At 56.4% G+C, this 110996-nt stretch carries 121 protein-coding genes (2 of these 121 cut by a window edge); 72 read left to right on the forward strand and 49 right to left on the reverse strand.

The genetic code is table 11. From position 1 onward, the window contains the following. The 4 genes from AC2FIM_RS11660 to AC2FIM_RS11675 all read left to right on the forward strand — a co-directional run. Positions 1-44, forward strand: partial view of a mechanosensitive ion channel family protein gene (locus tag AC2FIM_RS11660; RefSeq protein ID WP_496678537.1) — the 3' end only. It extends 1309 nt beyond the left edge of the window; the window shows 44 of its 1353 coding nt (coding positions 1310-1353); the start codon falls outside the window, past its left edge; it ends in the stop codon at positions 42-44. 161 nt (positions 45-205) lie between these two features. Then, on the forward strand, positions 206-568 hold the full coding sequence (gene rsfS / locus AC2FIM_RS11665) for a ribosome silencing factor (RefSeq protein WP_142638376.1): 363 nt from the start codon (positions 206-208) through the stop codon (positions 566-568). 44 nt (positions 569-612) lie between these two features. Further along, entirely contained in the window at positions 613-1083 is a 471-nt protein-coding gene (rlmH, locus tag AC2FIM_RS11670; RefSeq protein ID WP_496678540.1) for a 23S rRNA (pseudouridine(1915)-N(3))-methyltransferase RlmH, read from the forward strand. A gap of 1 nt (position 1084) precedes the next feature. After that, a complete protein-coding gene (locus AC2FIM_RS11675; protein WP_271950897.1) occupies positions 1085-1570 on the forward strand; it encodes a flavodoxin family protein in 486 nt (161 codons plus the stop codon). A 2-nt stretch (positions 1571-1572) separates the two neighbouring features. Here AC2FIM_RS11675 and AC2FIM_RS11680 read toward each other — a convergent pair whose 3' ends face one another. The 3 genes from AC2FIM_RS11680 to AC2FIM_RS11690 all read right to left on the reverse strand — a co-directional run bounded on the left by AC2FIM_RS11680 (position 1573) and on the right by AC2FIM_RS11690 (position 3380). Beyond that, positions 1573-1920, reverse strand: a complete 348-nt coding sequence (locus AC2FIM_RS11680; RefSeq protein ID WP_142638371.1) for a hypothetical protein — start codon at positions 1918-1920, stop codon at positions 1573-1575. A gap of 190 nt (positions 1921-2110) precedes the next feature. Then, positions 2111-2245 (reverse strand): hypothetical protein, encoded by a 135-nt coding sequence (locus tag AC2FIM_RS11685; RefSeq protein WP_271950893.1) that lies wholly within the window; start codon positions 2243-2245, stop codon positions 2111-2113. 424 nt (positions 2246-2669) lie between these two features. Beyond that, entirely contained in the window at positions 2670-3380 is a 711-nt protein-coding gene (locus tag AC2FIM_RS11690) for a DUF599 domain-containing protein (protein WP_142638369.1), read from the reverse strand. A gap of 82 nt (positions 3381-3462) precedes the next feature. Between AC2FIM_RS11690 and AC2FIM_RS11695 the strand changes: the two genes are divergently transcribed. The 6 genes from AC2FIM_RS11695 (at position 3463) to AC2FIM_RS11720 (ending at position 9660) form a co-directional block, all read left to right on the forward strand. Next, the gene (locus AC2FIM_RS11695; protein WP_142638367.1) at positions 3463-4911 is read left to right on the forward strand and encodes an FAD-linked oxidase C-terminal domain-containing protein; all 1449 of its coding nucleotides are present in this window, start codon (positions 3463-3465) and stop codon (positions 4909-4911) included. A gap of 21 nt (positions 4912-4932) precedes the next feature. Further along, positions 4933-6033, forward strand: a complete 1101-nt coding sequence (locus tag AC2FIM_RS11700; protein WP_496708199.1) for an FAD-binding protein — start codon at positions 4933-4935, stop codon at positions 6031-6033. Positions 6034-6037: 4 nt separating this feature from the next. Further along, a complete protein-coding gene (gene glcF, locus AC2FIM_RS11705) occupies positions 6038-7360 on the forward strand; it encodes a glycolate oxidase subunit GlcF (RefSeq protein WP_271950884.1) in 1323 nt (440 codons plus the stop codon). 106 nt (positions 7361-7466) lie between these two features. Then, complete coding sequence (locus tag AC2FIM_RS11710) at positions 7467-8258, forward strand: trypsin-like serine peptidase (RefSeq protein WP_271950881.1); 792 nt, start codon at positions 7467-7469, stop codon at positions 8256-8258. Between the two features lie 38 nt (positions 8259-8296). Further along, positions 8297-9070, forward strand: a complete 774-nt coding sequence (locus AC2FIM_RS11715; RefSeq protein WP_246097254.1) for a trypsin-like serine peptidase — start codon at positions 8297-8299, stop codon at positions 9068-9070. Between the two features lie 122 nt (positions 9071-9192). After that, positions 9193-9660, forward strand: coding sequence for an Hsp20 family protein (locus tag AC2FIM_RS11720; protein ID WP_142638359.1), 468 nt, complete (start codon positions 9193-9195; stop codon positions 9658-9660). A 122-nt stretch (positions 9661-9782) separates the two neighbouring features. Here AC2FIM_RS11720 and AC2FIM_RS11725 read toward each other — a convergent pair whose 3' ends face one another. Continuing rightward, the gene (locus AC2FIM_RS11725) at positions 9783-11258 is read right to left on the reverse strand and encodes an NAD-dependent succinate-semialdehyde dehydrogenase (RefSeq protein ID WP_142638358.1); all 1476 of its coding nucleotides are present in this window, start codon (positions 11256-11258) and stop codon (positions 9783-9785) included. A 258-nt stretch (positions 11259-11516) separates the two neighbouring features. Between AC2FIM_RS11725 and AC2FIM_RS11730 the strand changes: the two genes are divergently transcribed. The 9 genes from AC2FIM_RS11730 (at position 11517) to AC2FIM_RS11770 (ending at position 19142) form a co-directional block, all read left to right on the forward strand. Further along, positions 11517-12596 carry a coiled-coil domain-containing protein gene (locus tag AC2FIM_RS11730; RefSeq protein ID WP_271950875.1) on the forward strand — a complete coding sequence of 360 codons (1080 nt, stop codon included), beginning with the start codon at positions 11517-11519 and terminating at the stop codon, positions 12594-12596. A gap of 2 nt (positions 12597-12598) precedes the next feature. Continuing rightward, positions 12599-12796 (forward strand): hypothetical protein, encoded by a 198-nt coding sequence (locus AC2FIM_RS11735; protein WP_281973554.1) that lies wholly within the window; start codon positions 12599-12601, stop codon positions 12794-12796. Further along, positions 12789-13061 carry a hypothetical protein gene (locus AC2FIM_RS11740; RefSeq protein ID WP_282022195.1) on the forward strand — a complete coding sequence of 91 codons (273 nt, stop codon included), beginning with the start codon at positions 12789-12791 and terminating at the stop codon, positions 13059-13061. Before AC2FIM_RS11735 ends, AC2FIM_RS11740 begins: the two co-directional genes overlap by 8 nt. Continuing rightward, positions 13054-14178 (forward strand): hypothetical protein, encoded by a 1125-nt coding sequence (locus AC2FIM_RS11745; protein WP_496708197.1) that lies wholly within the window; start codon positions 13054-13056, stop codon positions 14176-14178. The genes AC2FIM_RS11740 and AC2FIM_RS11745 overlap by 8 nt, the downstream gene beginning before the upstream one ends. Positions 14179-14200: 22 nt before the next feature. Then, the gene (locus AC2FIM_RS11750; protein ID WP_496708196.1) at positions 14201-16132 is read left to right on the forward strand and encodes an AAA family ATPase; all 1932 of its coding nucleotides are present in this window, start codon (positions 14201-14203) and stop codon (positions 16130-16132) included. A gap of 78 nt (positions 16133-16210) precedes the next feature. After that, positions 16211-16885, forward strand: coding sequence for a hypothetical protein (locus AC2FIM_RS11755; protein ID WP_496708195.1), 675 nt, complete (start codon positions 16211-16213; stop codon positions 16883-16885). Next, positions 16882-18219, forward strand: coding sequence for a DUF6638 family protein (locus AC2FIM_RS11760; protein WP_496708193.1), 1338 nt, complete (start codon positions 16882-16884; stop codon positions 18217-18219). Before AC2FIM_RS11755 ends, AC2FIM_RS11760 begins: the two co-directional genes overlap by 4 nt. Before the next feature lies 1 nt (position 18220). Beyond that, positions 18221-18487: a hypothetical protein gene (locus tag AC2FIM_RS11765; protein WP_142638342.1), complete on the forward strand. Its 267-nt coding sequence runs from the start codon at positions 18221-18223 to the stop codon at positions 18485-18487. A 10-nt stretch (positions 18488-18497) separates the two neighbouring features. Then, on the forward strand, positions 18498-19142 hold the full coding sequence (locus tag AC2FIM_RS11770) for a DUF1523 family protein (protein ID WP_142638340.1): 645 nt from the start codon (positions 18498-18500) through the stop codon (positions 19140-19142). Between the two features lie 52 nt (positions 19143-19194). Here AC2FIM_RS11770 and AC2FIM_RS11775 read toward each other — a convergent pair whose 3' ends face one another. From AC2FIM_RS11775 to AC2FIM_RS11800, 6 genes are all read right to left on the reverse strand, one after another. After that, positions 19195-20289, reverse strand: a complete 1095-nt coding sequence (locus AC2FIM_RS11775) for a flagellar basal body P-ring protein FlgI (protein ID WP_496708192.1) — start codon at positions 20287-20289, stop codon at positions 19195-19197. Beyond that, entirely contained in the window at positions 20286-21293 is a 1008-nt protein-coding gene (locus tag AC2FIM_RS11780; protein WP_496732025.1) for a flagellin, read from the reverse strand. Before AC2FIM_RS11780 ends, AC2FIM_RS11775 begins: the two co-directional genes overlap by 4 nt. A 2-nt stretch (positions 21294-21295) precedes the next feature. Next, on the reverse strand, positions 21296-22747 hold the full coding sequence (gene flgK, locus AC2FIM_RS11785; protein WP_496708190.1) for a flagellar hook-associated protein FlgK: 1452 nt from the start codon (positions 22745-22747) through the stop codon (positions 21296-21298). A gap of 33 nt (positions 22748-22780) precedes the next feature. Beyond that, complete coding sequence (locus AC2FIM_RS11790; RefSeq protein ID WP_271950842.1) at positions 22781-24076, reverse strand: flagellar hook protein FlgE; 1296 nt, start codon at positions 24074-24076, stop codon at positions 22781-22783. Between the two features lie 98 nt (positions 24077-24174). Next, positions 24175-25014 (reverse strand): flagellar motor protein MotB, encoded by an 840-nt coding sequence (locus tag AC2FIM_RS11795; protein ID WP_496678564.1) that lies wholly within the window; start codon positions 25012-25014, stop codon positions 24175-24177. A gap of 85 nt (positions 25015-25099) precedes the next feature. Then, a complete protein-coding gene (locus AC2FIM_RS11800; RefSeq protein WP_496678566.1) occupies positions 25100-26437 on the reverse strand; it encodes a FliI/YscN family ATPase in 1338 nt (445 codons plus the stop codon). Positions 26438-26524: 87 nt separating this feature from the next. On the opposite strand from AC2FIM_RS11800, the gene AC2FIM_RS11805 reads away from it, so the two are divergent. Genes AC2FIM_RS11805 through AC2FIM_RS11845 form a run of 9 tightly spaced genes read left to right on the forward strand, consistent with a single transcriptional unit; the run spans position 26525 to position 31075 of the window. After that, positions 26525-26911, forward strand: coding sequence for a FlgB family protein (locus AC2FIM_RS11805; RefSeq protein ID WP_496678568.1), 387 nt, complete (start codon positions 26525-26527; stop codon positions 26909-26911). A 13-nt stretch (positions 26912-26924) separates the two neighbouring features. Beyond that, the gene (gene flgC, locus AC2FIM_RS11810; protein WP_281973567.1) at positions 26925-27311 is read left to right on the forward strand and encodes a flagellar basal body rod protein FlgC; all 387 of its coding nucleotides are present in this window, start codon (positions 26925-26927) and stop codon (positions 27309-27311) included. A gap of 11 nt (positions 27312-27322) precedes the next feature. Then, the gene (gene fliE / locus AC2FIM_RS11815; protein ID WP_142638325.1) at positions 27323-27613 is read left to right on the forward strand and encodes a flagellar hook-basal body complex protein FliE; all 291 of its coding nucleotides are present in this window, start codon (positions 27323-27325) and stop codon (positions 27611-27613) included. Between the two features lie 3 nt (positions 27614-27616). Continuing rightward, positions 27617-27889: a flagellar biosynthetic protein FliQ gene (locus AC2FIM_RS11820; protein WP_142638323.1), complete on the forward strand. Its 273-nt coding sequence runs from the start codon at positions 27617-27619 to the stop codon at positions 27887-27889. Further along, positions 27889-28599, forward strand: coding sequence for a flagellar hook-basal body complex protein (locus tag AC2FIM_RS11825; RefSeq protein WP_496678571.1), 711 nt, complete (start codon positions 27889-27891; stop codon positions 28597-28599). Before AC2FIM_RS11820 ends, AC2FIM_RS11825 begins: the two co-directional genes overlap by 1 nt. 21 nt (positions 28600-28620) lie before the next feature. Then, positions 28621-29406: a flagellar basal-body rod protein FlgG gene (gene flgG, locus AC2FIM_RS11830; protein ID WP_496678573.1), complete on the forward strand. Its 786-nt coding sequence runs from the start codon at positions 28621-28623 to the stop codon at positions 29404-29406. Beyond that, positions 29406-29822 carry a flagellar basal body P-ring formation chaperone FlgA gene (flgA, locus tag AC2FIM_RS11835; protein ID WP_496678575.1) on the forward strand — a complete coding sequence of 139 codons (417 nt, stop codon included), beginning with the start codon at positions 29406-29408 and terminating at the stop codon, positions 29820-29822. The genes flgG and flgA overlap by 1 nt, the downstream gene beginning before the upstream one ends. Next, complete coding sequence (gene flgH / locus AC2FIM_RS11840; RefSeq protein ID WP_425472007.1) at positions 29822-30553, forward strand: flagellar basal body L-ring protein FlgH; 732 nt, start codon at positions 29822-29824, stop codon at positions 30551-30553. Before flgA ends, flgH begins: the two co-directional genes overlap by 1 nt. A 12-nt stretch (positions 30554-30565) precedes the next feature. Then, entirely contained in the window at positions 30566-31075 is a 510-nt protein-coding gene (locus AC2FIM_RS11845) for a flagellar basal body-associated FliL family protein (protein ID WP_142638313.1), read from the forward strand. 17 nt (positions 31076-31092) lie between these two features. Here the strand turns inward: AC2FIM_RS11845 and AC2FIM_RS11850 are convergent, their stop codons facing one another. The 7 genes from AC2FIM_RS11850 to AC2FIM_RS11880 all read right to left on the reverse strand — a co-directional run bounded on the left by AC2FIM_RS11850 (position 31093) and on the right by AC2FIM_RS11880 (position 38003). Next, a complete protein-coding gene (locus AC2FIM_RS11850) occupies positions 31093-31479 on the reverse strand; it encodes a hypothetical protein (RefSeq protein WP_271950814.1) in 387 nt (128 codons plus the stop codon). After that, a complete protein-coding gene (gene flhB / locus AC2FIM_RS11855) occupies positions 31479-32564 on the reverse strand; it encodes a flagellar type III secretion system protein FlhB (RefSeq protein WP_496732028.1) in 1086 nt (361 codons plus the stop codon). Before flhB ends, AC2FIM_RS11850 begins: the two co-directional genes overlap by 1 nt. Next, positions 32561-33334 carry a flagellar biosynthetic protein FliR gene (locus AC2FIM_RS11860; RefSeq protein WP_271950808.1) on the reverse strand — a complete coding sequence of 258 codons (774 nt, stop codon included), beginning with the start codon at positions 33332-33334 and terminating at the stop codon, positions 32561-32563. The genes flhB and AC2FIM_RS11860 overlap by 4 nt, the downstream gene beginning before the upstream one ends. Beyond that, positions 33331-35358 carry a flagellar biosynthesis protein FlhA gene (flhA, locus tag AC2FIM_RS11865; RefSeq protein WP_496678617.1) on the reverse strand — a complete coding sequence of 676 codons (2028 nt, stop codon included), beginning with the start codon at positions 35356-35358 and terminating at the stop codon, positions 33331-33333. Before flhA ends, AC2FIM_RS11860 begins: the two co-directional genes overlap by 4 nt. A gap of 69 nt (positions 35359-35427) precedes the next feature. Then, the gene (locus tag AC2FIM_RS11870) at positions 35428-36126 is read right to left on the reverse strand and encodes a lytic transglycosylase domain-containing protein (protein ID WP_142638303.1); all 699 of its coding nucleotides are present in this window, start codon (positions 36124-36126) and stop codon (positions 35428-35430) included. Between the two features lie 73 nt (positions 36127-36199). Then, the gene (locus AC2FIM_RS11875) at positions 36200-36628 is read right to left on the reverse strand and encodes an Lrp/AsnC family transcriptional regulator (RefSeq protein ID WP_142638301.1); all 429 of its coding nucleotides are present in this window, start codon (positions 36626-36628) and stop codon (positions 36200-36202) included. Between the two features lie 55 nt (positions 36629-36683). Continuing rightward, positions 36684-38003 (reverse strand): MFS transporter, encoded by a 1320-nt coding sequence (locus AC2FIM_RS11880; protein WP_496708188.1) that lies wholly within the window; start codon positions 38001-38003, stop codon positions 36684-36686. 161 nt (positions 38004-38164) lie between these two features. Here AC2FIM_RS11880 and AC2FIM_RS11885 point away from each other — a divergent pair, with 161 nt between their 5' ends. From AC2FIM_RS11885 to AC2FIM_RS11915, 7 genes are all read left to right on the forward strand, one after another. Next, a complete protein-coding gene (locus AC2FIM_RS11885; RefSeq protein ID WP_496678582.1) occupies positions 38165-38779 on the forward strand; it encodes a ribonuclease D in 615 nt (204 codons plus the stop codon). Further along, a complete protein-coding gene (locus tag AC2FIM_RS11890) occupies positions 38776-39744 on the forward strand; it encodes a KpsF/GutQ family sugar-phosphate isomerase (RefSeq protein WP_496678584.1) in 969 nt (322 codons plus the stop codon). The genes AC2FIM_RS11885 and AC2FIM_RS11890 overlap by 4 nt, the downstream gene beginning before the upstream one ends. A gap of 11 nt (positions 39745-39755) precedes the next feature. Then, entirely contained in the window at positions 39756-40355 is a 600-nt protein-coding gene (locus AC2FIM_RS11895) for an LPS export ABC transporter periplasmic protein LptC (protein ID WP_142638293.1), read from the forward strand. Positions 40356-40397: 42 nt separating this feature from the next. Beyond that, positions 40398-40850, forward strand: coding sequence for an LptA/OstA family protein (locus tag AC2FIM_RS11900; RefSeq protein WP_142638458.1), 453 nt, complete (start codon positions 40398-40400; stop codon positions 40848-40850). Then, the gene (gene lptB, locus AC2FIM_RS11905) at positions 40850-41608 is read left to right on the forward strand and encodes an LPS export ABC transporter ATP-binding protein (RefSeq protein ID WP_142638291.1); all 759 of its coding nucleotides are present in this window, start codon (positions 40850-40852) and stop codon (positions 41606-41608) included. Before AC2FIM_RS11900 ends, lptB begins: the two co-directional genes overlap by 1 nt. A 252-nt stretch (positions 41609-41860) precedes the next feature. Next, the gene (gene hpf / locus AC2FIM_RS11910; RefSeq protein ID WP_142638289.1) at positions 41861-42424 is read left to right on the forward strand and encodes a ribosome hibernation-promoting factor, HPF/YfiA family; all 564 of its coding nucleotides are present in this window, start codon (positions 41861-41863) and stop codon (positions 42422-42424) included. A 60-nt stretch (positions 42425-42484) separates the two neighbouring features. Beyond that, positions 42485-42949 carry a PTS sugar transporter subunit IIA gene (locus AC2FIM_RS11915; RefSeq protein ID WP_142638287.1) on the forward strand — a complete coding sequence of 155 codons (465 nt, stop codon included), beginning with the start codon at positions 42485-42487 and terminating at the stop codon, positions 42947-42949. Between the two features lie 48 nt (positions 42950-42997). Here AC2FIM_RS11915 and dalA read toward each other — a convergent pair whose 3' ends face one another. After that, positions 42998-43513: a divisome-associated lipoprotein DalA gene (dalA, locus tag AC2FIM_RS11920; protein WP_142638285.1), complete on the reverse strand. Its 516-nt coding sequence runs from the start codon at positions 43511-43513 to the stop codon at positions 42998-43000. A gap of 168 nt (positions 43514-43681) precedes the next feature. On the opposite strand from dalA, the gene AC2FIM_RS11925 reads away from it, so the two are divergent. Both AC2FIM_RS11925 and AC2FIM_RS11930 read left to right on the forward strand, forming a co-directional pair. Then, positions 43682-44281: a L,D-transpeptidase gene (locus tag AC2FIM_RS11925; protein WP_142638283.1), complete on the forward strand. Its 600-nt coding sequence runs from the start codon at positions 43682-43684 to the stop codon at positions 44279-44281. A 139-nt stretch (positions 44282-44420) separates the two neighbouring features. Further along, positions 44421-44603, forward strand: coding sequence for a hypothetical protein (locus tag AC2FIM_RS11930; RefSeq protein ID WP_142638281.1), 183 nt, complete (start codon positions 44421-44423; stop codon positions 44601-44603). Between the two features lie 75 nt (positions 44604-44678). Here AC2FIM_RS11930 and hemH read toward each other — a convergent pair whose 3' ends face one another. Then, entirely contained in the window at positions 44679-45728 is a 1050-nt protein-coding gene (gene hemH / locus AC2FIM_RS11935; protein WP_142638279.1) for a ferrochelatase, read from the reverse strand. Positions 45729-45785: 57 nt separating this feature from the next. Continuing rightward, positions 45786-46616, reverse strand: coding sequence for a methyltransferase domain-containing protein (locus AC2FIM_RS11940; RefSeq protein ID WP_281973579.1), 831 nt, complete (start codon positions 46614-46616; stop codon positions 45786-45788). Between the two features lie 16 nt (positions 46617-46632). Here AC2FIM_RS11940 and AC2FIM_RS11945 point away from each other — a divergent pair, with 16 nt between their 5' ends. Genes AC2FIM_RS11945 through AC2FIM_RS11960 form a run of 4 tightly spaced genes read left to right on the forward strand, consistent with a single transcriptional unit; the run spans position 46633 to position 48942 of the window. Then, the gene (locus AC2FIM_RS11945) at positions 46633-47361 is read left to right on the forward strand and encodes a ComF family protein (RefSeq protein ID WP_281973580.1); all 729 of its coding nucleotides are present in this window, start codon (positions 46633-46635) and stop codon (positions 47359-47361) included. 37 nt (positions 47362-47398) lie between these two features. Further along, the gene (grxC, locus tag AC2FIM_RS11950) at positions 47399-47656 is read left to right on the forward strand and encodes a glutaredoxin 3 (RefSeq protein WP_142638273.1); all 258 of its coding nucleotides are present in this window, start codon (positions 47399-47401) and stop codon (positions 47654-47656) included. Next, a complete protein-coding gene (locus AC2FIM_RS11955; protein WP_496678589.1) occupies positions 47656-48486 on the forward strand; it encodes a carbon-nitrogen hydrolase family protein in 831 nt (276 codons plus the stop codon). The genes grxC and AC2FIM_RS11955 overlap by 1 nt, the downstream gene beginning before the upstream one ends. 15 nt (positions 48487-48501) lie before the next feature. Next, positions 48502-48942 (forward strand): MarR family winged helix-turn-helix transcriptional regulator, encoded by a 441-nt coding sequence (locus AC2FIM_RS11960; RefSeq protein ID WP_142638269.1) that lies wholly within the window; start codon positions 48502-48504, stop codon positions 48940-48942. A 2-nt stretch (positions 48943-48944) separates the two neighbouring features. On the opposite strand, the gene ubiG is transcribed toward AC2FIM_RS11960, so the two are convergent. Then, a complete protein-coding gene (gene ubiG / locus AC2FIM_RS11965; protein ID WP_142638267.1) occupies positions 48945-49691 on the reverse strand; it encodes a bifunctional 2-polyprenyl-6-hydroxyphenol methylase/3-demethylubiquinol 3-O-methyltransferase UbiG in 747 nt (248 codons plus the stop codon). 48 nt (positions 49692-49739) lie between these two features. Between ubiG and pip the strand changes: the two genes are divergently transcribed. From pip to infB, 6 genes are all read left to right on the forward strand, one after another. Continuing rightward, positions 49740-50717: a prolyl aminopeptidase gene (gene pip, locus AC2FIM_RS11970; protein ID WP_142638265.1), complete on the forward strand. Its 978-nt coding sequence runs from the start codon at positions 49740-49742 to the stop codon at positions 50715-50717. Further along, entirely contained in the window at positions 50714-51535 is an 822-nt protein-coding gene (locus tag AC2FIM_RS11975) for an ABC transporter substrate-binding protein (protein ID WP_281973585.1), read from the forward strand. The genes pip and AC2FIM_RS11975 overlap by 4 nt, the downstream gene beginning before the upstream one ends. 161 nt (positions 51536-51696) lie before the next feature. Further along, complete coding sequence (rimP, locus tag AC2FIM_RS11980; RefSeq protein ID WP_142638261.1) at positions 51697-52287, forward strand: ribosome maturation factor RimP; 591 nt, start codon at positions 51697-51699, stop codon at positions 52285-52287. Continuing rightward, complete coding sequence (gene nusA, locus AC2FIM_RS11985) at positions 52287-53900, forward strand: transcription termination factor NusA (RefSeq protein WP_142638259.1); 1614 nt, start codon at positions 52287-52289, stop codon at positions 53898-53900. The genes rimP and nusA overlap by 1 nt, the downstream gene beginning before the upstream one ends. 22 nt (positions 53901-53922) lie before the next feature. After that, a complete protein-coding gene (locus AC2FIM_RS11990; protein ID WP_142638257.1) occupies positions 53923-54546 on the forward strand; it encodes an RNA-binding protein in 624 nt (207 codons plus the stop codon). 8 nt (positions 54547-54554) lie between these two features. Beyond that, the gene (gene infB, locus AC2FIM_RS11995) at positions 54555-57032 is read left to right on the forward strand and encodes a translation initiation factor IF-2 (protein WP_142638255.1); all 2478 of its coding nucleotides are present in this window, start codon (positions 54555-54557) and stop codon (positions 57030-57032) included. Positions 57033-57615: 583 nt separating this feature from the next. Here infB and AC2FIM_RS12000 read toward each other — a convergent pair. After that, complete coding sequence (locus AC2FIM_RS12000; protein ID WP_496703860.1) at positions 57616-59211, reverse strand: GMC family oxidoreductase; 1596 nt, start codon at positions 59209-59211, stop codon at positions 57616-57618. Positions 59212-59320: 109 nt separating this feature from the next. On the opposite strand from AC2FIM_RS12000, the gene AC2FIM_RS12005 reads away from it, so the two are divergent. From AC2FIM_RS12005 to AC2FIM_RS12020, 4 genes are all read left to right on the forward strand, one after another. Beyond that, a complete protein-coding gene (locus AC2FIM_RS12005; RefSeq protein ID WP_142638251.1) occupies positions 59321-60559 on the forward strand; it encodes a TRAP transporter substrate-binding protein in 1239 nt (412 codons plus the stop codon). Between the two features lie 65 nt (positions 60560-60624). Beyond that, the gene (locus tag AC2FIM_RS12010; protein ID WP_142638249.1) at positions 60625-61290 is read left to right on the forward strand and encodes a TRAP transporter small permease; all 666 of its coding nucleotides are present in this window, start codon (positions 60625-60627) and stop codon (positions 61288-61290) included. Next, a complete protein-coding gene (locus tag AC2FIM_RS12015; RefSeq protein WP_142638247.1) occupies positions 61290-62648 on the forward strand; it encodes a TRAP transporter large permease in 1359 nt (452 codons plus the stop codon). The genes AC2FIM_RS12010 and AC2FIM_RS12015 overlap by 1 nt, the downstream gene beginning before the upstream one ends. A gap of 11 nt (positions 62649-62659) precedes the next feature. Then, positions 62660-63439 (forward strand): IclR family transcriptional regulator, encoded by a 780-nt coding sequence (locus tag AC2FIM_RS12020; RefSeq protein WP_142638245.1) that lies wholly within the window; start codon positions 62660-62662, stop codon positions 63437-63439. A gap of 299 nt (positions 63440-63738) precedes the next feature. Here AC2FIM_RS12020 and AC2FIM_RS12025 read toward each other — a convergent pair whose 3' ends face one another. The 5 genes from AC2FIM_RS12025 to AC2FIM_RS12045 all read right to left on the reverse strand — a co-directional run bounded on the left by AC2FIM_RS12025 (position 63739) and on the right by AC2FIM_RS12045 (position 68416). Beyond that, positions 63739-64566: an alpha/beta hydrolase gene (locus AC2FIM_RS12025; protein ID WP_271950767.1), complete on the reverse strand. Its 828-nt coding sequence runs from the start codon at positions 64564-64566 to the stop codon at positions 63739-63741. Positions 64567-64569: 3 nt separating this feature from the next. Further along, entirely contained in the window at positions 64570-65451 is an 882-nt protein-coding gene (locus AC2FIM_RS12030) for a tryptophan 2,3-dioxygenase (protein ID WP_142638241.1), read from the reverse strand. A gap of 63 nt (positions 65452-65514) precedes the next feature. Further along, positions 65515-66543: an L-threonine 3-dehydrogenase gene (gene tdh, locus AC2FIM_RS12035; RefSeq protein WP_496678619.1), complete on the reverse strand. Its 1029-nt coding sequence runs from the start codon at positions 66541-66543 to the stop codon at positions 65515-65517. 14 nt (positions 66544-66557) lie between these two features. Continuing rightward, a complete protein-coding gene (locus AC2FIM_RS12040) occupies positions 66558-67742 on the reverse strand; it encodes a glycine C-acetyltransferase (protein WP_281973591.1) in 1185 nt (394 codons plus the stop codon). Between the two features lie 110 nt (positions 67743-67852). Next, positions 67853-68416, reverse strand: coding sequence for a helix-turn-helix domain-containing protein (locus AC2FIM_RS12045; protein ID WP_271950762.1), 564 nt, complete (start codon positions 68414-68416; stop codon positions 67853-67855). Between the two features lie 118 nt (positions 68417-68534). Between AC2FIM_RS12045 and AC2FIM_RS12050 the strand changes: the two genes are divergently transcribed. Beyond that, entirely contained in the window at positions 68535-69710 is a 1176-nt protein-coding gene (locus tag AC2FIM_RS12050) for an acetyl-CoA C-acyltransferase family protein (protein WP_281973592.1), read from the forward strand. Between the two features lie 97 nt (positions 69711-69807). Here the strand turns inward: AC2FIM_RS12050 and ubiB are convergent, their stop codons facing one another. Beyond that, positions 69808-71337: a 2-polyprenylphenol 6-hydroxylase gene (gene ubiB, locus AC2FIM_RS12055; protein WP_496678600.1), complete on the reverse strand. Its 1530-nt coding sequence runs from the start codon at positions 71335-71337 to the stop codon at positions 69808-69810. Further along, complete coding sequence (gene ubiE / locus AC2FIM_RS12060) at positions 71337-72089, reverse strand: bifunctional demethylmenaquinone methyltransferase/2-methoxy-6-polyprenyl-1,4-benzoquinol methylase UbiE (protein ID WP_271950754.1); 753 nt, start codon at positions 72087-72089, stop codon at positions 71337-71339. The genes ubiB and ubiE overlap by 1 nt, the downstream gene beginning before the upstream one ends. An 86-nt stretch (positions 72090-72175) precedes the next feature. Here ubiE and mutM point away from each other — a divergent pair, with 86 nt between their 5' ends. The 6 genes from mutM to recF all read left to right on the forward strand — a co-directional run bounded on the left by mutM (position 72176) and on the right by recF (position 78778). Further along, a complete protein-coding gene (gene mutM, locus AC2FIM_RS12065; RefSeq protein ID WP_271950752.1) occupies positions 72176-73027 on the forward strand; it encodes a bifunctional DNA-formamidopyrimidine glycosylase/DNA-(apurinic or apyrimidinic site) lyase in 852 nt (283 codons plus the stop codon). Between the two features lie 65 nt (positions 73028-73092). Then, positions 73093-73869 carry an acryloyl-CoA hydratase gene (acuK, locus tag AC2FIM_RS12070; protein WP_142638228.1) on the forward strand — a complete coding sequence of 259 codons (777 nt, stop codon included), beginning with the start codon at positions 73093-73095 and terminating at the stop codon, positions 73867-73869. Positions 73870-74096: 227 nt separating this feature from the next. Further along, positions 74097-74360, forward strand: a complete 264-nt coding sequence (gene rpsT / locus AC2FIM_RS12075) for a 30S ribosomal protein S20 (protein WP_142638226.1) — start codon at positions 74097-74099, stop codon at positions 74358-74360. 549 nt (positions 74361-74909) lie between these two features. Further along, on the forward strand, positions 74910-76295 hold the full coding sequence (gene dnaA / locus AC2FIM_RS12080; RefSeq protein WP_142638224.1) for a chromosomal replication initiator protein DnaA: 1386 nt from the start codon (positions 74910-74912) through the stop codon (positions 76293-76295). Between the two features lie 227 nt (positions 76296-76522). Next, positions 76523-77644 carry a DNA polymerase III subunit beta gene (gene dnaN, locus AC2FIM_RS12085; RefSeq protein WP_271950744.1) on the forward strand — a complete coding sequence of 374 codons (1122 nt, stop codon included), beginning with the start codon at positions 76523-76525 and terminating at the stop codon, positions 77642-77644. Between the two features lie 39 nt (positions 77645-77683). Further along, positions 77684-78778: a DNA replication/repair protein RecF gene (recF, locus tag AC2FIM_RS12090; RefSeq protein WP_496678604.1), complete on the forward strand. Its 1095-nt coding sequence runs from the start codon at positions 77684-77686 to the stop codon at positions 78776-78778. On the opposite strand, the gene AC2FIM_RS12095 is transcribed toward recF, so the two are convergent. Beyond that, positions 78775-79341: a carboxymuconolactone decarboxylase family protein gene (locus AC2FIM_RS12095; RefSeq protein ID WP_496678606.1), complete on the reverse strand. Its 567-nt coding sequence runs from the start codon at positions 79339-79341 to the stop codon at positions 78775-78777. The two genes, recF and AC2FIM_RS12095, sit on opposite strands and share 4 nt — an antisense overlap. 99 nt (positions 79342-79440) lie before the next feature. Between AC2FIM_RS12095 and AC2FIM_RS12100 the strand changes: the two genes are divergently transcribed. After that, positions 79441-80013: a TetR/AcrR family transcriptional regulator gene (locus tag AC2FIM_RS12100; RefSeq protein WP_496678621.1), complete on the forward strand. Its 573-nt coding sequence runs from the start codon at positions 79441-79443 to the stop codon at positions 80011-80013. A gap of 101 nt (positions 80014-80114) precedes the next feature. After that, the gene (gene gyrB, locus AC2FIM_RS12105; protein ID WP_142638216.1) at positions 80115-82532 is read left to right on the forward strand and encodes a DNA topoisomerase (ATP-hydrolyzing) subunit B; all 2418 of its coding nucleotides are present in this window, start codon (positions 80115-80117) and stop codon (positions 82530-82532) included. 213 nt (positions 82533-82745) lie between these two features. Here the strand turns inward: gyrB and AC2FIM_RS12110 are convergent, their stop codons facing one another. Continuing rightward, a complete protein-coding gene (locus AC2FIM_RS12110) occupies positions 82746-84638 on the reverse strand; it encodes a type I restriction enzyme subunit R domain-containing protein (protein ID WP_496678623.1) in 1893 nt (630 codons plus the stop codon). Between AC2FIM_RS12110 and AC2FIM_RS12115 the strand changes: the two genes are divergently transcribed. Further along, positions 84578-85704 (forward strand): IS3 family transposase gene (locus AC2FIM_RS12115; RefSeq protein WP_496732031.1). Its coding sequence is split into 2 segments (ribosomal slippage): positions 84578-84842 and positions 84842-85704, totalling 1128 coding nucleotides; the frame shifts between segments, so codons are not numbered across the junction. The genes AC2FIM_RS12110 and AC2FIM_RS12115 overlap by 61 nt on opposite strands. Before the next feature lie 160 nt (positions 85705-85864). Here AC2FIM_RS12115 and AC2FIM_RS12120 read toward each other — a convergent pair. Then, positions 85865-86797: an SdiA-regulated domain-containing protein gene (locus AC2FIM_RS12120; protein WP_142639638.1), complete on the reverse strand. Its 933-nt coding sequence runs from the start codon at positions 86795-86797 to the stop codon at positions 85865-85867. 182 nt (positions 86798-86979) lie between these two features. On the opposite strand from AC2FIM_RS12120, the gene AC2FIM_RS12125 reads away from it, so the two are divergent. Further along, on the forward strand, positions 86980-87738 hold the full coding sequence (locus AC2FIM_RS12125) for a DUF4956 domain-containing protein (protein ID WP_271952813.1): 759 nt from the start codon (positions 86980-86982) through the stop codon (positions 87736-87738). Here the strand turns inward: AC2FIM_RS12125 and AC2FIM_RS12130 are convergent, their stop codons facing one another. The 6 genes from AC2FIM_RS12130 to AC2FIM_RS12155 form a co-directional block, all read right to left on the reverse strand. Next, positions 87739-88680: a metallophosphoesterase family protein gene (locus AC2FIM_RS12130; protein ID WP_271952812.1), complete on the reverse strand. Its 942-nt coding sequence runs from the start codon at positions 88678-88680 to the stop codon at positions 87739-87741. Then, the gene (locus AC2FIM_RS12135) at positions 88670-90103 is read right to left on the reverse strand and encodes a hypothetical protein (protein ID WP_281973660.1); all 1434 of its coding nucleotides are present in this window, start codon (positions 90101-90103) and stop codon (positions 88670-88672) included. The genes AC2FIM_RS12130 and AC2FIM_RS12135 overlap by 11 nt, the downstream gene beginning before the upstream one ends. Positions 90104-90887: 784 nt before the next feature. Beyond that, positions 90888-91061, reverse strand: coding sequence for a hypothetical protein (locus tag AC2FIM_RS12140; protein WP_170355752.1), 174 nt, complete (start codon positions 91059-91061; stop codon positions 90888-90890). A 400-nt stretch (positions 91062-91461) separates the two neighbouring features. Then, positions 91462-92076: a hypothetical protein gene (locus tag AC2FIM_RS12145; protein ID WP_271952807.1), complete on the reverse strand. Its 615-nt coding sequence runs from the start codon at positions 92074-92076 to the stop codon at positions 91462-91464. Positions 92077-92131: 55 nt separating this feature from the next. Then, positions 92132-92551: a hypothetical protein gene (locus tag AC2FIM_RS12150; RefSeq protein ID WP_271952805.1), complete on the reverse strand. Its 420-nt coding sequence runs from the start codon at positions 92549-92551 to the stop codon at positions 92132-92134. A gap of 244 nt (positions 92552-92795) precedes the next feature. Next, a complete protein-coding gene (locus tag AC2FIM_RS12155) occupies positions 92796-93095 on the reverse strand; it encodes a hypothetical protein (protein ID WP_496732033.1) in 300 nt (99 codons plus the stop codon). Between the two features lie 571 nt (positions 93096-93666). On the opposite strand from AC2FIM_RS12155, the gene AC2FIM_RS12160 reads away from it, so the two are divergent. The 4 genes from AC2FIM_RS12160 (at position 93667) to AC2FIM_RS12175 (ending at position 96662) form a co-directional block, all read left to right on the forward strand. Beyond that, the gene (locus AC2FIM_RS12160) at positions 93667-94182 is read left to right on the forward strand and encodes a DUF805 domain-containing protein (protein ID WP_170555158.1); all 516 of its coding nucleotides are present in this window, start codon (positions 93667-93669) and stop codon (positions 94180-94182) included. A 74-nt stretch (positions 94183-94256) separates the two neighbouring features. Beyond that, positions 94257-95027 carry a hypothetical protein gene (locus AC2FIM_RS12165; protein WP_496732035.1) on the forward strand — a complete coding sequence of 257 codons (771 nt, stop codon included), beginning with the start codon at positions 94257-94259 and terminating at the stop codon, positions 95025-95027. Beyond that, entirely contained in the window at positions 95011-95547 is a 537-nt protein-coding gene (locus AC2FIM_RS12170; RefSeq protein WP_170668087.1) for a hypothetical protein, read from the forward strand. Before AC2FIM_RS12165 ends, AC2FIM_RS12170 begins: the two co-directional genes overlap by 17 nt. A 563-nt stretch (positions 95548-96110) precedes the next feature. Continuing rightward, complete coding sequence (locus AC2FIM_RS12175; protein ID WP_496679735.1) at positions 96111-96662, forward strand: 2OG-Fe(II) oxygenase; 552 nt, start codon at positions 96111-96113, stop codon at positions 96660-96662. 67 nt (positions 96663-96729) lie between these two features. Here AC2FIM_RS12175 and AC2FIM_RS12180 read toward each other — a convergent pair whose 3' ends face one another. Genes AC2FIM_RS12180 through mgtE form a run of 3 tightly spaced genes read right to left on the reverse strand, consistent with a single transcriptional unit; the run spans position 96730 to position 99115 of the window. Next, positions 96730-97221 carry an NUDIX hydrolase gene (locus AC2FIM_RS12180; RefSeq protein WP_496679737.1) on the reverse strand — a complete coding sequence of 164 codons (492 nt, stop codon included), beginning with the start codon at positions 97219-97221 and terminating at the stop codon, positions 96730-96732. Positions 97222-97242: 21 nt separating this feature from the next. Further along, positions 97243-97692 carry a CBS domain-containing protein gene (locus tag AC2FIM_RS12185; protein ID WP_496679739.1) on the reverse strand — a complete coding sequence of 150 codons (450 nt, stop codon included), beginning with the start codon at positions 97690-97692 and terminating at the stop codon, positions 97243-97245. 58 nt (positions 97693-97750) lie between these two features. After that, positions 97751-99115, reverse strand: a complete 1365-nt coding sequence (gene mgtE / locus AC2FIM_RS12190) for a magnesium transporter (protein WP_496708321.1) — start codon at positions 99113-99115, stop codon at positions 97751-97753. A 96-nt stretch (positions 99116-99211) separates the two neighbouring features. Between mgtE and AC2FIM_RS12195 the strand changes: the two genes are divergently transcribed. From AC2FIM_RS12195 to AC2FIM_RS12210, 4 genes are read left to right on the forward strand one after another with little or no spacing between them, the layout of a single operon-like run. Further along, the gene (locus AC2FIM_RS12195; RefSeq protein ID WP_496679745.1) at positions 99212-99490 is read left to right on the forward strand and encodes a hypothetical protein; all 279 of its coding nucleotides are present in this window, start codon (positions 99212-99214) and stop codon (positions 99488-99490) included. Between the two features lie 5 nt (positions 99491-99495). Continuing rightward, positions 99496-99996, forward strand: a complete 501-nt coding sequence (locus tag AC2FIM_RS12200) for an ATP-dependent zinc protease family protein (RefSeq protein WP_496679747.1) — start codon at positions 99496-99498, stop codon at positions 99994-99996. Continuing rightward, positions 99993-100898, forward strand: a complete 906-nt coding sequence (rimK, locus tag AC2FIM_RS12205; protein WP_170416203.1) for a 30S ribosomal protein S6--L-glutamate ligase — start codon at positions 99993-99995, stop codon at positions 100896-100898. The genes AC2FIM_RS12200 and rimK overlap by 4 nt, the downstream gene beginning before the upstream one ends. A gap of 5 nt (positions 100899-100903) precedes the next feature. Beyond that, entirely contained in the window at positions 100904-101938 is a 1035-nt protein-coding gene (locus AC2FIM_RS12210) for a succinylglutamate desuccinylase/aspartoacylase family protein (protein ID WP_496679751.1), read from the forward strand. 47 nt (positions 101939-101985) lie between these two features. Here the strand turns inward: AC2FIM_RS12210 and AC2FIM_RS12215 are convergent, their stop codons facing one another. Continuing rightward, entirely contained in the window at positions 101986-102351 is a 366-nt protein-coding gene (locus tag AC2FIM_RS12215) for an SPW repeat domain-containing protein (RefSeq protein ID WP_496679752.1), read from the reverse strand. A gap of 18 nt (positions 102352-102369) precedes the next feature. Further along, positions 102370-102618, reverse strand: coding sequence for an EF-hand domain-containing protein (locus AC2FIM_RS12220; protein ID WP_170332111.1), 249 nt, complete (start codon positions 102616-102618; stop codon positions 102370-102372). Positions 102619-102876: 258 nt separating this feature from the next. Here AC2FIM_RS12220 and AC2FIM_RS12225 point away from each other — a divergent pair, with 258 nt between their 5' ends. Beyond that, positions 102877-103728, forward strand: a complete 852-nt coding sequence (locus AC2FIM_RS12225; RefSeq protein WP_496679755.1) for a LysR family transcriptional regulator — start codon at positions 102877-102879, stop codon at positions 103726-103728. A 37-nt stretch (positions 103729-103765) separates the two neighbouring features. On the opposite strand, the gene AC2FIM_RS12230 is transcribed toward AC2FIM_RS12225, so the two are convergent. The 6 genes from AC2FIM_RS12230 to AC2FIM_RS12255 form a co-directional block, all read right to left on the reverse strand. Continuing rightward, positions 103766-104704: a helix-turn-helix domain-containing protein gene (locus tag AC2FIM_RS12230; protein ID WP_496708323.1), complete on the reverse strand. Its 939-nt coding sequence runs from the start codon at positions 104702-104704 to the stop codon at positions 103766-103768. 200 nt (positions 104705-104904) lie between these two features. Beyond that, a complete protein-coding gene (gene mgrA, locus AC2FIM_RS12235; protein ID WP_142639603.1) occupies positions 104905-105972 on the reverse strand; it encodes an L-glyceraldehyde 3-phosphate reductase in 1068 nt (355 codons plus the stop codon). A 125-nt stretch (positions 105973-106097) separates the two neighbouring features. Continuing rightward, positions 106098-106622: a cysteine dioxygenase family protein gene (locus AC2FIM_RS12240; RefSeq protein WP_246097323.1), complete on the reverse strand. Its 525-nt coding sequence runs from the start codon at positions 106620-106622 to the stop codon at positions 106098-106100. A 225-nt stretch (positions 106623-106847) separates the two neighbouring features. After that, positions 106848-107117, reverse strand: coding sequence for an HlyU family transcriptional regulator (locus AC2FIM_RS12245; protein WP_281973667.1), 270 nt, complete (start codon positions 107115-107117; stop codon positions 106848-106850). 297 nt (positions 107118-107414) lie between these two features. Then, complete coding sequence (locus AC2FIM_RS12250) at positions 107415-108908, reverse strand: DUF1254 domain-containing protein (RefSeq protein ID WP_170570601.1); 1494 nt, start codon at positions 108906-108908, stop codon at positions 107415-107417. 34 nt (positions 108909-108942) lie between these two features. After that, entirely contained in the window at positions 108943-110454 is a 1512-nt protein-coding gene (locus AC2FIM_RS12255) for a DUF1214 domain-containing protein (RefSeq protein ID WP_271952817.1), read from the reverse strand. Positions 110455-110565: 111 nt separating this feature from the next. Here AC2FIM_RS12255 and AC2FIM_RS12260 point away from each other — a divergent pair, with 111 nt between their 5' ends. Then, positions 110566-110996, forward strand: the 5' end (the start) of a protein-coding gene (locus tag AC2FIM_RS12260; RefSeq protein WP_496732038.1) for a helix-turn-helix domain-containing protein. The gene runs 577 nt beyond the window's last position; the window shows 431 of its 1008 coding nt (coding positions 1-431); its start codon is at positions 110566-110568; its stop codon lies off the right edge, out of view.

The raw sequence follows: 110996 nt of genomic DNA on the forward strand, positions 1-110996 counted from the left end.
TGCTGAACGACGACGCCGATGCGCAACAGCTTGCCACAGAGTAAGCAATCGTTGCGATCCTTTGGTCTGTGTTCATTGAAATGTTGCAATCTCCTTGCTACCTTATTAGTACCCCGGCGCCGGGATATCATGGCGCGCAGCAAAGGAGGACTATGTCCTGTCTCTACACACTCAGGCGGGTTTGCCCGCCGAAGATGGGGCCAATATGATGGCCCACTCTCAGTCAATCAGCGACAAGCTGCTTGAACGTATCCTTTCCTCACTTTCCGATGACAAGGCCGAAGACGTCGTGCAGATCAACCTGCAGGGCAAGTCGTCCGTCGCGGATCACATGGTCATTGCCTCGGGTCGGTCGACCCGTCAGGTCTCGGCCATGGCGGAAAAGCTGACGGATCGCATCAAGCAGGAATTCGGATTCACCTCGAAGGTCGAAGGCAAGGATGCTGGCGACTGGGTGCTGATCGATACGGGCGACGTGGTCGTTCATATCTTCCGCCCCGAAGTGCGTGAATTCTATCAGCTGGAAAAGATGTGGCAGCCTGCGGGCGGCAGCGCCTCGGCGAACTGAGGCGCTATCCCGGCCTGCATTAACGGGTCGGCGGCGAGAGAGATATGCGGATCAGCATAGTTGCGGTCGGGCGATTGCGCGCCGAACCCGAAAAGTCCCTGCTTGATGATTACCTGACCCGATTTGATCGGACCGGCCGCGCGCTGGGCCTTGGGCCTGCGCGGGTGATCGAGGTCGAAGACAAGAAAAACGCAGGGATTGGGGCCGAGGCCACATTGCTGCGCAAGGCGCTGCCCAAAGGCACCGTAATCTGCACGCTTGATGAACGGGGGCGGGTGATGTCCTCGCCCGATTTTGCCCAAAAGCTGGGCGGTTGGCGCGATGCGGGGCGGCAGGATCTGGCGCTGATCATTGGCGGTGCCGACGGAATAGCCCCTGATCTGCGCGCCGAAGCGGATTTCTCCATCTCTTTCGGGTCCATGGTCTGGCCCCACATGCTGGTCCGTGTGATGCTGGCCGAGCAACTTTATCGGGCCGCAACCATCCTGTCGGGCGGTCCCTATCACCGGGTCTGACATGGCGCAGCTATTGATCGTTTACCATTCACGCACCAGCGGCGCCCGGCAGATGGCCGAAGCTGCTGCCGAAGGTGCGCACGATGAGGCCGACACCGTTTTGAAGCCCGCAGAGCGGGCCGGACCCCAAGATCTGCTGGCCGCAGATGGCTATATCTTCTGCGCACCCGAAAACCTGGCGGCGATTTCGGGCGTGATGAAAGAGTTTTACGACCGCTGTTATTATCCGGTTCTTGGTCGCATCGAAGGTCGCCCCTATGCCCAGATGATCTGTGCCGGGTCGGACGGCGAAAACGCCGCGCGCCAGACGGCCCGGATCGCAACCGGTTGGCGGCTGAAAGAGGTCCAGCCCCCTCTGATCATATGCACCCACGCACAAACGCCCGAAGCAATCCTAGCCGAAAAGCGCATCCCCCAAGACGCGCTGCAGACATGCCGCGACTTGGGGCAGGCGATGGCCGCAGGGCTGGCGTTGGGCGTATTCTGAGGTCAGTTCAGCGGCACAACAATGGTTTCGTCTGCCCAGCCATCCACGCTGCAACGGGCCTGTATCTGGACCTGAGATGTACCATCAGGAATTGCCACCCCGCCCAGCGAGCGGGTAAAGGGCTGTTCCGTCTCATGCGGGTGATGCAACACACGCATCCCCAGCTCATTCCCGTCCATATCCAGCACACGCCAGCCATCGGCATAGTGATCCCATCCGGTGTCCGGATGCCGGATCGTCACGTCGAAACGCCAACTGCCACCGCTGGACGAGGCGTTGACCTGCTCGATCGTTGGCGGATCGGCTAGGGTGGGGCTGGCCAGAAAGGTGCAGAGAATCACATATCGCATGTTTCGACCCTAAACTCTTGGCGGTATAGAGCTTCGCTCTAATAGAATCAGCTCCCGGCCGAAGTCTATGGAATTGCCCACTGCAGCAAGGCTTATATTTGGAAGCATATTTTTAATGCAAGCTATGCAAGGTGAAACAGACAGTTATCGGAGCGTGTCTAGAGCACGAATTGAGCGTTCGATTCTCAAGCTACTGAGACCACTTGAACTTGCCAGTTTGTTTACCGTTCATGTCGTGAAAAGTACCCTTTCCACTGGGCTTGAACAAATAAACGACCCCGAATTCCTTGAAGACGACCTGCAGACCGTTCTTGGTCTTTGTCATCGGATTGTTTGCCGGGGAAGTATTAGTGTCTCGCAAGCACAAACCACTGTTGGATTTACAAGATACGATCTGCGGACTGTAAGGCCCTCCGTTCTTTGAGTGCCAGTCGGAAGTTACCGTAAGTCTGGACCCTGCCGCGATATCCTGAGCCAAGGCCGGTGACATCGAAGTCAACAAAGTTATTGCTATGCCTACGAACACTTTTTTCATGGAACTATCTTTCTTTAAAAAATTTGAAGCATCTTGGCAGATTTGAGTTAACTGTCAAATCTTGTCGGCAAGGATAATGCTACTCGGCTGCTCAGGACTCAGATCGGACAATCGTTGCGTGTTGACCAAAAGCTCGCTTCGACCCACATGAAAACCTGCTGGCAAAAAGTAAGAACCAAAAGCCGGGCGTCAACGCCACGGCGATGGCATGGGGTCACGACTGCGTGTTGCCAACCTGCGCCATCAAGATCGCGCGGGATTGCGAGGCGAATTCGCGTCGGTAAAGCAGGCCTGCAGTGATAACTGTGCCGACGATCAACGCGAGTGGCCCCAGAAACCATGCAAGCAAGGCCAGTGCGAAATAGGTAGAGCGCAGCCCGCGGTTAAAGCTGCGGGCGGCGGTGACACAGATCTCGGCCGATTGCGTGGCGCGGGGATAGGCGATGGGATTTTCGGGCTCATTCGGGACCGCGGCCATCAGTACCGCGCAATAGCCGAACAGACGATGCGCCCAGACATATTTCAGAAAGGCATTGGCCAGCAGCAGGACGACGGCGAGTATCTTGATCTCCCACACCAGGGCTGGAAAGCTGCCGATGGCCAGATCACTGGCGACACCGGCCAGACGCTCGGTATTGCCCAGCAGGGCCAGGCCACCACCGATGGCAATCATCGTGGTCGAGGCAAAGAAGGTACTGCCTTGCCGCATCGTGGCCACGACCTGCGCGTCAAACATCCTTGGCTGGCGTGTGACCATCTCGCGCATCCAGTCGCGGCGATACTCATCCATCATCAAGGCCACTGACCGCTTCTTTGGCGACGGGTTTTCGATCATCCACCCAAGGCACAGCCAGGCCCCCATCATCAGCGTTATAGCGGCAAAATCCAAAGGGGCAAACAGAGCGGCGCGGTCAATCCAGGTCATGGCCGTGACAGTACTTCCGGAAGTCGGAACTTGCCATACTGACAAATTGGTAATATTATTTTACCAAATCAAGGAGCCTGCCATGGAAATGCCAAAGCCAAGCCCTGATGTCCTGCGTCGCAAAGATGCGGTGGTGGCGCGCCTGTCGGGGGTTCTGCCGGACGACGCGATCATTCATGACCCGGCCGAGACACGCGCCTATGAATGTGATGCTTTGACCGCCTATAGATGCCCGCCGATGCTGGCGGTTTTGCCTTCGACCACGCAGCAGGTCTCGGATATCTTGCGCATTTGCCATGACGAAGGCGTGCCGGTGGTACCGCGTGGTGCGGGTACGTCGCTGGCCGGGGGGGCGCTGCCAACAGCTGATTGCGTCATACTGGGCGTGGCGCGGATGAACGACGTGCTGGAGGTTGATTATGACAACCGATTCATCAAGGTCCAGACTGGGCGCACCAACCTGAGCGTCACCGGCGCGGTCGAGGAAGAGGATTTCTTTTATGCCCCCGATCCGTCGTCGCAACTGGCTTGCGCGATTGCGGGCAATATCGCGATGAATTCCGGCGGGGCGCATTGCCTGAAATACGGGGTAACCACGAACAACCTGCTGGGTGTGACCCTGGTGATGATGGATGGCAGCGTAGTCGAAATCGGTGGCGCTCATCTGGACGCGCCGGGTCTTGACCTGCTGGGGGTGATCTGCGGGTCCGAAGGGCAACTGGGCGTCGTCACCGAGGCGACCCTGCGCATCCTGCGCAAGCCAGAAGGCGCACGGCCCGTTCTGATGGGGTTTGATGACAATGAAATCGCAGGCCAATGCGTTTCGGACATCATCAAGTCCGGTATCTTGCCTGTCGCGATTGAGTTCATGGATCGCCTGTGCATTCAGGCCTGCGAAAACTTTGCGCATGCCGGGTATCCGGAATGCGAAGCATTGTTGATTGTCGAGGTCGAAGGCTCGGAGGCCGAGATCGACAGCCAGCTGGCCAAGATTGTCGAGATTGCAAAACGCCACAATCCGGTCGAACTGCGCGAGAGCCAGTCGGCGGATGAAAGCGCCCGGATCTGGTTGGGCCGCAAATCGGCCTTTGGCGCCATGGGGCAGATGAACGACTATATGTGCCTGGATGGGACCATCCCGGTATCGGCGCTGCCCGCCGTATTGCGCCGGATTGGTGAGCTGAGCGATGAGTTCGGCCTGCCGGTTGGAAATGTATTCCATGCCGGCGACGGGAACATGCACCCTTTGATCCTGTTTGATGCCAACAAACCCGGCGACCTCGAAAAATGTGAGGCGTTCGGGGCGGAAATCCTGAAACTTTGTGTGGATGAGGGCGGTTGCCTGACCGGCGAGCACGGTGTGGGAATCGAAAAGCGCGATCTGATGCATCATCAATATGCCCCTGCCGATCTTGAGGCGCAGATGGCGGTTAAAGATGTGTTCGATCCAGGATGGTTGCTGAACCCGGCTAAAGTGTTCCCGCTGGACGCCTCCGAACCGCGTCGCAACCCGCAAATAGCCGAAAAATAGGCTCTAACAAAGAGATATATGATGAAACCCACGTCCGAAACTGAACTGGCCCAGATGGTTGCCGGACTTACAGGCGCCGTGCGTATCACAGGCGGCGGCACTCGTGGCGTTGAGGGTCCCGGCCAAGTGATTGAAACCGGCGGGATGACAGGCATCACACTGTATGAACCCGGTGCCCTGACGCTGGTTGCGCAGGCCGGGACACCGCTGGCCGAGGTTGAGGCCGCATTGGACGCCGAAGGCCAGCAACTGGCCTTTGAGCCGATGGACCATCGCAGCCTGTTGGGCACCCAAGGCGAGCCGACCATCGGCGGTGTGGTTGCCGCCAACATCTCGGGGCCGCGCCGCATTCAGGCAGGCGCATGTCGCGATTTCTTGCTGGGGGTGCGATATGTCGATGGCACCGGGCAGGTGATCAAAAATGGCGGGCGGGTGATGAAGAATGTCACTGGCTATGATCTGGTCAAGCTGATCTGTGGGTCCTGGGGAACGTTGGGCGTGCTGACCGAAGTGTCGTTGAAAGTCCTGCCCAAGCCAGAACACACAGCAACGCTGTCAGTGACCGTATCTAATGCAGAAGCAGCGATAAAAACGCTGTCCGCAGCGCTTAGATCTCCGTTCGAGGTAACTGGCGCAGCTTATGTCCCGGAGTGCGAAAAAGCCTTTGTTAGGGTCGAAGGATTTGCGGACTCCGTCGCTTACAGAACCGAGAGGCTGACATCCGAACTGTCTGGGTTCGGCCAGATCGCAAATGTCGATGAACCGGCAACGCTGTGGACGGCGACCCGCGATGTTCACGCGTTCCGGGGCAAGGCTGGCGACGTGTGGCGTCTGTCTGTCACGCCCGGTGACGCCCCGATGATCGCGGCGCGGGCCGAGGCTGAACAGGTGTTCTACGACTGGGGCGGCGGTCTGATCTGGCTGCGCCTTCCTGCGGGGACCGATTTGCGGGCGCGACTTGGCACTTTTTCTGGTTATGCAACCCTTGTGCGCGGCGATGCGGAAACGGTCGAGCGGCTGGGCCGGTTCCAGCCTGAGAGTGTAGCTATACAGGCTCTAATAAAAGGCATTCGGGCGAAATTTGATCCCCGAGGGCTGTTTAACCCGGGGCTGATGGGGTAGGGCAATGCAGACAGATTTCACCGAAAAACAGCTGCAGGATCCGGCGATCCAACGCTCGAACCAGATCCTGCGCAGCTGTGTTCATTGCGGCTTTTGTACCGCCACTTGCCCGACTTATCAGGTGCTGGGGGATGAGCTCGACAGCCCGCGCGGACGGATCTACCTGATCAAGGACATGCTTGAGAATGAGCGTGTCCCGGATGAGAAAACCGTCAAACATATCGACCGCTGCCTGTCCTGTCTGGCCTGCATGACCACCTGTCCGTCGGGCGTTCACTATATGCATCTGGTCGATCACGCGCGCGAGTATATCGAGCAGAATTACAAACGCCCGCTGACCGATCGCCTTCTGCGTTGGGTTCTGGCGCAGATTCTGCCCTATCCGATGCGGTTTCGCTGGGCCCTGATCGGGGCCAAGCTGGGCCGTCCCTTCCGGTTTCTGATGCCGGATGCGCGGCTGCGGGCGATGCTGGAGATGGCACCAAAACATATCCCTCCGGTCAGCCGCAACGATGACCCGCAACGCTTTGCCCCTAAAGGAGCGCCGAAAAAGCGCGTGGCACTGATGACAGGCTGCGCCCAAAAGGCGCTGAACACGGATATCAACGACGCCACGATTCGCCTGCTGACCCGACTGGGCTGCGAAGTCGTTGTGGCCAAAGGCGCGGGATGCTGTGGTGCGCTGACCCATCACATGGGCAAGGTGGCTGACAGCCATAAAGCGGCGGCGGCCAATATACAGGCCTGGACCAGAGAGATCGATGGCCAGGGGCTGGATGCCATCGTCATCAACACCTCAGGTTGTGGTACGACCGTCAAGGATTACGGGCACATGTTCCGAAACGAGGCTTTGGCGGCAGATGCCGCGCGGGTTTCGGCGATTGCCATGGATATCAGCGAATTGCTGGTGCAACTGGACCTGCCCGGAGGCCAGCACAAGGGCATGACCGTCGCCTATCATGCCGCTTGTTCTTTGCAGCATGGGCAAAAGATCAAAAACCATCCCAAAGACCTGTTGAAGAATGCGGGTTTCACCGTGTTAGAGCCTTCAGACAGCCATCTGTGCTGTGGCAGCGCCGGGACCTATAACCTGATGCAGCCCAAAATCTCGGGTCTGTTAAAGCAACGCAAGGTTCGGACGCTTGAGGCTAAGAACCCTGATGTTATCGCTGCAGGCAATATTGGTTGCATGATGCAGATCGGTTCGGCCACGCAGATACCTATTTTGCATACGGTCGAGCTGTTGGATTGGTCCACAGGCGGGCCGTTGCCGCGTGCGATGCAGCAGGGTCATGAGATGGGAACGGCCGTGCCGATCCTGCGTTAGCTGCCTGATGCAGGGCTGCATCAGATAGAACGGGAAACGTACCGGCCCTATTTTCGCCGTACCCGACAGCTATGAGTATGCGCTGGAAGCAACGCCGGAGAACCGCTTGAAAAACTGGATCAAGGCTTTTGCGCTGGCACTCATGCCGATGGCCGTACTGGCGCAGGATAGCGGGCTGAAAAGTCTGGACACCACCGATGCAGGGCGGGCCTGGATGGCTGTCGGGCGCTTGAATATTGACGGCGAAGCATTCTGCACCGCGACGCTGATTGCGCAGAACCAGGTGCTGACGGCAGCGCATTGTCTTTATGATAAGGCCACAGGCCAACGTATTGACCTGTCTAAGGTCGAATTTCTTGCCGCCTGGCGTCTGGGTCGGGCATCAGCCTATCGTGCGGCGCGCAGGGCGGTGATTCACCCCGATTACTTTTACGACGACGAAACTCCGACCAACCGGATCGGTAGCGATATAGCGCTGATCGAGCTATGGCAGCCAATCCGCAGTACCTCGGTCATTCCATTTGATACTGGCGATCGCCCCGTTCGCGGACAGGAAGTTGGGGTTGTGTCCTATGCGAAGGACCGCGCCGAGGCGCCATCATTGCAAGAGGTCTGTTCGGTCGTGACCGGCGTTTCCGAGGTTCTTGTCCTGTCCTGTGATGTCGAGTTTGGATCCTCCGGCGCCCCGGTATTTGCGTTCGAGGGCGAAAGACCACGGATCGTCTCGGTCGTGGCGGCCAAGGCGGAATTCAATGGCGAGCCTGTGGCCATAGGTACCGCGGTCGAGGTTTCGTTGCCTTTGCTGCGGAGTGAACTGTCCGCCGGGCGAGGGTTCAGCGGCTCGGAAACCGGCGATTCGGCAAGCCGTCATATTGGCGCCAGGTTCGTCCGGCCATGATGCGATTTTGGGCAAGCCTGTTTTTATGCCTGGCTATGATGACAACGATGTCCCAGGCGCAAAGTGCAAAACGCAAACTCACCGACCGCGATGACCTATATGGCTGGGAGGCCGTCGGCCGCCTGGATATCGGCGCCGAGGGGTTTTGTACGGGTACGTTGATCGCACAGGATCTGGTACTGACCGCGGCCCATTGCGCCTTGGACAAAAGAACCGGTCAACCCTATGGGCCAGGGCAGGTAACCTTTCGGGCAGGGCTAAGCGACGGAACTGCGTTGGCAGATCGCAAGGTGGTGCAGATCGCGGCACATCCGGATTACACACGTTTCGCTCAACTGTCGCCCGATGCCGTGCGCGTTGATGTCGCGTTGATGCGGCTGGATCAACCGATCCCCTATTCCGTGGCCGATCCCTTTGCGTTGCATAACGGGCGCGTGGCGGGGGATGAGGTCAGTCTTGCATCGTATGGTCGGGGCCGATCGAATGCGATTACGCGGGAACGGTCCTGCAAAATCCTGCAGCGCTATCAGGGCCTGATCACATTCAACTGCGACATTACCTTTGGGTCCTCGGGTTCGGCTCTGTTGGCGCGAAACGGTCCGCGCTGGCAAATACTTTCAGTAGTCTCTGCAGTTGGTACGGATGGTCGGCAGAAAGTGGGATTCGGTATGGAATTGCAGGAAATTGTGGCCGATCTGAAGGCGACTCTGCGCCGGGATGCCCCTAAACCAAAGGCGACAATAAAGCGATTGCAGGTGGGATCAGGCAAGTCGGATACCGGTGCGAAATTCATCAGCTCCGGAGGGGGTTGAACTCGGCCAGAACGTTTCCCATGTCAAATGTATCGGGTCGCCGCAAACGGGGCCTGAGACAATCGAACGCCCGTCCGATCGGAGGGCATTACGTTCATCGCTCAAACATGAGGATACGACATATGCGTACATTTGACTTTGCACCGCTGCACCGCGCCACTGTAGGTTTTGACCAGATCGCTGACATGATGGATCGCGTTCTGACCAATGATGTGGCTCAACCCAGCTATCCGCCCTACAACATCGAAAAAACCGATGTCGACACCTATCGTATCTCGGTTGCTGTTGCCGGTTTTTCCGAGGCCGATCTTTCGGTCGAAGTGAAAGAGAATTCGTTGGTCGTCGCCGGTAAGAAAACTGCGGAAGACAAAGATCGCAGCTATCTGCACCGCGGCATCGCCACCCGCGCGTTCGAGCGCCGTTTTGCCCTTGCCGACCACGTTCGTGTTACCGGTGCCAGCCATGAGAACGGCATGCTGAATATCGATCTCAAGCGCGAGGTGCCCGAAGCCCTGAAAGCCCGCCGGATCGAGATTTCGTCCAGCAAGGCCATCGAAAAGGATGTGGTTGACGCCAAAGCCGTAAACTGAGGCAGTCAGTCACCACGCCGCGGTAATCGTTCCTCTCTGGATTACCGCACCATGCGCCCCGCGTTCCTCCAGACGCGGGGCGTTGCCTTTACGGCCATCTGTACAGCGAAGGTTTGGGCGGATCAGACCGACAGGCAGATGTATTTCATCTCCAGATAGTCTTCCATGCCATGATGGCTGCCTTCGCGGCCCAAGCCGGATTGTTTGACGCCGCCAAACGGGCCCAACTCGGTTGAGATGATGCCGGTGTTCACACCAACGATCCCGTATTCCAGCGCTTCGGCCACTTTGTAAACGCGGCTGAGATCCTTGGCATAGAAATACGAGGCCAGACCAAAGATCGTGTCATTGGCCATGGCGATCACGTCGTCTTCATCCTCGAACTTGAACAGCGGTGCCAGCGGGCCAAAGGTTTCGTCCTGCGCCACCAGCATGTCCTGCGTCACACCGGTGACAATGGTCGGCTCAAAGAAGGTGCCGCCCAGATCGTGCGGCAGGCCACCGGTCAGGATTTGGCCGCCTTTGTCGGTTACATCCTTGATGTGTTCCTGCACCTTTGCAACGGCGTCATCATTGATCAGCGGTCCGGTGGTGATGCCTTCGTTCAGGCCGTCGCCGACGTTCAGAGCCTCGACCGCAGCCTTCAACTTGGCAGCAAACGCGTCATAGACACCGGCCTGCACATAGATGCGGTTGGCACAGACACAGGTCTGGCCGTTATTGCGGAACTTGCACATCATCGCGCCTTCGACGGCGGCATCCAGATCGGCATCGTCAAACACGATGAACGGCGCATTGCCGCCCAGTTCCATCGAGCATTTCATCACCTGTTCCGCCGCCTGCCGCAGCAGGATGCGCCCGACTTCGGTTGAGCCGGTAAAGGTCAGCTTGCGCACGCCGGGGTTTTCGCAGAATTCCTTGCCGATTTCGCTGGCGCGCGACGAGGGCACCACGTTGAACACACCGGCGGGGATGCCTGCCTGCTGGGCCAATGCGCCCAGAACCAGCGCCGACAAGGGTGTCTCGGCGGCAGGCCGGGCGACAAAGGCGCATCCGGCTGCAAGCGCCGGTCCGGCCTTTCGCGTGATCATCGCGTTGGGGAAGTTCCAGGGCGTGATCGAGGCCGCAACGCCGATGGGCTGCTTCAGCACCATGATGCGTTTGTCGCGCTGATGACCTGGAATAGTCTCGCCATAAACGCGCTTGGCCTCTTCGCCGAAAAACTCGATGAACGAGGCACCATAGCCGATCTCACCCACGGCTTCGGCCAGCGGCTTGCCCTGTTCGGCGGTCAGGATCTTGCCCAGATCCTCGGCGTTTTCCATCATCAGATCGTACCAGCGGCGCAGGATCACCGCACGTTCCTTGCCTGTCAGCTTGGCCCATTCCTTTTGCGCGGCCTCGGCCTGTGCGATGGCACCTGCAACCTGCGCGCGGCTCAGGTCGGCGACCTCGGCGATCACATCGCCCCGCGCAGGGTTGGTGACGGAAAACGTCCCATTGTCACCATCGACCCACTGGCCGCCGATATAGGCCTTGGTCACCAGCAGATCGGGGTTTTTCAAAATGGATTTCAGGTCGGTTGTAGTATCCAGCATGGGTCGGACTCCGGCAGAAAAGGGTTTGCGCGCACCCAAACAGGTGGCGTCGCATTTGTCTATGTCCACTCGGCGGGCAGGATCAATCCAGATTTGATCAAATTCATCGTTGCGGAGCGCAGATATCTCGCCTGCGTGGCCTATCTTTTTCGATACGAAATTGTAAAAGTCTCGGTGATTTGAGGGCTCAAGGGGATGTAAATGAACATAACATTCCCTATCTTATTGGGTAAATAAAGAAAACAGGGGACAGCAGAGATGTCGAACCAGCAATTCGAAGCGTTGATTGAAGAAACACAGACGAAAGTGCGCGAAAGCCAGTCGCAGATCCAAGGGCTGACCTCGCGGATTGAGGCTGCGCGGGCCAAGATCGGTACGGCCGAGGCGGATATCGATATCGAAAACGCCACTTTGGAAGATGTGCACGCCCATACCGAAGTCATGAACGCCAATATCGCCGAGCTGATCATGGGTCTGGATGACGTCACCAGCGCGTTCTCTAAGGATTTTGACGAGATGCGCTCAAAATCCGGGTGGGAGACGTTTGTTGGCATCTTCTCGAAGGGTAAATCTGAATCGATGCGGCAGGAGCGGATGCGCACAGCCAGTATCGACGACAAGCTGCAGGACCTGATCGCCAAATCCGACGTGATCGTGAAACTGCTGGAAGGACAGCTGTCGGTGCTGGAAGAGCAGCGCGTGAAAGTTGAAAACAACCTGACCGGCACGCTGGACGACCGTGAGGCCACCGTGGCCGAATTGGAAGCGCTGCGGGCTGAGATTCAGGGCATGGACCCGACGATCATCACGCTGGAGAACAAGATCAGCGTCGAACAGGACGCCGCCGCGCGGACCCAACTGGAAACCGAACTGGCCGAGCTGAACAAGCAATACAACGCCAAGGTTCAGGAAGAGCAGGTCAAGCTGGCCAAGTCGCAAACGCTTGAGCGCTATATCGAAAAGGGCAAGACTTGGGTTGACTCCCTGCAGAACCAGGCGGCGACGCAGATGGTGCTGATCAACAAGCTGCAGACAGACACGCAACAGCGTGTGGTGCTGTATGACGCCCTGACCAAATCGCTGAAAACCGCGCAGCAGCAGGATGTGGCCCACCGCATCAACGAGATCGGCGTGCAGACCGACCAAGAGGCGCAAACCGCCATGGCCTCGATCGGCACCGCGACCAACCAGAAAATGGCCGACATGCTCGAGGCGCATGAGGACCACATGGTCTTTGCCCGCGACGTGCTGGAGAAAAAGGCCAAGGCAGATGAACGCTTTGCCCGCCGGTTTGCGTCGATTGTCGAGAAGCATGATAAGAATTTGTATGGGGGTTGATCTTGGAACTGCTGGAGTTTTTTACATTTCTGGTGGCTCCAGAGAACTGGTTTTGGTGGATCGTTCTCGGCAGTTTCTGGCTTGTGTTCTCAGTGATGTACGCCGTTCTAGGCGGACCGTTTGGATGGGTGGCCGTCGTTCTTGTGGTCGCCAGCCTTTCTCATTCGGCTCATCGTTTGTGGAACGGAACCGTTGACTGAACAAATTCAACAAAGACCCAAGGTCGTCGGCTTCAGAATACTCTGGTTCGGTATAGCGATGATTTTTTGGCCTATTCTGGCGGCGTTTTTGTCCGGGCTTTTGTTTGCACAGGGCAGCTTTGGAATGTTCATAGCTCGTGTATCCTACCATTTGGCGTTTTTGCTGGGCACTCCCAGTATGCTGGCGGGCGTCGTGGCTGTAATGTGGGCTCTCGTTCTATTAAGAAAACAGAAGCGTCAATCGCAGGCAAACGTGAATGAGTGACCTTAACCTCACCCAAGACCATGTCGGCCTGACCGATACCTTCGCCTCGCGTCGTTACTTTCGCAAATTCGAGGTAATCACCGTCCACCTTCTGCGCGTGGCCGCGACGATGGAGGCGGAGGGCGCGATCTCAAAACAAGAGGTGCGGATCGTGTCGAGCTATCTCTCGGGGCTGCTCTACACCTTCCGTGCGCTGTCCATGAAATACCTGCTGGTCGGGCGCGATACGGGGCGGTTCTTTGGCAGCCTCGCCATGGACAAGCGCGACAGCGGCTTTCCGGTGGCGGCCGAGCTGCTGACCATGGCCAATGACGCGCAGCAGGCGCAGGTGCATCTGGCGAATATGCCGTCCGAGGATGAGCTGAAAACCGACATGGTGCGCACCATCATCAGCGACCGGGAGATCCCGACCAAGCTGCAATTCGCGCTGTCCCAAAGGCTCTATTACGAGGAATTGCTGAAGGGTGAGCTGTTCTGGGCCCGCAACGATCCCGAATGTCACTGGATTGGCAATGAGGGCGAGCGGCGCAGGTTCCTGATCCACTGGGCCGTCTATGACAGCCAAATAAACCTGCCGGTCATCTACCTGATGGAGTTGGAGGATTCGGGGCGCACGGCCCTGCCCAAAGATCAACGCCGCTGGCCCGAAGTGCAGGCGCATCTGATGGCGCAATCCTTGGGTGGGCTGAAACTGGTGACCATCGCCAAAGGCTTTGATCAGGATTTCGACGACCTGCATCCCAAACACCTGCGCCGCATTCATGTGGGGCCGATGTACTCCTCGGCCTTTACCGAGCAATCCGGCCCGCTGCGGCAGGTGCTGGAGGATGCGAAATCCCCTGCGGGTCAGGATTGGGCCTTGGCCTGGACCACTGAAGCGCTGCGAAGCGAGGATGTGATTCAAGAACGCTCGGGCTGGTTCGGGACCGTAGACCGCGAGGTCTTTGCGCTGGACCCATTCGGCGGGCAAGGAGCCGAGACCGGGGCGACGCAAACCGAGCGCTCGATCATTCTGCCACAACGCCCGTTCCAGGTACTGGCCGAGCGCAACCCGCCGGGCTTTGGTGACGTGCGCAAGTTCGTCGTCAGCAAGACCGGGCAGGTGTTGAGATATTGAAGACAGTAAAGGCGATTTTGAGATGAGTTTGACGTCAGACCAGATGGAATTGCGCGAAGACGATATTCGCAAGCACTACACCGCGGCCACCGCCTTGCTGAACGGGTTCGAGCACGCGCCGCGGATTGCCAAAGCGGTTGAGGCCGCGGTTGAGAGGTCGCCGGGCGTCTCCACGGGTCGGCGGTTTCGGTCCACCACGCCAGGTTTGGTGACACGGCGGACTGTGCGGGCTGACGGGGTGCATCTGGTGGAACGGATCGAGGCGTCAGATGACGGCGATACGCTGGTTTCACCCCCGCAGGCCACCACGCAGCAGGCCATTCGTCGCGCCATCGCCATCGCTCTGGCGGTGTCTGAAGCCTATGCCGAACAGACCCCGCTGGCTGATCTCAAACGCGCAAACCTTGCGGGCGATCTGCCCGCCGCGCGCAAGACCGAATTCTCGGAACTGCTAACGGCCGAGGCGCTGATCACCTCTCACACATTCGGCAATGCACTGGCCTATCTGATGTCGTCGCATCTGGGTGAAACCACCGTTGATATTGGAGAAATCGAAGAGGTTCTGACCGACAATGGCCAGCTCGCCCTGCACGGCGCGCTGTGGGAGCTGGACCAGACCCTCGCCAAACACGCGCCCGATGATGCCCACCTGATCGCGGCAACCAGCGCCTATGCCGAGCAGCTGATGGACAAGGCCGCGCTGCGCGCGCAGTCAGCAGGCCATCTGGCCCCGTTCCAGAACGCCGCATGGCACATCGAGGCTGATGATCTGACGATCCGGGGGTTCGAACCAGCTTCCAAGGCGAAGTCCACCACCCTCACCATGACGTTCAAGAAACCGAACGAGGTAGTCGGCAACCACATCGCCAAGTATCAGGCGATGAAGCTGGCCAAGATGGTGATGGCCTATGACTTCGACCGCCGCCTGAACCCGTTTGCCGAGCTTGGCGGGTTCATCTTTACCTTCATGGGCGACGGCAAACCGGGCACCGGAAAGACCACCCTGATCCAGATGATGGCCGGGCTGATCAACGACTATTGCCACAACGCGGGTTATCCGTTCCGCTATCAGAACCTGAGCACCGACAATATCGACAGCTATCAGGGCAAATCCGGCCAGAACGCCAAAGCGTTTATCAATTCGATCATCGACCCCTCTGTCATCGGCTTCGGCACCATCGACGATATCGACCAGCTGGCGGGCAAACGCGGCGACCGTCAGTCGTCAGCCGGGCAGTTGGAAATCACCGCCGTGCTGATGGAAAGCTTTGCGGGCGCCAACACCGTCGTGCGCGGCAACTGCACCTTTGGCATGTTCTCGAACTACCCCGAGAATGTGGACGACGCCCTGCGCCAGAGGGCGGGTGCTCGGTTTTTGGTGGACGGGCCGCAAACACGCGAGGATTACATCGACATCCTGCACCTGCTGATGGGCCGCAACCACGACATCCCGCTGGGCGAGCACGAAGCCTATGCCGCACAGGAGATCAAGAAAGCCGTTGCCGCCAGTTTCGAAAGCCATTCCCGCCCGCATGAAGAGGCTCTCTTGCAGGTCTATGACCGGGTTTCCGGCGATATCGGCCAGTTGGACACGATCGCCAAACTGGGCACATACCTCAAGGCGATCCAGGCCGCGGATGAGCGCTTCACCGGTCGCGCGATCAAGAACATCACCGATGCGGTGAAGGTCCGCGCGATGGATTTCGAACTGCCCGACGAATGGATGGAAAACCCCGACCTGTTCCTGTTCCGCGACTACGACGCCAAGAAAGCGATGATCGAGGACCTGCGCCAACCGATCACGGTGGAAATGGTGATCCAAGAGATCAACCGCTACGCCGACAGCGAATTCCGCTATGCCGACAAGAGCGACGAGGTCGCCATCGACAACGCCGTCCGCGAGATGGGCCGGATGGAAGAGGCCAAGCGGCGGTATTTGGAGGGGAAAGGGTGATTTCAGGTCGCGGCAGCAACCAACCAAAGCTGTTACGTGTAGCGAAAAACACTCTACTGTCCATTGGAGGTCAAAACTTTGGTTAAAGAATTAGAAAAGCCTCAGTGGCCTATCGGAAAGCCCCTTGGGCACGTGAGGATTTCCGGTTCCGAGTTAATCCATCTTCTAGAGAAGTATGAATCGCCAGAGACAAAAATCAGCGCGGAAACCTCTAGGTACAGATTTGATGATGTTAAAGACATGAAAGACAACTTGCCCTTACTTAGAGGCAACACAAAAATTGAGATTAGCCCTGAAGGCATTATGCAACCAAGTTTGGTCGCTAAACTTGGTTACTGCACTACAATTAGACTGCGAAACTTCGGTAGTGAAAAAAATGAAGGTTTAGAACTGCTTCGCCAAAAAATCGAAGCCGAACTTAAGTCATTTAGAACACCGGTTTTGTGGCCTTTCACTATTGTGCCCCGCTTCGTTTGGATTGGTGCAATGTTGGGCTTTTGGATCAATGATTTTTTTGCTGGGACCGACGCGGAAACACAGCCCGTATCCTTGGGCGCAAACTTTGAGACTGCTCTGTATGTTGCGTTTTTGTTATTGGTAATTCTTGAGTTTGTCAGTCCGGTCTATCACTCCCGGAGTGATACTTTCTGGCAGCGAAACAAAGACAAAATTATTGTAGGTGTAATTATGTTGTTTGTCGGTGTTTTGGCGACAAAATACGCACCTTGGTTCTTTGGGTTGTTTGAGAAATGATCCGCCTCATCGAAAAAGGTCTGATGTTTGGCAATCTCGTCCATATCTCCAGCCCGGCTCTGGTCGAGCGGTATAACCGCGCGCTGCAGCATCTGGCGGGCAAGACCACGGCGCTGAGGGATTTCCATGTCGATATCTCGGGCTACTCGCCAGAGGTGGGGATTGAGCTGGAGGATGAGCTCTACCTCAACCCCAATGGGGTCAACCGGCAGTTCATCTTGCTGACGACCGAGCAGAAACGCGCGCCTCTGCTGAACGTCAAATTCTCGACCTCGCGCGATATCCTGCGCGAATTCATCGAAATGAACGAAGCGCAGCTGTTCGCTCTGACCGCCACCGATGCGGTGGCCGGAGAACTGGTGAACTCGGTCATCAAGCTCAGCACCCCGCGCGATCTTTTCAACATCCAGAAGATCGAGATTGAGGCCGATACTGCTGGCGGCACCCTACGCAAGGCTCAGCAACTGGCAGGCATGGTCGAGCAGTTCAAAACCGAAGAGGACGCCTGGTTCGATGATGTGTTGATCGCAAAGATGATCGAAACGGCCAAGGAAACCGGCGATGTCACCCGCAACCCGGTCCACCTGCGCCACACTGCCTTTGAACAGCGTAATTTCTGGACCGCGCATTTCGGTGGTCTGTATCTGTTTCCAGACATGGATCACCCGGCGGCGATCTGTATGGGCGAAAAGCCCGACGATCTGAACATCAAATACACGTTTGACCCGTCGCAGCGGAACCAGATCGCCAAGTTTCTGGACTATAACGACCTGGTCGAACCCATCGTCAAGGCGCGCGGCGTGGATGCTGCTGCGATCCTGCAGCAAAAGATGGACTTCCTGACCGTCGACGCGGCCGCTGATGCCGGGGTCGATCTGACTGGCCTGAACCGCAGTGATATGCGTCGGCTGGCGCGCACCCACGCGGATCGGTTGCCAGAGGCCTATCATGGGCTGGCGCAGCTATTGCGTTGGGCGACGGATGGCGGGCGGTGGCCCCGGATCACCTCGGATCATTCGGCGTATTTCTATACGCTGCGGGCCGCCGATACGCCGAACCGTGATCTGGTGAACATGCTGCTGGCCGAATTGGCCCCACTGGACCCGCGCCAGATGTTCATCTGCCACAAAGAGCTGTTCTATAGCACCTACAAATCCTGGTCCGAGGCCAAGAAGGCCTATGTTGCTGATTTCCTCGCGCGTGAGTATCAGGTGGACAAGGCGGGTGCCCGCGCTGCCCTGTTCGGACATGAGCCGGATATGAGCGGTCGAGACAGGATCAGCGAAACTGTTATCGCCCGCGTTGGTCCCTGGGGCGCGTTAGGAAAGGATTGAAATGTTCGGAGCGATGCGCCTGTTTCTGATCCTGCTAGTCATCCAGACCGTGGCCTATTTTGCCCTGTCGCTGTATTCACGCAGTGTGCGTCGCCGCAGGCTAGAGCATTGGTGGGACGAAAAGGGCAAAACCGGAGACAAGGCAGCCTTTGTCGCACGGGGGCTGCACGTCTATGACAATTCGTTCCGGCGCAAATTGATCCTGGGTGTCTATGTTGTGCCTTGGGTAGCGATCGGGTCGCTGATCTACATTGTGAACTACATGTGAGAGGTAAAGCATGGCCTATTTGAAATGGGCATTCATTCTGATTTTCTGGGGAACGGTCGCCGTAGTCCTTCAGTATTCTCTGCCGCAACGGGATGTGGTTCGGATCGTCAACACCTATGAAGAACGGCAGGACCTGAACGACTGGACCCGGATCTTCTGGTCCGAGCCCGATGATCAGTCGGCCAGTCTGTCGAACCGGGATGTACAGTTCATTCAGGCCGTACGTGCCAATGGCAAACCGATTGTGTATCGCAACGAAGATACCAGCTGGGGTTGGCCGCCCTATTTCAAATTCGACACTGCCAATTTGTATACCGAAGCCAATGACGCGATCTCGGACAAAAACGACCCGGACTGGGTTGCCGTGACGCATTATGGCTGGCGGAATGAGTTCATGTCGATCTTTCCCAACGCTGTCTTTATCAAACATGTCGATGGTCCGGATGCGCGTCTGATCCCTTGGTTCAACATCGTCTTCCTGACGGTCTTCTTTGCGATTGTCTGGGCAATCTGGGTGCGCTGGCGCAGGTTCCGTCAGGCGCGGATCGATCCGATGATCGAGAGTGTCGAGGATGGGTTGTATGCAACCGGCGACGCCATCGGCGAGCATCGCAACCGATTCCGCAAATGGTTGGACAGTTGGAAATCAAAGTGACGTGAATTCCCGGCGGGTCTTGGGGCTGTGCGCCTACCGCCGGGATAGCCCGTCATCGAACGATGAACTCGGCGTGTAACGCTCCGGCGGCTTTGATCGTTTTCAGGATGTCGATCATGTCGCGGGGTGAGACACCTAACGCGTTAAGCCCGGCGACGACTTCGGACAAGGTTGTGGCCTCGGGAATTTCTGCTAAACCGGTGCCTTCCTCTTCTTCGATGCCGGCCACTGTGCGCGGAACCACGACGGTTTCGCCTCGGGCGAACGGGTTCGGCTGAACTGCGATTGGGGCCTCTTCGACCGTCAGTGTCAGATTGCCCTGTGAGACTGCCACACGTGAGATCCGCACTTCCTGACCCATGACAATCGTGCCCGAACGCTGATCGACTACTACTCGCGCCTTTGTTTCTGGCTCTACCAGGATGTTCTCAATGCGCCCAAGCGCATGCGCGGTCGAGATCGCCTGTGTCGCTGCAATATTCAGTTCGACCGTCCCGGAATCGCGCATGATCGCTACGGCCCGGTTGAATTCGGTATTGATTGCCTGCTCGATCCGACCGGCGGTTGTGAAATCCGGTTCACGCAGAGCCAGGCGCATTTGGGTCAGATCGGAAAGCTCAAAGTCGATTTCACGTTCGACCCGTGCCCCGGAGGGGATCACGCCGGATGTCGGAACCCCTTGAGTGACCGAAGCCGCATCGCCTTCGGCAACGGCGCCACCGGCAAGGACCGTCCCCTGCGCCACCGCATAGATCTGACCATCTGCCGCATTCAGCGGTGTCATGATAAGCGTCCCGCCCAGCAAGCTTTTGGAATCGCCGATTGCCGAAACGGTGACGTCGATCTGTCCACCAACCCGCGAAAAGGGGGGCAGGCTGGCTGTCACAAGCACGGCGGCCACGTTTTTGGGGCGAAAATCCTCACCATTCACGTTCACACCAAGCCGTTCCAGAATATTGGACATGATCTCTTCGGTGAACGGAGAATTCCTGAGCCCGTCGCCGGTACCATTCAATCCGACCACAAGGCCATAGCCAACAAGGTCATTGCTGCGCACCCCGTCGAAATCGACAAGGTCCTTCAGCCGGATAGCCCCGGCAAAAGACAGGCTTGGAAGCAGGATCAAGAGAATGGCAAGTAATCTCATCTCAGGAAATTAACCAACGATAGGTTCGCGTTGCGAACGGTGACAGAATACAGGCTTTCCAATTGAAATTGGACAGTCTGCAGTTGCACTGCGGTTTGATACGGGTCCGCGGCGATCAGAGAGTTTCGGCTGTATTCGAGGCTGGTACGCGCCGCCGCGTTGCGCGTGGCGGCTTGTTCAATCCGGGCCTCCGCCGAACCAACATCCGCCCGCAGGTTCACTGTGCCGTCCTGCGTGTTGGCAAGCTCGCTCCCGAGTTGGGTGAATAAGGACGTCCGCAGATCATTCGGCAGTCCCAGACCATCGACCGAAACCAGGGCGGCGACGGCGATGTCCCGCAACGCGGCTTTGAGCGTCGGATCGGTCGCAGTGATCGGAATAGAGACACTTTCATTCTCCGAAATGCTCATCGGTGCCAGCGCCGTATCTGAGCCCTGATAGATAACCGCATCGAAACCCGCAGGATCATTGAACCAGTCTTCCGCAGCTTGTGTGATGTCCGTGAGTGTTGTCAGCCCCGTCAACTCAGCCTCTAACGCTGTCAACAAGGTATCCGCAGATGCCAGAGGCGACACATCGGTATCCACGCCGGAAAACAGGCTTCGGCCACCCGCACGGGTGTTCAATGCCGACATGACCGTATCCAGCTCATTTCTGGCCTGGACAGAGGCATGCTCATGCGTGACCGCCTGATTGGAGGTCCCATATGCCAGTAAGGATGACGTCAGGCGCCCCACCGCGTCGTTGACCGTTGTAAGGCTTAGCTGCATGCCGTCAGTGAACAGGCCAGCTTCGGCTGTGGCCACCTGAAAGGCATCCAGGCGTGACAGGTTGCGATCCATATCCAGAAGATAGGAATAATCCCCGTCCAGATGGCCGGAGACATCCTGCACTTTGCCTGAAGACATCTCATAAGACAGGGTTTCGATCTGATTTTTGATATCAGTCGCCCGCGATTTCAGGGTCAATCCGCGCGCTAGGTCGCCCATAGAGGTTACATTCATCATCACAGCCTCAACAACGTGTCCATAAGTTCATCGACGACCGAAACCAGTCTGGCATTTGCCGCATAGGCTTGTTCGATTTGCATTAGCCGCTGCAATTCCTGATCGGTATCGACGCCCTGTTCGGCCTCAATGGCCGTCATTTCCAGATTGGCGCTGTTTGCAAACACCCGCCGCCCGTCGGCCACATGGGCGCCCGAGCCAACCCGTGACAGCAACGCCTCGGAGATGTCGGCGGCGCGCATGTTTCCGGCCCCGAAAACCGAGCCTGCAACAGGGCGCTCGTCGTTCAGAATTGAGCTGAAGGCGCGCAGTTGGCTGGCATCTCCGGCGCTGCCGGGTGTGGCCGCACCCAGCCCGGCGCGAAGTTTCCAGCTCTCTCCTCCGGCGTCCGGGTCGACGATTGCGTTCAAGCTGATGCGCGAGGCCAATCCCGTCACCGATGCCGGATCAAACCGGTTGCCGTCATCGGTGAACACGCCCGGATCCGTGGCCAGCGCGGTCGGATCCAGCCCCGGCGTTTCGAACCTTTCGATAAGATCGCGCGCAACAGCATCCAGATCGACCTGAGCCTCAACCGCGATTTCATCCCGAATCTGGAATTGGGCCATCAAGGCACCGCCGCGAATTTGGGCAAAATCGCCACTGGTGCGGACAGTGTTTCCGTTCATCTCAAGCCCGGACAACAACCCGTTTGCCAGGGTCATATGGGGCTTGGTGTCGCCGGTTGTCGAAAAGGAGAACTCGGCCGCAGTGTTTTCCAGCAATATCAAGCCGCCATCAGAATAAAGCGAGACCTGATCATTGTCCCTTTGAATCACATTTACAGGAACCAGTTCGTTGACCTGATCAATCAGGACCTGTCGTTGATCCAGTATCCCACCAATATCGGCGCCGGAATACTTAATGGCCGGGATCTTGGCATTCAGCTCTTCAATATCCTTGAGGGTCTGATTCAGGGTGTCGACCTGTTTGCCGATGGACCGGTCCGCGTCGGACCGCATCTGCCGTAACCCTTCAGAGGCTGCGTTCAGGCCGCGCGCCAGATCCTGAGCCGTGCGCGCAACCTGGTCCAGTCTTTCACTGGAATCCGGCAGGCTTGCCGCTGTTAAAAGGCTGTTGTCAAAATCAGCCAGTCGAACCACAAGCGAAGCGGGATCATCGGCGGACCCTACCAAAGATTCCAACCTTGTGTGAAAGTCTGAAATGGTGGTGTGGAAGGCCAGATCGGCATCCGTGGCCCGGCGGTTGGACGTGAGGACGGGATTCTGATGACGAATGACACCTACGGTACGCACGCCGTGGCCGGAAATCGTGTTGGTTGCCAGTTCCAAAGACCTGCGCGCGTAGCCGGGCGTCAATGCGTTTGCAATATTTTCGGACACAACCGCCGCACCGCGACTGGCGGCGGTCAGGCCGCCCAACGCGTTGTTCAATGCTGTGGACATATTCATTCTGCAGGTCCCTTTCCTGAATCAAAACCCTGATCAGCGTTTGATATTGGTTGTTTCCTGAAGCATCTCATCCACCGTTTGGATAACCTTTGCGCTGGAAGAGTAAGCCCGCTGTGTCTGGATCATCGAGGTCAGCTCGGTCGCCACATCGGTAGTGGATTCTTCGCGCGCAAAAGAAACCAGGTCGCCGGTTGGCCCGTCCCCCGCATTCCACAGAAAGAACGTCCCGCTTTCCCGGGATGGTGCATAGGTCTGGCTGTCCAGCGCGGTCAGTCCATTTGGGTTCGGAACATCCGCCAATGGGATTTGGTACATGCGTCGGCTGACACCGGTATCGTAGAACGCATAAACATACCCGTTTTCGTCAACCTGAACGCTGGTCATGGTGCCGACCGCCGAACCGTCGCGCGTGATCGAAACTGGTGCAAATGTATCGGACAGTTGCGTGATTCCGTCGGCATCCCCGATTTCCCCTATATTGATCTCCATTGGGCCGCCGGCCACGTTCACCACAACGCTGCCGGTTGCTGGGTCATATGCACCGCCGGTGACCGCAGTTACGCTGGCCAGCGTGCCACCCGCAGTTCGGCTATCGGTGAAGGTCAGGGTGTATTCACCGATAATGGTGCCGCCCGAGGCTGAATCGCGCATGATCATCGTCCATTCGTTACTGCTGCCGGTGGCCGGCACTGTAGGGACGAGTTCGATATCAACGCTTTCGGATTTTCCCAGATTGTCGAAATATTCAACGGACAAGGGTTGCATGTCGCCAGGGGAACCCGCATCCGTAGCGGTCGCGGGCAGGTTCATGCGCAGATTCATCTGCGTCGTGGGCGCGCCCGACAGTTGATTAACACTGAGCTGAATGGGTTCAAGCGCAGCTGGAGTGTCACGCGGAACCGCAGGGATGGTTCCATCCGCATTCGCACGCCAACCCAGCAGAACAAGCCCTGATTCGGTGACCAGATATCCTTCTTCATTGGTGCGGAACGACCCTGTCGTGGTCAGCAACATCTCATTCGAACCGGCCGCGATCTGAGAACTTGGTCGTACAGGCATCATGCCGCGCCCACGCACCGCAAGGTCGGTGGAGTTGTTGGTTGTCACCAGCGAACCGCGCTGGTCGATCAGGCGTTGGCTGGTGGTGCGAACGCCCCCAGCGGAATAGCTGCCGCCCTGGCCGGAGGTGACCATCGAATGGAAATCGGTTTCGACCCGTTTATACCCGAAGGTCGACGAATTCGCGATATTGTCCGAGATCGTCGCCAGCCGGTTTGCATTGGCCTTCAATGCGGCCACACCTGCGTTCAGCGAAGAGGAAATTGTCATTGGCACGCCCTTCTGTTGCGTCAAATCTTGATGCAACAGCTAACGCGCTGGGCCTTAACAGCGCGCTAACGGGTAAAATGCCGTCTATCCTTTTATTCTCAGGTGCCGCGCAGAAAGATAATCTCGATCCTGTTGTTGCGTACGGCCATCGGGTTTTCATCCGACAATTTTCGATCAGCATGACCGGTTACGCGGTCCAACCTGAGCGGCGCAACACCCTTGTCCTGCAGCATTTGGCGAACTTGCTGAGCGCGCGAGGTAGACAAATCCCAGGCCGGGTTTTTGGCCAGAACCACCGGCGAGGAACCGACATGCCCTCCGACCGCCATGTCATTTGTCACCAGATCAGAGGATCGGGCCACCAACAATGTCAGAGCACGCAGCATATTGGTTGGTTGGTTCGTCCCTGATTCGAACAGAGGTTGATCCTTGGTGGCGAAGAGTTCGACCACCAGACCCTCATCCGTCACGCGGGTGACGATATGTTTGAGGACCTTGTCGGACACCATGCTTTCGCCGGTTCGCCCCATAAGCTCTGATTCCAGTGAGGAAAAGTCTTCGACCGTTTCTTTTCCGCCGCCGTCCGAGCTGACGCCAACCGATCCACGCGCTTGTCGCGCGGGCGTCGGGCTGCGTTTGCTGGCGCCGGTCCCGTCCATGACCAGAGTTTCCTCAGAGAACATGTTATTGCCGCCAAAGGCCCCATCGCCGCCACCCGAAACCGGGTTTATGGGAATGGTCGGCGAGAAATAATCCGCAAGCCCTTTGCGTTGTTGTTCCGTTGTTGCATTCAGCAGCCACATCAACATGAAGAACGCCATCATGGCTGTGACAAAGTCGGCATATGCGACTTTCCACGCGCCACCATGGTGACCATCGCCACCTGACACACGTTTCTTCTTGATGATGATTGGCGCCACATTGGATTGCGCACCCATCTCCACCACCTTTTTATCACCCAGTTACAGGGGTAGCCGGGCAGGTCTTAAGGTGGGCTTAACACTTAAAACTGTCTTGAATTCCTCACTGCGGTAATGCTGCCCCGGCACGGCGCAGAATCAGTTGCAGGTGGTTGAAACTGTTGCTGATTCCGTCCGACTCGGCCTTGCCGAAAAAGGCATCAAGCTCGTCATGAACCCGGACTGCCTGATCCAATAACGGGTCTGCGCCATCGGCATAAAGCCCGGCTTTGATCATAACCTCGGATTGCTCGTAACTGCCAACCAGCTTGCGGGTTTCCGAGATCATCCGGTTTTCCGCCTCGGAGGCAGCTCCCGGCAGGCTGCGTGAAACCGACCGGCTGAGGTCAATGGCGGGGAAACGGCCGCGCTCGGCGATTTCGCGGCTCAGGACGATATGCCCGTCCAGAACGCCACGCAGAATGTCCGCTATCGGTTCATCCATGTCCGAGCCCGCAACCAGAACGCTGAAAACTGCTGTGATATCACCCTGATCAGCCGTGCCCGGCCCGGTTCGTTCGCAAAGACCAGCGATCAAGGACGTGACCGAAGGTGGGAACCCGCGCAAAGAGGGGGCCTCACCCATCGCAACAGCGATTTCGCGGTGCGCCTCGGCAAAGCGAGTGACCGAATCGGCCAGAAACAGGACGTTCAGCCCTTGATCCCGCAGGAATTCCGCGACTGAAAGTGCCGCCCATGCACAGCGCCTGCGGGCCAGCGCTGACTGATCCGAGGTTGCCGCCACAACCACAGATCGTGCCAACCCCTTGGCTCCAAGCGCATGTTCAACGAACTCATTGACCTCACGACCCCGTTCGCCGACCAGAGCGACCACAACCGCGTCTGCCTGCATCGACCGCGCCAGCGTCGCCAACAGGGTCGACTTGCCGACCCCTGACCCGGCGAACAGGCCGATACGCTGCCCCTGCACCACAGGTAACATGGTGTTCATAATGCTCAGCCCGGTTTCCATCCGTGCGCCCAGCGGTTTGCGGACAACGGCAGGTGGCGGATTTTGCAGGATATCTCTTTCCTGTGTGCCCGACAGCAACGGCTTGCCGTCTAGCGGTTTGCCGAAGGGATCAATGACCCGGCCCAGCCAGTGCAGTCCGGGGGAAAATGCCGGTGTCTGATTTAGAATCACCCGATCGCCTAGGCAAACCCCATCGGGTGCAGCGGCGGGTAACATGTGGATCAGATCCGATTCGACATGCAGAACTTCACCTGCCAGATCCGGGCCGCTGCGCCGCCGCAGGGTCAGGTTGTCGCCGATGCGGGCAACGTACTCCAACCCCTTTATTTCTATGGCGCCGCGCCCAACACTGGCCACGCGGCCCATATGGCTCATGGCAGACAGACGGTCGAATTCGCATTTCAGAAGCATCGGGTCGAGATCGGTCATCGTGGGTTCTCCAACGGGTTTCTGAAAACGGTTTCTAAAGGAATCGGGGTTAAGCCTTGATTGAAATTGATCGAGGGAGAAACCCCGATGTTCTCTGACCTGAACGTCTTTAAGACAGCGTACGCAATGGCAACCCATGCCGGGCAACGGCAGTCTGTCATTGCGCGAAACATGGCAAATGCGGATACGCCGGGCTATCAGCCCCGCGATATCGAGGCCTTTCAGAAAGCTTTCGAAAATTCCGGGCATGAGGTTGCGATGACCGCCACGCGGGCCGGGCATCTGAACGGCGCCGCCGCTGTCCAACCCTGGGCCGAGTTCGATGCCGCGCCCTCGGGCGATCCCAACGGAAATGGTGTTTCTCTTGAGGAAGAAATGCTCAAAGCGGTCGAGGTCAAGCGTCAACATGACCGCGCGTTGGCGATCTATAAATCCTCGATTGGCATCCTGCGTACCAGCCTTGGTCGCGGGTGAGGAGGGCTGAGAGATGAGCGATTTTTCCCATTCCCTTTCCGCCTCGGCCAGCGCTCTGCGCGCGCAGGCAGCCCGTTTGCGGCACGTCTCCGAAAACATCTCGAATGCGGATACGCCGGGATATCGGCGCAAAACCGTGCCGTTTGAAGCGGTCAGCAAAGATGGTGCGCAAATGGTCGAGACCGGGCGCGTTAAGCTTGATCGTCGCGACCTGTCGCGCATCTATGACCCCGGCCATGCGTTGGCCGATGAGACCGGCCATTATCGCGGGTCCAATGTAGATTTGATGATCGAAATCGCTGACGCGCGTGAAGCGCAGCGCAGCTACGAAGCCAATCTCAAGATGTTCGACCAGACACGACAAATGTCGTCGAGCCTTATGGAACTTCTCAGAAAATAAAGGACACCAGAATGGATATCCGATCCCTGACCGCCGCGCAGAGCTATGCCGTAGCGCGGCCCGCTACGCAGCCCGACCCCGACCTTGCCGGAATGGCACAGGGGTTGCGCTCAACCTTTCAGGACTTTGCCGCAACATTGAAACAGTCCGAGCAGATGTCCGGCGCGGCGATGACCGGCCAAGCCGATCCGCACGCGCTGGTTCAGGCGTTGGCGCAGACCGAACTGGCCGTCGAAACCGCCGTCATCGTGCGCAACAAAGTGGTCGAGGCCTATCAGGAAATCCTGCGGATGCCGGTCTGATAGATGCTCAGCGAAGGTCTCTATTATGACATTGTCCGCCAGGCGCTTTGGGTCGCGGTGATCACATCCGTCCCGATCCTGGCGGTGGCACTGGTCTCGGGTCTGGTTGTGGGTCTGTTCCAGGCGCTGACCTCGGTGCAGGAAATGACGCTGACCTTTGTGCCAAAGCTGATCGCCATCGTGATCGTTTTCTGGATTTCGATGGGGTTCATGACCCAGACGCTGGTGACGTTCTTCACCTCAACCCTCATCCCACTGATCGCCGGAGGCCGCTGATGGATACCTCATATACCACCTTATCCCGCCAATCGGGGCTGATGAATGAAATGCGGTTGGTGGCGAACAATATCGCCAACGCCAATACCACGGGGTACCGCCAGCAGGGCTTGGTGTTTTCCGAGTTCGTGAAAGCCTCGCCGGGCAATCCGTCCTTGTCCATGGCGCGGGCAGAGGCACGCAATACCTCGTTGCAACAAGGCGTTCTGACCGAAACCGGCGGGCAATTTGATTTCGCCATCGAAGGCGACGGGTTTTTCATGATCGAAACCCCCAGCGGCAACCGGCTGACACGGGCGGGTGCGTTTTCACCCAGTGCCGAGGGTGATCTGGTTACCATGGATGGGTACCGGGTTCTGGACAGCAATGGCGCCCCTGTTTTCATTCCGCCGGATGCCGCGTCGATTGATGTCGGCAGCGACGGCACGCTCAGTATCGAAGGGCAGGTTCTGGGACAGATCGGCGTCTACCACGTTGCTGATCCCACGAGCCTGGTGCGCGAAGGCAGCACGCAATTTCGGTCAGATGCAGCGATTGAACCCGTGGATGAGCCGGTCATTGTGCACCGATTCCTCGAGGGATCGAACGTGAACGCGATCGAACAGGTCACCCGGATGATCGAAATCCAGCGCGCCTATGAGTTGGGGCAGAGTTTTCTTGAAACCGAAGACGAACGTGTGCGTGGGGCGCTTAAGGCGCTGATGCGCTGATTTGATAACGGAGGAATTGATATGCGGGCACTGAAAATCGCAGCGACGGGCATGACCGCTCAGCAGATGCGGGTCGAGACGATCTCGAACAATCTGGCGAATATGAATACCACAGGCTACAACGCGCGCCGCGCCGAGTTTGCAGACCTGCACTATCAACAAATGGCGCGCGCGGGGACGGTGAATGCCAATGACGGCACCGTCTTGCCCACTGGTATCCAACTGGGTCTGGGGGTGCGCCCCGCCGCGGTCACCGTGCAGCTGGCACAGGGTGCATTGGCGGCCACTGGCAGCGATTTGGATGTCGCAATCGAAGGGCGCGGCTATCTTGAGGTGACGTTGCCGAGCGGTCAGTCTGGCTTTACCCGTGACGGCAGCCTGAAACGCTCGGCCGAAGGGTTGATCGTCACTTCAGATGGCTTCGCTGTCGCGCCAGAGATCACAATCCCAGACGATGCAAGGTCGATCTCGATCAATGCATCCGGTGAGGTCTACGCCTATTTCGATGATACCGCCGAGGGACAGTTGCTCGGTGAATTCACCCTGGCCAGTTTTTCCAATGCCAAGGGGCTGGAGGCGATCGGCAGCAACCTGTTCAAAGAAACCGAAGCCTCGGGCTCGCCTGTCATCGGCACTCCGGGCGAGGGCGGGATGGGCACATTGCGTCAGGGATATCTCGAGGACAGCTCGGTAGATGCCGTGCGCGAAGTCACCGAACTGATCGAAGCCCAGCGAGGGTATGAGATGAACGCCAAGGTCATCTCGGCCGTCGATCAGATGATGGGCGCAACAACACAGGTGCGGTGATGCGCGCCCTATTCATAGCACTGGTGACGATCAGCCCGCTTTGTGCCTTGGCTGAGATCGCGGTGCCGATCCGGACCATACGCGCCAAAGAGGTGATCTCGGCCGCCGATCTTGAGATCAAAGATCAGGTTGTCCTCGGAGCGGTTACAAACCCCGATGATTTGATCGGTCAGGAAGCACGCGTCGCGCTTTACCCCGGACGCCCGGTTCGCGCAGCAGATGTCGGGCCGCCCGCGCTGGTGGACCGCAATGATCTGGTGGTTCTGGTCTTTGACCGTCGTCCCCTTTCGATCAAGGCCGAAGGCCGTGCTCTGGGGCGCGGGGCTGTCGGCGACCGAATTCGGGTCATGAATCTGTCGTCACGTACAACTGTTGTTGGCTTTATCCGGCCTAACGGTCAAATCGAGGTAAAATGATGTTCGGAAAACTAAAACTGTTGATGATGGCATGTCTGGCTCTGACCGCCTGTGGTCGACTGGATCATTTGGGAAAACCGCCAAGTTTCACACCCGCGGACGAGTCTGCTGAACATGTTGCCATGCTGTGGCCGGGTTTGCCGTTGCACACGCAGCCACAGCGCAATGTTGATCGGTCCTCGCTATGGAGCGGTGGCCAACAATCGCTTTTGGGAGATCAGCGCGCTATCAAAAAAGGCGATATTCTGACGGTTGTCATCGAGTTGGACGAGAAAGCCGAGATATCCAACGACACAAATCGCTCACGCAGCGGGTCAGAAAATCTTGAGGTTCCCGACCTGTTCGGCCTGCCGCAGCGGGCGCTGGAACGGCTGCCCGACGGGGCGACGCTGGACGAAGCTGTTGGGATCGACTCATCATCGGTTAGTAAGGGCAAGGGCTCGGTCAAGCGTAAGGAAAAGCTGACACTCAGAGTCGCCGCGACCGTCATCGACGCCTTGCCGAATGGTGTGTTGGCCATATCGGGCTCGCAGGAGCTGCGCGTGAATTTCGAACTCCGAGAGCTATTGGTCACGGGATATGTGAGGCCACAGGATATCTCGCGGAAAAATGAAATCACCTATGACAAGATTGCTTCGGCGCGCGTGTCTTATGGTGGCCGCGGTCAGATCATGGATGTGCAGCAGCCCCGTTACGGCCAGCAGGTCCTCGATACAGTTTTGCCGTTCTGAGGTCGTATAACAATGAAAAAGCTACTTCCTATATTGTTTCTGCTTGTTGGCCTGGGCGGTGGAATTGGTGCGGGAATTGCCATGTCTCCTTCTGGAAAAACCAAAGATGGTGACATGGATAAATCCGCTGCCGCCGAACCCAAGAAAGCCAAGGAGAAGGCCACTAAGACCAAGTCGGACAAAAAGGATACGGCCAGCAAGTATGAATATCTGAAGATGACGAAACAGTTTGTGATCCCGGTCGTGAAGTCCGACCGGATTGCCGCGTTGGTCACAATGTCGCTGAGCCTGGAAACCAAACCCGGCGTTGCTGAAACGATTTATGAGTTTGAGCCAAAGTTGAGAGATGGGTTTCTGCAGGTACTGTTCGATCACGCAAATACCGGTGGTTTCAACGGAAACTTTACGGAATCCGACAATCTGGATTTGGTCCGAAAGGCTTTGCTGCAGGTCGCCAAGAAGGATTTGGGTGATGACGTGCTGCAAGTCCTGATCATGAGTGTTAACCGTCAGGATACTTGAAGCCTGTTTCGGCCCGCTTATTGCCGCGATCGCTTTTTCATAAGCATGTCTCGGCGGGCCTTTTGTTGTTCTTCAATCAGCTTTCCTAGGGCCTGTTTGCGTCCGAACGCTTTCCGCAAGGCTTGCATCTTGGTTAGCTTTTGCGCTCGGACGCGCGCGAGGTCTGTATTGAGTTTTCGTCGGGTTGCCTCTTCCCATCCACGCCACAGAACATCAGTGCCGGTGACCTGATATCCATCAGCTTGGCCGCTGTTTTGTAGGGTCTGCTGAAGCTGTGCGTCCAATCGGCTCAGTTTTTGCAAAATCTCGGCCTCGGCTTCGATATATGGGCGCAAGGTCTGTTGCTCTTTTTGGAAGGCCGCGTCGGATAAACGCTTCAGATCGGCAAGTCCGGTAAGCCGCATCAAATTCTGTCCTTCGCGCGTTTGCGCATGGCTTCGGCAAAGCGGATGGCGGCTGCGACAGGGCGATAGTGTTCCGGGGCGATCTCATGCCCGATTTCGACGGTCGCATGGAGAGCCCGTGCGGTGGGGGGATCCGAGTGTATCGGAACCCCGGCCTCGGCCGCCGAGGCGCGGATGGCGGCCGCAATCTGGTCGACACCTTTCGCCACGCATGTCGGTGCGGAGCCGGCCGTCCGCTGCCATTTGAGAGCTACCGCATAGTGGGTCGGGTTCACGATGATCACATCCGCAGTCGGGACATTCGCCATCATCTGATTTGCCGCAATCTCCTGTGCACGCTGGCGGCGCTGTTGTTTGACATGTGGGTCACCTTCGGCGTCTTTGGTCTCGTCCTGAATTTCTTTGCGGGACATCCGGTTCTTGCGCATATGTTCGGAATATTGCCACAGGCAGTCCACGACTCCGATGGCCAGTGCGATGGTGACAACGATGAATAGGAACCGGAATAAAAGGTTCATCATCAAGACGATCGACGATTGCGGCGGCGCGGCGCTGGCAGTCAAAATCTCGGGCAGGTTGACGCGCAGAAACATCAACAGGCAGACGCAATAAATCAGCAGCTTCGCAAAGCTTTTGGCAAATTCGAACAGACCGCCGCGCCCGAATTTGTTCTTGGCATTGGACGGAATCGAGATCCGCGACAATTTGGGCTGCAGCTTGCTGGGGGCAAAAACCAGGGCCTTTTGGGCGATCAGGCTCAGCAGAACCGCAGTGGCGGGAACAACAAATATGGTTGCCATCGAGATTGCAGCCTTGCCAAGCATCCCTCCCACCAGACCGTCAGCCGGGCCATCCGTCAACATGGTTCCGATCTTGTCGGATTGGTCGATCAGAACGACAAACAATATTCCCAGATGTTGAACACCAATCTTGCCTGCCAAAAGCAAACCTATGAGCAGCCCGACATAAGCTGCGACAACAGACAGGTCGTTTGATTTGGCGACCTCACCCTTTTCCCGTGCTTTCAGAAGCTTTTGCGGCGTCGGGTCGTATGACTTGTCGCTGTCGTCGTCCTGTCCGCTCATCTCGGATCTTTCAGCGGGTTCTGCATGAAATCAAACAGGGCATCGGACCAGACCGACAGGATCAGAGGCGCACCGGCGAACAGCAGGAACAGCCCCGCAAATGTGATGGCCGGGGCGCCGACAAATGCCACCATCAGCTGTGGCATGGCGCGGTTGATGACACCAAGCGCAAGGTTGTAGATCAGCGAGGCAATCACAAACGGCATCGCCAGTGCGAATGCCAGGCTGAAACTGTACGAGACCCGTTCCACGCCCCATTGCGACAAATCCGGCGCCGCAGGTGTGGTTCCGGTGGGAAACAGATCGTAGCTGTGGACCAGGAACTCTGCCAAGCGGATGTGCAGGCCAAGCAATACGGCAAGGGTCAACCCGGCCAATGTCAGCAGATAGCCCATGGCCGGAACCGGATCAGCCGCTGCCCCGCCCAGAATTTGCGAGAGTGACGTTGCCTGTGCGGCGATGGACCCTGCCGTCTGCAGGGTCAGAACAAAGATGCGCAGCGCCATCCCCAGCGCCATTCCGACAAGAATTTCGGTGGTGATCAGCTGGACCATGGACAGGAATTCGGGATCGAATTCCTTTGTCGGCACTGCCGGTGCCACGATCAACGTAAAGGCAACGGCAGTGCCAAGTTTGACACGGGTGGGGATGCTGCGTTCCCCGAATGCGGGCATCAAGGATACCATTGCCGAAACGCGTAGGAAAACACCAAAGAAATGCCAGGCCCCAGAGCCCAGGTGCGGCAAGAGTTCGGGTGGGAGGGCGATCATGCGGGTACCGTGCCTACAAGTGCGGGCCGCGCCTCGAGCCCGATTTCCTCAAATGACAAAACCGGATTGGACACGCCGCGCGCATGCATGATCGTACGCAGCAGCCTGCGGCGCCGGGTCGAGGTTACGACCGCAGGAAAGATACCATGGTCGGCGGAATGCGAGACACTGTCCACCACGCCATCTGCAAGCTTGTTGAACAGGTTCGGTGGCAGGGCGACATCCAGCCCTGCATTGGGTGCATCGACCTGATAGGTGGCAAATGTATCTTCCCATTCCGGTGCAAGCTGGATCAGCGGGATCGACCCGTCTTCGCGTTTCATGTCAGCCACAAGCTGGAACCCAAGTCGCTGCCGCACCAGTTCGCAAATCCCCTCGGGTTGGGTGGTGGTCAGGCGCGCCTCGGCGATGCTTTCGAGGATAAGCGCCAGATTGCGGATCGAAACCCGTTCGTCCAGCAACAGGCGCAGGACGGCGTGAAGTGTGTCGATTGGAACCTTGTCGGGGATCAACTCGTCCAGCAGTTTCCTGTTTGCCTCGGCGCGAACCGGGTCGCTGAGCCGGGTCATCTCGGACAGCAGCTTGCGTAGCGCCTTCAGCGTCAACAGACGCGAGAAGTTCTGTTTGATGATTTCCAGCAGATGCGTGGCCAGTATTTCCGGGGGCGAGACAATCGTAGCACCGCTCATAGCTGCGGCCTCTTGATCTTTGGGCAGGATCCAACGCGCAGGCGCACCATAGACGGGTTCGGTGACATCCCTCCCCTCGGGTAAAAGATCGTGCCCGTCCTGAACCAGCGCCAGAATCAGATCGGGGTTCAGGGCACCACGGGCCTGTTCCACCCCATGTACCTTGATGACATATGTTCCCATCGGCAGCTCGGCCCGGTCGGTCAGACGGATATCGGGCAGGATCAATCCAAAGGTCGAGGCGACATAGGTCCGCATATTCGCAATGCGTGCATCCAGTCCGGTGCCCTGGTTCAGGACCATGCTGACCAGATCCGGTGCGAATTCCAGGTGAACATCATCGAGGTCGAGAATATCGCCAATCGCTTGTGATACCGCTTCGTCTGCCTCGGTCGACGCGGTTTGTGCCTGAGTTTCTCGCTGGTGCTGTTTTCGGTGCACCGCATAGGCGGCGTAGCCCAAAACGCAGGCCCCCAGAATAAAGGGCAGAAACGGCAGACCCGGAACCAGCGCGAAAAGCACCATCAACCCGGCAACAGTGCCCAGGGCGGCCGGGTGGCGCCCCAGTTGCGATAAGATGGCTGTGTCAGTTGCGCCCTGTGTTCCACCACGCGCCAGAAGCAAAGCGGAGGCAATCGAGATGATCACAGCCGGTATCTGCGAGACCAAGCCATCGCCAACAGTCAGGATGGCGTAGGTTTCGAACGCCGATGACACCGGCATCCCATGCACGATCACGCCCATGACAAGCCCCATGACCAGATTCAGCAGGGTGATCAAAAGCCCGGCAACTGCGTCGCCTTTGACGAATTTCGACGCCCCGTCGAGCGAGCCGAAAAAGGTGGTTTCCTGTTGTTCCCGTTCGCGCCGCTCCTTGGCCTCTTGATGGTCGATGGCGCCAGCGGACATATCACTGTCGATGGCCAGCTGTTTCCCGGGCATCCCATCCAGGGCAAATCGCGCACCAACTTCGGCCATGCGGGCCGCGCCTTTGTTGATGACCATAAAGTTCACGATCAACAGGACGCCGAACACGACAAGGCCCAGGTATATGCTGCCGCCCATGACGAAGCTTGCGAATCCCTCGATCACATCGCCGGCGGCATTGGGGCCGGTATGCCCCTGACCGATAATCAGCTTGGTCGATGAGACGTTCAACGACAGCCGGAGCATCAAAGACCCCAGAAGGATGGTCGGGAAGGAAGAGAAATCCAGCGGCCGTTCGATGAACAGGGTCAGCGTGAAAATCAGGATCGCCAGGGCGAAGGACGTGGCCAGTCCGACATCCAGAACCCAGGACGGCATGGGCAGGATCATCATCACGATGACGGTCATCAACGCAAGCGCCAGCAAAACAGTCGGAGAAAACAGGGAGCGGACGTCAAGTCTGGGCACGTAATTCTCCTAGTTGAAGGCGATGAAGGCTGTTTGGGTGTCCGCGGCTGGCATCAAAGAGCCCATCGCACCCGTCGGAAACTGGGTGATTTGCACCGGGAACAGCGGTGCGGCGGGTTGTGTGAAGGGATCACGCGACATGCGGGCAGTTTGCACCGCCGTGCCCGGGTCAAGCTGAGCATGAACAATCTGGTAGCGGCTGGAATAGGTCTTGGCCAAAGCCGGGGTTCGCGAGTGATAGGCCCCCACCGCTGCCGGCCACGACCCAAGTTCGGAATATAGCTGTTTCAGAAACCGGGCCGCGTAGCTGGCGTTAGTCTCGGGGTCGAACATGGCATCGATCGACTGAAAGGCCTGCCCGTGCCAGCGATAGTTGATTTGAAAGCACCCGATATCGAAGCTGCGTTTTCCGGCTTGGAAAATATCCGCGACATAGGCTTTAGCCTCCTGCTCAGATCGGAACCAATGGCCGCGCCCTTCGACATTGATTGCCCATGGCCAAGGCTCAAGTCGGCCTTTGATCGCGCGGCCAGTTTCAACCCGCGTTATGGCACGCAAAACATCAAGCGGTATGTCTTGGGCGAGGGCCGCGCGGCGGGCGGCCTGATCACATGTCTGAGACATCCGGGCCTCCGCGCCCGCAAAGCTCTGACGCGCTGCCAGAAGCAACGCAACACATGCTATGACAATGAATAGGCGATTTGGCATTCTGCCGGTCCGGGATTCTGATCAATCCGGGCCACGCTAGCCTTGCCTTGGTTTACAGAGGGTTATCAGTCAATCAGATTCGATCAATCCGCCGGCCAAAAACAACGCTCGTATTGGTGCGCAGAACACCGGGGATTCGTGCCAGATCATCAACGAGAATATCCAGATCCTCGATCCTTGGTGCGTCAGCGGTCAACAGCAGGTCAAAGTCACCGTTGATCGAAAGACAGAGTTTAACCTCGGGGTAGGCCTCGAGCCGCTTGATGATACGGGTGGTTTCCTTCTGTTGGACCTCGAGCAGAACGACAACCTGGACGCGGGGGGCATCTTCGGGGCTGTTCAGGATCACGGAATAGCCGGCAATGATGCCGCGTTCTTCCATCCGGCTGATGCGTTCATGCACGGTTGTCCGGGCAACGCCCAGTTTTGCCGCGATTTTTGTGGTCGACTCGCGGGCATTATGTTGCAGGACTGAGATGATGCGGCGGTCAAGCTGATCCATTGGCGCTCCGGTGCGGGTCTGGTTTTTCCGGTTTAGGGCAAAACGACAGCAGGGCTCAAGGCTCACGCGGGATACGGGGGTGCAGGTCGTCTATTATGACGGGATGAGCATCCGGTGGCGGGCCGGCCATGTGCGGGTGGTCACGCGGCAGGTCAGGATGGTCGTGGATCACCGAATGCAGATCAGAACGCGGCCAAAGGGTGACCGCACCGATAATACCCAGAAAGGACATCGCCGCCATAAAGCTCAGGGCGGTTGTGGCCCCAAACAGGGTCATCAGCCCGCCTGCCAGAGGATACAGCACCAGCCAACAGCAATGAGACAGCGTGAATTGGGCCGCAAAGACGGCGGGGCGGTCTTCGGGATGGGCCGAGCGGGTCAGCAGGCGGCCAGACGGCGTCAGCGTGGTGGAATAGCCAAAGCCAGCTAGGGCCCACAAAACGATCAACAGACCCAAAGACAGCGGGGTTGTCGCAAATATCGCGGCGGCTCCGGCCATGGTGACGCAGCACAGAAGGGCGCCGGCCAACATGACCTTTCGATCCTCGATCCGGTCCAGCATCCGGGGCAGGATAAAAGCGGCAAGCATAGAGCCGCCACCAAAACCGGCCAGCGCAGCGGCAACGGCGCTTTCCGACAGCCCCAGATCTGATCGCACGATGACCACAGTGTTGACGATCACCATTGAGCTGAGTGCTGCCGCGCTCCAACTCAGGGCAAGAAGGCCCCGCAGCCGGGGTGTGTTCAAATAGATGCGTATGCCACGTGTTGTCCGTTCGTATATCCCGCGCGGCTTACTTGGTTTGGGTGATGGCAAAGCCACCGACACCACCAGCTGCGCCGAAGCGACAAATCCCAGGGCGGTGCCCCAGAACAGGCTGTTGAAGCTGACCAACAACAACAGGGCTGCGGCGAATACGGGGCTTAGCAGGCTCTCCAGATCATATGCCATCCGCGATAGGGACAGGGCGCGGGTGTATTCGCGCTCATCTGTCAGTACATCGGGGATTGTAGCCTGAAATGCAGGGGTAAATCCGGCCGAGGCAGATTGCAGCACGAAAATCAGGACATAAACCTGCCAGACCTCGGTCACAAAAGGAAGACACAGCGCGACAGCCGCACGGATCAGGTCAAGCACCACCAACATCTTGCGCCGGTCCAGCCGCTCGGCAAACGCGGCCGCCAATGGCGCGACTGTGACATAGGCCACCATTTTGATGGTCATCGCGGTGCCCAACACCAGGCCGGCCGCATCCCCTGCCAGTTCAAAGGCCAACAGACCCAGCGCGACCGTGGCCAGCCCAGTGCCCGTCAGGGCTACGATCTGCGCGGCCAACAGGTGGCGATAGGTCCGATTTCTAAGAACGCTCAACATTGATTGATATCTGCCGCAGTCTAAAGGCTCTGTCACCCCAAACCTTCATTTAGGTCTTGACCAACTGCGACAGCGGCAACCGGCTGGCGTACAGGGATGGCGTTGAGTTTAGGGAATAAAGCGCCTATCTCGGTGGCGATACCGCGCAAAGGAATACTCGGGTGGCTAACTATTTGTACAAAAACGACCTGCCGGACGGGTTGGATATGGGGCCGGTGGTGGCCATTGACTGTGAAACCATGGGTCTAAACCCGCATCGCGACCGCCTCTGCGTGATCCAGATGTCGGGCGGCGATGGCAATTCGCATATCGTTCAGGTCGAAAAGGGCCAGACCGAGGCACCGAACTTGTGTGCCATGCTGGAAAACCCGGATGTGCTGAAACTGTTCCATTTTGGCCGTTTCGACATTGCCGCGATGTATCACGCCTTTGGTGCGTTAGCCGCGCCAGTCTATTGCACCAAGATCGCCAGCCGTCTGGTGCGCACCTATACCGACCGGCACGGGCTGAAAAACCTGTGCAGTGAGCTGATCGGCGTCGATATCTCGAAACAGCAGCAGATGAGCGATTGGGGCGCCGAAACGTTGAGCGAGGCGCAGCTGGACTATGCCGCCTCGGATGTTCTGTATCTGCACCGCCTGCGGGAGGAGTTGAACAAGCGCCTGGCGCGAGAGGGCCGGACCGAGATGGCGCAGGCCTGTTTTGACTTCTTGCCGATGCGTGCGAAACTCGATCTAGCCGGATGGCCAGAAACGGATATTTTTGCGCACTCATGACTGATACCGAAGCATTTCTGAGAACCGCCCGTCAGGTGGTGACAGACGAGGCCCGCGCGCTGGAGGTACTGGCCGACGGTCTGGATGAACATTTTGCCCAAGCGGTTCAGCTGATTTTGCAGGCCTCGGGCCGCATCATCATCAGCGGCATCGGCAAGTCGGGTCATATCGGGCACAAGATCGCGGCCACGCTGGCCAGCACCGGTACACCGGCCTATTTCGTGCACCCGGCCGAGGCCAGCCATGGCGATCTGGGCATGGTTTCAAAAGGCGATGTGGTTCTGGCCATCTCGAATTCGGGCGAAGCGCCAGAGCTTGCCAACCTGCTGGCTTTTACCCGCCGCTTTGGCATTCCACTGATTGGCCTGTCCAGCAAGCCGGAAAGCACGCTGATGAAACAGGCAGACGTGCATCTATTGATCCCGTCATTGGGCGAGGCCTGCGGCTATGGCATGGTGCCTTCGATTTCCACGACGTTGACTTTGGCCATGGGCGACGCGCTGGCGATAGCGTTGATGAAGTATCGCAACTTCAAACCCGAAGATTTCCGCGCCTTTCATCCCGGTGGAAAACTAGGTGCACAGCTGAGCACGGTGCAGGATCTGATGCACAAGGGCGATGCGTTGCCGCTGGTTTCGGTCGGAACACCCATGAGCGATGCGCTGATCGAGATCAGCCGCAAGGGCTTTGGCGTTGCCGGGGTTGTCGATCCGCAAGGTCAGGTGGTGGGCATCATCACCGATGGCGATCTGCGGCGTCATATGGAGGGCTTGCTGGGCAAAACGGCCGAGCAGGTGATGACGCAGAACCCAACAACCATCCCGCCCGGCGCGTTGGCCGAAGAGGCGGTGGCCATCATGAATGACCGCAAGATCACCTCTTTGTTTGTGGTCGAGGAGGGCAGTGATTGCCAGGCCTTGGGCGTGCTACATATCCACGATTGCCTGCGCGTTGGTCTGGGGTAGAGGGGCGTTCGATGGACGGACATTCCCGGATGGTGCAATTTCTGAAGGTGTTGCTGCCTTTGGCGGCGATTGTTCTGCTGTCGACGGTTTTTCTGCTATCACGCAGCATCGAAACCAGCGTGTCCGTTCCGTTTACCCAAAAAGACATAGATGAACGTCTGGCCGACCAAGTGGTGACCCAACCCCATTATCTTGGAACAACCAGAAAAGGCGAGGAAGTTCAAATTCAGGCGGCCCAAGCGACCCAGGGGCGCGAAGGGTCATTGCCCACGACTGCCGAATTTAGAGGGCGGTTGGGATTGTTGAATGGCGGCGTCATAACGATGGATTCAAATTCCGGTATGATCCGCCCGGACAAGAATTCCGCAACGTTTGTTGGGGACGTCCTGATCACGACGACAGACGGAATTCAGGTCAGAACTGATCTTCTGAATACCTCTCTGGATGAAATCCGCGGCGACACTCCGGGTCAGGTCGATGGCACCGGCATCATCGGAGATTTTTCCGCGGGACGCATGACATTTGGAACCGAAAAAAAGGATGGGCCGGTCCATATTCTTTTTACAGATGGTGTTAAGCTGGTATACGAGCCTGAAAAAACAGAAAGATAAGCCGTGATTGATTTGCGATTTGCTGTTGTTAGTTTTGCGCTGATGGTCGGTGCCTTTTCGGCGTCGGCACAGGAAACGCAGGTCGCCTTCGGGTCAGCCAAGGCGGATCCAAGCCAGCCGGTCGAGGTCACCTCGGAATCCCTAAACGTCAATCAAGAAGACGGCACGGCCGAGTTTATCGGTAACGTCCTGATCGTGCAGGGTGAGATGCGCCTGACCGCCGAGCGGGTCTTGGTCATCTACAACGCCGACAGGTCCGGAATCGAGCGGATGGAGGCGACAAATGATGTGGTTCTTGTCAGCCCGCCCGATGCAGCCGAAGGCGACTGGGCCGAATACACAATCGACTCGGGCGAAATCGTGATGCGCGGAAATGTGCTTTTGACGCAAGGCCCCAGCGTTATCAGCGGCGATCAGATGAATGCCAATCTGACGACCGGAACGGCAAAGATGACTGGCCGCGTCAAAACCATTCTGAATCCGGATAGCAACTGATGGAGCGTCCGAATTTGTCTGTGGCCGAAGGCGGTTCCGGCCTCAGGATCGAGAAACTGCGGAAATCATACCGTAAGAAGACCGTGATACGCGAAGTCTCGATGACGTTGGGCCGGTCCGAGGTGGTTGCCTTGTTGGGTCCGAACGGATCAGGCAAGACCACAACGTTCTATTCGGTCGCCGGGCTTGTCTTTCCCGAAGCTGGCACTGTGACCATTGACGGCCAAAACGTGACGACCCTGCCGATGTATAGGCGCGCGCGGCTTGGGATCGGATATCTGCCGCAAGAAATGTCGATTTTCCGCGGGATGAGTGTCGAAGACAACATTGCCGCCGTTCTGGACATCACCGTGAAGCACAGCCATCGCAGGAAAGAGCGGCTGGAAGAGCTGTTGTCCGATTTTTCGATCGAACATCTGCGCCGCGCCCCGGCATTGGCATTGTCGGGTGGCGAGCGTCGCCGTGTCGAAATTGCCCGTTGTCTTGCGGCTGATCCAAAATATCTGTTGCTGGACGAGCCGTTTGCAGGCGTGGACCCGATCAGCGTCGGCGATATCCGCCATCTGGTAGCGGACCTGAAAAAGCGCGGCATCGGCGTGCTGATCACTGACCATAACGTGCGCGAAACACTGGAAATCGTGGACCGGGCCTATATCCTGCATGATGGTCAGGTGCTGATGTCGGGCACGCCGGATGAAGTCGTCGAGAACGAAAATGTCCGTCGGGTCTATTTGGGCGAAAACTTCCGTATTTCATAGGCTTGCGCGGAATTGCGCCCAGCGCATGGCTGAAATCACGTATATACACGCCTGTTTTGATTGACTCTGCCGCCGTCTCTTGCCTCAATTGGGTTATGGCATTTCTTCAGTTCCAGTCGGGATCGCGGTACACCTTTGCTAAGGGGTACGTTTCTCAGCAACTGCGGAATATGCCGATATCCCCCACCCGATAAAAACACGTGCGCTGCGTAACGCAGCGTCAAAATGGGTGTGAATTGTGAAGGAGATCACATGCGTTACCAAATTAGCGGAAAACAGATCGACATCGGCGAGGCACTGCAGACCCATGTGCAGACCGAGCTAGGGGAGGTTGTTGGAAAATATGCCCAGCGCCCGACCGACGCCAATGTCGTCTTTTCCCGTTCTGCGCATGAGTATGTTTGCGAAGCCACCGTGCATCTTTCGACCGGCCTGACAGCGCAGGCCAAGGCCCACGCTATCGAAATCTACGCAGCATTCGAGGCCTGCTGTGACAAGATGGAAACGCAGTTGCGCCGGTATAAGCGCCGCCTCAAGGACCATCACAAGGACCGATCCGAGCCGGTTGAACTCTTTGGTGCTTCCTCTTATATCCTCGCCTCTGACGAATCAGAGTCGGCTGATGAACCTGAATCGCTGCAGCCGATGATCGTGGCTGAGATGGAAACCAAGATCCCATCGTTGAGTGTTGGTGAAGCCGTAATGCAGATGGAACTAGCCGGCGCCCCGGTGCTGGTGTTCCGGAATGAAAACAAGGACGGATTGAATGTCGTGTATCGCCGTGAGGACGGCAACATCGGCTGGATTGATCCGTAACAGGCAAGAATAGCAAGGCAAGCCCCTGCGCAAGCAGGGGCAAGGCCATGGAGCGTGATCATGGAGCTATCGAGCATACTGAAGCCCGAGGCGGTACGTGTATTGTCCGCCGCTTCCAGCAAGAAGCGGTTGTTTCAGGAAATCGGCGATGTTGCCGAGGGGGCCCTTGGTCTTGACGCGCAGGTTGTAGTGGATGGCCTGCTCGAGCGGGAGAGCCTTGGCCCAACAGGCGTTGGTCATGGAGTTGCCCTGCCACATGCGCGGCTGGGTGATCTGGCCGAAGTGGCTGGCGTTTTCGTAATGCTGGAAAAGCCGATTGATTTCGGTGCGGTAGACCGCCAGCCGGTTGATGTCGCTTTTGCGTTGTTTGCCCCGGAAGAGGCGGGTGTGGACCACCTAAAGGCGCTTGCGCTGGTGTCCAGAACGCTGCGCAATACGTCGGTTTGCGCAAAGCTGCGCGCCAATCCTGATCCGGTCAAGCTCTATGCAATTTTGACCGAGGCGCAGTCGGTCCAGGCGGCTTAACTGCCCCAAAGGCAAAAATAGCCCCCGGTTTTCGGGGGCTTTTGCGTTTTAACCACCGGTTCCCATTTCCAGGGTCCACCAGATCTTCCCGCCGTTCTCCTGGTGCCAGGCAAAGCCCATCTGGGTGGCTTTGGCATCCATGATGACATTTCGCGGTCCGGGTTCCTGCATCCAGGCGGCCAGCGTTTCGGTCTCGGTCTCATAGGTTTCCGAGATCGCCTCGCCGAGGAAGGTGCCGTAATAGCCGACGCGCGTCGCCCGATCCAACGGCGAAGATCCGTCCGAGCCAAAGTGCCAGGGCCGATTCTGTCGCGCCATATCCTTGGAATGGGTGGCGGCCGCGGCATTGAGCTGAGCATTCAGTTGTACCGGCTGAAGGCCCGATGCCTGGCGGAGGGCGTTAACCGAATCCAACATCCGGAATTGCAGCTTTTCTGGATTGCCACGGATCTTGTACACCGTTGGCAGGGGGCGCCCATCTGCCCCATAGGTTGGGGATCCACCCGGCGTACAGGCGGCCAGTGCAATAAAGCTAGCAAACAGTAATGAAATGATGCGCGTCATGATCGACCTGATTATTGTGTTGCCATACGGCATAGCGTGACAGAAGGCTGTGGGCAAACGCACAATGGCTTTGTTCTGCGTGATTCTGCCGGTTTCAATTGCGACTGAAGCATTCTGGCAATAAAATGCACAGGATTTTTAGATTTTCTGTGAAAAGGACCTGCGATCATGGTCAAGAAAAGCATTACTCATACAACCCGACGCGGATTCGTCGCGGGTGTCTCGGCTCTGGTCGCCTCGCCTGCGATTGCCCAATACACCCCCGGAGACCCGCTGCGCCCCGCACCCGAGGACGAACCCGCGGTGCGCCGTAACATCTCTGGCTTCAGGGCGCTGGACTGGCAGCCCTATTTTTCCAACACGAAAAACGGCGCTATCCTTGTCGATACAGTGTCGCGGGCGCTGCATTACTGGTCTGACGATCAATCGGTGTACAAACTATACCCGTCGTCGGTTCCCCTGACCGAAGAGCTGACGCGCCGCGGCCGGACCAGTGTGATCCGCAAGGTCGAGGGCCCAAGCTGGTCGCCAACACCTTCGATGAAGAAAAGAAATCCGGAATGGCCAGACTATATCCCGCCGGGTCCGGATAACCCTCTGGGAACACATGCTTTATATCTAAGCTGGAAATATTACCGAATTCACGGAACCCATGATACGCGCAAAATTGGGCGCCGATCTTCGAATGGGTGCATCGGTCTTTTCAACAACGATATTGCCGAACTGTTCTCAATGGCCAGGGTTGGCACGCAAGTGTTGCTAATTTGACGACATTTCCGCGCAGGTACCCGCTTGTGGCGCAACTTCCATTTGCATTCCAGTTGGATAGCTGATTAGAAAAAAACACGAGGTAAGTCTTGAGTGCATGGTTTCACTATACGGAACCGTGCGTATCCTGGAGGTTAATATGAAGAAACTCGTTCTCGCCGCTGCACTGACTGCTGCTGCTTCGACCGCTTATGCAGGCAACCTGGAAGAGCCGGTTGTTGAAGCACCTGTTGTTGTTGAAGAAACTCAGGGTTCGTCAAACGGCATCATCCTGCCGCTGATCCTGTTGGTTGTTGTTGCCGCAGCTGTTGCAGCAAGCTAATTCGACAAGCGATATCTAAAGAAAAGGCGGTGGAGCTTTCCACCGCCTTTTTTTGTGCCTAGTCGACTGGGTGGCTTAGTCCAGCCAACCCTTCAAATTATCCTCGATCACCTTGCCCAGGGCCGCTATGTGCGATTCGTCATCGTTCAGGCATGGGATATAGGTAAAGCTTTCGCCGCCCGCGTCCTCAAAACTCTCTTTGATCTCTTCGTTGATCTCTTCCAGCGTTTCGATGCAATCGGAGGAAAACGCTGGTGCGATAACGGCGATCTTCTTCTTACCCTGTTTTGCCAACTCGGCCACATGGTCGACCGTATATGGCTTGAGCCATTCTTCCGGGCCGAATCGTGACTGGAAGGTCGATACAAGCTGGTCGTCAGACCAGCCCAACCTTTCTTTCAGCAACCGAGTCGTTTTTGCGCATTGGCAGTGATAGGGGTCGCCTTGTTGCAGGTAGCGTTCCGGCATGCCGTGGTAGGAACAGACCAGTATGTCCGGTTTGTCCACCATCGCGGCATAGGCCTTTTCAACCGAGCCCGCCAATGCGTCGATATAGGCGGGTTCGTCAAAATAGGCGGGCACGGTACGGCTGGCGGGTTGCCACGTCTCATCCATCAGAGCGCGGAAAAACTGGTCATTGGCCGTGGCGGTCGTGGCGCCTGCGTATTGTGGGTACAGTGGAAAGAACAGAACCCGGTCGCAGCCTGCCGCGACCATTTCCCGGACCTTTGATTTTGTCGATGGGTTGCCGTAGCGCATGCAGAATTCCACCATGACCTTGTCGCCATAGCGTGCCTGCATCGCGTCACGCAATTTGGCGGTCTGGTCCTTGGTAATCGTCATCAGCGGGCTTTCGCCCTTGTCGTGGTTCCAGATCGACTTGTACGCCTCACCCGAGCTGAAGGGCCGTTTGGTCAGGATGATCCCCTGCAGGATTGGCTGCCATTTCCACTTGGGATAGTCGATCACGCGCTGGTCCGACAGAAACTCGTTCAAATAACGGCGCATGGGCCAATAGCTGTAATCGTCGGGGGTGCCGAGATTGGCCAGCAGGATGCCGACGCGGCCCGTTTTGACTTTGGGGTGATCCGCCGGGGCATGATCGGGGCGTGTGGCGTCAAACATGTTTCACTTCCTGAGATGTCTTTGCTTCGGGCTGAGATAACCGGAATTCCGCATTCGTCAATCGGACAGTTTGCCTTCGCTTGCGCCCAGAGCATCCGCAAGCCGCATCTGGGCCGAGCCCGGACGCAGCGGTTTTGGCTGGCTTTCATCGGGAGACCAGCCGGTTAGGCAGACCAGTTCGAATGTCGCCTTGAGGCGTTTTTGATCAGTGCTGAAATGGTTGGCATAGATGTGTTGCGCCCGGGCAAAGACCTGCCGGTTTGTGGGGTGTTTCATGCGGTTTTGCAGGCTGTTGGTTTCACCCATTGCCCGAAGGTCATGCATCAGGTGGGTCAGATCGCGATATTCCGCCGTCAATCGCGCGGTATCAGCAACCGGCAGGGCCAGTCCGGCGCGTTGCAGTAACCCGCCCAGATCGCGCAGCTCGGCCATCGGCGCGATGCGGGGGCTGAGGCCGCCCGTGACCTCAACCTCGGCCTGCCCAAGTGCGGCGCGCAGTTCCCGCAGGGTTTCACCGCCCAGACAGATCACCAGCAACAGCCCATCAGGTTGCAGCGCGCGGTGACACTGGATCAACTGCCCAACCGGATCATTGGCCCAGTGCAAAGCCATGGCATGGATCACCAGATCATGGGCACCGGGAGTCAGGTCCAGCACCTCGTTATCCGGGATGATCCGCGCCATTGGCAACACATCCTGCCAGACTTGCGCAAAAGGGGTCACGATCGCCGGGTCCGTAAAGCTTTTATTAACCAAGGCGAGCCGATCCTGAACCTCGTCAACTGCGGCGCGGTGCAAGAACAAGGCATCTTCCCGTGCGCGGGACCGACGCCGTGCAAGGATTGCGCGGTCGAACAGTGAGGGTGCGTTGGAATCAGGCAGTTTCATAGGGCGCAACTATCGCATGTGGCAGCGGATTCAAACCGCTGTCCAGATGATCTATCCCCCGCGCTGTCTGGGATGCGGTGATTTGACCGAGTCGGATTTCGGCCTCTGTGGCTCCTGTTGGCGTGAAACGCCCTTTATCGGTGGCGCTGTATGTGAAAGCTGCGGCGTGCCCTTGCCGGGTGAGGCCGATGGCCACCGAATCGAATGTGATGACTGTATGAAAACGCCGCGCCCCTGGCGCGATGGGCGGTCTGCGCTTTTGTATGATGGCAAGGCGCGATCCCTGATTCTGGCTCTGAAACATGGGGACCGGCCCGAGCTTGCACGCCCTGCGGCGCGCTGGATGGCCCTGGCGGGTCGGGATTTGTTTCGCGAGGACATGCTGATCGCGCCGGTACCGCTGCATTGGTCCCGGTTGCTGAAACGCAGGTACAACCAATCCGCCCTGTTGGCGCAGCATCTGGGGCGGCAAACCGGGTTGGAGGCCTGTCCGGACCTTTTGGTCCGACGGACAAGAACGCCGGTTTTGGATGGAAAAACAGCCGCACAGCGCATGGAAACGCTGGAGAATGCGATTGCAGCGCATCCCAGGCGGCTTCGGCAGATGCAGGGGCGCGATATTCTGCTGGTCGATGATGTCATGACATCAGGCGCAACATTGACCTCATGTGCACGTGTCTGTCGTGCATCCGGGGCAAATCATATTTTTGTGTTGACCCTAGCGCGCGTTGCCAAGGATACCTAACTCGCCCAGGATTGTGCGAAACCCAAAGGTACGGAATATGAAATCGGTAGAAATATATACCTCGCCGCTCTGTGGCTTCTGTCACGCTGCAAAACGGCTGTTGAATCAGAAGGGCGTCGAGTTTCAGGAAGTCGATGTGCTGAGGAACCCAAAACGCAAACCTGAAATGATCCAGCGCGCCGGTGGCAAGCGCACCGTACCCCAGATCTTTATCGGATCGCAGCATGTGGGTGGATGCGACGACCTTTATGAGCTGGAACGTCAGGGCAAGCTGGACGGTTTGCTGGCGGCCTGATGAAGAGCGCCCTGCTTCAGATCACCTCGTCGGATGATCCGGCTGAAAACCTGAAAATGGTGCGCGCCATGATGTCCGAAGCGGCAGGACAGGGTGCGCGGTTCGTTCTGACGCCCGAGGTGACGAATTGCGTGTCCACCTCGTCCACACGGCAGCGGGAAATCCTGCAATACGAAGAAGATGACCTGACACTTGCGGGGCTGCGCGAACAAGCCGCAAGCCTGGGGATCTGGTTTTTGATCGGCTCGTTGGCGATCAAAACACATGATGCGGAGGGTCGGTTTGCCAATCGGTCCTTCATGATTGATCCTCAGGGGCAGATCGTGGCGTGGTATGACAAGATCCACATGTTCGACGTGCAGGTGTCCGAGGCCGAGACGTTTCGCGAGTCCAAAAACTACCGTCCCGGCACACGAGCGGTCATAGCCGAGACAGATTTCGGCAAGGTGGGTCTGAGTATATGTTATGATATCCGCTTCCCCCAACTGTACGCATCTCTGGCGCAGGCTGGAGCGCGCATTCTGACGGTTCCAGCCGCTTTTTCACCGGTCACGGGTGAGGCCCATTGGAAGTCGCTGTTGCGGGCGCGGGCGATTGAAAACGGATGCTGGGTGTTGGCCCCGGCGCAGACCGGTGAACACCCTAAAACCAGGGGAAAGACCCGCAAAACCTACGGTCACAGCATGGTCGTTGCCCCATGGGGAGAGGTCGTCATCGACGCAGGGACCGATCAGGGCATTCACTTTTTCAATTTGGATGATAGTTCTGTTACAGAAGCACGAAGCCGCGTGCCTTCGCTGACACATGTCCGTCCCTTTGACGGCCCCTGATCCAGAATCTGGACTATGACAAACGATACCAATGCCCTCGCGGTCACGCTGTTCAGCGAGATCCTGACCGCAGACCAGTTATTGCGTAACCGGCTCAGCCGGGTGCTGCCCAGGGGCATGGAAATTTCGCATTTCTCGGTTTTGAACCATCTTGTCTTTGTCGGCAACGAACGCAGCCCGGCACAGCTAGCCGATACGTTTCACGTGACCCGAGGTGCCATGACCAATACCTTGGCCAAGCTGGAATGGGCCGGATATATCCACATCCGCCCCGACTGGGACGACGCCCGCCGCAAGATGGTCGCCATCAGCCCCGCTGGGCGGAGTGCTCGGGATCAGGCGATCTCCTCCATTGCGCCGCTGATCAACCGCGTGGTCGGAGAGCTGGGGCTGGAGCGGGTCCGCAGCACGCTGCCCGTGCTGCGGGATTTGCGATTGCAGTTGGAGGGGGAGTAGGTTCACCCCGGCTTCACGCTCGCCGTCACATAATTCACGCTTAAATCCCGGTCCGAGATCGACCAGCTCCACAGGATCGGGTTGAATACGAAACCCTTGCGGTCCACCGGGTCCAACCCGGCTTGACGCAACAGGTCGAACAACTCGTCAGGGGTGATGAACTTGTTCCACTCATGCGTGCCGCGCGGCAGCCAACGCATGATCACCTCGGCACCAAAGATGGCCATCGCATAGGATTTCGGGTTGCGGTTGATGGTCGAACAAATCTCAAGCCCGCCTGGTTTCAGCAAATCCCGCGTGGCTGTCAGAAAGCTGAGCGGGTCGGCCACATGTTCGACCACCTCCATGTTCAGAATCACATCAAACTGCTCACCTGCGGCGGCCATCGCCTCGGCAGTGGTGTGGCGATAGTCGATCCCAAGCCCTGATTGCTCGGCATGGATGCGGGCGACGGGCAGGTTGCCCTCGGCGGCATCGGCGCCCACGACCTCGGCGCCAAGGCGAGCCATGGGTTCGCTCAGCAAGCCTCCTCCACATCCGATATCCAGCAGGCGCAGGCCCTCGAACGGGCGCGGGGCCTTCAGATCACGGTCAAATTCGCCTGCGATTTGCTGTGTGATATAATCCAGACGACAGGGGTTCAGCATATGCAGGGGCTTGAATTTCCCATGCGGGTCCCACCATTCGGCGGCCATCGCCTCGAATTTTGCGATCTCGGACGGGTCTACCGTGTTCGGATGCGCTTGCATTCCTGTCTCCGTATGCTCTTTTACGTTTAAGGACTATATAGGGCCATAATGGACAAGTACCCGGACCAAAAGCGCGCAGTGCAATATCTTTACCCGCCGATCGACCCGTTCGATCAGCGAATGGTCGATGTGGGCGATGGTCACCTTATCTATATGGAACAATGCGGCAATCCGGATGGCCTGCCGGTGGTCGTGTTGCACGGAGGTCCGGGTGGCGGATGCAGCCCCGCAATGCGGCGCTATTTCGATCCGGACGTCTTTCGGGTGATTCTGTTTGATCAGAGAGGCTGTGGACGCTCGCGCCCGCACGCGTCGGTCACAGACAACACAACCTGGCATCTGGTGGCCGATATCGAACGGCTGCGCACCCTGTTGAACATCAGTGACTGGGCCGTTTTCGGTGGAAGCTGGGGCGCAACCCTGGCGTTGATCTATGCGCAGGCGCATCCCGACCGGGTGAATAGGCTGATATTGCGCGGCGTGTTTCTGGCAACGCAGGCCGAGCTGGACTGGTTCTATGGTGGTGGCGCGGGCAAGTTCTGGCCCGAGCAATGGTCCAAGTTCACCGCTCTGCTCTCCGAGACTGAGCTTTCCGACACGATTGGGGCCTATAACAAACGTCTGTTCTCAGGGGATCGGGCGACTGAGGTTCTGTACGGACGGGCCTGGTCCGCTTGGGAAAATGCGCTGGCGTCAATCCATTCGAACGGATCCACCGGAGAAAGCCCGGGTGAGTATGCGCGCGCCTTTGCCCGGCTTGAGAATCACTATTTCATCAATCGGGCTTTCCTTGATCAGGACGGACAGATTCTGGAGCAGATGGATCGGATCGCTCATATTCCCGGCCATATCGTTCAGGGCCGCTATGACATGATCTGCCCACCGCATTCTGCCTGGAACCTGGCCGAGCGTTGGCCGAATGTCGAATTGAAGATGGTCCGTCAGGCAGGCCATGCCCTGTCTGAACCCGGCATCAGTGCCGAACTGGTCCGCATTATGAACCGCGTGGCCGAGGGGGTAGCATGACCCGCATTGACCGCCGCGCGTTGTTTGCATCAGGTGCCGCTGCGGCGCTGTTGGCCGCAACAGGCGCCTCACTGGCGAATACGCCCAAGCCGGGCGGAACCCTGCGGCTTGCGGTGCCGCGTGACGACAGTCTTGAACAGGTTGCACGGGGGGCGGTGTTTGACACGCTGACCGAAATCGCACCTGACGGTACCTTGCGAGGTGAGCTGGCAACAGGATGGCAGACCGATACGGATGCCCGGATCTGGACGTTTGATCTGCGCGATGATGCGGTGTTCCACGACGGCGTAGCATTGGATATCGCTGATGTGATGGCGGTTTTGGCCGAAGTCGGGCGCGCCGAAGCGCTGGCCCCTAACCGGCTGCACCTTGAACTGGCTAAACCTAATCCCGGCCTGCCTTTCCTGCTGGCCGAAAGTCAATTTGTCATCCCGCGGGCTGGTCAGAGCGTCAAACCGCTGCAGATCGCCAATGGCACCGGATGCTACCGTGTCGAACGGGCTGAGGATGATCGCCACTTTCTGGGCCGCAAAGTCGTTGACCATTATAAGAGCACTCAGGCCGGCTGGGCGGATGCTTTTGAAATTATCGTCATTCCTGATGCCCGCGTCCGGGCCGAAGCATTGCGGGATGGCTATGTGGATATTGCTGCCCTGCCATCATCCGAAGGCTTGAATGGACTGCGCGGTCAGCGCCTTCACCCCAGCGAATCGGATATTGCGCTGGCTGCTGCTGCTCATGTTGGTATGCCCCAGCAGATCGGCGGCGCGCGCGCGCTGGACGACGGACGCATCGCTGAACGGTGGTGGTTGGCGTAAATTCCGGTCAGGGTTCCTGCCGGGGGTTGCAGACTCGGGAAACCCTGCGTATATGCAGTTGCAACAGCGGCGTGTCAGACTTCTGGTCTGGGGCTCCACCGGGAATTTCGACGGGCCGCGCGCCCGTTTTTTTGTGCCCGACTGACAGGGTAGAGTAGCTGATGACAAACGAACTGATAGCCAAAGCTGCCATTGATCGGAGACTGGCCGAGATCATCACCCCAGTGATCGAAGATCTGGGGTATGAGCTGGTCCGTATCCGCCTGATGAGCGGCAAGCAGACCACCTTGCAGATCATGGCCGACAAGCCCGATGGTGGCATCGAAGTGGATGATTGCGCCGAGATATCGAACGCAGTCAGTGCCACACTGGATGTCGAAGATCCGATCCTTGACGCCTATGCGCTGGAAGTGTCCAGCCCCGGCATCGACCGGCCTCTGACACGTCTCAAGGATTTTGAGATGTTCGAGGGCTATGAGGCAAAGATTGAAACCGCCGAACTGATCGACGGCCGTCGCCGCTTCAAAGGGGAGCTGGCCGGGATCGAAGGCGATGAGGTTTTGATCAATATCTCCGAGGGAGATGAGACAATCACCATCGGCTTGCAGTTTGACTGGCTAAGCGATGCCAAGCTGGTCCTGACCGATGATCTGATCAAAGAGATGCTGCGCCAGCGCAAGGACGCCGGTGCCCTGAACGAAAACGCTTTCGACGAGATTGAGACCGAAGGGTCCGAAGAGGAGACGAACTGATGGCAATCACCTCAGCCAACCAGCTGGAGCTGCTGCAGACCGCCGAGGCCGTGGCCCGCGAAAAGATGATCGACCCCGGTCTGGTTGTCGAAGCGATGGAAGAATCGCTCGCCCGTGCCGCCAAAAGCCGCTACGGCGCCGAGATGGATATCCGCGTCAGCATCGACCGCAAGACCGGCAAGGCGACTTTTACCCGCGTCCGCACTGTGGTTGAAGATGAGGAGCTTGAGAACTATCAGGCCGAGATGACCGTCGAGCAGGCCAAGCAATACATGGAAGCGCCGGAAGTCGGTAGCGTCTATGTCGAAGAAGTGCCTCCGGTCGAAATGGGCCGGATCGCGGCGCAATCCGCCAAGCAAGTGATTCTGCAAAAGGTTCGCGAAGCCGAGCGCGATCGCCAGTACGAAGACTTCAAGGATCGCGCAGGTACCATCATCAACGGTGCGGTCAAGCGCGAAGAGTTTGGCAATGTCATCGTCGATCTGGGCGGTGCCGAGGCTGTTCTGCGCCGCAACGACAAGATTGGCCGCGAAAGCTATCGCCCCAATGACCGTGTGCGCGCCTATATCAAGGAAGTTCGCCGCGAGGTTCGTGGCCACCAGATCTTCCTGTCGCGCACCGCGCCTGAATTCATGGCTGAACTGTTCAAGATGGAAGTGCCGGAAATCTATGACGGCATCATCGAGGTCAAAGCTGTTGCTCGTGATCCCGGATCGCGCGCCAAGATCGCTGTCATTTCCTATGACGGCTCGATCGACCCTGTCGGTGCCTGCGTTGGTATGCGCGGCAGCCGTGTGCAGGCCGTCGTGAATGAGCTGCAGGGCGAAAAGATCGACATCATTCCATGGAATGAAGATCAGCCCACCTTCCTGGTGAACGCGCTGCAGCCCGCCGAGGTGTCCAAGGTGGTTCTGGACGAAGAAGCCGGCAAGATCGAAGTTGTGGTTCCCGAGGAACAGCTGAGCCTTGCCATTGGTCGCCGTGGTCAGAACGTACGTCTGGCCAGCCAGCTGACCAACCTGGACATCGACATCATGACCGAGGCCGAAGAATCGGCGCGTCGTCAGAAAGAGTTCGAAGCCCGCACCGGCCTGTTTATGGAAAGCCTGGATCTAGACGAATTCTTTGCTCAGTTGCTGGTATCGGAAGGCTTCACCAACCTGGAAGAAGTCGCCTATGTCGAGCTTGACGAGCTGTTGGTCATTGACGGCGTCGACGAAGGCACCGCGCAGGAACTGCAGACTCGTGCGCGTGAGCACCTGGAAGCACAGGCCAAAGCGGCGCTGGATGCAGCGCGTGAGCTGGGTGTCGAGGACAGCCTTATTGAATTCGAAGGTCTGACACCCCAGATGGTAGAAGCGCTGGCCAAGGACGACGTGAAAACGTTGGAAGATTTTGCCACCTGCGCTGACTGGGAACTGGCTGGTGGTTGGACCACAGTTGATGGTGAGCGTATCAAGGATGACGGCGTTCTGGAGCCTTTTGGCATAACGCTGGAAGAGGCGCAGGATCTGGTCATGACAGCTCGGATCATGCTGGGCTGGGTCGATCCTGCTGAGTTGGAGCAGGCTGAAGAAGACGGCGTAGCGGCCGACGAGGAAGCCGAGGCCTGATCGCAGGCTTCGGGTGGCGCACATGGGTCGCGGTGGCGTCCATAAGGATCGGTCTGACGGACCCGAACGCAAGTGCATTGCCACTGGCGAGGTTCAGCCTAGATATGGGCTGATCCGCTTTGTGGTCGGGCCAGACGGTCAGGTCTTTCCTGATGTCGCGGCAAAACTGCCGGGGCGCGGTGTTTATGTCTCGGCCGACCGTAGCGCGTTGGATAAAGCCATCGGCAAGAAATTGTTCGCGCGGGGGTTCAAGGCGCAGGTCACTGTGTCAAAGGATCTGGCCGATGAGGTTGAAAAGCAGATTGCGCGGCGCGTGATCGAGCTTTTGAGCCTCGCGCGCAAGTCCGGTGATGCGGTTGCTGGCTATGAAAAGGTCAAGGCAATGCTGGACCGGGAAGAGGCCCAGATATTGCTTCAGGCGTCCGATGGATCGGGGCGCGGCAAGTCGAAACTCAGCACGCCGCACTTTGGGAAATACATCGGCTGGTTGACCGCAGACGAACTTGGGGCGGCATTTGGGCGCCAAACCGTGATTCATGCGGCCTTGGCCTCTGGCGGACTCGCCAAACGTGTTGTAGAGGAAGCGCAGCGCCTGCATGGCTTGCGCGAAACGGATGACGGCGGCAAGGGCCGCGCGGAAGGGTAAGAAGCTTTATGAGCGATAGTGACGGCAAAAAGACATTGGGTCTTCGTGGCGGGGCGCGCCCCGGAAATGTGAAACAAAGTTTCAGCCACGGACGTACCAAGAATGTCGTGGTGGAAACCAAACGCAAGCGCGTGGTGGTCCCCAAGCCGGGTGCGGCCAAAACCGGTGGTGGAGCTACGCCATCAGGTGATCCGTCGCGTCGTCCAGCCGGGATTTCCGACGTGGAAATGGCGCGCCGGATGAAGGCGCTGCAGGCTGCCAAGGCGCGTGAGGTCGAAGAGGCCGCCGAGCGTCAGGCCGCTGAAATAGCGCGCGAGGAAGAGCGTGCCCGTCGCCGTGCGGAACTAGAGGCCAAAGAGCGCGAACAGCGCGAGGCCGAAGAACGCGCGCGCGCCAAGGCCGAAGAGGAAGAACGCAAGCGCAAAGAGGCTGAAGATGCCGCTAAGCGTGTCGCGGCGACCCCGACTCCAGAAGAGCCAAAAGCCGCCCGCAGCCCGGCCAGCAAGCCTGCGCCCGCAGCAACGCCACGCAAGCAGGATCGCGAGCGTGAACAACGCGGCACGCGCACCAAGGGCCGTGACGATAACCGCCGTTCAGGCAAGCTGACTCTGGGTCAGGCGACCGGTGGTGAAGGTAATCGTCAGCGTTCGATGGCAGCCATGAAGCGTAAGCAAGAGCGCGCGCGTCAGAAAGCCATGGGCGGCGCGGTCGAGCGGGAAAAGGTTATCCGCGACGTACAGCTGCCCGAGGCGATTGTCGTGTCCGAGCTGGCCAACCGTATGGCCGAGCGTGTCGCGGACGTTGTCAAATCGCTGATGAACATGGGCATGATGGTCACGCAGAACCAGACCATTGACGCTGATACTGCGGAACTGATCATCGAAGAATTTGGCCACAAGGTCACGCGCGTCTCGGCCTCTGACGTCGAGGATGTCATCAAAGAGATCGAAGACAGCGAAGGCGATCTGCAGTCGCGTCCGCCGGTTATTACCATCATGGGTCACGTTGACCACGGTAAGACCTCGTTGCTGGACGCGATCCGCGACGCTCGCGTTGTGGCGGGTGAGGCCGGGGGTATTACCCAGCATATTGGCGCTTATCAGGTGAAAACCGATGGCGGCACAACGCTGTCTTTCCTGGATACACCGGGCCACGCGGCCTTTACCTCGATGCGTTCGCGCGGGGCACAGGTCACGGATATCGTGGTTCTGGTTGTTGCTGCGGATGACGCGGTGATGCCGCAGACGATCGAGGCGATCAACCACGCCAAAGCGGCGGGTGTCCCGATGATCGTTGCGATCAACAAGGTCGACAAGCCGGATGCGAACCCGGACAAGGTTCGCACCGATCTGCTGCAGCACGAAGTCATCGTTGAGAAAATGTCGGGTGAGGTTCAGGACGTCGAAGTGTCTGCCATCACCGGTCAGGGTCTGGACGAGCTGCTGGAAGCCATCGCGCTGCAATCCGAAATTCTTGAGCTGAAAGCCAACCCGAACCGCGCCGCCCAAGGCGCTGTGATCGAGGCTCAGCTGGATGTGGGTCGCGGACCTGTTGCCACCGTTCTGGTTCAGACCGGTACATTGCGTCAGGGCGATATCTTTGTTGTGGGTGAGCAATACGGTAAAGTCCGTGCGCTGATCAACGACAAGGGCGAACGCGTCAAAGAGGCAGGACCCTCGGTTCCGGTTGAGGTACTGGGTCTGAATGGCACGCCCGAGGCCGGGGACGTTCTGAACGTGACCGAGACTGAAGCGCAGGCGCGTGAAATCGCCGCCTACCGTGAACAGGCCGCCAAGGACAAACGCGCCGCCGCCGGTGCCGCAACCACCCTTGAACAGCTGATGCAAAAGGCCAAGGAAGACGAAAACGTCACCGAACTGCCAATTCTGATGAAAGCGGACGTGCAGGGTTCTGCCGAAGCCATCGTTCAGGCGATGGAGAAGATCGGCAACGACGAAGTACGTGTACGCGTGCTGCACTCGGGCGTTGGTGCAATCACCGAAACCGATGTCGGCCTGGCCGAAGCATCCGGCGCCCCGATCCTGGGCTTCAACGTGCGTGCCAATGCTTCAGCCCGGAACACCGCGAACCAAAAGGGCGTGGAAATCCGCTACTACTCGGTGATCTACGATCTGGTCGACGACGTGAAAGCCGCCGCATCAGGCCTGTTGAGCGCCGAGATCCGCGAAAAGTTCATCGGTTATGCCGAGATCCGCGAAGTCTTCAAGGTTACGGGCGTTGGCAAGGTTGCTGGCTGTCTGGTTACAGAAGGCGTGGCGCGTCGTTCCGCAGGTGTCCGCCTGCTGCGCGACAACGTCGTGATCCACGAAGGCACGCTGAAAACGCTGAAGCGCTTCAAGGACGAAGTGGCCGAGGTTCAGTCGGGTCAGGAATGCGGTATGGCATTCGAGAACTACGACGATATCCGCGCCGGCGACGTCATCGAAATCTTCGAGCGCGAAGAGGTCACCCGGACACTGGATTGATCCGGACAGAACTGAAATTCGGAAAACAGCGGCTCCAACGGGCCGCTGTTTTTCTTTTGGAGAGCTGACGTGAGCCTTTGACTTTTCGCGCGAGTTTTTCTGAGGTTAATCATCAAGTCGCACCGGGTAGCCTTGGTTCAAGAGGCAAAGTAAATCTAGGTTGCTGTCGGCTATGCGGACTTAGCGGCCAATAGGGTTCACCGACGCAGTGCCCGTAGCCAGGCTCAGGCTCGCGACCACGTGCTGTGTATATCTCTCTGCAAGTGAAGTACTTGTACGCCAAAAATAGGAAAGTGGAGGTTCCGATTTGAACTATTGGAAAAGCAAATAGTGTCCGCGACCGCTTATGCATGTTTCGCGAGATTGGTTTAACGTCAAAATCTGAGCTGGATGCTGCACAGATCGTTGACCAAGAGTCGCCCTCCCAGATCACGGTCAGTCATGAGACAAGAGTTGGCAAAGTGCGAGTTGCGATCAGACATAATCAACAGAACAGCTTGAGCTTGCGCGACTGGCACACCGATCCATCGGTTGCGAGTGTTTTGGGCATTCTGCATCGCACACAGGCAAGATGGAGGGCCTGTCAGGCATCCGCGATTATCAAATCGCTCGCCTTTTCCCCGATCATTATTGCCGGTGCGTTGGTGTTGCCACTGACGATTTCGGGCATGATTGAACAATCGGCCACGCGCAGATTTTCTAGCCCGTGAACCCTTAGTTTAGGATCGACAACAGATGCCTCAGAGCTTCCCATCGCACAGGTGCCGGTTGGGTGGTAGATTGAGGTCGAATTCGACCTGGCCCAATCCAGCGTAGCGTCATAGTCGTTGCAATTCAGATCTGCTGTTGGTCGAAACTCTTCCGAAATCTTCGAGGCCAAAGGGTTTTTCTTGGCAATTCGCCGCGCGATATTCACGCCATCGACTATGGTCCTGCAATCTGTTTCTGTGGACAAGTAGTTCGGTATGATCTTGATATGTTTGGACGGATCGGGGCCGTTCAGGCGCAACTCCCCCCTGCTTTCCGGGCGCAGCTGGCAGACCGACATTGTAAAGGCCGAGAACGGGTGTACGCCCTCGCCCGGGCTGTCAGCGGACCAGGGTTGGACATGAAACTGTATATCGGGTGTCTCTACATCCGGGCGCGTTTTCATAAAGCCGGTGGCGAGGCTGGCCGCCATTGTCATAGGCCCTGCACGGAACAGTGCATATTTCAGAGCGATGCGCGCCTGATTGAACAGGCTGCGGACTTCATCATTCAGTGTTGGTTCATTGCACTTGAACACCAGGCGCGCCTGTAAATGATCCTGCAAGCCCTTACCGACGCCAGACAGGGTGTGAAGCGGTTCGATTCCGTTTTCTTTGAGGTGGTCCGGGTCTCCAATCCCCGACAACATCAGGATCTGGGGCGAATTGATCGCGCCGCCAGACAGGATAATCTCGCGTCGAACCTTCAGAGTTTGCTCGACCCCTGACCTGTCCCGGTAAACCAGCCCGGTCGCCTTTTTCCCGTCCAAAACCACGCGCGTCACAAATGCGTTGGTGATGATGTTCAGATTCTGACGACTTCGAATGGGTTTGAGATAAGCCACAGCCGCGCTGCAGCGACGGCCGTTGCGGGTGGTCAGTTGGAAATACCCCACGCCCTCTTGTTCAGCACCGTTGTAGTCGGGGTTGAACGGGTAGCCTGCGGCCTGTGCCGCGGCAACCCAGGCGTCGCAAATGGGGCGTTGAATGCGCATGTTCGAAACAGACAAAGGCCCGCCAATGCCGTGAAACTCATCTTCACCGCGTTCTTGATCTTCGCAGCGTTTAAACAGGGGCAAGACATCGTCCCACCCCCATCCCTCATTGCCCATTTGCCGCCAGCGATCGTAGTCTTCTTTCTGGCCGCGGACATAAAGCAGCCCGTTCAGCGAGGATGAGCCGCCCAGCACCTTGCCTCGTGGCCAGTCTATGGATCGTCCATTAAGCCCCGGATCGGGTTCAGTGCGATAGCACCAGTCAACCGACGGGTTGTGCATTGTTTTAAAATAACCGACCGGAATGTGAATCCACGGGTTGGTGTCGCGACCGCCAGCCTCCAGCAATGCGACGGTCGTATTGGGATCAGCACTCAAACGGTTGGCAATGACACAGCCCGAAGATCCTGCTCCGACTACCGCATAATCGACTTCCATAACTGTCTCCTCCCGACGCGACTGAAAAAAACTCTATGCAAGATGCGAGAAATATACTAGCCTTTTTTGATACAAAACGTCTCATTAATTGCGATCAGGGAGGTAGGCAATGGAGATCGGTAAGAAACTAAGTGGCATTTCCCGGCGAGATTTTTTTCGTGTGGCCGGGCGGTATGGCATGAGTTCGACACTGCTGGCGGCAGGTGGGTTCGGTGGCGCGATGAGCCTGGCGAATCTGGCGCAGGCAGCCGAATCAACCTATGAAAAGCGCTTCTCGAAAGAGCCAAAGCACACGCTTAAATTTGGCGCATCGGGCTTTAACACCCGCAATCTGCTGATCGAACGCGCCGGCGCGATCGAGTTTGCACGCGATCTGGAAGAGCGCACGGACGGTGAAATTCGGATCGAGTTCATTGGCGATAACCAGATCTGCGGCCAGCTGAGCTGTGTTGAAAAAACCCAGCAGGGCATTGTTGATATTTACGCGGCCTCGACCCAGAACTCGGCTGGAGGCGCGCCGTATCTCAACGTGCTGGACTATGCTTACATGTTCCCCAGCCGGGCAGCGCAGTATCACTTCTTCTACAGCCCGGCGAGCCAGCGCATTCTGCGTGATCCGCTTGAGAAACGGCACGGCCTGAAGTTCCTGTTTACCCACTGTGAATTGCGCGGCCTGCAAATGGGTTCGACCTTTGCCGACAAGCCGACCGTCACCAAACTGGAAGAGCTGTTCGGTACAAAGAACCGTGTGACGGGTACGCAGCTGGGACGCATTGCGATGCAGCTGTTGAACCTGAATCCGGTACCGGTTGCATGGGAAGAAACTCTGGATGCGTTGAAGACTGGTCTAATCGACGGGGCTGAAACGTGGGCATCGGCCGTCGCATATGCCAACATGGCTCCAGTGGTGTCGCAGTCAGTCAACCTGAAATTCTTCTGCGGCACTGAACATACCTCAATGTCGGCCAAAGTGTTCGACAGTCTGGGCGGGGAGCTGCAGGATGCTGTGATGGAGTCTTCCTACTTTACGCAGGCTTTGATTCAAGGTGCCAATGAAGCGGCTTTGCTGAACACTGTCGGTTTCTCGGAACCGCAGCTGCCTGATACTATCTTCGCCGAAAATGGAGTACGTCCGGCATTCCTGCCAGATGATCAGATCAAACTGGCCGAAGAGATGTGCGCCCCGAACTACAACCCCGAACCTTGGGCGCAGTGGCGTGAGCGTTTGAACAAATGGGCCGGTGGCATCGATACCTATCAGGAAATCTACGACATCGCGCGTGAGATTCCGGCAGACACCCTGCCGGAAAACGTAGAACCGCGCCGTTGGTGGAAAGGCGAAGCCTGATACAAAAGACGAACCGGCCCCAAGCGGGCCGGTTCTAATACACACCGACTGGGAGGACGGGGTACATGTCGTTTTGGGCAGACACAGGCGCGATCTTCAGTGCCTTTCTCAGCCAGGATTCGTTCGAGATTCAATCAGCGCTGGAATCGGACGCCGCATGGGTGTTGGGCGCGGTTGTTTCAGCCATGGGCGGATTCGTGATCATGCTGATCTATCGGACAGTGCCGTTTATCGAGCGCCATCTGGAGCGGTCGGTGATGGTATATTCTTACCTCGCCATTGCGTTGATCATTTTCTGGGGCGTGATCGACCGATTCGTGTTCAACGATCAAGAACCGTGGTCCACCACTATCCCTCCCTTGTTGTTTATGGTGATGGCGTGGTTCGGGGCCACGTACAATGTTCGCCTGCGGACGCATCTGAGTTTCAATGAGTTCCGCACCGCAATGCCCCGAGGCGGGCAGTTGGCCTGTTTGATCCTTGATGCGGTGTTGTGGTTCATCTTTGCCGTGATCGTCATCGTGACGACCACGCGACTGGTTGCGTTATCGGCGTCAAATTTTCAGATCGTTCTCGGCACGGACAATATCATGCAGTGGTGGTTTTTGCTGGCCGCGCCTCTTTCGTTCTTTTTGATGATCGGGCGTGTGTTTCAGAACCTCGCCGACGATCTGCAAAACTGGAAAACAGGTGAGCCGCTGATCAAGCAGGCCGTGATCGGAGCAGACTGATGACAGACGGAACTTTGGTTACACTGATCTCACTTGGGGTTACCTTTCTGTTCATGCTGGGCGTGCCGGTGTTTTTGGTCATCGGCTATTGGGTGATCGGCTGCTCATTCGTCCTTGGCTTGACGCTGGACAATATGGGGGCCGAACTGTTGAACGTGTTCAACAAAGGCTTTGCCCTGCTCGCGATGCCGCTCTTTATCCTGACCGGAGACCTGATCAACAAGTCTGGTATTGCCCGAAGGCTCAGCGATTTCGCCTATGCCTGTCTGGGCTGGATACGTGGTGGGTTGGCGATGGCATCGCTTGGTGCCTGCGGGTTATTCGCGGCGATTTCGGGATCAAACTCGGCGACGACAGCCACAATTGGTTCGATGCTGCACCCCGAGATGGTCAAAGGTGGCTATGACGAACGGTTCAGCGCGGCGACCGCTGCGGCAGGGGGTACTGTAGGGATCATTATCCCGCCTTCCATTATCTTCATCGTCTATGGCTTCTTGATGAACCTTCCTATTTCCGAGTTGTTCGTGGCGGGCATTCTTCCGGGCGCGCTCATGGTCTTTGGTATGCAATTCGCGTGCTGGATCATTTGCCGCATGAACGGGTGGGGCCATCTGATCCCTTTGCAGCTCAACCGGATACTGAAAACGGCATTTGGCGCCTGGCTTGGATTTTTCGCCATTGGGCTGGTGCTGTGGGGCATCTACACAGGCAAGTTTTCCCCGACAGAAGCCGCGGGCGTGACGGTTGGCTTCTGTGTGATCGCTGGTTTGGTCAGCTATCCGATCAACCGGATTATGGGGGCCAGAAACGACATATCGCCAACCGAGAAGAGTTACGCCGAAATGTTCGTGGTCGAAGGCTTTACGATCCCCGAGATCCCCTCGATCGTCATCCGCTCGGCCCAGATCACCGGCATCCTCGCGCCTCTGATCGCGATATCAGTGGTGATGCAACAGATCTTGTCATTGCTCGGCGCGCAGCAGACAATCGGGGATTTCGTGACTTCAATGGGTGGATACTATGCGGTTCTGTTCACGTCGATGGTGATTGTTTTCTTCTCGGGTATGGTTCTGGAAAGCCTACCTGTAACCATAATTCTCGCCCCAATTCTTGCGCCAATCGCGGCCTCGGTTGGGATTGATCCAATCCATTTCTCGGTGATCTTCCTTGTGGGGGCGTCCATTGGATTCATCACACCACCTTATGGGCTGAACCTCTATGTGGCTTCAGGAGTAACAGGAGTACCTTATTTCCGGTTGCTTCGGTATACGGTACCCTATCTGGTGGCGCTTCTTTCTGTTTGGATTTTAGTGTCGCTTGTGCCCGATCTGGCCTTGATACTGCTGCCAAATAGCTAGACTGTTGCAGGATGGCCGAGACGGAAACACAAGAAAAAGAAACTCAAATACCAACCAACCTCCGCCTCTTGCTGATCCTCGAGGAGGTGGCGCGGCGTGGCGTTTCCGTAAAACCATCGGATCTGATTGAGGCATTAGGTCTGGCCAAGCCAACAATTCACCGTCTGCTGCAAACCGCAGAAGCCGAAGGGTTTCTGCAGCGGGATCTCGATGGCAGATCATATGGCCCGGGACACCGGCTGCGACTGCTATCGGTCAACACCATGTCGTCCGAGCATTTGCGCACTGCGCGACTGGCGATCTTGCGCAGTGTGGCTGAAACTGTTGGCGAGACATGTAATCTCGCCATTCCAGACCGCGAGGGCATGATCTATCTCGACCGGGTGGAAACGAAGTGGCCCCTGCGAATTCAACTGCCGGTCGGGACACAGGTGCCCTTCCATTGCACGGCCAGCGGCAAGATGTACCTGTCCACACTACGGCAAAGAAAGCTGGATGGGTTTCTTTCGGCAGGACATCTACAACCACAAACCGAACGCTCGCTGACCGATCCCAAGGCATTGCGATCTGAGATCCGACGTATCTCTGAGAATAGTTATTCCACCGATGACGAGGAATTCATGACCGGAATGACTGCCCTAGCAGTACCCGTTCAGGATGGACAAGGCCGATTGGTAGGCACGCTTTCGGTTCACGCGCCGACACAACGTCATGACGTCAACAGTCTGATGTCGTTTCTGGGCATACTTCAGAAGGGAGCGAAGCAGCTTTCGGCTCTTTTGAGCCAGTGACTAATGCTTCAGATGACAGTCAAAGCGTGATTTTTTTCACCATCTGCGAATTCGATCATCGACCGGTTTGGAGAATTCTGCACCAGAACGGATGAGAGCGCGATAAAAGTTCCGTGTACTCCGTTCGTTCAACTTTGCAGAGTCGACATTAGCGCACCGCTGCCATTCCTAGCTAGCGCAGCATCTGTCACTCTGGGCTCAAACCGGACACTTGCGGTACCGCCACAAATGCAGGGATATGGCGACTGGCTCAGTGCATGACGCAAAGGTCAGAATATTCTTTCGCCCAACGCCTATGACTACCGAGGAGCCGGCAGGAACGTGCTTGCGTGCATGATGATGTCGAAATGCTGCATCCCTTTCTGCAGATCAAAACTGACAGAATGCCCGCCTTTACGCAGCAATTCCGCATAGTCCCGGCTTTGACGAATGAATTCGGGTGTGTCGCGCTCGGCGACGGTTACATGGTAACGCGGACCGGGGGCGGGCAGGTGCAGGATGGGTGAGAGATCGTGTATCTCGACCGGGGTAAGTTGCAGCGGGTCATTCACCGGCGTCAGGCTGATCGGTTCAAGATCATAGACGCCGCTAATCAGAATCACCTCTCGTACCCGCAAGCCGGCGCGGGCTAGCGCATCGGCTGAAGTCGCCATCACCATGGCCGCCAGATGTGCCCCGGCGCTGTGCCCCGACAAGGTGATCTGCGCCGGATCGAACCCAAGGGCCGTCGCCTGTGATCCCAGCCAAAGCAGGGCATCGCGGCACTCTTTGATCATCTGATCCAGTCGGGCCTCAGGTGCGAGCGTATAGTTCAGCGTTGCAAAGGCTTGCCCGTTTTCCACCAGTGTAGGGGCCATCATCGCCGACTCACGCTGACTGAGCGCCTGCCAGTAACCTCCGTGGATAAAGACATGCAGCGGAGCGTTGGCCGTCGACGCAGGAAAGAAGTCGAGCACCTGTTCAGATGTTTCGCCGAAGGGCAGGTTTTCCCGGCATTCCATCCGGGCGCGGTTCTGCGCACTCAGCGCGGCGTAGCTTTCAAGATAGGGTGTCAGATCGCCGCCAACCATCGAACTGGGAGAATACTCCTGCTCCAGCTCAGTCTGAGTGAAACCACGATACAGCATCGCCTACTCCTGCCCGCTATACATCAATTCGGTGCGCACATCGTAGAGATCGTGAAAGAACCGCAAGTCCAGCGCTTTGCGCAGGAACGACACACCGCTAGACCCGCCTGTACCTGGCTGGTTGCCAATAACTCGCTCGACCGCGGTGACATGGTCAAACCGCCAGCGCTGGAACAGGGATTCCACGTCCATCAGCTTTTCGGCCAGCGCATAGAGGTCCCAATACTGATCGGTATTGTGAAACACCTGAGCCCAGATTTTCACCACGCGCGGGTCGCCGGAATAGGGCTGTGCAAAGTCACGGTTCAGCAGGTCATCAGGCACGTCAAACCCTTGCCGGGCCAGCATGTGCAGCACTTCGTCGTAAAGCGAAGGCTTGGTCAGTGCGGCATCCAATAATTCCATGACTTCGGGATCATGCTGGTGAACCTTCAGGGTCGAGGCATCCTTGTTGCCCAGAATGAATTCAATCTGACGATAGCCATAGCTTTGAAATCCCGAGGAGCTGCCAAGTGCTTGCCGAAAGGTCATGTAATCGGCGGGGGTCATGGTCAGAAGCGTTTCCCACGCGGAAATCAACTGCCGCTGGATTGCTTTGACCCGGTCGAGATTCTTCATTGCCGGGCCAAATTCGTCCTCTTGCAGAAAGCGGCGCACTTCGACCAGCTGGTGATGCATCAGCTTCAGCCACAGCTCGCTGACCTGATGGATGATGATGAACAGCATCTCATCTGGTTGCGCGGGATCCTGAAACGTCTTTTGCAGATTCAGTAGGGTTTTGAGCTGCAGGAAGTCGCCATAGCTCTTGCGGTGGGTTTCGGCGAAATCCGTGACCAGAGTGTCCTCGATCCCGCGTTCAAGATACCGGTTGTCCTTGTCGCTCATCTGCGCCTCCAAACACCTGAGTTCCCTCCTGTTTAGGGGGTGAAGCCGTTTAACGCCAGAGGGTTAGGTCCAATCCAGAACAACCTTGCCGGATCGACCTGATTTCATCTCGCCAAAGCCCTTGGCAAATTCATCAACCTTGAAACGGTGCGTGATCACTCGGCTGACATCCAAACCGTTCTGTAACATGGCAATCATCTTATACCAGGTCTCGAACATCTCGCGCCCATAGACACCTTTGATGGTGATGGCCTTGAATACGATGCGGGACCAGTCCACGGGGGATTTTCCAGGTGGGATGCCCAGCAGAGCGATCTTGCCGCCCATCACCAGTGCCTCGACCATCTGGTCCAGTGCAATTTGTGAACCTGACATCTCTAGCCCGACGTCAAAACCCTGCTGCATGCCCAGTTCGGCGATCACGTCCTGCAAATCTTCCTTGGTCACATCGACAGGGCGCAATGTAGGCACAACATGCGCAGCCAGCGTCAAGCGGTCCGGATTGATATCGGTGATCACCACATGCCGCGCGCCTGCATGGCGGGCCACGGCGGCGGCCATGATGCCGATGGGGCCTGCACCGGTGATCAGCACATCCTCACCCAGCAGATCAAAGCTGAGTGCAGTGTGCACAGCATTCCCCAACGGGTCGAGAATGGCTCCGATTTCGTCGGGAATGTCATCGGGCAGGGGCACCACGTTGAAGGCAGGCAGTTTCAGGTATTGCGCAAAGGCACCCTGTTCGTTGACGCCGATTCCGCGCGTGCCGGGATCCAGATGGAACTTGCCAGCGCGGCTTTGGCGGCTGTCGGTTGTGATCAGGTGCCCCTCGCCGGAGCAGCGCTGGCCGATCTCAAGCCCGGTCACGTTGCGCCCGATCTCAACGATTTCACCGGCAAATTCATGGCCGGTGATCATCGGGGTGGGCACCGTGGCGGCGGCCCAGTCGTCCCAGTTCCAGATGTGGATATCGGTGCCGCAGATGCCGGTCTTGTTGATGCGGATCAGCACTTCATCAGGGTCGATTTCGGGGACCGGGGCCTGCACCATCCACAAGCCCTCCTCGGGCTTGGATTTTTCCAGCGCTTTCATCGTATTGGGTCGCATCAGATGATCCCCAGCTCTTTGCCGACCTTGCTAAAGGCGGCCAGCGCACGGTCCAGCTCATCCTTTGTCAGCGCCGCATTCATCTGCGTTCTGATCCGTGCCTTACCGCGCGGGACGACGGGGAAGAAAAAGCCCGAAACATAAACGCCTTCGTCAAACAGCTTTGCGGCCACGTCCTGCGCCAGTTGTGCTTCGCCCAGCATAACCGGGATGATCGGGTGTTCGCCGGGTAGAAGGTCAAAACCCAACTTTTCCAACCCCGCGCGCCAATATTTGGCGTTGCTGAACAGTTGCGCGCGCAGCATGTCGCCCTCTTCGACCAGACGGATGGCTTCGATCCCGGCAGCAACGATTGAAGGCGGCAGCGAATTTGAGAACAGATAGGGCCGCGCCCGCTGCCGCAGCAGGTCGATCACCGGCTGCGGCCCGGCGATATAACCGCCGATTGCCCCCCCAAGTGCCTTGCCCAAGGTTCCCGTCAGAATATCCACAGCGACACCGAAATGATCCGGTGTACCGGCCCCGTTCGGACCCATGAATCCGGTGGCATGGCAGTCATCGACCATGACAATGGCGTCATATTTGTCCGCCAGTTCGCGGATTTTCGGCAAGTTAGCCAGATAGCCATCCATCGAAAACACACCGTCTGTCGCGATCATGATGTGACGCGCGCCGTCCTCGCGTGCCTGCTTCAGCCAGGCCTCCAGATCGTTCATGTCGTTGTTCAGATAACGATAACGTTTGGCCTTGCACAACCGTACCCCGTCGATGATTGAGGCATGGTTCAGACCGTCCGAGATTATGGCATCTTCAGGCCCTAACAAAGGCTCAAACAGCCCTCCATTGGCATCAAAACAGGCTGCAAACAGGATCGCATCGTCCTTATTCAGGAATTGTGCCAGCTTCTGTTCCAGCTCACGGTGAATGTCCTGTGTGCCACAAATAAACCGGACCGAGGCCATGCCGAACCCTTTGGGTTCCATCGCGTCTTTGGCAGCGGCGATCAGTGCCGGATGATCGGCCAGACCCAGATAATTGTTGGCGCACAGATTGATGACCTGCCTGTCGCCCACAGTAATCTCGCCGCCCTGGGGCGAGGTGATCATTCGTTCACGCTTGTACAGACCCTCCGCTTCGATCTGCACGAGGGTGTCGGTGACATGGGACAGGAATGCATCTGACATGGCGATCTCCGTTCAACTGAGTCGCATGTCTAACATAACGGATGAAATTCCCAAATAGGGGAATTACAGTATGAAGGAAAAATTTCCGTAAAGGCGGAAATGCGCCGGTGTCAGGCGTTTTTGACGATCAGGAACACCCTTGCTGGCTTCTTGGCAGTAATTGAGTGCAGAACGTCGGCCGCGTATCGCGCGGTGTCGCCCTGGTTCAGTTCGCTGACGGCACTGCCCGAGGTGACGCGCACCGCACCTTCAAGTACCGTCAACTGTTCATGCGCGCCTCGGGCGTGTGGTTGGCTGTTCAGCGCGCCATCACTGTCAAAGCGGATATCGTAGACCTCGTGGCCACCGGCCTCTTCGGGCGGGGAGAGGATACGGATGCGGCAATTCTGGCCCATATTGTCGATGCTGGGCACTTCGTCGCTGCGCAGGGTTTCGATCTGATCGGCGTTATTGGCCTCTTCCAGCAGGCCAGCGAAATCCACCTGCAGGGCGCGGGTCAGGTTCCACAGGGTCGAGATCGTCGGGCTGCTTTCACCGCGTTCGATCTGGCTGACCATGGATCGGGACACGCCGCTGAGATTGGCCACAGCTTCCAGCGACAGGCCTTTGGCGCGGCGGGCCTCTTTCAGGCGGGCGGGCAGGCGCGTCAGGATATCGTCTGAATTTTCCGTCATGACGGAATCTCATGCGCGTTTGGTGGCCTCATGTCAATTCCGCTTGTGACGGTACGTCCTATAGGACAGTTCCAATGGCTGTATGCATAGTGCCCGCAAATCCACGAGGAGAAGAGACATGAAAGATATCGTCATTCTTGATGGTGCGCGCACCGCGATTGGCACATTTGGTGGCGCCTTGGCTTCAACTGCGCCGATTGATCTGGCGACCGTTGTGACTGAAGCGGCGATGGAGCGATCTGGAGTTGCGCCCGAGCAAATCGGCAATGTGGTGTTCGGTCATGTCATTAATACCGAACCACGCGACATGTACCTGTCACGCGCCGCGGCCAAGCAGGCCGGTATCCCCGTTGAAACGCCCGCGATGAACGTAAACCGTCTGTGCGGGTCCGGTGCGCAGGCGATTGTGTCGGCGGTACAGTCCCTGATGCTGGGCGACGCCGAATTCGCTGTAGCTGGTGGCGCCGAAAGCATGTCGCGGAGTCCGTATATCGTGCCACAGGCGCGCTGGGGCGCGAAGATGGGCGATGTCACCTCAATGGATATGATGCTGGGCGCGTTGAACTGCCCGTTTGGCACTGGCCATATGGGTATTACGGCCGAAAACGTTGCTGATGAGCACCAGATCACCCGTGAGCAGATGGATGAATTCGCGATGGCCAGCCAAACCCGTGCGGCGGCTGCGCTGGAGGCGGGGTATTTCCAAAGCCAGATCACGCCGGTTCAGGTCAAGGTCAAGCGCGACATGGTCGATTTCATGGTCGACGAGCATCCCAAACAGACATCCGCCGAGGCGCTGGCCGGGCTGCGTCCTGCCTTCCGCAAGGATGGCCGGGTGACGGCAGGCAACGCGTCGGGCATCAACGATGGTGCGGCGGCGATGGTACTGGCCACGGCGGAGGCGGCCGAGAAGGCCGGCTTGAAACCCAAGGCACGCATTCTGGGCTATGGCCACGCAGGCGTACGCCCCGAGGTGATGGGCATTGGTCCGGTTCCTGCGGTGCAAAACCTGATGGCGCGGACGGGCCTGACGCTGGGTGATTTCGATGTGATCGAAAGCAACGAAGCCTTTGCCGCGCAAGCGTTGGCCGTGAACAAAGAGCTGGGCTTGGATGCCGCCAAGGTAAACCCGAATGGCGGGGCGATTGCGCTGGGCCATCCGGTGGGTGCAACCGGTGCGATTATAACGCTGAAAGCCCTGTATGAGCTGGAGCGCACGGGCGGGTCCAAGGGTTTGGTCACCATGTGCATCGGTGGCGGTCAGGGCATTGCCATTGCCTTTGAGCTGCTCTGAAACCGAACCAAGCAGGGGGGCTGTCTGGCCCCCATCGCGCCTGTGGCGCAATTCCCCCGAAGGTATTTTTGGTCGGATGAAGCGGGCGGGATTGGGTTTAGCTGAAGCTTGTCAGCAATAGGACGACGGCCGCGCCGGTAGCGGCACCAATGGTGGCGGGCAAGGCAACGGACCATAGGCGCGACCGGGTCGGCTCATCCTTTTGGGTTTGGGAAATCAATGCGTTTTCTACCAGTGCTGGAAGCCGCGGACCAAACCGGGCCAGAACCATTGCTGTTTTGCCAAGATCGCGAAGTGCGGCGCGGGGGCCGATGGATTGTTTGATATAGTCTTCGACCACGGGCCGGGCGACTTCCCAGATGTTCATTTGCGGGTCGAGTGAGCGCGCGACGCCTTCGACCACAACCATTGTACGCTGAAGCAGGATCAGCTCGGTACGGGTTTCCATGCCGAAGCGTTCAGTGACTTCGAACAGATAGCTGAGCAACCGTCCCATTGAGATATGGGTGGCGTTCATACCAAAGATCGGCTCTCCAACCGCACGCAGGGCCCGGGCGAATTCATCGACATCCTGATTGGCAGGGACATATCCGGCCTCGAAATGCACCTCGGCCACGCGCTTGTAGTCGCGGCGGATAAAGCCAAAGAGAATCTCGGCATAGACCCGGCGCGTGTATTCGTCGATATGGCCCATGATTCCATAGTCATAGGCAATGATATCGCTATTTGCCGCGACCTTCAGGTTACCCTGGTGCATGTCAGCGTGGAAATAGCCGTCGCGCAGAGCATGCAGCAGGAACAGGCGCAGCACGCGTTCGGCCAGATCGCGGCGGTCATGACCGGCTGCATCCAGTGCGCCATTGTCGCCCAGCGGGATGCCATCTGCCCAGCTGAGTGTCATTACCCGACGCGCCGACAGGGACCAGACCACGGGGGGCAACCAGAATCCGGAATCGTCCTTGGTGTTTGCGGCATATTCCGAGGCAGCCGAGCTTTCCAGACGCAAGTCCAGCTCGCCACGCACGACGCCGTCGAAATGTTCGATCACTTCCATCGGGCGCAGGCGGCGCGCGCCGGGGGCGAAGAGTTGCACGATTCGGGCAGCGAAATAGAACGCATCAACATCCTTGCGGAAGGCACGTTCGATCCCCGGCCGCAAAACCTTGACGGCGACATCCTCGCCTGTGCTGACCAACTTGGCCTTATGGACCTGGGCGATTGAGGCGGCCGCAATCGGTTCGCTGAACTCATCGAATATCTCTACGACGGGTTGACCAAGCTCTTTCTCGACCTCGGCCATGGCCTCGGCCTTGGAGAACGGGGGCAGTTTGTCCTGCAGCACGCGTAGCTGTTCGGCCAGTTCGTCTCCAACCACGTCGGGCCGCGTGGACAGAACCTGACCGAACTTGATATAGGCAGGTCCCAGGGCGGTGAGGGCACGGGTGGCTGGGGGCATCGACGGATCGCCTTTGTAACCCAGCCATCGAAAGGGTTTGCCCAGGGTGTGGGCCAGAACGCGCAGGGCGCGTGGTGCTTCGAACGCGTCCAGAACGACATTCATGGCACCTGTCCGTTCCAGCGTCGCGCCGGTCCGGATCAAGCGGATGATATTGTGAGGGCCGCGCATCAGATTTTCCAGCCGGAATGCAGCGCGGCAATGCCCATGGTCAGGTTACGGTATTTCGCGTTGTCGAACCCGGCGGTGCGGACCATGTTCAGGAAAGTATCCTGATCCGGGAAATTACGGATCGATTCGACCAGATACTGATAGCTGTCAAAATCATTGGCGATCAGTTTCCCCATGCGCGGGATGACATTGAAACTGTAGAGGTCATAGAGTTTCTGCAGCCCGTCATTGGGCAACTGGCTGAATTCCAAAACCATCAGGCGGCCGCCGGGTTTCAATACGCGGTAGGCCTCGTTCAATGCCTCTTGCGGGCGAGTCACGTTTCGGATGCCGAAGGAGATCGTGTAGACGTCAAAGGTGTTATCCTCGAATGGTAGGGCCATTGCATCGCCCACCACCCAATTCAGACTGTCTGACATCTGATCCGCCTCGGCACGCTGTCGGCCTTCGATCAGCATCGGCTCGGTCAGGTCCAGAACGGTGGCATGGCCACGGCCTGCGCGTTTCAGGAACCGGAACGAGATATCGCCGGTACCGCCCGCCACATCCAGCAGGCGCTGACCTTTGCGCGGGGCCAGCCAGTCCATCATTGCGTCTTTCCAGATCCGGTGAATGCCCATCGACATGACATCGTTCATCACATCGTATTTTGAGGCGACCGAGTTGAACACGCCCTGCACGCGCCCGGCCTTGTCGGCCTCGCGCACGGTTTCGAACCCGAAATGAGTGGTCTTGTCGCTGTTGTCGGACATTTGCCTTGCCGTTTGTCGAATTTCGCCTCTGTTATAGGGCGATAAGAACCGGGCACAATGCGGCCCTTTGGAATAGGAGCCAGGAAATGCCCGAATTGCCCGAGGTCGAGACAGTAAGACGCGGCCTGTCCCCGGCGATGGAAGGTATCGTGATCGAACAGGCGGATGTAAATCGCCCCGATTTGCGCTGGCCGTTTCCTGACCGGATGGCCGAACGGTTGACCGGCCAGCGGGTCGATCGGTTGCGGCGGCGGTCCAAGTACATTCTAGCTGATCTAAGCAGTGGCGAAACGTTACTGATTCATCTGGGCATGTCCGGGCGAATGACGGTCTCGGGTGATCCACTGGGCCAATTTGCGCATACCCATCCCATGCCCGAGAAACATGACCATGTGGTGTTTCACATGGCCAATGGTGCTCGGATCACCTTCAATGACCCACGTCGGTTTGGTGCGATGGACCTGCTACCTACGGCAACCGCCGAGCATCATAAGCTGTTATCGGTCCTGGGACCGGAGCCTTTGGGCAATGATTTTCATGAACAGCATCTGATCGAAGCGTTCAAAGGCAAGAACACACCGGTCAAATCAGCGCTGTTGGATCAGGGAATCGTTGCAGGATTGGGCAATATCTACGTCTGCGAAGCGCTGTATCGGGGTCGAGTGTCGCCACGTCGCAAAGCGGGACAGATTTCTTCTACCCGCATTGCCGCGTTGGTTCCGATCATCCGTCAAGTGCTGCAGGAGGCGATCGAGGCAGGTGGATCGTCACTGCGGGATTTCCGGCAAGCCGATGGAGAACTTGGATATTTTCAGCACAGCTTTGATGTCTACGGGCGCGAGGGTGCGCCCTGCAGGACAGGGGGTTGCGGGGCAGAAATCAAGAGAATCACCCAGTCCGGTCGCTCATCCTTCTATTGTGTGCAATGCCAAAGATAGCTTGATCCAAGTTTTTCGCGTGGTAAGGAATCGTACCTGAACGGAACAACCGGAAGCTCTAACTCATGGCTTTTGAGACGATCATCGTCGAAATCGAAGACCACGTCGCCCTCATCAAACTCAACCGCCCCGATGCGATGAATGCGCTGAACACTCAGTTGCTGGGTGAATTGTGCACCGCGTTGGAAGAGGCGGATGGAAACGACAAGGTACGCTGCGTCGTCATCACAGGCTCGGACAAGGCCTTTGCCGCAGGTGCGGACATCAAGGAAATGTCCGAGATGAGCTTTGTTGACGTCTTCACTGTCAACCTGTTTGCCGAGGCCAACGATCGTATCTCGGCCATCCGCAAACCTATCATTGCAGCAGTTGCGGGTTATGCGCTGGGCGGTGGCTGTGAATTGGCGATGCTGTGCGATTTCATCATTGCCGCCGATACTGCCAAGTTTGGCCAGCCTGAAATCAATCTGGGCGTTATTGCAGGGCTGGGCGGCAGCCAACGTCTGACCCGGTTCGTTGGCAAGTCAAAATCGATGGACATGAATCTGACCGGTCGCTTCATGGACGCGGAAGAGGCTGAACGTTCTGGTCTTGTCAGCCGGATTGTACCGGCCAAGAAGTTGATCGAAGAAGCCATTGGCGTGGCCCAGAAAATTGCCGAGAAATCGCAACTGTCGACCATGGCGGCAAAAGAGGCGGTCAACCGCAGCTATGAAGTGCCGTTGAGCGAAGGTATGTTGTTCGAGCGCCGGGTGTTCCATTCGATGTTCGCCACCGAGGACCAGAAAGAAGGCATGGCAGCCTTTCTGGAAAAACGCTCGGCTCAGTTCCGGGACAAGTAAACCGGCCACGAAATATGTATCGAACAGGCGGGCTGAGCCCGCCTTTTTCTTGCCCGCGGTTCAGCAGTACAGAATCGGCTTGGCAAAGCCTCAAAACTTGTCTATACACCGCCGCTATACATGCGCGTGCGGCCCGCTTGGCCCGACTCACACTCGTGATTCTGATCCGGTGCGGATATCCGCGGCGCGCATTCTACATAACCGTACCGAACAAAGGTCAGAGACACATGGCAAATTCGCCCCAGGCAAAAAAACGCGCTCGTCAGAACGAAAAGCGTTTCGCCGTTAACAAAGCGCGTCGTTCGCGTATCCGCACCTATCTGCGCAAAGTAGAAGAAGCAATCGCATCCGGTGACAAGGACGCAGCAACTGCCGCTCTGCGCGCAGCTCAGCCCGAACTGATGCGCGGCGTCACCAAAGGCGTCTTCCACAAGAACACAGCCTCCCGCAAAATGTCCCGTCTGTCGGCCCGCGTCAAAGCGCTGGGCTGAGTCTTTATGTGACCTGGGGTCACATAAGCATGGCTGAACTATTCCGAAGGGCGTCGCATATCGCGGCGCCCTTTTGCTGTTGCCAGAATACCGCGTCTTCACGTTGCCGAGAGATTCTTTCGCACAAAGACCCGAGTCAATATCAGAGTTTCGTTGCCGCAGACGTCGGCCTCTTGTTACCACTGATACAGCGATTCACTCGCTTGGGGGGACAGGCTGTTCCTGCGATTGTACTGACGGGCATCAGAGCGGTCGAGGAACGAATGTTGGCATCCGGATAAACCGGTTTGCTGATCTGCTGAGGGTCTTGGGGTAACCGAGGATCCGAGCCCTGTCTAAAGATAAGATTGCGAAGCGCAGGCCGCTTTTCGGGATATTCAGGTGCTGGATGTCACGAGTTTGGATTGTGCTGACTTTCAGGGACAAACCCGCCAAACTTCTGCGGTTTGGCACAGGGTATCCTTTTGCGAGTGACATCGTGATCCGGGCGACCGGGGCTTAGTAATAAGGCCGACAGGCCAATAAAGAATGGGATGCGTGAGGCGCTTAATGACACAAGAGAAATGGGGACTACTGCGTAACAAACTGCTCAAGGCGATCGGAAAGAACAACTATACCACCTGGATCGAGCCTCTTGAATTCCAAGAGCTGCAGGACGGTGTAGCGGTGTTCTCGGTTCCGACGAACTTTATGGGCAATTATGTGAGCCAGAATTTTGCGGATCTTATCCTGTATGAGATGAACACCGCCGGAGAATCTGTACAGCGCCTCGCGTTCCGAGTGGCAGCGAACTCTCCGGTACGTCCTTCGAACGACGTGGCAACTGCGCCTGCCCGCGTTCAGGAAGCGCAAACGCAGACTTTATCCGCGACCGCGAATGATGCGTTGGAATCCCTGCAGGCGGCGCCGTTGGATTCTCGTTTCACGTTTGACAGCTTTGTGGTCGGCAAGCCCAACGAGCTGGCCCATGCCGCCGCGCGTCGTGTGTCCGAAGGTGGCCCCGTGACTTTTAACCCGCTGGTTCTGTATGGCGGTGTCGGCTTGGGTAAAACCCACCTGATGCATGCCATCGCCTGGGAACTAAAGACCAAACATCCCGAATTGAATGTTCTGTACCTGTCGGCGGAACAGTTCATGTACCGCTTTGTGCAGGCGCTGCGGGAACGCCGGATGATGGACTTCAAACACCTGTTCCGTTCGGTCGATGTGCTGATGGTTGATGACGTCCAGTTTATCGCTGGAAAGGATTCGACTCAGGAAGAGTTCTTTCACACGTTCAACGCGCTGGTAGACCAGAACAAACAGATCATCATCTCAGCCGACCGCGCCCCGGGCGAGATCAAGGACCTGGAGGACCGTGTGAAATCACGCCTGCAATGTGGTCTGGTCGTCGATCTGCATCCCACTGATTACGAACTGCGTCTGGGCATCTTGCAAACCAAGGTTCAGCAATACAGCCGCACCTATCCTGACGTGACTATCGTAGATGGGGTGCTGGAATTCCTGGCCCATCGCATCTCGACCAATGTGCGTGTTTTGGAAGGGGCCTTGACCCGGCTATTTGCCTTTGCCTCGCTTGTCGGGCGCGAGATCGACATGGAGCTGACGCAGGATTGCCTGGCGGACGTGCTGCGCGCGTCAGAACGCAAGATTACCGTCGAAGAGATTCAGCGCAAAGTGTCAGAATATTACAATATCCGCCTTAGCGACATTATAGGCCCCAAGCGTTTGCGCTCCTATGCGCGCCCGCGTCAGGTGGCGATGTATCTGTGCAAACAGCTGACCAGCCGCTCTTTGCCCGAGATTGGCCGTCGGTTTGGCGGACGCGATCACACCACGGTCATGCATGGCGTCAAACGCATCGAAGAACTGAAGACAACCGATGGCCAAATCGCCGAAGACGTGGAAATGCTGCGTCGCGCGCTGGAAGCCTGAGTATCTTCTAGGCATTAAACAGGCGCCCCGGATCCTGATAGCCGGGGCGTTTTTTTGTGCGCAATAGTCCACGGTTGGCTATGAACTGTGACCGCAGGGTCACGCGCCTCTTGACCCTGCGGGCAAACCGACTCAGAAATCCATAAAAAATCCTTGTGCCTCAGGGCGGAGGCGCTAACGTGCCAGTCCCGCCCATTTTCGGCACGCAAGTCAGAGGAATTAAGGGTATGAAGATCAGCATCGAACGCGGCACCCTTCTCAAGGCCGTTTCCCAGGCCCAATCCGTCGTCGAACGACGCAACACGATCCCTATACTTGCTAATGTTCTGATCGAGGCCGAAGGCGATCAGGCCATGTTCCGCGCCACCGATCTGGATATCGAAGTGGTCGACAAGGCCCCTGCGCAGGTGGAAAAGGCCGGCGCCACCACGGTTGCCGCCACAACCCTGCACGAGATCGTGCGCAAGCTGCCCGATGGCGCGCTGGTCACCCTGACCGCCGACAGTGCGGCAGGTCGTCTGACGGTTGAAGCCGGGCGATCGAACTTCTCTCTGGCGACTCTGCCGAAAGAAGATTTCCCAGTTATGGCCTCATCGGAATACCAGTCGAACTTTACGGCTTCGGCGGCATTGCTGCGCCGTTTGTTCGACAAATCGAAATTCGCCATCTCAACCGAAGAGACGCGGTACTATCTGAATGGCGTCTATATGCATGTTTCAGATGGCTCTGAAGGCGGCAAGGTGCTGCGCTGTGTGGCCACCGATGGTCACCGTCTGGCGCGCATTGACGCAGACCTTCCGGATGGGGCTGCGGATATGCCCGGCGTGATCGTGCCGCGCAAAACCGTGGGTGAGATGCGCAAGCTGTTGGACGATGACGAGATGGATATCGCCGTTTCCGTCAGCGAAACCAAGGTGCGTTTCGCAACGCCGGATATCACGCTGACCTCGAAGGTGATCGACGGCACATTCCCCGACTACACACGGGTCATCCCGCAGGGCAATACGCGGCAACTGGAAGTGGATGCGGCTGAGTTTGCGCAGGCCGTCGACCGGGTTGCGACGGTATCGTCGGAACGTTCGCGCGCGGTAAAGCTGCAGCTGGATACGGATAAACTGGTTCTTTCTGTCAATGCACCGGACAGCGGTGCAGCCGAGGAAGAATTGGCCGTCGCATATTCAGATGAACGGCTCGAGATCGGTTTCAACGCAAAATACCTGCTGGAAATTGCTTCTCAGGTAGATCGCGAAAACGCGGTGTTCCTGTTCAACTCCGCCGGTGATCCGACCCTGATGCGTGAAGGCAATGACCTGAGCGCGGTCTATGTGGTCATGCCGATGCGTGTCTGATCGGCTTTGGGGACTGATCGCTGAGGAAAGAGAGGGGTCATGACCTTGGCCCTGACCGAACTGACGGTCTCGCATTTTCGCTCTCACAAACTGGCGCGTCTGTCGCTGGATGGCCGTCCGGTTGCCATTCACGGACCCAACGGCGCGGGCAAGACCAATATCCTTGAAGCTGTTTCGATGTTTTCACCCGGCCGTGGCATGCGGCGGGCCAGTGCTGCCGAGATGACGCGGCGGCCCGAGGCGCTGGGCTGGAAGCTATCCGGTCTGCTGCAAGCGCAGGGACAGCATTACGAGATCGAGACATGGTCCGAAGGCGGCACGGCGCGGCAGGTTCGGATAGATGGCAAATCCGCCAGTCAGATCGATCTGGGCAAGCTGGCGCGGGTCGTCTGGCTGATCCCGTCGATGGACCGGCTGTGGATTGAAGGCGCCGAGGGGCGGCGGCGGTTTCTGGATCGCATCGCGCTCAGCTTTGATCCTGCCCACGCCGAAGCCTCACTGATTTATGAAAAATCCATGCGCGAACGCAACCGGCTGCTGAAAGAACAGGTGCGCGATGCCCATTGGTACGCGGCGCTGGAAGGGCAGATGGCCGAGACCGGACACCGCATTCATTTGGCACGAGTAGCCGCGCTGGATCATCTGCGTGCAGCACAGGACCAGGCCGAAACGGGTTTTCCATCGGCTGTTCTTGAACTGGTTCAAACCGAAGGCGCCATGCCGGAAACGGCGGATGATCTGCGTGAGGCGCTGAATGAAAGCCGCTTTCGCGATCTGGCGGCGGGGCGCACACTGGTCGGGCCACACCGGTCTGACCTGTACGGCGTCTTTGCCGCCAAGGGCGTTCCGGCCAAGGATTGCTCGACCGGTGAGCAAAAGGCGCTGCTGGTCTCGCTGATCCTGTCCAACGCGCGCGCTTTGGCCGGGATGATCGGGGCACCGCCGATTGTGTTGCTGGATGAGGTTGCCGCCCATCTGGATGCCGGGCGCCGCGCCGCGCTCTATGATGAGATTTGCGCGCTGGGCGCTCAGGCCTGGATGACGGGCACAGGGCCTGAGCTGTTTTCGGAATTAGGGGACCGGGCCCAGACCCTGGTTGTCACCGAAGGCGATGAGGGATCGGTCGTCGATTAGGCCGGTTCGCTGACCTTACGTTCCCACAAGAAGCCGCGCATTACTTCGTCAACTGGGGTCTGTGCCATGTGGTTGACGTAGTTCGACATGGTTTTCTGCGCCAGGCCCAGCACCACGTCCAACACGGCGCGGTGCGAATAGCCAGCGTCAAAGAAGGCTTGCAGCTGCGCCTCGGTGGGATTGCCACGGGTCTGCATCATCTGCAGCGTAAATGTCCGCAGCGCCTCGAGCTTGGCATTGGGCAGCGCGGTTTCGTTGCGCAGCGCTTCGGTGATGTCATCCGATACCTTCATCATCTTGGCGATGCCGGTATGGGCCGGCACGCAATAGTGGCACTCGTTCTCGACATTGATGGTCTGCCAGACGACGGTTTTTTCGTCATTGTCGAAATCGGTCTGCATGAAGAGACCGTGAAGAACCTGATAGCCTTCCAGATGCTGCGGGCTTTCGGCCATCACCTTATGCAGGCCGGGCAGGCGGCCAAACGCGGCCTGAGATTTTTCCAGCAAAGGTTTGGATGCTTCGGGCGCGGTGGTCAGGTCGTGGGATGGGAAATCGGCCATGTGGATGCTCCATTTTTTGATGTCTGAGTGGGAAATAGTCTTTCTTGAGTGATCACTCAAGTATATATTTGAGTGACCGTTCAAGAATTGGTGATGTCGATGCCCCGCAAACCTACCTATGACCGAGACGCGCTGATCGCCCGGGCCCGCGACATATTCTGGCGCCACGGCTGGGCCGGGACGTCGTTGAAGGATCTGGAGCGCGAGCTGAAGTTGAAACCGGGCAGCTTCTATGCGGCCTTTGGGTCGAAAGACGCGCTTTATGCGCTGGCGCTGGAACGCTACACGCAGGACGGAGTAGCGCGGCTGACAGCGCTGGCAGAAGACATCGGGCCGCTGGCCGCTTTAAAGACGCAGCCGCAGATTGTGATCGATTCCAGCCAAACGCCGGTGCAGGCCTGTATGCTCGCCAAGACCTTTGCCGAATTGCAGGCAAGGGATCACCAGCTAGCGCAGAAAGCCAGCCGGCATATGGCTGAGATGAAGCAATGTTTTGCGACGCTGTTTAGGCAGGCGCAACAGGCCCGAGAGATCGGTCCTGACCACGATCCAGAGCGGCTTGCGGCGCGCTATCAATCCGACCTGTTGGGCCTGCGATTGTCCGCTGAACGCAGCGACGTCAACGCCAAGGAAATCGCCGCAGATATCGCCGCAGACCTCGATCAGCTTTGATCGGCTGAAAATCCAAACTCTGGCACAAAATATTGGGGGATCGCGTGACATTCCCCACCAGAGAACGTATAAGTTACCAAAATAATATAGGTACTAACGGCATGTCCGAAGACGCACAGGCACCGCAAGAATACGGCGCGGATTCAATCAAGGTTCTCAAAGGCTTAGAGGCAGTTCGAAAGCGCCCAGGCATGTATATCGGCGACACCGATGATGGCTCGGGTCTGCACCATATGGTGTATGAGGTTGTCGATAACGGAATTGACGAAGCTCTGGCCGGTCATGCCGACCATGTGACAGTGAAAATTCACGCCGATTCCAGCGTCTCAGTCAGCGACAACGGTCGCGGAATTCCGGTGGATATCCATCACGAAGAAGGCGTGTCCGCCGCCGAGGTCATCATGACCCAGCTGCATGCGGGCGGTAAGTTCGACAGCAACTCGTACAAAGTGTCTGGTGGTCTGCACGGCGTGGGCGTTTCGGTTGTGAATGCGCTGTCCAACTGGTTGGAACTGCGCGTCTGGCGCAACGGAAAAGAACATGTCGCCCGGTTCGAAGGGGGCGAAACCGTCGAGCATCTGAAAGTGGTCGGCGAATGTGGCGACCGTACGGGGACCGAGGTGCGCTTTCTGGCCTCGACCGATACGTTCTCGAACCTCGAATACTCGTTCGAGACGCTGGAAAAGCGCCTGCGCGAGCTTGCCTTCCTGAATTCGGGTGTGCGGATCATCCTGGTCGACGAACGCCCCGCAGAACGGCTGGAAACTGAGCTGTTTTATGAGGGCGGCGTGAAGGAATTCGTCAAATACCTCGATCGATCAAAGTCGTCTGCCATGCCCGAGCCGATCTATATCAAGGGTGAGCGGGACGATATCGGTGTCGAAATCGCGATGTGGTGGAATGACAGCTATCACGAGTCAGTTCTTCCCTTTACCAACAACATCCCTCAGCGCGATGGCGGTACTCATATTGCGGGTTTCCGGGGTGCGCTGACCCGCACGATCAACAACTATGCCCAATCTAGCGGCATTGCGAAAAGGGAAAAGGTCAGCTTTACGGGCGATGACGCGCGCGAGGGCCTGACCTGCGTGTTGTCGGTCAAAGTACCGGATCCAAAGTTTTCCTCACAGACCAAAGACAAGCTGGTCAGTTCCGAGGTCCGCCCGGCGGTCGAAGGGATGGTGAACGAGAAGCTGGCTGAATGGTTTGAGGAAAACCCAAATGAAGCCAAAATCATCGTGGGCAAAATCATCGAGGCTGCTCTGGCCCGTGAAGCCGCACGAAAAGCCCGTGAACTGACCCGCCGCAAAACGGCGATGGATGTGAACTATCTGGCCGGCAAGCTGAAGGATTGTTCCGAGAAGGACCCGTCAAAGACCGAAGTTTTCCTGGTCGAGGGGGACTCGGCTGGTGGCTCGGCTCAGACGGGGCGGGATCGTTTGACACAGGCCGTGTTGCCGCTGCGTGGGAAAATCCTGAACGTGGAGCGTGCACGGTTCGACCGGATGCTGTCGAGCCAGGAAATCGGCAATCTGGTAATGGCGCTGGGCACGGGCATTGGCCGCGATGAGTTCAATATCGAAAAGCTGCGCTACCACAAGATCGTTATCATGACGGATGCGGATGTGGATGGTGCACATATCCGGACGCTGTTGTTGACCTTCTTCTTCCGGCAGATGCCAGAGCTGATCGAGGGCGGATACCTGTATATCGCGCAGCCGCCGCTTTATAAGGTCGCGCGCGGTAAGTCCGAGGTGTATCTGAAAGATCAGGCGGCATTGGATGACTACCTGATCAATCAGGGCGTCGAGGGTGCGGTGCTGAAACTGGGTTCGGGCGAGGAATTGTCCGGCCAGGACTTGGCGCGCGTGGTTGACGAAGCGCGCCAGCTGAAACGCGTTCTGGATGCATTCCCGACGCACTATCCGCGCCACATTTTGGAACAGGCCGCCGTGGCCGGTGCCTTTGTCCCCGGTGCGGTTGATGCCGATCTGCAAGGCGTGGCCGACAAGGTCGCAGCCCGTCTTGACCTGATCGCATTGGAATACGAACGTGGCTGGCAGGGTCGGATCACGCAGGATCACGGCATCCGCCTGGCTCGTATTCTGCGCGGCGTTGAAGAGGTGCGTACGCTGGACGGCCCGATGCTGCGCTCGGGCGAAGCGCGCAAGACCGGCAGCTTTACCCAAAGCCTGCAGGAGATCTATAACACATCCGCAACCCTGATCCGCCGCGACCGGTCGCAGGCCATCCACGGTCCGCTGGATCTGTTGCGTGCCATTCTGGAAGAGGGTGAAAAGGGCCTGTCCCTGCAGCGCTATAAGGGACTGGGCGAGATGAACCCAGATCAGCTGTGGGAAACCACGTTGGACCCGGATGCACGGACGCTGTTGCAGGTGCGGGTGAATGATATGCTCGAAGCTGATGACCTGTTTACTAAATTGATGGGTGATGTCGTGGAACCGCGCCGTGAATTCATACAGAAAAATGCTCTGAGCGTCGAAAATCTGGACTTCTGAATTTTTGTAGGGACGCGCACAAACCTGCACGAACCCCATAAGTTTGCATGATTTGCGCATTAGTTTGCGCGATTTCAACTCAGAAGTGCATAATGCCGACGCCATTTCTTCTATTGGGTGAGCCTTGAGTTCTAAACTTAAAGCAAGGATAGAGTTGCAGGTGTGTGCTTCCGGTGGGCTTTGCGCATTGGTGAGCGCAACAGACCACTAGGTTTATCCTACAGGTCTGTGGTCTCCTGACTTTAGAACCTGTTCCATCATGCGCATGAGAGCTTCGTGAAGACCTGATTTGAAATCGTCATCTGAGGCGTACTTCTTGTAAAGGTCGATTTCTCGCCGACGTTCGTTGCGCATTGCTTTTTCAAATAGTGCTTCACTGGCGATGCGTCGGTTTTGTTCGTCAGGGTTGGATACAACCTTGTTCTGAAATGCAGGGTCGCTCATTGCGTGGTTGAGGATGTTGATCAGCTTGATTCTTTGCTCCTCCGGTGTCGCATCCCAACCATTGAAATAGCGTTCGTTGAAGGCGGCTACGATCATGTCTAAAGGGTCTTTTTCTGGGTCATCGTGACCACCTCGGGGATTTGGATTTGGCGGAACAATCTCACTGCCAGAGTCATCCAGGCCGATAGTATGACCAATCTTCACCCGTTCCAGACCGTAGGTAGTTAGATCGACACTCTCCATGAGACCATCAATTTCATCCTGATCTTTGTCTTTGACCTTCATTTCAGGGATGAGGAACTTCAGGAACCAGTGCAACATCTCCCAGTCCGCATTTTCAAACGGGATGATGCAGGCCACCTGGGCGTAGATTTTCACGAACTGTTTGGCCTTGATCTTGATGTCGATCTTCTCGTCATCTTCAAGTTCATCAAACCGGCCAGCCGCAGTATCAAGGATCGGCGATAACTGATCCGCCTCGACACCCTCAAAGAATAATTCATTGAACTGAACGACTTCGTCCCACTCATAGATGCCCGTGTCATCAAGGTGATCCTTCAGATCATGCAGGACGTTCACGTCGGTCGGCTGGCTCAAGGCCGTTGAGGTGTAGAACGGATCGAACGCATCCTTGATGTCCTCAACCGTGTTGTGGAAATCGAGGATGAAGGTCTCTTCCTTACCCAGCTTTTTGTTGGACCGGTTGAGCCGTGACAGGGCCTGTACCGCCAATACGCCCTGCAATTTCTTGTCCACATACATGGTGGTGAGCATCGGCTCATCAAAGCCCGTCAGGAACTTGTTGGCCACGACAAGGATGCGGTACTCGTCGTCTTTGAACTTTTTGGCGATATCGTTGCCTGGGAAGCCGTTCAGGCTGTCCTCAGTGTGCTCCACGCCATCCACCAGCTTCTTGCCGGTAAAGGCCACCACGGCCTTGTAGGGGCTCCCTGCGGCATTCAGGGCCTCTCTGATCGCCAGGAAGTACCGAATGGCAGACTCGATGTTGCGGGTGACCACCATGGCCCGTGCCTTGCCCTTCAGCTTCTTGGGCCGAACCACGTTGTCGCGGAAATGGTCGAGCATAATCGCAGCTTTGGTCTTGATCGTGTCAGGATGTGCCTCGACATAGGCCCGCAGCTTCCCTTGGGCTTTCTTGGTGTTGAACTCCGGGTTGTCCTCGATGGATTTCTGAAGCTCATAGTAGCTCTTGTAGGTTGTGTAGTTCTTCAGCACATCGAGGATGAACTGTTCCTCAATTGCCTGCTTCATCGAATACAGATGGAACGGTACGAACTTTCCCTCGGCGTTCTGCCGACCAAATCGTTCCAGGGTGGTGTTCTTAGGTGTAGCCGTGAAGGCAAAAAACGAGGCATTGTTGCCCATCTTCCGGCGGGCCATGGCCACCAGGATTTTGTCTTGCAGGTCTTCTGGCTCTTCCTCGTCACCACCACCGCTGATTGCTTCGTTCATCTTGTCAGCGGCACTCCCGGATTGGGAGGAATGGGCCTCGTCGATGATCACCGCGAACTTACGGTCGGAGAGTGATCCTCCCCCTCTGAAGTGGCCCGCCGTTATGGTTAAGAAAATGGAGGAACGACATGGCGAACAAGCGACCGAAGCCGGAAGAGATTGTCTCGAAGTTGCGGCAGGTTGAGATATTGATGGGGCAAGGCATGTCCCGTCTGGATGCGATCCGGCAGATTGGTGTTGTTGAACAGACCTATTATCGCTGGAAGAAGAAGTACGGCGGAATGGGTGCGGATCAATTGAAGGAACTTAAGCGCCTTCAAAAAGAGAATGAGCGTCTTCGAAAGGCCGTCTCGGATCTTACCCTGGACAAACTGATCCTGACGGAGGCGGCCAAGGGAAACTACTGAGCCCCGCCCGTCGCCGTGCCTGCATCAACCATGTGCGCCACAAACTGCGTGTCTCAGAACGCCGGGCGTGTCGCGTCCTGAAACAGCACCGATCCACACAGCGAAAGCTGCCGAAAGGTCGAGCTGACGAGAAGCGCCTGGTGGCGGACATGATAGAATTGGCCCGCCAGTATGGCCGCTACGGTTATCGCCGGATCGCGGCTTTGCTGAGAGATGCGGGCTGGCAGGTGAATGACAAGCGCGTCGAAAGGCTTTGGCGTCGGGAGGGGCTGAAAGTGCCAATGAAACAACCAAAGAAGGGGCGGCTCTGGTTAAATGATGGATCGTGTGTTCGGCTGCGGCCGGAGCATCGAAACCACGTCTGGAGCTATGACTTCGTGCATTGTCGAACGGATGACGGAAAGGCATTCCGCACGCTCAACGTCATTGATGAGTACAGCCGGGAGTGCTTGGCGATCCGTGTGGACCGCAAGCTGAACTCCAGCGATGTCATCGACGTGCTGAGTGACCTGTTCATCATGCGCGGTGTGCCAAGCTACATTCGCTCCGACAATGGCCCTGAGTTCATTGCCGTGGCGGTGCAAGACTGGATCAATGCAGTTGGAGCAAAGACCGCATACATCGAGCCAGGCAGCTCATGGGAGAACGGTTACTGTGAAAGTTTCAATGCGCGGTTCAGAGATGAGTTCCTGAATGGAGAAGTCTTCTACTGTCTAAGAGAAGCGCAGATTTTGATCGAAGAATGGAGGAAACACTACAACACAAAACGCCCGCACAGTGCTCTGGGATATAAACCGCCGGCCCCGGAAACCATCGTTCAAATGGACCAAAGGCCGGTCATGCACTAACAATCAAATTGGACCACACAAGTGGGGCTGATCAGGTGATGTTTTTTAGAAACATATCGAACAGAGCGCAGATTTACTTAATATGCTGCACATAAGACGGCACTCATTTACACAACCCCGCTTTTCAACCACGCAGAGTAGAGAACTAGTAGGACAGTCCTCACAACTCCGGTTGCTCAAAAACATAAAGCCGCGATTTCTTGGCATCATCTGTCAGGATATAGAGAAGCCCTCTGATCTCATCAAGAGCGATCCCTTCGGGATGTTTAACTTCTTTTTGTTTTCCATCTTCTGTGAACGTCAAACTGATAGACTTTACGGACTTGGATTCTGGATTGTAGATGAAGATCTGACGGCCTTTGTCACTCACAATCCAAAGAGAACGCGAGGACCGGGACCATGCCAGGCCGCTCAAATCCAGTTCATCATCATCTACACGCTCGGAGATAAAACCTGCATCGCGGGCTAAAGGAATGATCTCAATAATTTCGTCTAGCTCTGGCGATAACACCATTAACAACCTTGGTTGTCCCTCAATGCCAACGAAGACCCGCCCGGATTCCGGGTCAACGGCGATACCTTCGGGTCCCTTATTCAAAGGGTTGCCGACGAGTAATTCAGCGGCGGTCGGGTAACCTTTAAGAGATGCGAGAGGTATTGTCGTCAGTTGAATGGGGTCAGTTGGGTGAACGACTAGGATTGATCGGTCAGTTTCTTGAAGCACCAAAACAGACCCATCTTTTCGAGGTGCAACACCCTCCAAATCTGATCCTGCCAATGCTGGCAACTTGAAAGAGTTTCCTAATACCCCGTCGACTCCGAGTAGGTGCAGTTTAGGTTCGGCATCACTTACAGACCACAAGAAGCCTTCAGTGTTAGACATTGCCAAACCGGAAGGCTCTGAAAATCCCTCTGATTTGTCTGCCACCTTGAATTTATCGACCAGAACCAAACCAGCACTTTCGGCGTAGGCAAAATCGGTCCAAGGCAAGAAGGCTGCCGCAACCAAGCTGGCCGTAAAAGCGAGTCGTCTAAGTTTGCAGAAACACCGTGAAATTGTAGGTTTTGACGGAAACACTTTGTTTTCTGCCATTCAATTTTCTCGCGCTTGGACCATATCCTTGTATCAGCGTTCGTATCACAGTCCGGACGCGATGTCCGAAGAATGCACGGTAATCTCTTTACCTGATCCCGCCTGTTGCGATTGAATTGAATAGGGCACGATGTGCCTTTGGTGAAGCGTAAGCCTTTGGCGTGAGCAGGAAGGAAGACAAGTTGAATACGACCCTCACATTTGTGACCGTGTTGTTGATGCTGCTGTTGCCAGGTGCTGCGGTGTCACAAGTCGACCCTGCGACGATGCTGGCCGGGGCTTCGGAATCGGAAATTCTCATCGAACGCCAGTGGACGCAGTTTCGTGGCAAACAGGAACTGTATTTCTTTACTCTCGATGTGATCGTCACGATCATTCTGGCTGGCTTGATCGTCTATCATCCGGTGAGACGTAAAGCCCGTAGAAGTGTCAGCGATATCGTCATGCCGCGACTGTTCTTCCTTTATGCGCTTGTCGGCATGGCGGTTGGCTTTCTGGTCGTACAGCACGGATCGATGATCGGGTTCGTGATTTTTGGAATAGGAGCTCTGTTAAGGTTCCGATCAAATATGGATGACCCGGTCGACACGGTGGAAATGATTATAGTCACCGTGCTTGGGCTGGCGGTAGGGCTGGGCTTACCCTTGATGGCCACACTGGTGGCGGTTGTATGTTGGTGTTTCATTTGGCTCGGAGGGCGAAACAAGGGCGTGGAAGTTTCGCTCAAGGCTTCGGATGAAGAACACTCATTGAAAGTCAGCCGAGACATTGAAGCCATGGCCGCAGACGCTGGCTGGAAGCTTGTCAGAAAACACCACGTCCCAGGAAAATCTCGCGTTTCGTTGCTTTTCATCACCTCGGGAGGACTTTCAGAAGCCCGGATAGAAGAGATGGTAAACGATCTGGTCCCAGAAAAAGTCGAACTGAAACTCAACCTCTAGTCATTTCACAAGGTCTAATCGTTTCAAAACAGCATTCGGAGATCTGATCTCTTTCGGGAGCGACTTGAAGTTTACCGACCTTTCGAAATCAGGCCCTCGATATACTGCTATCCCAAACTCTCCGTTCGGCTGGAACTTAACATGAGTGAAGCTGTGAGGTGATCTGGCGCTATCGCCAATAAGCCGACGCGGACCACCTCCCAAACAAGCTTGAGAGACGTAGGCCACACCGTCTTTCCAACCGGGATAGAAGGCATGATGGTGGCCTGACAGGTGCAGAACGACACCGCTTTCCAGGTAGATTTTCTCAAGTGTTGAGTCACCGATGATTTCGCGTTCGCGCTGGATCGCGAAGGGCCAAAGCGGAAGATGACTGAAAGTCACAATCGGGTCTCCATTTGCACCCAGTTCCACAAGTCGGTCCTGTTGATCACCGGATAGCGGCCCTAAGGTCGTAGCATCCAAAGATGCAAACGTTACGCCCTGCATCTCAAACGCGTAGAAGAACGGGTAGTCATCCGAAACCAGGAAGTCGACGTCTGGTTTTCTTGGTTCCCATTCTTCTGCGTATATTTTTCTTTCACGCTCGAACCCACGGTACGCAGAGGCATCATGGTTCCCAGGCGTGACCGCAAATGGAATGCCGGCAGCCTCTAAAGGGTCTGATACGGCCTCGTGAAACGCCTTCCACATCTCCCTGACCTGTTTGTCGGATAAGTTGGGGATGCGCTGTCCCGCAACCATATCTCCGGTCGAAATAACCAAATCGGGATCAATCTCGACTATCCGCTCAATCGCTTTGTCGACGCGGGCATCGTATCTTACCGAACCATAGCTTCCGTTCAGATCCGATATGACGATAACATCCAATGCCACCGCTTTGCAGGCGATCAGAGCGGTCCAAATGAACGCCGTAAAAAGGGTGGAAAGCTTACGGGGCATTACAGTCCACTGCCTCTACCTCGGTGTCGTTTCTCAAAAAGAATGCGACAGGATCCAAGTCGAACATTAAATCACCATTAGAACAATTGTCCTGGAGAATGGACGTTGCCAGCTCGGTGTTTTTCACAACTTGGGCAATCTGACTGTCTGACAACCCAAAGCTTTGCGACAACCAGCCGTAGACGGGACCTTGAGATTGAAGATCATTATTCAAAGCAACCAAGCGCCGGTAGGTGCTTGGAGAGAAGTGCCGCATTTTCTCCAGCATTTGAGTAGATTTCGCGAAGTTGGCATACTCGACCCGCCCCCCAGCATCGTTGTCGTTTAGATTGCTTCGACGGATCAAAAGCGCGTGGGCAGGAACATCTCCATCCTTTGGCTGATGGTGCTTCGCTTTCTTATGCTTCAGCTTTCCGTCTTCGACCCAATACCAATAGGGTGTGAAGTCTATGTTTCCTACGCGGTCCTGCTGGCTAAAGATGAAGTCGAGGAGAACAATTTCGGAGAGTTCTTGCATCCAAAATGCCATCTGTTGGTCGCTGACATCGGGACCGAGATCCTTGTTGATCATCCGGTCTTTTCTGCCTTCTCCGACGCCCTCTGCGATTGCCTCTGACAATGGTTTTGAAGACCGCAAAGCCAAGAAAGCGGGGGTTTCCTGAAAATCGCGGTTCTGACCTTTCCCCCAACCAGATTTACGGGTGCCGTTGATTTCCGAGCCGTATCGATGCCCAGGGCTATCAAGCAGCACACCATATATTTGCGTTCGATCTGCGGTGAACAGATCGTCGGTTGGCTGGTATGAGTTCGGGTCAGCATCCGCAGCTGCGAAGACCCGCCAGCCTTCGTGGTTCATGCGCCCGCCATGAGAGCCACCAGAAATCGCAAGGCCAGGCTCGGCGACCTCTGAAAAATGCGCCTGGGCGTCCATGCTACGCCAAACGGCGACTGGAACTTTGACAGTCGCGTCGAAATATCTGGAGAAATGATAGTAAAGCAGTGAAGACGTGGAAAACGTTCCACTGGTGCCTTTTTGGTTCATGGTGGACTTGAATTTAGCCACCCTGTCCATGGCCAGATCTTTTGCTGCCTTCCCCTCTTTGCAAGCGTTTCTCTCGAATTCAGAACGGTTCCCCATGTAAGGTCCTTCCGAAATATTGTAGACGGCCATTCCTGGGCTGGTGCTCCAGGTTTTCGGGCAAATGGCAATTTCGGAGGCATAGAAATCGATCTCGCAATAGGCAGTTTCTTCTTCAAGATCGCTGTTCTTGTACTCGCCCGTTGGAACTTTTTCGATCCGAATACAGCGTTCCATAACACCATTGGGACTATCAAATGTCGTGGCTTCACCTAGAACATCGTCGTTCGCCCACAAGACAGTGGGTGCAATGAGAGCAAGTGACCCCAGAAGATTGAACTTCATTTGGATAGTCCTCCCGGTATCATTTAGGGCAAATCGCTGCCTGTTGTTCGGTGGAGATTTTCAACTTGGGGTCAACACTAAAGTTGGAGAATTTTGAGTCGATCCACTGGTCGCACCCGCCTGAACATGGGGCCCCGTTTCGGGCATCATTCCAATATTCCTTGGCCCTTTCTTCTGTCCAACCGCAAAACTGAACGAGCGCCATCGCCGACAATGCACCTGAGGAATGAACCCCCCACATACAGTGCACCAGAACAGGGCCCTTTCCAGGGTTTTCAATCACCTCGTGTATGGACGCCATGACAGCACCGGGTCGGGAGGATCTGGCGCTTTGATAGTCAAGGGACCCGTTTCCACAACTGGTGCGACCGTATTCGGTGTTTTTGCCAAAGTCGGCATAAAAACCGGTTGAAAACCCTTCATTGCACAGAGTTTCGCGTTGACCTTCACTCAGGCCAGTTCGATCCTTGTCGCCGCCCTTGAAACCGGATCGATACAACACTCCGCTTAAGACTGGGCGAAAGAAAGCGACACCATCAACGCCTCCGTCACCCCCCTTTGAAAGCATTTGACTGTTGGTTGGACCGCCATTTCGACTGGTCACGTCAGAGTTCGCAGCGGTTGCGAGAAAACCAATGAATATGAGGGACGCAAAAAACCGCATGCCAACTCCTTTCTATTCTTGAACCTCTGATGCCCAAACCTTTGCGACCTGATAGTCTCTCGGAAAGGCTAATTCACGACGACCATATCAAGTGGGCAGTTAGCTTTCCGCTGTGGAACTTTAAATAGGCCACACCAGATTGATGATAACGACGACCACGAAGTAGGCTAGAAAAACTTTCCAATTCCATTGGTGCTTGTTTTCTTCGTTGATCACGCCAGCCGATTTCAATGCCAGGTTAGTGATGATCAAGGCGACTACGATGACCGCCGCGTGTGCCAGGTCGAAATGCAAGTTTGAGCTCCTTCTTCAAGATTTGGGATTGATGGAAATTTGTCAGCAGTCACCTGATGGCAGCATAGCTACTTCTGAGTACCTTCCCTCAGACGTCGTAATCCGAGCACATGCACCAGTATCCTTGTTAAACCAGTACGAGGTCAGACCTTCGCTTCGGATGAGTTCAAATCCGAGACTTTGGATGCCCATTTCAGCTTGGCCCGCTCTTGCCCCTTCAAATGACGAAAGATCGCTAGAGCTGCCCACAGTTGGTGCGCTTGCATCCACTGATCCGCCACTGTCGTCGCATGCTGCAAGCGCGGTAGTACACGCCGTGCCGATCACCAATAGGACCTTGGGTTTCATCTGTTTTTCCCTCTCTTTTTATACTTGCGTTCCAGGGTTTCTGATTGATCACCTATTCAATTCCGAAAATGACGTTGTAGTCGACGGAAGAGTTGCTGCGATTGATAACCTCCACAACATGATCACCAGATTGCCAAAGCTGTCCTCGATACTCCTTGTCCGCCGACATCAATCCCAACAGTTCAGAACCATCGGGGTTGCGAATAACGTAGTCCAAGGAGCCATTTCGCGGAGCAACGCGAACGTAAAGGAACTGTTCGCTTTTGGCACCGAGAACATATTGCTGTGACGCTCCGGGCGCGAGTTCACCAACGAGTTCGGCGCCGGTGGAACCACCATCGAATTTGACACGTTGGCTACCGGTAGAACCGGCCGCGCCTGCCACTGCTCCACCGCCATCATCCATCGCCTCGACAACCGCCATCTCGCCGATGTTTCCATCCTTGTACGCGATGCAGCGCCAAAGTGTTCCACCTGCGTCTCGCAGCATGACGAGCGTACCCGCCTCTGAGAACTCTGAGCTTTCAATCGTTCCGGATTGACCGTCTGGTCCACCAACCTGCCGCAAGTGGTCGATACAAGCGTCATCGGCTTCTGACATTGCAAGAGCAGCTGTGCCCGAAAATACAAACATGGGTGTGAGGAGTTTTAGTAAACTGAGTTTCATCAGATGGTCCCCTGTTGGTTAATCCTTACAGTTTTGTTCCGTGCAAAGCGGAACCTCACTTCGTTTCTCGTAACTTTGACAGAAACTCGTCGCATGCCTGTGCGCTGCCGACGATCTCGCCTGTCGTTTCAATTCCTTGCAGAGATGCCATCTCGGAATTTACGCGATTGAGGATTTGATCCGCTTGCTCGGCGGTGATCAGGTTCTCGGCTTGTGCTCCTTTCAATGTGGTGCAAACACCGGCGGACAAGCCTGTCGCAACGCCGACACCTATCGCGGCACCGCCACCCATGGTCATCGCCCCAACCACGCCGAGGGCGAGCCCGATCACGATACCCAAGATCACTTTTCCCAAGTTTTCCTCCCTTTTGGTGAGAAAGAGTTCAGCCTTCACTGCTGGCGCAAACCGCGTGCCCACCTGCAAATCAAAACCAGCGCCAACAGGTTGAGCACCGGTGCAATCGCCGCGAACCATGGTTTGGCCGACTCAAAGACCAAGTCCGCTACAAGTATCCAAGGTAGTCCCAACGGCAAAAGGAACACCCCGGACAAAGGGTCTCTTTCTTGCCCCAGCCAACCAAATGTACCCGTCAAGAATGCAAACAAGGCCAGCAGGTAAAGGATGGCGAATACGATGGTGGTTATTCTACAAACCAAGTCGAACTATCCGAAGAGTGAGCCAGTGCTGCGTAGCCGTATTCAGCTACGCACCAAACAGGTCACAATGCGCCTTCGTCGCCAAGGAACTCGATACCAGCTGTCGCGCCATCACTGTAAGCAATGCAATTCCAAGGAGCACGATCCTCGCCAACGCCGACTGTGACCTGTGTTCCCGCCTCGCTAAACGCGGATGTGAGCACCACGACTTGCGAATTGTTCGTCGTGTTGGCTACATCTCGCAAACACGCCTGCTGAGCCGGCGTGAGCTCGGCGGACGCGCTTGATGTACTCGTGTCGTCGCAGGCCGCAAGCAGTGCGAAACATGTCGCGCCTGCAATCATCACCATCTTGTTAGACATTTTCTTCTCCCTCTGGTTCCCTTGAAATTAGTGAAATTGGATGGGCTTGTTTGAAGTTCTCACGTCAGAGCAGGCTATGGAACATACTTCGACCCAGTGATTTCCCTTTCCAACAACTTGTCGCGGGGGGCTTGGCGGGCAGAGCGATTTTACTTTGACTACCGAGACCGCCAACAACGTGTGAAAGCTGAATGACGACACTGGCAAAAGCTCGAGCGAATTCTGGAAATAGGGCGAGTACGTTTAGTCTGAGCATCGCGTCCTCCCAGCGCTCAATCATTGTAAAGTGCCTTCCGACCGCCAGCACTCACTCCAGCAGTCGGAAGGGCTCGGCACAGCGAGCAGCAACGACAACAACCGAGGTAAAATAAAGTTGTGTCGAATTCGCATGTTTGAATCTAATTTTTCATAAATCAATACTTTTTCCGCGCGCAAAATTCACTACGCTCCCGTACGATAGGCTTCTGCTTTCAAACAAAAAGGTAAGTGGGAGCGTCCATAAGGGCGAATGTGATCTTTTGGCTCGGCGAGGCGTTCTGAGGCCGTACAGAAACTGAAAAAGGATTGAAAGATGGGATTTGGTGAAGCCGTTAAAACGTGTTTCTCGAAGTACTTCCAGTTCTCCGGCCGGGCTTTACGCTCAGAATATTGGTGGTTCTTCTTGTTTGTGGTTGTCGTGAGTGCTGGTTTAGCTGTGCTGGATACGATCATATTCGGGACCAACCCTGAAACAGGGCAGGGATCTCGGGTTCTGTCCTCTGTTTTCCAACTGGCCGTTCTCATACCTATGCTGGCCGCCGGTTGGCGGAGGCTGCATGATACAGGACGACCTGGCTGGTACTTGCTGCTGCCGATGGCGCTCAGTATTACAACGCTTTTTGTTATGCTGGGTGGGGTAGCGTTCTTTTCAGTATTGGAGCAAGGGACCGAAAATCCCGATGCATTGCGAGGACCTGCGGCCGTCCTGGGTGTGACCGGTATCGTTGTTGTCTCAATCCTTCAATTGGTTCTGTCCATTCTGATGATCTGGTGGCTGACACGACCTTCCCAAGAAGGCGCAAACGAATACGGCGAACCTGTTTCCTGATCTGGCTGTCCGGGCAATTGGCTGGAACTTCTGCTGAACGACAGTGCGAACCGTAACTCAATGGAGAGAAAAAAATGAGCTGCAAAACCATTTCCATTGGAATGCTACTGATGGCAGTGGCGACCACAGCATCAGCGGAGTGGTCGTTCAGCTCCGGGCCCAACCCCAATGCGTTTATTCAGACAGGAAACATGACGCTGGAACTTCAGTGTGACCGTATTCGCTTTGCTCCGGCTGGATACGAGGACAGCCAGGACATTGCGGACAAGCAGGGGCTTTCCATTCGTTTCTTGAAGAACGGCACCACCGAAGTTGGAGCATTTCAGGTTGGCGCAGAAAACGCTGCCGTGCAGATCGTCGACAACTATCCCGTCGAGGTCAGTTTCAATAGTCAGCCGGACTATGGTTTTGTTCTGGACCAGCTTGCGGCCAATGCATCGGTTAATCTGTCGATGATTGATCAAGATGTCAGCTACGGAATTTTTGACTTGAAAGGTTCCAGCGCAGCAATTCGGTCCCTTCGTTCTGCGTGCGATTTAGAAGTTAGCCAAGAGACCTCCTACGAAGCACCCGAAGGCATCGTCTATTGTGGAGGCGGAGCGATAGAACGCGTGATCGAACCCATGATTTTGGAAAACCCGGAGGGGGAGTGGGACGCACGAGTAACGGTCAACGGCGAGTTAATCAGAGCCATGACAGCCTACAGTTACTTCGGAAACTCTGAGCCGCCGGCGGGATTTGTTGTCGCCCTGCTTGGGGAAGACAGGTCCGAATTTCTGATTTTTAAAGAAGGCTCGGCAAACTGGCTGGAATACGGGGACTACAGGTATGAACAATGCAACTGAAGCCACCTTCCAACCGGCTTCCCAATTGGCAAGCTACTTGAAACGTTTGGTATCTGCGATCCTGCTTGGTTCGGGCCTGGTTTGGACCTCACCAGTTGTCGCGGCTGACGTTTCGCAACTTCCAACCGGTTTGCGAGCAAAGGTTGATCTGGCGGCGCAGGCATGCGCGGAGTTCAACAACGGTCAGTTTGACATAGCCTGGGGCGCGGTTGAAAGGGTCGATCTCGACGGAGATCTTCAACACGACTGGGTTCTGAATGAGTCTGGTTTCGCGTGTTCAAGCGCCGCATCTCTTTATTGCGGAACTGGCGGATGCATGTCGCACTTTTGGGTTAGTGAAGAGGTGCACTCTTTGCTTAACCAAGGTTGGACGGTCGTTGATTTTGGGCGTCAACGCGTTGTCGTCGCAGATATTCATGGATCCAATTGCGACGGAATAAACCCAACGCCTTGCGTCACCGCCAGTGTTTGGGATGCGGACGCTAAGACGTGGCGCTCGTCTGCTGGCGATTGGGAATAAGTTACATTTGAGCATTGCAGATAAGCCATAGGAGCTGGTTTGTTCGATGGGTTCTCTGTGGCACGCAAACTTATGGGCAAATCGTGCAAAGTTATGCGCAAATACCGCGCAGAGTTATGGGCAAGCTTCCAAGATTTTCTTCAATGAAATCAATGTTGGGAATGTAGCGTTATGAGCGCACCTACAGATTTTGTAGGTTTGCGCATAACACTTCGCACACCCCATAAGTTTGCGCAGTTCGCCCATAGTTTTGCGCTGCGCGATTGTCGGCATTGGCGACGAATTCAATCAGTTTTGGCTTAGTCGTTGTGGTTACGACCCTTTGCATTTCTCAATCCCGCAAAGGGCCTCCCTAAGGAACCTGGGATTCTCGCGAAGGTCTGCGATGCGCAGAAAGCAGACTTTGCAAAGTATTGGGTGCAGGCCGCAACAGACGTCTATGTTCTCAGTATTCTGGGCCTACGTGAAGTTTTATGTCGCATTCGATCTCTTAGGTCGAAAACAGCGCAGCGGCATAAGCGTGGATTGGCAAAATTCAGCACCAATCGAAAATGGTGTTCAGAATGTTGGAAGTTCATTCGATTCCCGGTGCATTTTCCGCGCGGGAATGTGAGCAGATTGTTGCTGAGTCAAAAACAGCCCCGACGAACGAGGCTCTGCTCGTCGGGCAGAACAAGGACCACAATCTCCGCAGGGCAGATGTGACGTGGTTGGATGATGTTCAAGGCACAGGGTGGGTGATGGCGCGGCTGATTGAAGTGGTGCGTCGTTCCAATGCTGACAAGTTCGGCTTCGACCTGAACGAGTTTGCCGAAAGTCCGCAAATTGCCTGCTACAAGGCATCAGTTGGAGGCCATTTTGCATGGCATTCTGATATCGGGGATGGGCCGACCGCTCGGAAACGCAAGCTGACGCTGGTCGTGCAACTCAGCAAACCGGGAATGTACGACGGTGGTGACCTGGAAATCATGCCCGGTGCTTATGCGGTCACGGCCAGCCGTTATCAGGGCTGTGCGACTATTTTCCCGAGCTTCCTGCTCCATCAGGTGACGCCAGTGGAGCATGGTCATCGACGCTCATTGACCGTCTGGGCCCATGGCCCGGCATTTCGCTGATACCAATGTCATGCTTTTCCAGATTGATCCAAAACTATGTCGCACTCCGGGGCAGGCAGATATGTGCTCACTGGACGCTGGGGTATTTCATCAACACTGTCAGCAACCAATCGGGCGGAGCCTCGATACTTGATATCATTGCACCCAACTCCGGTTCTCTCACTTTCCGGGCCGCGTGCTCTGGCGAGAACCAGCACCTTTTTCGCTCGTGTTTTTCCTTCCAATTCTTGCTGAGTTTCTTCACGACCATCGGATAGAGTGTCACGCGGCAAGTTATTGCGGTGCCGTCATCGAGGAGTTTGAAATAGTCGAATGTCCCAAGCGGTGTTTTGGAAATAGCGCCCAAAGCGCCTGCTTCCTCCCAGGCTTCGATCTTCGCGGACGACCACGGACTTTTTTTCTTGTTCGCCCATCCCTTTGGCGGGACCCAACGTCCTGTATCTCTGGACGTCACCAGCAACACCTCTACCTTGGAAGCGTTTGACAATCTCAAAGGTAGCGCTGCAACCTGCGCATACAGCTTACCTGTCGTTCGGGCGGCCTTTCTGGTTTTGCTCATATTCGCAAATGCCTTTACCCCTCAAACAACAGATCGATCAGGTGTATTGCGTGCCTTGTCGCGCAACACTTTCAGTTCCAATTCTTCTTCCTCATGAATCCGTGCAAGTATCTCTTTGCTGCTCACGACGGAATAAGGCTCGCCGCGTTGAGTGACGACCAAGTTTCGAATGTCGTGTTTCGCCATCAGACTGAGAGCAGTTGAAAGTTTCGAACCAGTCGCACATGTGATTGGTTTCTCTGTCATCCAGTCATCCACGGTTTGCTCGTAAAAGGAGGACCCTGAATCTGCGAGGCATAGCAGCACATCATGATCCGTGATGATCCCGACTAACTTGTCATTCTTAAGTACAGCGAGGGCATTCACTTCCAAAAGTGCAATCGCGACCGCTGCTTCGAATACGGTTGTGTCCGCGTCGCAGAAAGGGCGTCTTTTTAGATTCTGTGCTTCGACAATGTTTGAGATCGTCATTCTTTTTTCCTCGTAAGAAAGCGCCCGACCAAACTGATGGTTGGGGTGCGGGAAAACGTCAAACCAGAAGTGGCATCATTGCGGTTGCAAGGCTCAAGACGAGGAAGAACCCCGCCATGTCGGTTATAGTTGTCAACAAAGGGCCGCTGGCGACGGCGGGGTCCTGACCGATACGCTTCAACAGCAATGGTAGAACACCGCCAATGGATACGGCGACGACGGTGTTGAGCCCAAGTGCTCCTCCAATCACCAGCCCCAGAAACGGATTGCCTTTCCACATCCAGGCAACGACGCCGATCAGAAGCCCCAGAACGAACCCATTGATCACCCCGACCGACACTTCTTTGAACCAGACACGCATGGCGTCGATGGGCCGGACAAGGCCCAGGGACAACTCGCGCATGCTGACGGCGACGGCCTGATTGCCCGAGCAGCCGCTCATGTCGGACACCATCGGCAAGAACACTGCAAGCGCGATCACTGCGGCAAGGGTTTGTTCATATGCGGCGATTACGCTGGCCGCGATCACATTGAGAACAATGTTGGCCGAGAGCCATTGAAGCCGTCGCCTCGCCCGAAGCGGCAGTGGCATCGACCGAAGTTCATCGCCGAAAACACCCTGGCGTTTCAGGCTGGTTGATTCCGCACGTTCCAGCAGGGCTTCATCGACGGCAGACCGCGAGACGACGCCCACCAGATGCCCGTCCGCTTCAACGACCGGTAATCCAAGAAACGGGTGTTCATCGAACAAGTCTTCCAGCTTCTCCAGCGGCATGTTGGCTGGGGCGGTAATTGGGGGCACCATGATATCGATCAGGCGTGCGCTTCGGCGTGAGGACACGAGGCTGCGTAGTGAGACCACGCCAATTGGAGTGCCATTTGAATCCAGCACATAGGGATGCTGACCCCGATAGCGTTCAAGGTCATACTCTTCATTTGCGAAGCGCCTGAGCACTCTTCCCACTGTATCCGTTTCGGAAAACGTGAAGGCTTCGGCAGCCATGAGGCCTCCCGCAACATCGTCCTCATACTCTACCAGCCGACGAACATCTGCGGCGTCCTCAGGATCCATCCGGGTAAGGATCGCTTCCGCATCTGCGTCTTCAAGCTCTCCGATGACATCGGCCTGAACATCAGAATCCAGCTCTTCGATGACCTCTGCGGCCTGCTCCGACTCCATGCGCTCGACAAGATCGACCGCCATCGCGTTCGGCGCCTCTTCGACAAGTTCGGCAGCTAGTTCCGGTGGCAGCAAAGATAGTGCGGCACTCCGCTGCTCTACTGGTAGATTGAGCAGTTCACGCAGGGCATCGCTCAAGGGAAGCGGATCAAGCAGCTGTGCGAGTTCGGCCCCGTCACGCTCTGCCAGGGCTTGCTGCAACTGCGTTTCCAGTTCCCTCGGGATAGTATCGGTGTCTCTCATCTTCGTTTCATTGGTGGAGATTCTGGCCAGTACAAGCTCTATAGCAGAATATTTTTGCCTATAGACAAATTATTTTCGCCAATATAGGTAAAAATCATGCTTGAAAATGACTGGATATCTATGACCGCCGCACGCCTGGCCGAACTTTACGATCAGGACTTTGGCGGTAAGCCAAATGGGCGCTATCGAATCCCGGACAAGCTCGTCCGTCGGATTGCAGGGCGTAGACGTTTATACGAAACAGACATCCGTGCACTGTCGGTTGCAATTTTTGAACTTGGGTACGTGTTAATCGACATGGACACGTTTTTTGTCGTGATGAGCGCCAATTCGTTTGTGAACTACAGACGTGCCAACGATGACTGCATAGAGTAGATGCTATGGTGAAGCGTGTCTCACACCCAGAAATCATAGGTTGGCGTGAACGCATCAGCCTGCCCGACTTCGGAATAGAGAATATCCCGGCCAAGATAGACACCGGTGCAAGAACCGCAGCACTCCATGCTGTGGACCAGACAGTGTTTGAAATTGACGGCGAGCGATGGGTCGAGTTCATGATACCAGTCCAAAACCGCCGTTCACCAAACCGGGTTCGAACCAGGGTTGTCGACGAACGCGAGATCAAGAACACAGGTGGCGTCCCCGAACGTCGACTGATCGTGAGAACGCAGCTTTTGCTTGGACGGCATCGTTGGCAGATCGACGTCTCTCTGGCCAACCGTGCGAAGATGGAATTTGATCTGATCCTTGGCCGCACCGCCATTCGCAGGCGGGGGATTCTAGTCGATCCGGGTCACTCCTATCTGCTGGGTTCCGGAAAAGCTCCAACAAGGATCAAACAGAAAGCAAGAAGCACGGACCCGGAGGGACAACGCCAATGAAATTTGTCATGCTGGCTCGAAATCCAGAGCTTTACTCCCACCGTCGTCTGAAAGAAGCCGCTGAGCAGCGCGGACATGAGCTTGATATAGTGAACACGCTGCGCTGCTATATGAACATCGCTTCACGCCGACCCGAGGTCTACTATGACGGTAAGAAGCTTGGGCGTTATGACGCGGTGATCCCCCGGATCGGAGCGTCGGTCACATTCTATGGGTTGGCCGTGCTGCGACAGTTCGAGATCATGGGGGTCTTTCCGCTCAACGAGTCAGTGGCGATTGGCAGATCGCGAGACAAGCTGCGTTCCATGCAACTCATGGCGCGGGACGGCATTGGCCTGCCTGTCACCACCTTCGCTCATGATCCGAAGCAAACCGGAGAAGTTCTCAAACTCGCGGGCGACGCTCCACTGGTGGTCAAGCTGTTGGAGGGAACACAGGGCATCGGGGTGGTTCTTGCCGATTCAAACCGCTCGGCAAAATCCGTAGTTGAGGCCTTTCGCGGCGCGAAAGTTAACATCATGGTTCAGGAATTCATCAAGGAAGCGGGCGGTGCGGATATCCGTGCGCTCGTGGTTGGTGGGCGCGTGATTGCAGCCATGCAGCGCAAAGGTGCCGAGGGCGAGTTTCGATCCAACCTGCACCGGGGTGGAAGTGCCCAGCCAATCAAGATCTCACCCGAGGAACGCTCTACCGCTGTGCGCGCAGCCAAGACGATGGGGCTGAATGTCTGCGGCGTAGATATGCTGCGCGCCAATCATGGGGCAGTTGTCATGGAGGTGAACTCCTCACCCGGACTTGAAGGGGTGGAAAAGGCAACTGGAATTGATGTTGCAGGCAAGATCATCGAGTTTCTGGAAAAGAACGCCGCCAAGGGAAACACCAAGACCAGAGGGCGCGGATAGCAGCCATGCGCGAACCATTTGAAATCGGCGGTTTCACCGTCCCAGCAGGCACGCGGGCTACGCTGGACCTGCCGGTGAGCGTGATGTCCGATCATACGCCGGTCAGCATGTCAGTGCATGTGGTTCACGGCCGCCGCCCAGGGCCAGTCCTGTTTGTCAGCGCGGCAATTCATGGCGATGAGGTGATTGGCGTCGAAATCGCGCGGCGATTGCTACGGGCACCTCAACTCGACAAGATCGCTGGCACGTTGCTGGTTGTGCCAATCGTGAACGCGTTCGGCTTCATGACCCAATCGAGATACCTTCCAGACAGGCGTGACCTGAACCGGTCTTTTCCCGGTAGCGAGGGCGGATCATTGGCGGGCCGCCTCGCACATATATTCATGACCGAAATTGTTGAGCGTTCCGATCTCGGTATCGATCTTCATTCTGCCGCTATTCACCGCACCAACCTGCCTCAGATTCGAGTGTCTCCGGCCTCGGATGCGACGATCAGATACGCCGATGCGTTCGGTGCGCCGGTCGTCATGATTTCCAAGTTGCGCGACGGGTCCCTTCGAAAGGCGGCCCAAGAACGCGGCGTCGACGTGCTGCTGTTCGAAGGTGGCGAAGGGCTTCGATTTGACGAGCTTTCGGCGCGGGCGGGGCTCGCCGGTATTCTTCGGGTAATGAACGCGATGGGCATGGTTGCCAAGCGCGGGATCGCGTCTGTGCGTGAGGCGCCCGTTCATACAAGAATGAGTTCCTGGGTACGCGCTCCGGCTGGTGGGTTGCTAAGAACATTCAAGGCAGCGGGCGAATATGTAGAGGTCGGCGACTTGCTCGGCCGGATCTCGGACCCGTTTGGTGAAATCAGAATGGACGTTCTTGGAGAAGCGGACGGCATCATTGTGGGCCGTACTAATTTGCCATTTGTGCACGAGGGCGACGCCTTGTTTCATATCGCAAAAACGACGAGCGCAGATGTTGAAATGCGGGTCGACATGATCGCCAATCAGCTCGACGGCGATCCAATGTTTGATGAAGACGAGATCATTTAGATAGTCTGAATGTGAAAACGCGGGGCAGTTGCCAGCCCCGCGCCAGTTTACGAGATTGCACGCAATCCGCGGCTCGCCATTGCCTCCCAAGCGGCAAGTCCGATCAGCGTCGATCCCGCTATCCATGCATTGGCCGTCGCCACAATATGGCCGGTGAAGTTCAACGCCGCCGGCGCCACGAGCAACAGGAACCCCATTGCCGATACCGGAGCCACCCGTGCGAGAAGGTGGCTCCGGCCGTCAGCGCCGGACATGACCAGAACAACAATGCCAGTTGCCATGAAGGCGATTGCTTCAAGTTCAGCCATGCCCTGCAACAGCGTTTCCTCACGAAACAGGACAAAGGGGGACAAAACCAACCAAATACCCATCGCGGCAAGCAGCCATTTGTGGGGAGGGATTGGCTTCCTCATAACCGTGACAACCTTTGCTTACTGATCCCCTGTGGGACCAGGGAGAAGTTCTGCGTCAACGGCGGCAACCAATTCGTCGTCATTGATGAAACCATCGGCATTCGCGTCGATCTCCAGGAAGAGATCATCCGAGACTTCAGGATACTTGGTCTGAAGCTCTGCCAGCGACGCCAGGCCATCACCGTCCATGTCAAGATCAGCGGGCATGGCGAATGCCGGAACAGCAAACAGCGAAGAGAGAAGAGCAACAATAGAAACTCGACTCATTTTGTTTTCTCCATGAGAAAATGGGCTTCTTGCCCATTGTGGGGTTGGTGCAGCGCTCCGGTGTTGGTGGCAAATCCACAGGGGTCAGATTGCAACGGTTCCTCAGCTCGGGATCTCCACTACAAAATGAGAATTGTTGATTAGCGTTCTGATCTGGTGGGGGCACTTTCGCGCTGCACTTGGTATATCGCACGAAATATTTGTGTTGAAAAACGAATTTTATTCTCGGATGATATCGAAAAATGGAATAGATAATCCTTGGATATCGAACAAGCTCGAACCTTTCTGGCCGTTGTTGAAACGGGCACCTTCTTTGATGCTGCGAAAAAGGTCCATGTCACCCAATCTACGGTGAGCATGAGAATTCGGACTTTAGAGCAGCAACTTGGGCAAGTGCTTTTTGACCGCAGCAAATCTGGCGCAGCGCTGACGAATGCGGGACAACACTTTCTCAAACACGCACAGTTGCTTGTGAGAACCTGGGCACAAGCGAAGTTGGACGTTGGTCTCCCTGTTCCAATAAGAGCAGCGCTAGAGATTGGCGCCGCACCCAGCCTTTGGGACGGATATCTTATGGGTGCTTTACCCGAATTGATGGAAACGCTGCCAGACGTTGCCATACGGGCCTCCGCAGCTTCTTCCGATGCTCTGTCGCGGGAGATCGAAGAGGGCGACCTCGACTTGGCCATAATGTACCAGCCCCGACGGGCGTCGGGATTGTCTGCCCTCCAACTATTCCAAGATGAATTTGTTCTTGTAAGCAGCGGTCCCATCGGTCTGCCGAACAAGCTGGGAGATGCGTACATTCTCATAGATTGGGGCCCTGAATTTAAGGCTGAGCATTTATTGAATTTTCCAGAGCTTGATGCACCTCGTCTTCAATTGGGTATCGGGACCCTGGGCCTTCAGTATTTGAAGTCCATTCCATCTTCCGGCTACTTTCCAAAACGGGTCGTAGAAGCGGAACTTAGGAGTGGTCAACTAAGCTTGATAAAGGAAGCCCCTCGGTTTGCCTTCGCAGCATATGCGGTCTTTGCCCAAGATGACGAGAGCGGTCTTCCGGGCAAAGTCGCCCGGATACTTCGCAATACCGCTAGTTCGTTTGGTTGAGCACCTCAGCCCGAAGCGGAACTGGAAACTTTCAGCGTCAACTTGGCGGGAGTGTATTTAGGTAAGCATCTCGAAGTTTAGCACTTCGACGCCCAACAATTGAATTGGCGATACCCGAGCAATTTAAAGTCCAGACCCCGAAACCCGCGTACCGCTGATGGGCTCCAAGAAACTTGAGACCAAGGTCCTCGCACAATTGAGTCCCAAGATCGTTCACTGAGATTGCCCCGATCTCACGTACAAAAATCTCCCTTTCGAGAAGCTCTTCCAACTCTGAAACAAAACCTGAAAGGAGCAAGCGAGTTGCGCTCTCGTGACCGCGCGCGACATAAATCGCTGGGCAATATGCAAAGTAGTCACCCGGTAGCAAAGGGCGTTTCAGAAGATCCGGCGTAAGCTCCGCTTCATCAAACAGAAGTTCATAGAAACTCTTTTCGGGATCAGACTTTGGAAAAATCAATCCAACGTGTCCAACAATTTTCGACCCAAGCATTACATAGGGCCCTGACAAAAGGCCCGATTTTTGTATATCACGCCATACCGTGTCAGCGGCCGAAAAGCCACCGGGCAAACCATCTCCATCATCCACCTCCATGCATGCCACGGCTTGTGTTACCGCCGATGAGGAGCCACCGAATTCGTTGATTACTTCCTGATTGTTTAACAAACGATAGGCAGACCCTGAATGTTGCGCTCGCCCGACCTCCCAATCCTCTCGGCAAGCGACCACATCCTCCAAGCTCCAACCGAGCTTTTCTTGCAGCTGGTACTCAAGGTCACCACGGATATACGACAGCGAGCGCTCATATTTGCTAATGGCGTCAACACTTACGTTGAGCTTCACCGCCAATTCTTCTTGAGTCATACGGCCATGGCGACCGCTGCCAATTCGATGGGAGCGTAGTTTTTGAGCAAAAAGAGACGTCCAATTTTTCATTTTGGTCTTGGGAACTGCTGGGTTCAACAGCGCCAGCATGCCAAAATTCCACGCCTTGCCCAAGCTTCTTACGGGTTTCTTACAGGTTTTTACGGTTGTGGTCCGTGGGCTTCGGCCACGGGCTCGGGCAGCGTGAGCATTGTCGACCTTTGTTACGGAGAAAGACTATGCCCAAAGCAGAAACGCCATGCGATTAAGCAGAAGAACCTGCTAGCACCAAAAATCAGTGGTCAACAATCTTACTCAATTTCCGAGGATCGCGCCCAGAGATTGATTTCCTCTTCCGAGCTTACCTCGTCAATCTTAGCGAGTTCCGCTTCGGTAAATTCCAAATTCTGGACCGCACCTACGCAATCCACGATCTGCTCAGGTCGCGAAGCGCCAACAAGGGCTGTCGTAATCCGGTCACCTCTCAGCACCCAAGCAAGCGCCATCTGAGCTAATGATTGACCGCGTGACGCCGCTATGTCGTTTAGAGCCCTGACACTCGTCAATGAACGTTCGTTGATCATGCCGTCCAATAAAGACTTGCCTTGGGTCGCACGACTGTCTTCGGGAATGCCGTTCAGATACTTCGATGTCAAAATACCCTGGGCAAGTGGCGTGAACGCAATCGATCCCACGTTCAATTCGTCAAGCGTATCCAACAGCCCGTCCCGCTCAACCCAACGGTTGAGTAGGTTATACGACGGCTGATGAATCAGGCACGGCGTGCCAAGGTCTTTCAAGATGGCCAGCGCTTCGCGCGTTCGTTGCGAGTTGTAGCTTGAAACTCCGACGTAAAGTGCGCGCCCAGAGCGCACTATATAGTCTAAGGCCCCCATAGTTTCTTCCAGAGGGGTATCTGGATCGTAACGGTGGGAATAAAAGATATCTGCGTATTCTAACCCCATCCGCTTGAGCGACTGATCACAAGAGGCCACAAGATACTTTCGTGATCCCCACTCCCCATAGGGGCCCGGCCACATATCATACCCTGCCTTGGTAGATATGATGAGTTCGTCCCGATAGCCTGCGAAATCAGTTTTTAAAATTTCACCGAATGCTTCTTCCGCCGATCCCGGTGGTGGGCCATAGTTATTTGCTAAATCAAAGTGCGTTACACCCAAGTCAAAAGCAGTGCGGCAGAGATCGCGCTTTGTCTGGTGCGGGGTATCCCCACCAAAGTTGTGCCATAGCCCAAGGCTTATCGCGGGTAGCTTTATGCCAGACTGCCCACAACGGCGATAGACCATTTGCTCGTAGCGGTCCGGATTAGGAAGAAATGGGCGTGGCCGAGGCTTCGGGGGGCGTTGTAATTTGCTCATCTGTCCATAATCCGAGATCATCACCCCGTGTCAATTCAACGAGATAGTAATCGGCTATCAGCGAAGCCTGACGTATAGACGGAACATGCCTAAGGCATTGCCAGCGCAGATTGTCAAACTGCAAACTAGTCCTCGAATAACGCGCGAACCTTCGACATGTCATAGGCATGTTCCGTCAGGTTTTCAGGATCCCATTCGCTTCGCTCAGCTTCAAAAAAATCCCCGCCGTATACGTGGATTGCTCCGGTCAACTTGGGGATAGGGTTTGTAACCGAGTGAATGAGGTCCTTACCAAGCGGAGCATATTCACCCGTCGACAATGCTCGAGCCCCCGCCGCTTCAATGCGTCCGTTAGGGTCATCTGCTACGCGCCGCCAAAAAATGTTATCTTCTCGGCCACCATAAATACCGATCACGGCCCACATTTCGTGATTGTGGGGCATTATGGTCATTCCTGGCTTCCATACGACGTTGACGATTGTCAGATCACCTGACTTGTAAATGGGAAAGATACCGCTTTCGGTCGGCTCTCCCAAGGCTTGCGTCACGCCCGCGGGATCGCGCATCGCCCGGTCCACCACCTCAGCCACCGATTTGTGAGACGCGTCCTGATCTACTGCGGTCCGGCAGTCCGCTACAAACTGTTCCATGTTCCACATATCTTCAGCCCTCAATTGCATACGATAAATGCAACAGGGTAGCACATGCTGTAAAATAGACGAAATTGGGACCCAGATTGCAGCTGCATGTATCGGGCATCTAAGACTTCCAATGACTGCTTGGCTTGCTTAGCGTTCTTTCGCCAGATCGGGGCGGATGTCTAATTTGCGGAACCATCCGTCGATTGCATCGCATAAATTAGGCTGTCTGTTTGCTTAATCGAAAATGCGGTTGCCCTGCTCGTCGATCACCTGTTTCGCCTTTGCGATGCTGAAGCTTTCGCCCTGATCCCGGGTCTCAAAAACATCCGCCCGGATCACTGTATGGGTCTTGCGATTTCCGCCGATGGTCTTTTCGATACGGGCTAGAAGGCGGTACTTGCCACCTTCGGGCATCAGGTCCGGAAAGATTTCGAACCCTCTGTAAGAGACTGGCTCCGGCTCCGACTTTTCACCACCACCGAAGAGTTTAGAGAAGAGGGACATTGGGCGGCTCCTTTCAGCGTTGCTATGACGGGAGACTAGCGCCGCTTAGGACAGGCGCGAAGCATGTCGTGCTATCACAACATTTGCCTTCGATCCGTTGGCACGCTCCTTGCGTTGCCTAGTACGTCCAGATCCGCGGTAGAAGTCCATTCCCCACACCACGCTCCCTTGTAAGACTGTCCAGACCGCCATTCTGACACGCCGCCGCCGACGACCGCTTTGAGCCCAAAACCGACACCGAAGAAAATGCAAGACGACGCCAAAAAGTAGCGTCGCCCGATAGTCGCGGTTGTCGCTTTATTCTACCAGTTCCAGATCACCGGGACGCCAGGTCTTGTCGAACCAAGGCTCGAGCGGGCCGTAGAGGCGCATCATCACGTTGAAGCTTTGCCCGGGCATGGTTTGCGCCCAGTTGTTCTCCCAACCTTCTGGGGCTTCTGGACCAAAATAGATGCTGGTACTCCCATCCTCATTCGGTTTTATCCCCGGTCTATTAGAGTCGATACCACCGGATTGCTGGTCAGTTTCAAGGATTGACCGAGTCTGTCCGCTATACAACATAAACGACGCAAAGTTTTTGGCGGGAACCGGCGCCGGTAGCGTTACCTTATAGGTTTTTGAGCCGTCAAGGTACTGTCCGTTGCTGTCTCGCGCTGTCATCGCATAGACAGACCCCGTCCCGACCGGTGGCGAGGTCATCGCAGGCGTTATGCCCGTTGCCATATAGAAAAAGTACGACCGATCATCGAGGATGCGCGCGCCGTCCTCAAGAAAAAGATAGCTCTGGCGTTGGAACGGTGAGTTCCATTGCCGGTCTTCATAAAAGAAAACTCCCGGATCGCGCGAGGCATACGTGATCGCTCGCGCCGTGGCGTTTGCGATTGCTGCTGCCTCCTTGAAAATGGCCTGCATACGGGCATCGGGTTCGAAGGGCTCGCCCTTCCTGATCCCTATGGAAGCAAACGTTCCTACAATTTCCGGACTGAACGCACCAATTGGATTGTTTTCGAGTGCGACGTGGATCTCTTCAAAGAAGTCTTCGTTGTTCGCGTGAACAGTGTTGTGTTGAACACCGGAGATATTCAGGAAAATTTCCGCGGGAGGATTGTCCGCTTCACTAAGCGGATAGATATTCAGACCCGCCTTGATCTCGGCAACAGGGCCAGCCGTATCTCCGTCTGCGTCTGGCGAGCGTCTTAGCAACAACCAGTGCTCATATGTCTTTGTGCGTAGTTCGAAGTAGCCCTCGGGCACCGGCGTTTCATCGTCGTTGTGCAAAAGTAGATACTTGCCACCTTCTCCCTTATCCGCGCCAAGCGCCCCGATATCCGTCACATAGTCAAACGCGGCGTCATCAAGCAACCCAAGCAGGCCTGCCGGAACCTCAATCACCATCGGGCCATCCGAGATATCGACATTCGAACCAATGTAGATTGTGGTTGTATTGGGCGTCAGCCAGATGGACCGCGCGTCCAGCAGGTCTTCTGCAATCACGACGTCATTGGGATTGACGCCCAAGTCTTCGTATCCCTGAAACATAGCTCGAAGCGAAGCGATCTTCATGCCATCCAGGAAAGCAGTCGTTGCTCTGATCAGATCAAGGTTGTCGAAGACTTTCTCCACCGTCTCAGGTGATGGCATACCATCGAAGAATTCCAGATCACCAAGCGTCTGGGTCTCGACCTTGTCTGGTGTAAGAACATTCTCAGGAACGTCGGCTTTGAATTCTTGGGCTGAAGAATGCGATGCGAGTATCAGGGCAGTCAGCACAGCTAACGACTTTGTTTTCATTGTTCGCTCCATTGGGAATTACTGTTTGTTTTGATCAGTTTACTTTTTCTAGATCGCCCAGCATCCAGCCACTCTCCAGCCATCCTTCTTGCGGCCCATATAGACGAAACAAAAGGAAGTACGGCTCTGTGGTTGGTATCCAGTTGCTTTCCATGCCTTCCGGTGCTTCTGGTCCAAAAAAGATGTCGTAAGAACCGTCTTCATTAGCCTGCATCGCATCAGTGTCGCGCTCGGACAAACCGACAGGATCAACGTTCCGAATGAAGCTCTTGGTCTCCATCGAATAAACAATCACGGACCAGAAATCGTCGGCAGGTGTATCCGCTGGGACGTTCAGTTTATAGGTCTGATTGTGATCGTACATTTCCCCGTCGCTGTCGCGCAGGCCTGTCAGATAAAATGTACCTCCGCCCAGTTGTTTCGGCAGGTATGTAATCCAGAAATAACTGCCGCCCGCACGCGCATCCACAAGGACTTCGGTCTCAGTCTCATAGGGGAAACCAGCCTCGGGTTGACCATCCGCGAAATCCCAAATCAACCACTGGCTCCTCATCTCGCCGCTATCGTCGACCCAAAGTGGGATCATGGCTTTCCCGGGCGTCACAAAGTAGTTCTGCATCGAGGCGTACGCGAGCAACAATCCCTCGTTCATTGCCTGCATTTGAAGTTCACTTGGTTCGAAAGGCTTTCCCTCCTCGATCCCGAGATCTTTCAGAAAATTCACCATAACCTTGTCTTGTGGACGGATCGGGTTGTTTTGAACGTAATCGTTCAGGTCCTGAAAGAATGTCTCGTTGTAGTATGGAAGCGAGTCGTACGGCACTTCTGACGCTTCGAGATAGTTGTTGGGTGGCGGATTGTCGGCCTCGGACAGGTAGTACACTTTGATCGTCTGAGCGTACTCGGCCGCATCGGCGTCCGTTCCGCCATTCGTCAGTTTTGGCCGGAACGAAAAACCATATTCGTAGGTATCTGTTTCAAAGGGAAGGTATCCCGCTTCAGTTAATTCCTCCAGCGACATTTCCCCTTCGTAGCCTGGGGGTAGCATGAGGTACTTGCCGCCGACACCTTCATCGAAACCATCGGGACCTACGTCCACAATAGGAACATCCCAAGCATTCACGATTGTACCGAAGTAGTTCACCTTGTCGGTGGCAGCGGGCACTTCAATGACAAGGGGACCGGGTTCGGAGGTCATTGAAGCCCAAGCATAGGCCGTAACATCGTTGGCCGTAAGAAACCCATGTTTGGAGTCGAACGGCTTGTTGAGATAAATGATGTCATTGTAGTCGCCACCGAGGTCGCGGCGAATGCCCTTGAGGAAATCGATCATACCGGCGGCAGGCATTCCCCAAATGGCCGTCTGGGTGGCACGCTGCACCATAATCTTGTACTCGATGTCCTCGACCTCGGCTGATCGTGCAAGGATGTCGCCCGTGTCGTTGAAGGACTGGGAGAAAACTGGTGAAGCAGAAATACCTGCGCCGAGCACCATTCCCAAAAAATGCATCGAAAAACCGCCGTGTAATGGCCGAAGTATTTTCATATTGCAATGCTCCCTGCTGTTTAGGGAAAGCTTGCACATCCGTTCAGCCGATGCGTATCATTTCACGACACGCGGGCGAACAAGCGGGTTGACGGATTGAACCTACCACCGATGATTTCGGCCAAGGCCTTGGGCGCGATGCCCCAGTTTGTGCTTGAGGCCGCTGGGGAAAGACGCTTGTTGCGTGCTTTTGACTCTGCCGATCTTCCTGTTCACTTCATTGAGGAAAGAGGCGGTTACATCTCGGAGCATGCCTTGGCGACCTTTGTGCACGAAGCCGCACGATCCACGGGACAACAAAACATCGGATTGTTGTGGTCACCGTATCTCACTGTCGCTGACTACGGCGCCTGGGGGAGTTACGTTCTTTCTGCTCCAACGCTGGGGGCAGCGCTAATACGAGCTTCTGCCGTCATGCCATTTCATTCGTCCACGGATCGCGCGTGGCTTGAAACTTCGGGCACTAGCGCGCGCTACTGTTATCGTTTTGGACTTCGCTCGCATTTCGCATATCCGGACATCGGTTTCTCGGCCGTTGGGGT

This window comes from Ruegeria sp. CDSC052, from assembly GCF_059610685.1.

What these genes read in the sequence shown, in the direction of transcription:
- rsfS (WP_142638376.1), top strand. Translation starts at nt 206, where the DNA reads ATGATGGCCCACTCTCAGTCAATCAGCGACAAGCTGCTTGAACGTATC.
- rlmH (WP_496678540.1), top strand. Translation starts at nt 613, where the DNA reads ATGCGGATCAGCATAGTTGCGGTCGGGCGATTGCGCGCCGAACCCGAA.
- AC2FIM_RS11675 (WP_271950897.1), top strand. Translation starts at nt 1,085, where the DNA reads ATGGCGCAGCTATTGATCGTTTACCATTCACGCACCAGCGGCGCCCGG.
- AC2FIM_RS11680 (WP_142638371.1), bottom strand. Translation starts at nt 1,920, where the DNA reads ATGCGATATGTGATTCTCTGCACCTTTCTGGCCAGCCCCACCCTAGCC.
- AC2FIM_RS11685 (WP_271950893.1), bottom strand. Translation starts at nt 2,245, where the DNA reads ATGACAAAGACCAAGAACGGTCTGCAGGTCGTCTTCAAGGAATTCGGG.
- AC2FIM_RS11690 (WP_142638369.1), bottom strand. Translation starts at nt 3,380, where the DNA reads ATGACCTGGATTGACCGCGCCGCTCTGTTTGCCCCTTTGGATTTTGCC.
- AC2FIM_RS11695 (WP_142638367.1), top strand. Translation starts at nt 3,463, where the DNA reads ATGGAAATGCCAAAGCCAAGCCCTGATGTCCTGCGTCGCAAAGATGCG.
- AC2FIM_RS11700 (WP_496708199.1), top strand. Translation starts at nt 4,933, where the DNA reads ATGAAACCCACGTCCGAAACTGAACTGGCCCAGATGGTTGCCGGACTT.
- glcF (WP_271950884.1), top strand. Translation starts at nt 6,038, where the DNA reads ATGCAGACAGATTTCACCGAAAAACAGCTGCAGGATCCGGCGATCCAA.
- AC2FIM_RS11715 (WP_246097254.1), top strand. Translation starts at nt 8,297, where the DNA reads ATGACAACGATGTCCCAGGCGCAAAGTGCAAAACGCAAACTCACCGAC.
- AC2FIM_RS11720 (WP_142638359.1), top strand. Translation starts at nt 9,193, where the DNA reads ATGCGTACATTTGACTTTGCACCGCTGCACCGCGCCACTGTAGGTTTT.
- AC2FIM_RS11725 (WP_142638358.1), bottom strand. Translation starts at nt 11,258, where the DNA reads ATGCTGGATACTACAACCGACCTGAAATCCATTTTGAAAAACCCCGAT.
- AC2FIM_RS11730 (WP_271950875.1), top strand. Translation starts at nt 11,517, where the DNA reads ATGTCGAACCAGCAATTCGAAGCGTTGATTGAAGAAACACAGACGAAA.
- AC2FIM_RS11745 (WP_496708197.1), top strand. Translation starts at nt 13,054, where the DNA reads ATGAGTGACCTTAACCTCACCCAAGACCATGTCGGCCTGACCGATACC.
- AC2FIM_RS11750 (WP_496708196.1), top strand. Translation starts at nt 14,201, where the DNA reads ATGAGTTTGACGTCAGACCAGATGGAATTGCGCGAAGACGATATTCGC.
- AC2FIM_RS11760 (WP_496708193.1), top strand. Translation starts at nt 16,882, where the DNA reads ATGATCCGCCTCATCGAAAAAGGTCTGATGTTTGGCAATCTCGTCCAT.
- AC2FIM_RS11765 (WP_142638342.1), top strand. Translation starts at nt 18,221, where the DNA reads ATGTTCGGAGCGATGCGCCTGTTTCTGATCCTGCTAGTCATCCAGACC.
- AC2FIM_RS11770 (WP_142638340.1), top strand. Translation starts at nt 18,498, where the DNA reads ATGGCCTATTTGAAATGGGCATTCATTCTGATTTTCTGGGGAACGGTC.
- AC2FIM_RS11775 (WP_496708192.1), bottom strand. Translation starts at nt 20,289, where the DNA reads ATGAGATTACTTGCCATTCTCTTGATCCTGCTTCCAAGCCTGTCTTTT.
- AC2FIM_RS11780 (WP_496732025.1), bottom strand. Translation starts at nt 21,293, where the DNA reads ATGAATGTAACCTCTATGGGCGACCTAGCGCGCGGATTGACCCTGAAA.
- flgK (WP_496708190.1), bottom strand. Translation starts at nt 22,747, where the DNA reads ATGAATATGTCCACAGCATTGAACAACGCGTTGGGCGGCCTGACCGCC.
- AC2FIM_RS11790 (WP_271950842.1), bottom strand. Translation starts at nt 24,076, where the DNA reads ATGACAATTTCCTCTTCGCTGAACGCAGGTGTGGCCGCATTGAAGGCC.
- AC2FIM_RS11795 (WP_496678564.1), bottom strand. Translation starts at nt 25,014, where the DNA reads ATGGGTGCGCAATCCAATGTGGCGCCAATCATCATCAAGAAGAAACGT.
- AC2FIM_RS11800 (WP_496678566.1), bottom strand. Translation starts at nt 26,437, where the DNA reads ATGACCGATCTCGACCCGATGCTTCTGAAATGCGAATTCGACCGTCTG.
- AC2FIM_RS11805 (WP_496678568.1), top strand. Translation starts at nt 26,525, where the DNA reads ATGTTCTCTGACCTGAACGTCTTTAAGACAGCGTACGCAATGGCAACC.
- flgC (WP_281973567.1), top strand. Translation starts at nt 26,925, where the DNA reads ATGAGCGATTTTTCCCATTCCCTTTCCGCCTCGGCCAGCGCTCTGCGC.
- fliE (WP_142638325.1), top strand. Translation starts at nt 27,323, where the DNA reads ATGGATATCCGATCCCTGACCGCCGCGCAGAGCTATGCCGTAGCGCGG.
- AC2FIM_RS11820 (WP_142638323.1), top strand. Translation starts at nt 27,617, where the DNA reads ATGCTCAGCGAAGGTCTCTATTATGACATTGTCCGCCAGGCGCTTTGG.
- AC2FIM_RS11825 (WP_496678571.1), top strand. Translation starts at nt 27,889, where the DNA reads ATGGATACCTCATATACCACCTTATCCCGCCAATCGGGGCTGATGAAT.
- flgG (WP_496678573.1), top strand. Translation starts at nt 28,621, where the DNA reads ATGCGGGCACTGAAAATCGCAGCGACGGGCATGACCGCTCAGCAGATG.
- flgA (WP_496678575.1), top strand. Translation starts at nt 29,406, where the DNA reads ATGCGCGCCCTATTCATAGCACTGGTGACGATCAGCCCGCTTTGTGCC.
- flgH (WP_425472007.1), top strand. Translation starts at nt 29,822, where the DNA reads ATGTTCGGAAAACTAAAACTGTTGATGATGGCATGTCTGGCTCTGACC.
- AC2FIM_RS11845 (WP_142638313.1), top strand. Translation starts at nt 30,566, where the DNA reads ATGAAAAAGCTACTTCCTATATTGTTTCTGCTTGTTGGCCTGGGCGGT.
- AC2FIM_RS11850 (WP_271950814.1), bottom strand. Translation starts at nt 31,479, where the DNA reads ATGCGGCTTACCGGACTTGCCGATCTGAAGCGTTTATCCGACGCGGCC.
- flhB (WP_496732028.1), bottom strand. Translation starts at nt 32,564, where the DNA reads ATGAGCGGACAGGACGACGACAGCGACAAGTCATACGACCCGACGCCG.
- AC2FIM_RS11860 (WP_271950808.1), bottom strand. Translation starts at nt 33,334, where the DNA reads ATGATCGCCCTCCCACCCGAACTCTTGCCGCACCTGGGCTCTGGGGCC.
- flhA (WP_496678617.1), bottom strand. Translation starts at nt 35,358, where the DNA reads ATGACCGTCATCGTGATGATGATCCTGCCCATGCCGTCCTGGGTTCTG.
- AC2FIM_RS11870 (WP_142638303.1), bottom strand. Translation starts at nt 36,126, where the DNA reads ATGCCAAATCGCCTATTCATTGTCATAGCATGTGTTGCGTTGCTTCTG.
- AC2FIM_RS11875 (WP_142638301.1), bottom strand. Translation starts at nt 36,628, where the DNA reads ATGGATCAGCTTGACCGCCGCATCATCTCAGTCCTGCAACATAATGCC.
- AC2FIM_RS11880 (WP_496708188.1), bottom strand. Translation starts at nt 38,003, where the DNA reads ATGTTGAGCGTTCTTAGAAATCGGACCTATCGCCACCTGTTGGCCGCG.
- AC2FIM_RS11890 (WP_496678584.1), top strand. Translation starts at nt 38,776, where the DNA reads ATGACTGATACCGAAGCATTTCTGAGAACCGCCCGTCAGGTGGTGACA.
- AC2FIM_RS11895 (WP_142638293.1), top strand. Translation starts at nt 39,756, where the DNA reads ATGGACGGACATTCCCGGATGGTGCAATTTCTGAAGGTGTTGCTGCCT.
- AC2FIM_RS11900 (WP_142638458.1), top strand. Translation starts at nt 40,398, where the DNA reads ATGGTCGGTGCCTTTTCGGCGTCGGCACAGGAAACGCAGGTCGCCTTC.
- lptB (WP_142638291.1), top strand. Translation starts at nt 40,850, where the DNA reads ATGGAGCGTCCGAATTTGTCTGTGGCCGAAGGCGGTTCCGGCCTCAGG.
- hpf (WP_142638289.1), top strand. Translation starts at nt 41,861, where the DNA reads ATGCGTTACCAAATTAGCGGAAAACAGATCGACATCGGCGAGGCACTG.
- AC2FIM_RS11915 (WP_142638287.1), top strand. Translation starts at nt 42,485, where the DNA reads ATGGAGCTATCGAGCATACTGAAGCCCGAGGCGGTACGTGTATTGTCC.
- dalA (WP_142638285.1), bottom strand. Translation starts at nt 43,513, where the DNA reads ATGACGCGCATCATTTCATTACTGTTTGCTAGCTTTATTGCACTGGCC.
- AC2FIM_RS11925 (WP_142638283.1), top strand. Translation starts at nt 43,682, where the DNA reads ATGGTCAAGAAAAGCATTACTCATACAACCCGACGCGGATTCGTCGCG.
- AC2FIM_RS11930 (WP_142638281.1), top strand. Translation starts at nt 44,421, where the DNA reads ATGAAGAAACTCGTTCTCGCCGCTGCACTGACTGCTGCTGCTTCGACC.
- hemH (WP_142638279.1), bottom strand. Translation starts at nt 45,728, where the DNA reads ATGTTTGACGCCACACGCCCCGATCATGCCCCGGCGGATCACCCCAAA.
- AC2FIM_RS11940 (WP_281973579.1), bottom strand. Translation starts at nt 46,616, where the DNA reads ATGAAACTGCCTGATTCCAACGCACCCTCACTGTTCGACCGCGCAATC.
- AC2FIM_RS11945 (WP_281973580.1), top strand. Translation starts at nt 46,633, where the DNA reads ATGTGGCAGCGGATTCAAACCGCTGTCCAGATGATCTATCCCCCGCGC.
- grxC (WP_142638273.1), top strand. Translation starts at nt 47,399, where the DNA reads ATGAAATCGGTAGAAATATATACCTCGCCGCTCTGTGGCTTCTGTCAC.
- AC2FIM_RS11955 (WP_496678589.1), top strand. Translation starts at nt 47,656, where the DNA reads ATGAAGAGCGCCCTGCTTCAGATCACCTCGTCGGATGATCCGGCTGAA.
- AC2FIM_RS11960 (WP_142638269.1), top strand. Translation starts at nt 48,502, where the DNA reads ATGACAAACGATACCAATGCCCTCGCGGTCACGCTGTTCAGCGAGATC.
- ubiG (WP_142638267.1), bottom strand. Translation starts at nt 49,691, where the DNA reads ATGCAAGCGCATCCGAACACGGTAGACCCGTCCGAGATCGCAAAATTC.
- pip (WP_142638265.1), top strand. Translation starts at nt 49,740, where the DNA reads ATGGACAAGTACCCGGACCAAAAGCGCGCAGTGCAATATCTTTACCCG.
- AC2FIM_RS11975 (WP_281973585.1), top strand. Translation starts at nt 50,714, where the DNA reads ATGACCCGCATTGACCGCCGCGCGTTGTTTGCATCAGGTGCCGCTGCG.
- rimP (WP_142638261.1), top strand. Translation starts at nt 51,697, where the DNA reads ATGACAAACGAACTGATAGCCAAAGCTGCCATTGATCGGAGACTGGCC.
- nusA (WP_142638259.1), top strand. Translation starts at nt 52,287, where the DNA reads ATGGCAATCACCTCAGCCAACCAGCTGGAGCTGCTGCAGACCGCCGAG.
- AC2FIM_RS11990 (WP_142638257.1), top strand. Translation starts at nt 53,923, where the DNA reads ATGGGTCGCGGTGGCGTCCATAAGGATCGGTCTGACGGACCCGAACGC.
- infB (WP_142638255.1), top strand. Translation starts at nt 54,555, where the DNA reads ATGAGCGATAGTGACGGCAAAAAGACATTGGGTCTTCGTGGCGGGGCG.
- AC2FIM_RS12000 (WP_496703860.1), bottom strand. Translation starts at nt 59,211, where the DNA reads ATGGAAGTCGATTATGCGGTAGTCGGAGCAGGATCTTCGGGCTGTGTC.
- AC2FIM_RS12005 (WP_142638251.1), top strand. Translation starts at nt 59,321, where the DNA reads ATGGAGATCGGTAAGAAACTAAGTGGCATTTCCCGGCGAGATTTTTTT.
- AC2FIM_RS12010 (WP_142638249.1), top strand. Translation starts at nt 60,625, where the DNA reads ATGTCGTTTTGGGCAGACACAGGCGCGATCTTCAGTGCCTTTCTCAGC.
- AC2FIM_RS12015 (WP_142638247.1), top strand. Translation starts at nt 61,290, where the DNA reads ATGACAGACGGAACTTTGGTTACACTGATCTCACTTGGGGTTACCTTT.
- AC2FIM_RS12020 (WP_142638245.1), top strand. Translation starts at nt 62,660, where the DNA reads ATGGCCGAGACGGAAACACAAGAAAAAGAAACTCAAATACCAACCAAC.
- AC2FIM_RS12025 (WP_271950767.1), bottom strand. Translation starts at nt 64,566, where the DNA reads ATGCTGTATCGTGGTTTCACTCAGACTGAGCTGGAGCAGGAGTATTCT.
- AC2FIM_RS12030 (WP_142638241.1), bottom strand. Translation starts at nt 65,451, where the DNA reads ATGAGCGACAAGGACAACCGGTATCTTGAACGCGGGATCGAGGACACT.
- tdh (WP_496678619.1), bottom strand. Translation starts at nt 66,543, where the DNA reads ATGAAAGCGCTGGAAAAATCCAAGCCCGAGGAGGGCTTGTGGATGGTG.
- AC2FIM_RS12040 (WP_281973591.1), bottom strand. Translation starts at nt 67,742, where the DNA reads ATGTCAGATGCATTCCTGTCCCATGTCACCGACACCCTCGTGCAGATC.
- AC2FIM_RS12045 (WP_271950762.1), bottom strand. Translation starts at nt 68,416, where the DNA reads ATGACGGAAAATTCAGACGATATCCTGACGCGCCTGCCCGCCCGCCTG.
- AC2FIM_RS12050 (WP_281973592.1), top strand. Translation starts at nt 68,535, where the DNA reads ATGAAAGATATCGTCATTCTTGATGGTGCGCGCACCGCGATTGGCACA.
- ubiB (WP_496678600.1), bottom strand. Translation starts at nt 71,337, where the DNA reads ATGCGCGGCCCTCACAATATCATCCGCTTGATCCGGACCGGCGCGACG.
- ubiE (WP_271950754.1), bottom strand. Translation starts at nt 72,089, where the DNA reads ATGTCCGACAACAGCGACAAGACCACTCATTTCGGGTTCGAAACCGTG.
- mutM (WP_271950752.1), top strand. Translation starts at nt 72,176, where the DNA reads ATGCCCGAATTGCCCGAGGTCGAGACAGTAAGACGCGGCCTGTCCCCG.
- acuK (WP_142638228.1), top strand. Translation starts at nt 73,093, where the DNA reads ATGGCTTTTGAGACGATCATCGTCGAAATCGAAGACCACGTCGCCCTC.
- rpsT (WP_142638226.1), top strand. Translation starts at nt 74,097, where the DNA reads ATGGCAAATTCGCCCCAGGCAAAAAAACGCGCTCGTCAGAACGAAAAG.
- dnaA (WP_142638224.1), top strand. Translation starts at nt 74,910, where the DNA reads ATGACACAAGAGAAATGGGGACTACTGCGTAACAAACTGCTCAAGGCG.
- dnaN (WP_271950744.1), top strand. Translation starts at nt 76,523, where the DNA reads ATGAAGATCAGCATCGAACGCGGCACCCTTCTCAAGGCCGTTTCCCAG.
- recF (WP_496678604.1), top strand. Translation starts at nt 77,684, where the DNA reads ATGACCTTGGCCCTGACCGAACTGACGGTCTCGCATTTTCGCTCTCAC.
- AC2FIM_RS12095 (WP_496678606.1), bottom strand. Translation starts at nt 79,341, where the DNA reads ATGGCCGATTTCCCATCCCACGACCTGACCACCGCGCCCGAAGCATCC.
- AC2FIM_RS12100 (WP_496678621.1), top strand. Translation starts at nt 79,441, where the DNA reads ATGCCCCGCAAACCTACCTATGACCGAGACGCGCTGATCGCCCGGGCC.
- gyrB (WP_142638216.1), top strand. Translation starts at nt 80,115, where the DNA reads ATGTCCGAAGACGCACAGGCACCGCAAGAATACGGCGCGGATTCAATC.
- AC2FIM_RS12120 (WP_142639638.1), bottom strand. Translation starts at nt 86,797, where the DNA reads ATGGCAGAAAACAAAGTGTTTCCGTCAAAACCTACAATTTCACGGTGT.
- AC2FIM_RS12130 (WP_271952812.1), bottom strand. Translation starts at nt 88,680, where the DNA reads ATGCCCCGTAAGCTTTCCACCCTTTTTACGGCGTTCATTTGGACCGCT.
- AC2FIM_RS12135 (WP_281973660.1), bottom strand. Translation starts at nt 90,103, where the DNA reads ATGAAGTTCAATCTTCTGGGGTCACTTGCTCTCATTGCACCCACTGTC.
- AC2FIM_RS12145 (WP_271952807.1), bottom strand. Translation starts at nt 92,076, where the DNA reads ATGAAACTCAGTTTACTAAAACTCCTCACACCCATGTTTGTATTTTCG.
- AC2FIM_RS12150 (WP_271952805.1), bottom strand. Translation starts at nt 92,551, where the DNA reads ATGGTTCGCGGCGATTGCACCGGTGCTCAACCTGTTGGCGCTGGTTTT.
- AC2FIM_RS12155 (WP_496732033.1), bottom strand. Translation starts at nt 93,095, where the DNA reads ATGTCTAACAAGATGGTGATGATTGCAGGCGCGACATGTTTCGCACTG.
- AC2FIM_RS12160 (WP_170555158.1), top strand. Translation starts at nt 93,667, where the DNA reads ATGGGATTTGGTGAAGCCGTTAAAACGTGTTTCTCGAAGTACTTCCAG.
- AC2FIM_RS12165 (WP_496732035.1), top strand. Translation starts at nt 94,257, where the DNA reads ATGAGCTGCAAAACCATTTCCATTGGAATGCTACTGATGGCAGTGGCG.
- AC2FIM_RS12170 (WP_170668087.1), top strand. Translation starts at nt 95,011, where the DNA reads ATGAACAATGCAACTGAAGCCACCTTCCAACCGGCTTCCCAATTGGCA.
- AC2FIM_RS12175 (WP_496679735.1), top strand. Translation starts at nt 96,111, where the DNA reads ATGTTGGAAGTTCATTCGATTCCCGGTGCATTTTCCGCGCGGGAATGT.
- AC2FIM_RS12180 (WP_496679737.1), bottom strand. Translation starts at nt 97,221, where the DNA reads ATGAGCAAAACCAGAAAGGCCGCCCGAACGACAGGTAAGCTGTATGCG.
- AC2FIM_RS12185 (WP_496679739.1), bottom strand. Translation starts at nt 97,692, where the DNA reads ATGACGATCTCAAACATTGTCGAAGCACAGAATCTAAAAAGACGCCCT.
- mgtE (WP_496708321.1), bottom strand. Translation starts at nt 99,115, where the DNA reads ATGAGAGACACCGATACTATCCCGAGGGAACTGGAAACGCAGTTGCAG.
- AC2FIM_RS12195 (WP_496679745.1), top strand. Translation starts at nt 99,212, where the DNA reads ATGCTTGAAAATGACTGGATATCTATGACCGCCGCACGCCTGGCCGAA.
- AC2FIM_RS12200 (WP_496679747.1), top strand. Translation starts at nt 99,496, where the DNA reads ATGGTGAAGCGTGTCTCACACCCAGAAATCATAGGTTGGCGTGAACGC.
- rimK (WP_170416203.1), top strand. Translation starts at nt 99,993, where the DNA reads ATGAAATTTGTCATGCTGGCTCGAAATCCAGAGCTTTACTCCCACCGT.
- AC2FIM_RS12210 (WP_496679751.1), top strand. Translation starts at nt 100,904, where the DNA reads ATGCGCGAACCATTTGAAATCGGCGGTTTCACCGTCCCAGCAGGCACG.
- AC2FIM_RS12215 (WP_496679752.1), bottom strand. Translation starts at nt 102,351, where the DNA reads ATGAGGAAGCCAATCCCTCCCCACAAATGGCTGCTTGCCGCGATGGGT.
- AC2FIM_RS12220 (WP_170332111.1), bottom strand. Translation starts at nt 102,618, where the DNA reads ATGAGTCGAGTTTCTATTGTTGCTCTTCTCTCTTCGCTGTTTGCTGTT.
- AC2FIM_RS12230 (WP_496708323.1), bottom strand. Translation starts at nt 104,704, where the DNA reads ATGCTGGCGCTGTTGAACCCAGCAGTTCCCAAGACCAAAATGAAAAAT.
- mgrA (WP_142639603.1), bottom strand. Translation starts at nt 105,972, where the DNA reads ATGAGCAAATTACAACGCCCCCCGAAGCCTCGGCCACGCCCATTTCTT.
- AC2FIM_RS12240 (WP_246097323.1), bottom strand. Translation starts at nt 106,622, where the DNA reads ATGGAACAGTTTGTAGCGGACTGCCGGACCGCAGTAGATCAGGACGCG.
- AC2FIM_RS12245 (WP_281973667.1), bottom strand. Translation starts at nt 107,117, where the DNA reads ATGTCCCTCTTCTCTAAACTCTTCGGTGGTGGTGAAAAGTCGGAGCCG.
- AC2FIM_RS12250 (WP_170570601.1), bottom strand. Translation starts at nt 108,908, where the DNA reads ATGAAAACAAAGTCGTTAGCTGTGCTGACTGCCCTGATACTCGCATCG.
- AC2FIM_RS12255 (WP_271952817.1), bottom strand. Translation starts at nt 110,454, where the DNA reads ATGAAAATACTTCGGCCATTACACGGCGGTTTTTCGATGCATTTTTTG.